Genomic DNA, 115,343 nt, shown 5'->3' with positions numbered 1-115,343 from the left:
ATAATGTTATTTTGCAGAATAAACTCATGCCTGAAAGCTGAGGCAATTTCGTGGGTAAGCCACGGATCTGCACCGGTGCCGCCGACATTGAGAAAAAACGATCCATCTTCTTTTAAAATACGATCAAGCTGCTCGCTCAGTCGTGCCAGCCATTTAAGGTATTGAAGGCGGGGCATTGTGTCATCATATGAGTTGTAGCTCAGGCCAATATTATAAGGCGGTGAGGTAATGATGATATCAGCACAGGCATCGGGCAGGCGTTTAATCTGTTTCAGGCAGTCTCCCTGCACAATAGTCTGCCGGCCAGCTGTTGTGACGTTACGTGAAAAACAGGCTGCCAGCATCTTCTCTGGTGCGGTGTGCGTCATGAAGCAGTTGCCTTTGGATTGACGTTTTTCTGAGCAGAGCAGACACTCAGAAATATGGTCTGCACAGGAGAAGACCCGCAGAGTCCATCTCCTCCTGGCTAGTACGCAATAAATGATGTTGTCAATGCGTTTTAGAGTTTTTGCGGGGGAACGGGGTGAAGGTAACCCGCCTTATCAGCGCCATGAGATTGCCTTCTTATTTCTGAAAAATATGGTTTTCCATGGCAGACGAACAGGAGCAGGACATGGGTAAAAAAGTCATTTTTAAAAATATAATGGCCTCTCTGGTGTTGCTGACATCGTCTGCTATGCCGCTGGTTTGTGCTTCTGCACATCCAGGTGGTGGCCCTGGCGGAGGCTTTCACGGTGGTGGCCCTGGCGGAGGCTTTCACGGTGGTGGCCCTGGTGGAGGTTTTCACGGCGGTGGTCCTGGTGGAGGTTTTCACGGTGGTGGTCCCCGGTGGGGAGGCCCCGGCCCTGGCTGGGGTGGTCCTCGATGGGGTGGTCCCGGCTGGGGCGGTCCACGGTGGGGAGGCCCTGGCTGGGGTGGTGGTTATGGCTGGAGCTGGGTTGGTCCTGGCTGGGGCTGGGGTGGCCCCGGCTGGGGTTGGGGCTGGGGCTGGCAAACGCCGTTTCTTGTCGGTTCCGCTGTAGGGCTGGTTGCCGGCGGGCTGGTCGCGGCATCTGCTATGCCGGTGGCAGACAGCTCTTATTATGCTGATCAGAGCTACTACGCGACGCCGGATTATTATGCGGGCAGCCCTGCGCCCGCGGCCTCAACCTATGCGCCTCCGGCTTATGCTGCCCCATCAGATGTTGTAAGGTGCAGTGCAGGGCGCGTTTTCAACTCAATGACGGAGAGCTGTGTGCCACGCTAAAGAGAGATTTTATTTTTTAGCAAAGGGGAGGGTGGCCTCTTCAAGTTCCAGGAGCCAGAGTTTATCATCAATGCCACCATCCCCTGAATAGCCTCCTGGATGCGTTGAACTAACGATACGATGGCAGGGAATAAGAATAGGAATGGGGTTGCGCCCCACGGCCTGTCCGGCAGAGCGCGGGCTACCACCGGCACGCTCTGCCAGTTCTTTATAGGTTATGACTGTTCCGACCGGGATATCACATAATGCAGCCCATATTTTCTTCTGATAGACGGTGCCAAAAGGTTCCAGAGGCAAAGGGAAGGGCTTTGCTGTTTTCGGGTCATCAAACCACTGATCAAGCCAGTCACGTGCTTCGCAGAGCTGTGGGTTTTCAGTCTGGTCACGACCCCACCCCCAGTCGAGAGAGATAAGCTTACCATCCTCCTCAGTGAGGGTGAGTGGCCCAAGGGGGGAGTGAAGAGAGAGCTGAGGCATCAGAGATATCCTGTGTAAGACGGAGCGAGGCCTGTAAGGCAGAGTATTTATTGGGTATCTTATACCGCCTGGTCAGATTTTATGTTGCTTTTTTGGCCTCCGGAATAGATGAACGGTGCAGTGACGGGCCTGTAGAAGAGGATGAAGCAAAATATGGCTTATCAGCATAACGAAACCATTTTTGCTCTGTCTACAGGGCTTGAGCGTGCAGCTATAGCGGTTATGCGTGTCAGCGGGGCAGGGAGTGCTGTTTTGCTTCAGCAGTTATGCGGCACGTTGCCGGCACCCAGGCGCGCTGTGTTGCGGCGTGTCTGGCGTGACAGCGCTGTGAAGGATAACCTGCTCGATGAAGCTGTTGTAATCTGGTTTCCTGGCCCGGAGAGTTATACCGGGGAGGATGGGTTTGAGCTTCATCTTCATGCCGGGCCTGCTATTATCAGTGCGGTAGCTGAAGCCCTTGTGCAGAGTGGTGCAAGACCTGCCGAGCCGGGTGAATTTACACGCAGAGCGTTTACTAACGGACGGATGGATCTGGTCGAGGCGGAGGGGATTGCTGACCTTATAGCCGCTGAAACAGAAAGTCAGCGTAAACTGGCTCTGGCGCAGTCAGATGGTGCTTTGAGCAAATTGTATCAGAACTGGCGCGAACGTCTGAAATACATTCTGGCTTATCAGGAAGCGCTTATTGATTTTCCTGATGAGAATCTGCCACAGGAAACAGAGCAGAAATTAACAGATGAGATCAGTAACCTGATTGCAGAAATGCAAAGCCATTTGCAGGATGGTGAAAAAGGGGAGCGTATTCGTCGGGGTGTCGTGTTTGCTATTGCCGGGCCACCTAATGCAGGCAAATCCAGCCTGCTTAACTGGCTGGCTGAACGCGATGCGGCGATTGTTTCTTCAGTAGAGGGCACAACGCGCGATGCAATTGAGGTTGGGGGCACACTGGCAGGTGTGCGCGTGACTTTTATCGATACAGCTGGTTTGCGTGAAACTGAGGATATTATTGAGGCTGAAGGGGTCAGGCGGGCACTGTTTCACGTGAAACATGCAGATTGTGTTTTGCAGATGTTCCCCGGAGCGACTATACCAGAAGAGGTTTTTCCTGATGCCATACTGATAGGGAATAAAGCTGATCTGTTCCCGGTTCCCTCAGAGGTTCATGGGCATGAAGTGATCCCCGTCAGCCTGAAAACAGGAGAGGGGTTGAAGGCCCTGCGGCATGTTCTGGAGCGTAAGGTTGAAAGCCTGACAGCCCGCCTGCCAGGGAGCGCCCCGTTGCTGACGCGTGCCCGGCATCGTGCTGGTGTACAGGAGGCACAGCAGAATCTGGCTGCAGCGCTTGAGCAGCAGTGGCCGGAGCTGCGGGGTGAAGAAATTCGGCTTGCTATGCGTGCTCTGGGCCGTATTACAGGTCTGGTTGGAGTTGAAGATGTGCTTGATGCGATATTTGGGCAGTTTTGTATTGGAAAATAATTGCGGTGAAAAAGGCCTGATGTGGTGACTCAGCGTTATGATGTGATTGTTGTTGGTGGCGGGCATGCTGGCTGTGAAGCTGCCGCGGCTGCTGCACGGTGTGGTGCGCATACACTGTTGCTGACCCATAAAAAAAGCACGGTTGGTGCCATGTCGTGCAACCCCGCTATCGGAGGTATCGGTAAAGGGCATCTGGTGCGTGAGATTGATGCGCTTGATGGTATTATGGCACGTGCTGCTGACCGTGCGGGCATTCATTTCAAATTGCTTAACCGCTCCAAGGGGCCTGCTGTGCAGGGGCCACGGGCTCAGGCTGATCGTTTTTTATATCGTCAGGCTATCCAGGAGCTTCTGGCTGAAACTTCGGGTCTTGAGTGCAGAGAAGGTGCCGCCGGCGACCTCCTGACCAATGAACGGGGTGAAGTGACAGGTGTGATCTGTGAAGATGGTACACGTTATGATGCGGGTGCTGTCGTGCTGACTACAGGCACGTTTCTTGGTGGTGTTATTCATATTGGTCATCACTCAGAGCCCGCTGGCCGTACAGGTGAAAAACCTTCAGTGGCTCTGGCTGAATGGCTGAGGAACCTTGGGGTGGCAATCAGCCGGCTCAAGACAGGTACCCCGGCCCGCCTGTTGCGGAGTTCAATCGACTGGGCGGCTCTGGCTGAAGATAAAGGTGATGAAACACCAGAATGCTTCAGTCGTCTGACACAGTCCATCACAAACCCACAGATGGTTTGTGCGATCACGGCTACGACTGAAAAAACACACGCGATTATTAATAAACATCTGCATCTTTCAGCCGTTTATGGTGGTGCCATTTCAGGTAAGGGGCCGCGTTACTGTCCGTCAATTGAGGATAAGGTTGTCAGATTTTCTGAAAAAAACAGCCATCAGATTTTTCTTGAACCGGAAGCCTTGCCCGATCATGAAGGCGGGCATCTTGTTTATCCTAATGGTATTTCAACCAGTCTTCCTGCCGATGTGCAGGAGGAGATGATTCACACAATTCCTGGTCTTGAGCGTGCGGTGATTGTACAGCCTGGCTATGCGGTTGAGTATGATTATGTAGACCCGCGTGAGCTGACGACCTCTCTTGAGTTGAGAAAATGCCCTAATCTGTTCCTTGCCGGGCAGATCAACGGAACAACAGGCTATGAAGAAGCCGGTGCTCAGGGTCTGCTGGCTGGAGTAAACGCGGCGCGCAAAGCCGGCGGGCAGGCTGCTGTTACGCTTGATCGTGGTAAAGCATATATTGGTGTGATGATTGATGACCTGACGACACAGGGTGTCAGTGAGCCATATCGTATGTTTACATCGCGTGCTGAGTATCGTCTGACCTTACGTGCTGATAATGCTGACATGCGCCTGACCCGCACCGGTGTGGAGTGGGGGTGTGTTGGTGCTGAACGTCAGGCTGTGTTTGAAAGTGACTGTAAGGCTATTAATGAACTGACCCTGCGTGCAGAGCAGGAAAGCTGGCCTGCTCACATTCTTGCACAGTCAGGCGTCAGAGTGGCGCAGGATGGACGGCGCAGAACATTGCTGGATGTTCTTGGTTACGGCACGGATGAGGATGTGGTTGAAAAGTTAGCGCCCTGGCTGGCGACGGTGCCGCCAAGAGCGTTTCAGCATGTTCGTACCGAAGCCCGTTATAAAGGTTATCTGGTCAGGCAGAAGCGAGAAATTAAGCAGCTTGAAGCTGATGGTGAAATACGCTTTCCTGCACAGATGGATTTTGGTGCTATTGGTGGCCTGAGTGCAGAAATGAAAGAGCGTCTTGAACAGGCTCGCCCGGAGAGCTTCAGTGCCGCTCAGAGAATCCCGGGTATGACACCCTCCGCTCTTGTGGCGTTGCTTGTTCACGTTCGTCAGCGCGTGGCAGTATCATGAAGTCTGGTAACAGCATCTCTGTTTCACGTGAAACAGAAGAACGCCTGAAGTGTTTTGTCGAGCTTTTGCTGAAGTGGAACCCGCGTATTAACCTGGTCTCACCCAAAGATATCCATCAGGTGTGGGAGCGACATGTGCAGGATAGTCTGCAGATTGTGCCTCTGCTTGCCGGAGCGGAAAGTTTTACAGATCTGGGTTCAGGGGGTGGCTTTCCGGGTGTCGTTGCCGCGATTGCAACCGGTATTCCGGCAACGCTTGTTGAGTCTGACCAGCGCAAAGCAGTTTTCCTGCGTGAAGCTGCCCGCCTGACCGAAGCTCCGGTTACGGTGCTGGCTGAACGTATTGAGAAAGTGGATATTACCCCGGCAGATGTGGTGACAGCCCGCGCCCTTGCCGCACTGCCAAAGTTGCTTGAGTGGACAGCGCCACTTTTAAAAAAAGAAGGCCGGGCAGTTTTTCTTAAAGGTCAGAACGCTATCAATGAAATTAAAGATGCTGAGTCGTTCTGGCAGATGACTATTCGCTGTCACCCTGGTATGACAGGGCATGACGGATTGATTTTGGAAGTGAGCAATCTTAAACGTGTCTGATATGAACAAAAAAAACGGCAAATGCTTCATTCTGGCCGTTGCAAATCAGAAGGGTGGTGTTGGTAAAACCACAACCGCCATTAACCTGGCTGCAGCTCTGGCTGAGGCTGGCAAAAAAGTCGTTCTGATTGATATGGACCCACAGGGTAACGCTTCAACGGGGCTGGGTGTTGGATATGACGCCCGGCAGGGGGGAGCTTACACACTGCTGATGCATGAAAAGCCCGCGGAAGAATTGCTACAGCCTACAGAGATTGAAGGTCTGTCAGTGATTGCAGCTAATACTGAGCTGGTCGGCGCTGAAATTGAACTGGTTGATGCGGACGAGCGTGAAAATCGTCTGATGTCTGCTGTGCAGCCCCTGACCGGGCAGATGGACTATATTATTATTGACTGCCCGCCTAGCCTCAGCCTGCTGACACTTAATGCTCTGGTTGCCGCTAATGGTGTTCTGGCGCCATTGCAGTGTGAATTTTTCGCACTCGAAGGGCTGGGGCACCTGGTTAAAACGATTGATCGTGTTCAGAAAAAACTGAATCCTGACCTGCGTATAACCGGCATTGTGCTGACAATGTATGACCGTCGTAATAATCTCTCTGAGCTGGTCGGTGCTGACGCCCGTAGCTTCTTTGGTGATGATGTTCTTGAAACTGTAATTCCGCGTAACATTCGCATTTCAGAAGCGCAGAGTTATGGTCAGCCTGTGATGATTTATGACCCAAAAGCGAGTGGTGCAGCATCTTATCGTGCTCTGGCTGCGGAAGTTAGTAAAAGGACGGCATAATAATGTCTCGTAAACCTCAGATGCGTCCTAAACTTGGGCGTGGCCTTGCAGCTCTTTTAGGTGATACAGCCCCTCCGGTTATGACGCGTTCTGAAGGCGAGGCAGTGACACAACAAAACGCAGCTCCTGTTGTGTCTGCCCCGGCAAGTGTGTTGCCGGTAGAAATGCTTGAGCCTGGCCCTTTTCAGCCACGCCAGCATATCGATCCGGATGCCCTGCAGGAACTTGCTGAATCTATTCGTCTGCGTGGTATTCTTCAGCCCATTCTGGTCAGGCCTAATCCTGATAAAGAGGGTTATTATCAGATTGTCGCGGGTGAGCGTCGCTGGCGTGCAGCACAACTGGCGCAATGTCATACCGTACCGGTTCATGTGCGCGACCTTGATGCTGTCAGCGCAATGGCTGCAGCTCTGGTCGAAAACCTGCAGCGTGCAGATCTGAACCCGATTGAAGAAGCTGAGGGTTTTAGCCGCCTTATAGAGGATTATAGTCTGACGCAGGATGAACTTGCGCTGGCTATTGGCAAATCTCGCCCTCATATTGCTAATACACTACGCCTGCTGCGCTTGCCTGAACTGGTCAGAAAAAAAGTTGGCGGTGGTGTTCTTTCAGCTGGTCATGCTAGGGCCTTGCTGACACACCCTGACCCAGCTGCCGGGGCGGAATATGTGCTTGAAAAAGCGCTCTCAGTAAGACAGACCGAGGCTTATGTTCAGGCTGTTCTTGAGCAGGGGGATAAGCCGTCTGCGAAAAAACCGGAAAAAAAAGAAAAGAATCCGGAGATTGTAGCTCTTGAGCGCGATCTTGCTCATCGTCTTGGCCTTAATGTGACGGTCAATTTTGACGGTCAGAAAAAAGGCTCACTGGAGATCCATTATAAAAGTCTTGATCAGCTGGATGCTGTTCTGGCGTTGCTCAAGGCCTGAATTTCTGTCTTGTATTTGGCAGGGGAGAATGATAAAAAATTCTCCACTTACAGTTAAATACTGTGAGGGCGCATAGCTCAGTTGGTAGAGCAGCTGACTCTTAATCAGCGGGTCCAAGGTTCGAGCCCTTGTGCGCCCACCATATCAGGAAAATAAAGTGGTTTCTCTCTTTCATCAGGAAAGAAAGCACTCTTTTTCTTTTTCAACTTCCTGACGTATAAAATCACAAAGATATTTTATGCGAGGCACGTTTTGTTCGTCTGCCCGCAGATTAAGCCAGTAATGTCGCTGTATTTTAAGCTCATCTGGTAAAACCCTTACCAGATCCGGGCAGCCTGCTGCCACAAAGGCGGGCAGGGCAGACAGGCAAACGCCCGAGCGTACAGCGGCCATCTGTGCCTGCACGCTTGAGTTCTGAATACGTACCATGCGACGTGAAACACCCAGCTCCTCCAGGTAGTCAAGCTCACGCATAAAAATCATCTCATCAACATAGCCTGCAAAAAGATGGTCAGAGATATCAGATGGCTTTCTGATAGGTTTTTCACGTGAGAGATAATCTCTGGTTGCATAAATGCCGAGGGTATAGGCTGTGAGTTTCTCGCAGATAAAACGGTTGTCAGAGGATGGAGTGACCGTAACAGCAATGTCAGCCTGCCGGCGGGAGAGCGCAATAATCTGTTGAATAGTCAGAAGTTCGACAGTTAATGTCGGGTGGCTGCTCAACAGGCTTGCGATACGCCGGGCAAGAAAGAAGTTTGAGAACCCCTCAAGTGAGCTGATGCGTACTATACCGGCAAGCCCGCTGGCAGGGCTGTTAGCCTGTGGAATCTGAAGTGCTTTCTGGTCAATTTCTTCTGCTACAGCAAGCAGGTCTTCGCCATATCGTGTCAGGGCGTAACCGCGCTGGTGCCGTTCGAACAGTATTTTCCCGACAGATTCCTCAAGTGAGGTAATGTGCCTGGCCACAGTTACGTGATCAACGCCCATTAAACGGCCTGCTTCTGACAGTGACCCGGAGCGGGCGACAGCAAGAAAAAACTGCAGATTTCTCCAGTCCAGGCCGCGTTTCATAGCGTTTTGCTCCTTTGGTTTTATGGCCTCTGTGCAAAAACACACAGGGGATGCAGAAAAATACCAGGTTTTCTTCGTAGTTATTTTGCACCCTGATAGTCAGCATAAGAAAACAAAAAAGAGAAAGGAACACCTCCGGGTGTAACCTTTCCGCCAGGAGCAAACGTATGACAGCTCTTTTTTTACCTTCGCTCGTGCGTATCGGGGGAGGCGCTCTGAATGAGTTGCCAGTCGCTCTGCAGCAGGCTGGTCTGAACGCCCCCTTTATTATTACTGACCAGTTCATGGTTAAAACCGGGGTGCTCGGGCGTGTGGTGACCTGCCTTGAGCAGCAGGGCATCTGTGCCGGCTCATTTGGTGACGCTGTGCCAGACCCGACAGTCACTTCGGTTTATAATGCTCTTAAAGCACTCAAATCAGGTCATTATGACTGTGTTATTGGCCTGGGTGGTGGCAGCCCGATTGATACTGCCAAGATGGTTGCTGTACTTGCCAGGCACGGTAGCTCACCTGCGGTACTCAAAGTGCCACATATTCAAAATGAACCCGGTTTACCGGTTATTGCCATTCCGACTACAGCAGGGACAGGGTCAGAGGCTACAAAAGTCACGGTGATAACAGACGAAAAAACCGACGAGAAAATGCTCTGCTCCGGTTATGCCTATCTGCCGCGAATTGCCATCGTTGACTATGAACTTACGCTGACAATGCCGCGCCGCCTGACAGCAGATACAGGGCTTGATGCTCTGACACATGCGATAGAGGCTTATGTGTCACAACGTGCCTCAGCCTTTACAGATGGCCTTGCTCTCTCGGCGATGAGACGTATCTGGCACGCTCTGCCTGTGGCCTGCTCAGATCCTGGCAATCGCTATGCCAGAGAGCAGATGATGCAGGGAGCCTTTGAGGCAGGTATGGCGTTTTCTAATGCCTCTGTTGCTTTAGTGCATGGTATGAGCCGCCCCATAGGTGCACATTTTCACGTGGCGCATGGTCTCTCGAATGCGATGCTTTTGCCAGAGATCACAGCCTGGTCATGTAGTGGTGCACCAGAGCGTTATGCAGCCTGCGCAAAAATTATGGGTATTGCATCTTCTTCTGCAGATGAGACAGCGGCCTGCGCAGCGCTCGTTAACGCATTGCGAGCTATAAGCCAGGAGCTGGATGTGCCTGCACCAGCAGCCTGCGGCATTGATAAAGAACGCTGGTATGCTCTGATCCCTCAGATGGCTGAACAGGCTCTGGCCTCAGGCTCTCCCGCTGATAACCCGCGCGTTCCGGACCACAGCGAGATATCGCGCCTTTATGAGGCCATATGGCGCTGAAGAGCATCCATTCGAAATTCATAAAAACAACAATAAGGCATAAAATAATGAATATTGTACCCCATGTCATTAACGGGCAGCACACGCCGGGACAGAATAAAAACCATAGTGATATTATCAACCCTGCAACGGGTGAGCGTTTGAATAAAGTTGTGCTTGGCACCGCCGATGATCTGGATGTCGCTGTAGCTGCTGCACAGGCGGCTTTTCCGGCCTGGGCAGATACACCGCCGCTCACAAGAGCGCGTATTCTGTTCAGAGCCCGTGACCTGCTTGAAAAACATATTGAGAAATTTGCAGCTGTTATCACTGCTGAGCATGGCAAAACGCTCTCAGATGCCAAAGGCGAGATCATGCGCGGGCTTGAGGTTGTAGAGTTTGCAACCGGCGTGCCTGAGCTATTAAAAGGGGAGTATACCGGGCAGGTCAGCCGTGGCATTGACGCCTGGACCATGCGTCAGCCTCTGGGGATTGCCGCAGGGATCACTCCCTTCAATTTTCCGGTTATGGTGCCGTTGTGGATGGCCCCGGTCGCACTTGCAACGGGCAACTGCTTTATTCTTAAACCTTCAGAGCGTGACCCGTCAGCTTCCGTTTTTCTGGCTGATCTTTTTAAAGAGGCTGGCTTGCCTGATGGTGTGTTTCAGGTTGTGCATGGTGATAAGGATATGGTGAACGCTATTCTGAAACACCCTGGCATTGCCGCTGTCAGCTTTGTTGGTTCGACCCCGGTGGCTAAATATATTTATGCAACTGGTACCGCTCATGGCAAACGGGTGCAGGCTCTGGGCGGAGCAAAAAATCATGCTGTTGTTATGCCTGACTGCGACCTTGAGAAAACAGTCGATGCTTTGATTGGTGCTGCTTATGGCTCGGCAGGTGAGCGGTGTATGGCTGTGTCTGTTGCTGTGGCGGTTGAGCCTGTGGCAGATCGCCTTGTTGAAGAGCTGGGTAAAAAAGTCAAAACGATTGTCATAGGTGAGGGTACCAATACCAGAACTGAGATGGGGCCTCTTATTACCGCGCAGCATAAGGTTCGGGTCGAAACGCTCATTAATTCAGGTGTTGATCAGGGGGCAACGCTGGTCGTTGACGGGCGTAATGTGAGTGTCAAAGGGTTTGAAAAAGGTTTCTTTACCGGTGGCACGCTGTTTGATCACGTGACACCCGAGATGGATATTTATAAAGAAGAAATCTTCGGACCTGTGTTGTGCGTCGTGCGTGTGCCAGATTTTGAGGCTGCACTAAAGCTGACAAATGACAGTCCGTTTGGTAACGGCACCGCTATTTTTACCCGCGATGGTGATGCCGCACGCACATTCACACAGAGGGTCAATGTGGGAATGGTGGGTGTGAATGTCCCGCTTCCGGTTCCTATGGCGTTTCATTCTTTTGGCGGCTGGAAAGATTCTTTGTTTGGTGATTACCACATGCACGGCCCGGAGGGTGTGCGTTTCTTTACGCGGCTTAAAGCTGTGACGCAGCGCTGGCCAGCGGGAATAAGGTCAGGGGCTGAATTTGTGATGCCAACACTGGGCTAGCCACTTTACAATAATAAACCCGCCACAGGAAAAAATCCCGTGGCGGGTTTTGTTATGGCAAAAGAGTAAGGTTTTTCAGGCAGAGCCAGAAAGCCATTTCAGATCGTCGGTGCTAATGGTGTGCACCAGGCGTGCCACAACCGCTTCAAGCAGAGTTTGCTCCTGCTGTGTGAAACGTTTTTTCAGCGGGCTGTCGAGGTCAAGCACACCAATAAGCTGACCGTCTTTAATCACCGGTACTACAATTTCAGAGGCTGATGCTGCATCGCAGGCAATATGCCCCGGAAAGCTGTGTACATCATCAACCAGAAACGTTTTACGTTCCTGCGCCGCAGAGCCACAAACTCCTTTACCCAGGGCAATACGTGTGCAGGCCACACGCCCCTGAAACGGACCAAGAACCAGTTCGCCGCGCCGGTGCAGATAAAACCCGGCCCAGTTGAGGTCTGGCAGAGCTTCAAAAATCAGGGCCGACACATTGGCTAAAGTCGCAATCAGGTCGTTCTCGCTCTCAGTTATGCCGGTCACGGCAGAGAGCAGATCCTCAGGTGTAAGGTGATGGGTGGGCGCACTCATAAACGGCAGGCACCTTTCAGGCAATGTGTGCCACGGCCGGGCTTACGAAGCTGATGACCGTGGTGCGAAGGAAGAGGGGCGGAGGGCTTTAGCTTTCGAGTGCGCGGGCACCAATATCAGTGCGCCACTGTGCGCCTTTCCAGCTGATTTTCTTTACACCGGCATAGGCTTTGTCACGGGCTTCACGCACCGTGTCACCCAGGGCGCAAACCGACAGCACACGACCACCAGCGACAACCAGGTCGCCTTCATCATTTGTCTTTGTGCCAGCCTGAAAGACCTGAACACCTTGCAGAGCAGCGGCTGCATCCACACCACTGATAACGGCACCAGTGACGGGTTTTTCAGGGTAGCCCTCAGCAGCCATCACCAGGCTGACAGCAGCTTTGTCTGAGAAGGTGATGGAGGCTGTTTCAAGCGTACCATCAGCCAGAGCTTTCAGAGCAGGCAGCAGGTCAGAGGTCAGGCGAATAAGCAGTGCCTGTGCTTCTGGGTCGCCAAAGCGCACGTTATATTCAATCAGTTGCGGGCCGGTTTTTGTCAGCATCAGGCCGGCGAAGATAACCCCACGGAAGGAGATGCCACGGCGCAGCATTTCATGCAGCATCGGACGAACCAGCAGGTCGAGCGCTTTTTCCTGGTCTTCACGGCTAAACCCGCGGGGTGGGGAAACAGCACCCATGCCACCTGTGTTGGGGCCGGTATCATTATCTCCAATACGTTTATGGTCCTGCGCAGCTCCGATCAGCACAGCTTTATCGCCGGAGCAAAACGCGAAAAGAGAGACTTCTTCGCCCTCAAGGCAGTCTTCAATGACGATATGACGACCAGCGTCACCCATTGAGCCTTCGTTGAGCATCTGACGAATAGCATCTTCAGCTTCACTCAGAGTCTGAGCAACAACCACGCCTTTACCTGCAGCCAGTCCGTCCGCTTTGATAACAATAGGGGCACCTCGTTCACGCACATAGGTGATGGCTTTATCTGCATTCGTAAAATATTCGCCCTGCGCTGTCGGGATGCTGGCTGCATAGCAGATTTCTTTAGTGAATTTCTTGCTGCCTTCCAGCTGCGCTGCGGCACGTGTCGGGCCGGCACAGGCAATCTCTGCTTTGGCGCAGGCATCGGCCAGGCCAGCAACCAGCGGCGCTTCAGGGCCAGGCACAACGAGGTCAATGTTGTTTTCTCTGGCAAAGGCAATCAGAGCTGGCACATCATCTGCTTTAATGGCAACATTGGTGCCGATATCAGCCGTACCAGGGTTGCCTGGTGCAATAAACAGGGCTGCCAGCTGAGGCGAGCGGGCAAGTGTTGCGGCCAGCGCATGTTCACGCCCGCCTGATCCGACCAGTAATACCCGCATTATTTTTCTCCCATATCTTTTGTTGTCAGCTCTTTCAGGTCTGGCGTCTGTAGCATAAGTTGGCGGAATGAACGAAGAGTTTGAAGCAGAGCGGCCATCCGCAGGGAATGTGCCCGAATATAGTGTTTCGGAAATTTCCGGAGCGATCAGGCGCACCCTTGAAGGCACGTTTGGTCGTGTGCGTGTGCGTGGCGAGATAACAGAGTTTAAGCGCTACCCCTCCGGGCACCTGTATTTCTCGCTTAAAGATGAACGCGGCAAGATTGCTGGTGTTGTCTGGCGAGGGTCAGTTTCGCGCCTGGGGCTGGTGCCTGAAAACGGGCTGGAGATTATTGCGACAGGCAAGGTCTCGGCCTATGGCGAGCGTTCAAATTATCAGCTTGTTGTCGAGCGGATGGAGTATGCCGGTGAGGGGGCTCTGCTGGCCCGTATTGAGCGGTTGCGTCTGAAGCTGGCTGAAGAGGGGTTGTTTGATGGTGAGCGCAAACGATCGCTTCCGGTTCTGCCTGATGTGATCGGAGTTGTGACCTCGCTCCAGGGTGCCGTGCTGCATGATATCTGCACCACGCTGGCCCGGCGGTTTCCGCGTCATGTGGTGGTCTGGCCTGTTGCCGTGCAGGGTGAGGGTGCTGCCAGCCAGGTGAGAGCCGCGATTGAGGGGTTTTCCCGCCTTGATGGTACGGGTGCAGTGCCACGCCCTGATGTGCTGATTGTTGCACGTGGTGGCGGCTCGCTGGAAGACCTGATGGCTTTTAATGATGAGCAGGTTGTCAGGGCCGCTGCGGCCTGTTCTGTTCCGCTGGTATCAGCGGTCGGGCATGAGACGGATACGACACTGATTGATTTTGCCTCTGACCGCAGGGCACCAACTCCAACTGCTGCGGCAGAAATGGTTGTGCCGGTCAGAAGTGAGGTTATGGCCGACCTTGAACATCGTGGTGCGCGCGCACTGAGTGCGTTGTCACACCGCCTGCAAACAGCGCGTTTGCGCCTGCTGCGTGCTGGCAGCGCTTTGCCTGATCTGCCCGGGCTGTTGCAAACAGCGAGTATGCAGCTTGATACACGCTGGCGCCGGCTTGAAGTGGCTCTTCCTGGTTTTGTGCGCCATAAGCGCGCGGCTCTGGTGGCGGCTGAGCGTTCTGTGCCGTCAGCTTCGGCCCTGCTGGCTGGTCAGCGTGCCCGCGTTGCCTATCTTGAGAAAGCACTACAAAGCGGCACAGCCCGCACGATGCAGAAATGGCATATACGTTTTGAGCGTCAGCGTCTTACACCTGCACCGCTTCAGGCCTGCCTGCGCGAGCGTAAAACTGCCCTGGCTGGTATATGCGGGCAGCTTGATGCTGTTTCCCCTCAGGCTATTCTGGCCAGGGGATATGTGCTCGTTACCGCGCAGGGGCAGCCTGTGACGTCATCAGGTGCACTGAAAGCCGGGCAGGCTGTTGAGCTGACCTTTGGTGATGGTGCGCGAGAGGCTGTTATCAGTCGTAAAAAAGCACAAAAGCAGGAGCAGGGATTACTTGATCTCTGAACAGGAAGCATATTGAGCTGCTGAGCATATGTGGCGTATCATAGCGGCACAGGCGCGTATTTAATTCTGGTGTGGTTATCGTCCTGACCAGGGCGTTCTGATCAAGGGAGGGCAGGAATGTCTGAGGGTTTTTTATTTCGTGGTGCGGTGACATATGCAGTCATTACGTTTCTTGCCGGATGTTCTGCACAGCCTGCCCGTAAGCCACCCCAGACATTTGCGCCCGGCCTCGTGTCACAGCCCTCCGAAACATATAGTGAATCAATGGTGGTGAACGACCCTTCAGCATCGCCCGATACACCTTTATGTGGCACCGCTGCCCGTGAAGCTCAGGCAATGGCAGCACAAAATTATCCTCAGCCCTATTCTGCAGGCAGCAGCTGCACTCAGAATGCCTGCTTTAACCCACAGACCGGCACCTACATTGCCTCTGATGGTACGCAGCGGGTTTGCCGCTGACAAAATATTAGCTTAAGCCCTGCTTATTTTCAGGCCTGCACTTTTCTGTAAAGCGTTTTGCTGATACGAGAGGGTTCAGAGCTGCGAGAGTGACGGAATCGGTAGACGTAGTCGGCTCAAAATCGACCGCCTTTACGGGCATAGGGGTTCGAGTCCCCTCTCTCGCACCAGGGTTTGTCCCATTTCCTTATCCGGACAACAAACATGATAATCTCCCAGCATAATGTTTCCTCACGTCCGGCCATCCGTCCGGCCAATCCGTGTTTTTCCTCTGGTCCCTGTGCAAAGCGTCCGGGCTGGAGTGTTGAGGCTTTGAGTGGTGCACTCACAGGCCGCTCACATCGCTCAGCTGAAGGCCGCGCCCGCCTGAATGACGTGATTGAGCGTTCTGCCGCATTGCTGGGTGTGCCAGAGGGCTGGCGTGTTGGTATTGTACCGGCGTCAGACACCGGTGCGATGGAGATGGTGCTCTGGTCTGTGCTGGGTGCCCGTCCGGTTGACGTCCTGGCATTTGAGAGCTTTTCAGCTCTGTGGGCTCAGGACATTGTTTCTCAGCTGAAGCTTGATGATGTACGTGTGCTCAGTGCTGATTATGGTGCCTTACCTGACCTTAAAGAGGTAAACTGGGACCACGACGTTGTTCTGGCCTGGAATGGCACAACCTCCGGTGTGTGTGTGCCTTCACCAGATGCTGTGCCTGCGCAGCATGAGGGGCTGGTGATCTGCGATGCAACATCAGCTGCATTTGCCATGGATCTGCCATGGGACCGCCTGGATGTCGTAACATGGTCCTGGCAGAAAGCTCTGGGTGGTGAGGCTGCTCATGGTATGCTGGCTCTTTCACCCCGTGCTGTGGCGCGTCTGGAGCAGTTTAAAACAGATCGTCCGTTGCCAAAAATTTTTCGTCTGACAAAAAAAGGTGAGTTGATCGAGCCGATTTTTAAGGGAGATACGATCAACACACCTTCTATGTTGTGTGTTGAAGATGCACTCGACAGCCTGAAATGGGCTGAGTCAGTCGGAGGTTTGCCTGCTCTTAAAGCGCGTAGCCAGGCAAACCTGGCGGAAGTAGCGGCCTGGACAGAGAAAACAGACTGGGTTGAGTTCCTTGCGCAGAACCCGGCTCAGCGTTCATCAACATCCATTTGCCTGCGTATTATCGCACCGTGGTTCCTTGCGCTTGAACGTACAGAACAGGTGAAGACAGTTAAGCAGCTGACGGCTTTGCTTGAAAAAGAGGGTGTGGCGTTTGATATTGCGAGCTATCGCGATGCACCTGCCGGCCTGCGTATATGGGGTGGTGCGACCGTAGAGAGTGCCGATGTAAGAGCTCTTTTACCATGGCTTGACTGGGCGTTTCACCAGCTTACACCACGCGCATAATAACTCTCAGATCAGCAGAGAAAGGCCCTCCTGTGACACAGAATAAAACCGTGCATATGGCGTGCCTGACAGCTGCTGACATGCGTGAAATTGCCGCCAGAGACCCTGTTCTTCTCCTGCCTCTGGGTAGCTTTGAAGATCAGGGGCCATGCACGCCAATGGGCGATTATCTGCTGGCAGATAAGGTGGCCGAACGCATTGCCCTTAAGGCAACCGGGCAGGGATATGAGACGTATGTCGCTCCTGTTCTGCCTTTTGGTGGTGCTGATTATTTTGGGTATATGCCCGGAGGGATAGCGCTTTCCCAAACAACATTACGGGCTGTGCTGACAGATATTTTTGAGTGTCTGTTAACCCGGGGCTTTAAAAAAATCATTGTTCTGAATGGTCATGGCGGCAACAGCGCGATGATTCATGATGTCACACGACAGATTATGACGCAGACAGAAGTGGTTATTCCTAACCTGTATCTGTGGCGTGCAGCATCAGAGCTCCTGCCTCAGTTGCTGGGTGCTCAAAAAGCACAGCTGTCAGCCGGGCATGGGGCAAATCCGTTGTTTAGTATTGCGATGCATCTGTGTCCTGACCTGGTGAAACCAGAGGCGCTTGTCAGGCCTGAGCCAGATAAAGAAGCCTGGGGTCTTAAAGTCGCTGATTTTGGCCAGGTAAGCCTTAATGGTGTTTCTGTTTCTCTGCCTTTTGAAGGCGATGTCACCGCGACGCAGGGTATTGGCCGCGGTGACCCGGCTTTGTGTGATGCGGAGACCGGGCTGAAGCTGACAGACAGGCTTGTCGAGACGGGTGTCCTGCTTGTCAGGCATATGACTGAAAAGAATTCATAATAATAAATACGGTTTACAGCCTGGTTATTATTGTTTCTTATGCACGGATTGAGATGTTTTTCTAAGTTAAAACATCCATTTCGCTGTTACCTGGGGTGTTTTACAAAAATTTATTCCTCAGGATGCGGCCATAAGGGATATTTTTATGAAGTTAACAGCAGAAACTCTGTCTGACCTGCCGTCTGGCATCGTGACCGAAATTTACGACCGTACAGTAGTCAGGCCGGGTATTGCACATCTGAGTGTCGGAAACTTCCACAGAGCTCATCAGGCAGTTTATACGGACCGTGTTCTGGCCCTTCCTGGTCAGGAAGGATGGGGAATTCTGGGTATAGGGCTGGTTGAGTCTGCATCTGAGAAAGAGAAGGCGCGCGCTCTGCAGGCTCAGTCGGGGCTATATACGCTCACAGAGTGCCCTGCACATAGTTCTGATACGATCAGAGTCGTGCAGTCAATCGTTGAGTATTGCTATGCTCCTGATGATCGCAGAGGGGCTATACAGCGTCTGGCTGACCCGCACATTCGCCTGGTCACCATGACTATTACTGAAGGCGGATATTATATGGATGAGACAGGAGGTTTTCTGTCTGATCATCCAGATATTGTGCAGGATGTTGCGCGTGATGTGCCGCATACTGCTTTTGGTTTACTTGTTGAGGCGCTTAACGTCAGACGTAAAGCTGGTATCGCGCCTTTTACCATATTGTCGTGCGATAATGTCCCGCATAATGGTCAGGTAACGCGCAACGCGGTGCTGGGCTGGGCACATCGGCGTAACACAGAGCTGGCCGGGTGGATTAGTGAACATGTCGCTTTCCCTTCCTGCATGGTTGACCGCATTACCCCTGCTGTCAGAGCTGATGATGTAACACGTCTGAATGCGGCCAGTGGTATTGATGATCGTGCACCAGTCTATTCGGAAGACTTTATTCAGTGGGTTGTGGAAGATAAATTTCCGCAGGGACGGCCTGCATGGGAGATGGTTGGTGTGCTCTTCACTCAGGACGTCGCCCCCTATGAGCAGGTGAAGCTGCGTATGCTGAATGCCTCACACTCTATGCTTGCTTTGCCTGCTGTGCAGATGGGGTATCGTGTGGTGAATAAGGCGATGAAAGATCCTCATCTTACGGCTTTGCTTGAGAAGTTTTTACATCTTGATGTCATCCCGCTGATTGAGGCCCCTCCGGGTATTACGTTGTCTGCTTATGCACAGCAGCTACTGTCGCGCTTTAGCAATAAAGCTGTGAGCGATCAGCTTGTACGTATTGCATCTGACAGCGCATCAAAACTTCCTGTTTTTGTCAGACTTACAGCAATGGATGTTGTAAAAAAAGGTGAAGATATAAGAAGAATTTCATTTCTTCTGGCGTGTTTCTGTTCTTATATTTCAGGGCTGGATGATGAGGGGCAAAGTTACTCTGTGCAGGAGCCACGTCTGAGTAATGAAGATAAGGATCTTATTTTTGATAATGATTATGAAAAATCATTACAAATAAATAGTTTTTCAGGATGGGATCTGGATAAAAGTAATAATTTTATAAAAGAATTTGTGCAGTTAAGGAAAGATATAAAAAGCAAAGGTGTTTCTAAAACGCTTGAGAAAATAATAAGCAATTAAAAGTCATGATAAAAATGCCTTCCTGAAAAAGAAGGCATTTTTAAAAACATATTATTTTTTAATATTATTTAGCGGACCCCATGAACGACCATCTCGTGCAAGAAGCTCGTCGGCGCCAGCCGGACCATTGCTTCCTGCTGTGTAAAATTCAGGAGGTTTCGTGTCTTTAGCCCATGCTTTCAGCACGGGATCAACAGCACGCCATGCCGCTTCGATATTATCAGCTCTCTGAAAAAGTGAAGCGCTACCCTGAAGGCAATCGTAAAGCAGTGTTTCATATCCAATATTTGGCAGGCTACCAAAAGATTTTTCATAACGAAACTGCGCCACAACTTCTGAAATGTTGGTTTCAGGACCAGGTTTTTTCGCATTAAAATGAAGGTCTGCACCTTTGTCCGGGCGGATGTTGTAAACAAAGCGGTTGGGGGGCTGTGGCTGTCCATCTTCTGTATGAAACAGTGACAGGGGTGTTTGCTTAAACTGCACAATAATTTGCGTCACGCTGTTGCTCAGCCCTTTCCCGGTGCGCAGATAAAAAGGCACACCCGCCCAGCGCCAGGTGTCCAGTTCAATTTTTAACGCAGTATAAGTTTCAGTTATACTATCCGGAGCGACACCCATACTCTCGCGATATGCCTGAATAATGCGGTCGCCGCTCCTGCCTTTTATGTACTGGCCACGCACGGCGTTCTCAGGAGTGATGGGGCGTATTGCATCAAAAACCTGCTGTTTGGCATTGCGAACAGGCTCAGCCTTGAGAGATGTTGGGGGCTCCATTGCGACAAGAGCAAGAATTTGAAAGAGGTGATTAGGCACCATATCGCGCAGAGCACCCGTCGCATCATAAAATGCACCTCTTCCTTCAACGGAGAGCGTTTCAGCTGCGGTTATCTGAATATGGTCGATATAGTCACGGTGCCAGAGGGGTTGAAACAGCAGGTTGCTAAAGCGCAGGGCCAGCAGGTTCTGCACAGTTTCTTTGCCCAGGAAATGGTCAACACGGTAAATCTGACTTTCCTTCATTACCGAGAGCAGGTGCGCATTGAGTTTTCCTGCTGTTTCCAGGTCAGTGCCAAAAGGTTTCTCAATGGCAAGCCGTCTGAATACTCCAGGTTTTTCGGTGAGCAGTCCGACTTTTGCCAGAGTGACAACTGACTCTTCAAAAAAACGGGGAGGTATGGCGAGGTAGAAAACAGCGTTACGTCCGGCGATATCTGCGGTGAGGGTCTGCATCTCCTCAGCAGAGACGAAACTCATGGAACGATAGGTCATGCGGCTTGCCAGCCATTGCCATGTCTCTTCGCTGATTTTGGTTGTGTAAAACTCGGCATGTTTATCGCGGGTAAAAGCATCCAGGCGTGCGCGCAGAGAAGCCACCCATTCTTCCGTAGTCTGCTTCTCAAGGCTGACTCCGACGACTTTAAAGTCGTCGGGTAAAAAGCCACTGCACGCCAGGTCATAAAGGGCTGGCACCAGAAGGCGATGCGTCAGGTCTCCGCCTGCTCCTAAAATGACAAGGGTACCGTCGGGTGCCGGGTGCCGTGCTGCCGGAGCAACAGAGGGCTGAGCAGGAGCGGATGCATTGTGGCGAGGAGAGGTCATAAGCCGGAGTTTCCTTGCTAAAGGATAGCGCAATACCCGTTCTGGCTGTTATGAAGAACAGAACTCTGAAGGGCTACCCTGAGGATGTTCATTCCATTTATATGGTCTTTGGTTTAGATTCTTCATCCTGTCAGGCGTTCTGGCAAGGATAAAACAGTTAGGTGAAGTGATGGGGTATCGGGTTGCTGTTGTTGGTGCCACGGGTGCAGTAGGGCGTGAGATTTTAAAAACACTGGAGGAACGCAAGTTTCCGGTTGATGAAATTGTAGCTCTGGCGTCTCCCCGCTCAGCAGGGCGTGAAGTGTCATTTGGCGATAAGGTGCTTAAGGTTCAGAACCTTGAGACATTTGACTTCACAGGGTGGGATGTTGGTTTGTTCTCTCCCGGAGGTTCTGTATCTGCAAAATATGCCCCGATTGCTGCTGCAGCAGGATGTGTCGTAATTGATAACACATCACATTTTCGTATGGAGCCCGGTGTACCGCTGGTCGTGCCAGAGGTGAATCCAAACGCGCTCAAGGGTATGAAACGCAATATTATTGCGAATCCAAACTGTTCAACTATTCAGATGGTTGTCGCTCTGAAACCACTGCACGATTTATTTACCCTTAAGCGGGTTGTGGTTGCGACATATCAGGCGGTGGCCGGTGCCGGTAAAGCCGGGATGGATGAGCTGTTTGCCCAGACCCGTGGTAGTTTCGTGAATGATCCGCCTGCTATTGAGCAGTTTCAGAAACAGATCGCGTTTAACTGCATTCCTCAGATTGATCGCTTCATGGATGATGGTGCGACCAAAGAAGAATGGAAAATGACTGTTGAGACAAGGAAAATCCTTGATCCGGATATCTCAGTGATTGCGACCTGTGTTCGTGTTCCGGTCTTTATCGGACATTCTGAAGCTGTTGTGGCAGAGTTTGAAGAGCCTGTTGATCTTGAGCGTGCCCGCGAGGCTCTGCGTGAAGCAGATGGCGTTATTCTGCGTGATGAGCGCGTAGATGGCGGTTACGTGACACCAACAGAGTGTGTCGGTGAGGACGCAACTTACGTTTCACGTCTGCGCCTTGACCCGACTGTGCCAAATGGCCTGGCATTCTGGTGTGTATCTGACAATCTGCGTAAAGGCGCAGCCCTTAATGCAGTACAGATTGCTGAAACCATGGTTGCTCTGGACCTTTTGCCTAAACACTAAAAGTAAAAAAAGAATGAAGGGCCTCTCGGTCTCGTGTAGCCATAGTGAATTGACCACTTTTGCCGGTGGGCGTAGACGAAAGTCTATGCAGAAACACCGGCGCCCCTGGCCGGTGTAGGGATTGATGGACGGGATACGAGGCTGACAATGCAGGATATCCGCAAGGCCCTCTTCGTGGGAAGCCGCAGTGACGGTAAGCTGATACAGCGACCAATGTCGCCACACCTTCAGGTGTACCGTTTTCGGCTTTCCATGTTTCTTTCTATTTTAAACCGTATTACCGGTGTGATCGCCACAGGCGGCGCAACGCTGGGCGTGTTATGGCTTTCAGCTGCAGCAAAAGGCCCAAAGTCTTTTGACACAGCGCGTAAAGTAACGGGTAACCCGCTTGGCAAGCTTGTTCTGGCCGGGTGGCTCACTTCAGTAGTGTATCATACGGTTGGTGGTATTCGCCATCTCATGTGGGATAGCGGCTATCGTTTCGAAAAAGAACAAATCAACAAGGATGGCCCGGTTGCTGTTGGTGTAAGTGCAGGTGTGAGTGTCCTTCTGGTCGCTGCACTGCTGATCACATGCGGACGTTCAGGCGGCCGTAGCAAAGTAGGGAAGGCTTCCTGATATGGACTCTTCTGTTTCTCACATTAAGGTAATGCGTTCACAGCTTGGGCGTGCACGCGGGCTGGGTGCTGGTGGTTCAGGCACTGAGCACTGGTGGGCTGAGCGTGTTTCAGCAGCAACTCTGCTGCCGTTGTCAGCCTGGTTTGTTATTCAGATCTTCCGCCTCAAAGGCGCATCACACGACACCGTTGTGAAGTGGGGTGGCAAGCCTGTAAACGCGACGATGCTGACAGCACTGATTATTACAACATTCCACCATGCCGGTGTCGGCCTTCAGGTGATTGTTGACGATTATGTGCATGGCAAGCTGCATAAACCAACACGTATTCTGGTCAAAGCTGCGACGGCGCTTATCGGCCTTCTGGGCGTGTTTTCCGTCATCAAGCTGGTGATTTCAGGCGTTAGCCGGAAATCCTGAGAGTTATTAACCTGGTGCCTGCGCCTGCATAGCAGGCCAGACATAAATCCTGAAGATATGACAGGCCGAACGCACATGGGAGCGCCGTCACGATGAATGCCAATACCTCTCCGTCCCGGGGAGCTTACCGAATTGTTGATCACGCATATGATGTTGTGGTTGTAGGTGCCGGGGGATCCGGCCTGCGTGCCACGCTGGGTATGGGAGCTGCTGGCCTTAAGACCGCCTGCGTGACAAAAGTTTTCCCGACACGAAGCCACACAGTTGCCGCTCAGGGCGGCATTGGTGCGTCTCTGGGCAACATGGCTGAAGATAACTGGCGGTGGCATATGTATGACACCGTTAAGGGGTCTGACTGGCTGGGTGATCAGGATGCCATTGAATATATGTGCCGCGAAGCTGTGCCGGCTGTTTATGAGCTCGAGCATTTTGGTGTGCCATTCTCCCGTACCGAAGACGGGAAGATTTACCAGCGCCCCTTCGGCGGTCATATGAGTGACTTTGGTAAAGCACCTGTGCCCCGCGCCTGTGCTGCTGCCGACCGTACCGGCCATGCTATTTTGCACACACTGTACCAGCAGTGTCTGAAACATAACGTTGAGTTTTTTGTCGAATATTTTGCCATCGACCTGATTATGGACGATGAGGGCAACTGTCGCGGTGTTACCGCATGGTGCCTTGATGATGGCACGATCCATCGCTTCAATGCGAAGATGGTGGTTCTGGCAACCGGTGGTTACGGCCGTGCCTATCAGTCCTGTACGTCTGCTCATACCTGCACTGGTGATGGCAATGCGATGGTGATGCGTGCGGGTCTGCCAACACAGGATATGGAGTTTGTTCAGTTCCATCCTACAGGTATCTATCCGGCAGGCTGTCTGCTGACTGAAGGGTGCCGTGGTGAAGGGGCTTACCTGACGAACTCTGAGGGCGAACGCTTTATGGAGCGTTATGCACCAACGGCTAAAGATCTTGCATCGCGTGACGTGGTTTCCCGCGCTATGACGATCGAGATTAAAGAGGGGCGTGGTGTTGGTCCGAAAAAAGACCATATCATGATGCATCTCGAGCACCTTGGTTCTGAGCTGCTGCATCAGCGTCTGCCTGGCATTATCGAGACATCACGCGTGTTTGCCGGTGTTGATGTTACGAAAGAGCCAGTGCCTGTTCTGCCAACAGTTCACTATAATATGGGCGGTATTCCGACTAATATTCATGGTGAGGTTGTTCGTCCGACAGCTGATAACCCGGATGCCGTCGTTCCTGGCCTCATGGCTGTGGGTGAGGCAGCCTGTGTCTCTGTGCACGGTGCGAACCGTCTTGGCACAAACTCTCTGCTCGATCTGATCGTGTTTGGTCGTGCTGCTGCGCGTCGTGCTGCAGAAGTTGTGAAACCAGCAGATTTTGTGAAGCCATTGCCTGCAAATGCCGGTGAGGCTGCGCTCGATCGTCTGGATCGTCTGCGTTATGCCAATGGCAAAACAAAAGTCTCTGAAATGCGTGAACGCCTGCAGCGTGACATGCAGTCTCATGCTGCTGTTTTCCGCACTGAAGAAAGCCTTCAGGATGGTGTTAACAAGGTTCGTGAGATCTGGAGTGGGCTGAAAGACATTTCAGTTTCTGACTCCTCTCTGATCTGGAACAGCGATCTGATGGAGGCTCTGGAGTTTGAAAACCTCCTGGCAAACGGCACGGTAACGCTTGAAAGCGGCCTGGCGCGTCATGAGAGCCGTGGCGCACATGCCCGTGATGATTATCCTGATCGTGATGATAAGGAATGGCTGAAGCACTCTGTCTCATGGCTTAATGACAAGGGTGAGGTAAAGCTGACCTACCGTCCGGTTCATATGAAGACTCTGACCGATGAAGTTGAAGTCTTCCCACCCAAAAAGCGCGTTTACTGATTCGGTTAAGCAATCAGGCGAGAAAGGGAGGAAATAATGGTCGAATTCAGTTTGCCGCGTAATAGTGTGGTCGGAAAAGGTAAAACCTATCCGGCTCCTGCCGGGGCTAAAAATGTTAAAACATTCAGGGTGTATCGCTGGTCACCTGATGATGACAGTAATCCGGTCGTCGATTCTTACGAGATCGATCTGGATCACATCGGGCCGATGGTGCTTGATGCAATCATCCATATTAAAAATGACGTTGACCCGACGCTGACTTTCCGGCGCTCATGCCGTGAAGGGATTTGCGGGTCATGCGCTATGAATATTGATGGCGAGAATACACTGGCCTGTCTGAAACCTATTAAAGACGTTAAGGGCGATGTGCGTATCAATCCGCTGCCACATATGCCGATCGTCAAGGATCTGGTTTCAAACCTTGATGCAGCTTATGCTCAGCTGCGTTCAATTGAGCCATGGATGAAGTCTGACAGTGCTCCGCCGCCTGATTCAGAGCGTCGTCAGAGTATTGAAGAACGTGCTAAGCTTGATGGTATGTGGGAGTGTATTTTGTGCTTCTGCTGCACGACATCCTGCCCGTCTTACTGGTGGAATGGCGATCGTTATCTTGGCCCGTCAGTGCTTCTGGCTGCTTATCGCTGGATTATCGACAGTCGTGATGAACATACAGGCGACCGTCTGGATGAGCTGGAAGATACCTTTAAGCTTTATGCCTGCCGTACGATTATGAATTGTACTCAGGCCTGTCCGAAAGGGCTTAACCCGGCAAAAGCTATTGGTCAGATTAAGGAACTGCAGCTGGAACGTAAGGGCTGATCTCTTCTTATCTGTTAGTTAAGTAAAACCCCGTATTTTGTTTGAAAGCAAAGTACGGGGTTTTTTTTACACAAAAAAAAGGTTAACAAACGGAAAGGTTGGGGGCAGGTTTTGGATACATTCCTGTAATCTCATTATTAAGAGTAATATTGTGCAGGCCTGCTGTGAAACAAAATATAGATTTTTTAATAAAAACACTAAATAATTTAGAGTCTCTGCCAATTTTTTGTGGAAAAAAATGGCTGTTCTGGCTGGGATCGTTTTTAACAGTTCTTGCTATATTGTCTTTTTTATATCTTCCATATGGTAATGGTGATACTGTTTACTATACTATGGTAGGGCGCGGTATTTTTCGCGACCATATGTTGCCTTATAGTTATGCATTTGATCATAAACCGTGGGGTGTTTATTTATTTTATGGTGCGTGGGATAAAATATGTCCTTTTTTCCATGGCGATTTCTTTTTCTTATCTTTGGTTCTTGGTGCTGTTACGCTTTATTTTTGTCGGTTTTTTGGCGCTTTTAATATTATTACAGCATCGTTTATTTATGTTTTTTTCGGGAATATATTTGGAATTCTCGATGGGAATACAGAAAATGTTTTAACAGCCGGTTCTGCTGTTGTTCTTGCTGTTTTATATAATGGGTTATCAAATAAAAGATTTGTTAATTATTTTATTCCCGGGTTTATGATCCCTCTTTTAATTAATATTAATTATCTGGTTGCAGTTTCGCTTTTCTTACCTGTTTTGTTTCTTTTGTTTTCTCCTCGTTTTTTTAAATTACAGTATATTTTTATATTTTCGATCGGATGCATAGTTGGGCTGCTGACGTCTTTCTCTCCCTACCTTATAGAAGGGAATAATGCGCTACAGAGTTATTTCCGTATGCAGCATGATTTCCTGCAAAATTATGGTGGCAATACTGTTAGCAGAATTTCCAGTGTATTATGCACTATAGCATATACAGCTATGTTTCTTCCTGTCTTACTACTCTGGTATCGCAAATACCGTGAAGAGATGAGGGCAGGAGAACCATCTTCGCTTCTATTGCCATTGTGGTTTATTTCGTCATTACCCGCGACTGTTCTTTCAGGCCATCCGTTTAACCATTATTATATTTTATGTTTTGTGCCTCTTGTTATTATGACATCTGTATTATTTTATCAGAATGTTAAATTCCCACGGTATAGCTTTTTATTTTTATGTATTGTTTCTATTATTTCTCAGGGTTTTTGTACCGGTCGTAATATACGCTGGCTGTGGGATATGTCCTTTATTGATTATGCTTTGATAACCCGTGAGGCCGCTCATCAGCGTGTATTAAATATTCGTGCTGATCAGGCTTTTTTTTACATGGGCGATTTCAGAACATTTGACCGCTACGCGTTTACAGATCACGTTGATATTATGTTTGGGGCCGGGGCAGAGAAGCGTTATCTGAATGACCTTGCGCAGCACCCGCCTTTGGTGATGACCCCATTTAATGCCTGTATGACAGGTAACGCTGAACGCTCAGTCTGTGATGTACTGAAGAAGAATTATACTCTTATTTATTCAGTCAACGCTCTGACGCAGCGTAAAGGAAAGCTTCCTTATTTCTCGCTCGACCTTTATCGTCTGGCAAAAGAGAGCAAATAAATATTGTTGCTCATACCGTGTCAGAGAGATCAGGAGCAGAGCTGAGTTGTGATACAGATACGAGATGCAGATTATGCTGATGTGCCTGAGATAACCTGCATCTATAACGATGCTGTGCAGAACACGACGGCGATCTGGAATGATACATATGTCGAGAGCGCTGAGCGTGCTGCATGGCTGCGTCAGCGTAAAGAGGCAGGGTTTCCTGTTTTTGTCGCGTTTTGCTCTGAAACGGGAGATATCACAGGTTATGCCAGCTATGGCCCATGGCGTGCCTTTGACGGGTATCGTTATACGGTTGAAAATTCAGTTTATGTCCACCCGTTGTGGCAGCGACGGGGTGTCGGTCGTTTGCTTATGCAGGCACTGATAAAACGTGCCCGTGAGACAGCTGTGCATGTCATGGTTGCAGGTATAGAGGCCGAAAATACTGCTTCGATAGCATTACATAAAGAATTTGGATTCGAGGACGCCGGGCTTGTGAAAGAGGCCGGTGTAAAGTTCGGGCGCTGGCTTGACCTGGCTTTACTGGCTTTGAGGCTTAATGAGTGGCCTGAGCCACCCTGTGGCAGCACACGCTAAAAGATTGACGTTTTCTTCCTGTTAAGGGAAGAGAGGAGCCCGAACTCCGACAGATGTGGAGCTGTATACGCTGTGTTTGATGGTCAGATAACCTCCCCGGCAAGACGTATTAAAGCCTGGGTCGACAGTCTTTTTGTCGATCATGCTATTTTCAGGCTGGTCTGGACAAATTTTCAGGAGGTGGTTCCTGGCAAGGTATACCGGTGTAATCACCCCACGCCCGCCCGCTTAAAACGGGCGATGAATCGCTACCGGTTACGCACACTTGTTAATTTGCGCGGGCACCGCAAATGTGGTTCTGATGCCCTGTCGCGTCAGGCTGCCCAAAAGCTGGGTCTTGCCCATGTGGATATGGCTTTTGAAAGTCGTGGTGCACCACATCGTGACCGTATTCTGCGTTTTGCAGAATTGTATAAGACTATTGCTTTCCCGATGCTGATGCACTGCAAATCAGGGGCCGACAGAGCGGGGCTGGCTTCAGCCCTGGTTATTGTGTTCGAAGGGGGAAGTGCCGCACGCGCTATGAAAGAGCTGTCGTGGCGTTACGGACATTTTAAGCAGTCCCGCACTGGTATTCTCGACGCTTTTTTTCTGCGTTACCAGGCTGAAGCCGAGGGGCGTCTGCCTTTCCTTGACTGGGTGCGTGATGAATATGATGAAGTGGCCCTGAAGCGTGATTTTGTGGCGGGTAAGCTGGCCTCTTTCATGACGGACCAGGTGCTCAGGCGCGAATAAACAGGTAAAGGTCTGGCAGGGTTAGCTGCCAGACCTTTGGTATTGTTCGGTCAAATCGGAATAGTGCGCTCAAGCGTTCTGCTCAGAGCAGTCAGGCCAGGCAGAATTTTGCCTTCCATCCATTCCAGAAACGCGCCGCCTGCTGTTGAGACATAGGTCATGTCATGCAGCACACCGGCGTGACGCAGGGCAGAGACTGTGTCCCCACCACCGGCAATCGTTTTCAGCGTGCCGGCTTTTGTCAGGCGTGCGGCTTCGAGAGCAATCGTCGTGGTGCCAATATCAAACGGAGGGAGCTCAAAAACACCCAGTGGCCCGTTCCAGACCAGTGTTTTCAGAGTGCTCAGTTTTTCTTTCAGCAGCGTGACTGTTTCAGGGCCAACATCAAGAGCCATCCAGCCATCAGGAATGTCAGCCACACCAGCGACAGTTGTTGGTGCACCTGCAATAAAATCCTGTGTCAGCACGACGTCGACGGGCAGAACCAGCTCGCAGTTTCTGGCTTTAGCCTTTTCCATAATCTGGCGGGCTGTATCCAGCATGTCTTCTTCTTTGAGAGACTTGCCGACATTATAGCCTTTTGCCGCAAGGAAGGTGTTTGCCATTGCGCCACCAACGATCAGAACATCAACTTTTTCGAGAAGATTTTCCAGCAAAGTCAGTTTTGTTGAGATCTTGGCTCCGCCAATAATGGCTCCGACCGGATGGTCAGGATTTTCAAGAGCTGTGTCGAGAGCCGTCAGTTCAGCCTGCATCAGACGTCCTGCAAAAGCAGGAAGATGGTCTGCTACGCCTGTGGTTGAGGCGTGGGCACGGTGTGCTGCTGAGAACGCATCATTGACGTACACATCGCCCAGTTTTGCGAGCGCTGTGGCCAGGTCAGGGGCATTGGCCTCTTCACCAGGGTAGAAGCGTGTATTTTCAAGTACCAGCACTTCGCCGTCTTTGAGAGACATGGCCGCAGCCTCAGCATCCGGGCCAATGCAGTCATGCGCAAAGCTGACAGGTTTGCCAAGTTTTGTGGCCAGTGCTTCAGCTATAGGCTGAAGTGACATCGCAGGCACAACCTTGCCTTTGGGGCGGTCAAAATGACTGATGATAATAACCCGCCCCCCTTTGTCAGAGAGCTCGCGGATTGTGGGTACAATCCGCTCAATACGGTTAAAGTCGGTAATCTTACCATCTTTAACCGGTACATTCAGATCCGCCCTCAGCAGAATACGCTTACCTGCCGGGTTGAGATTATCGAGTGTGTTGAAGGAGAGTTCTGCCATTACAGAGATCCCAGCAGAGCAGCCGTGTCAGCCATACGGTTAGAGAAGCCCCATTCGTTATCATACCATGAGCAGATACGAACCATTTTGCCGCCATCAACCAGAGTGGTCTGAGTCGCATCGAAAGAGGACGAGGCAATAGCATGGTTAAAGTCAGAGCTTACCAGCGGGGCATCTGAATAGGCCAGAACACCAGCCAGCGGACCGGATTCAGAGGCTTTTTTGAAGAGATCATTGATTTCTTCAACCGATCCAGGGATTTTTTTAGGCACAATATCAAGTGATACCAGAGAGACGTTAGCCGTTGGTACACGAATGGCTGTGCCGTCGAGTTTGCCTTTGAGGTGCGGCAGAACAAGACCTACAGCACGGGCAGCACCGGTTGAGGTCGGGATCATGTTCAGCCCGGATGCACGAGCGCGGCGGAGGTCTTTGTGCAGGGTATCAACTGTGCGCTGGTCACCTGTGTAGGAGTGGATGGTGACCATATAGCCGCGTTCAATGCCGTAATGATCTTCAAGTATTTTTGCTACTGGTGCCAGGCAGTTGGTTGTGCATGAAGCGTTAGAGACGACGGTCATATCCGGTGTCAGAATATCGTGGTTCACACCGTAAACAATTGTTGCATCTACATCAGTACCAGGTGCTGAGATCAGTACCTTACGTGCGCCGGCCTGGAGCAGAGGGCTTGCTTTTTCTTTTGATGTAAACAGGCCTGTACATTCCATCGCCACATCAATACCTTTGAAAGGTACTTTTGACGGGTCACGTTCGGCAGAGACAGTAATCGGATCCCATGTGCGGCCATTGGCAGAAATAATCAGCTTATTGCCGTCAACCTTTACATCAGCAGGGAAACGCCCGTGCACACTGTCATATGAGAGCAGATGCGCGTTTGCTTCAACGCTGCCCAGGTCATTAATAGCTACAGGCACAACGTCTGTCCGCCCGCTTTCAATCAGTCCACGCAGGACAAGACGCCCGATCCGTCCGAAGCCGTTAATTGCTATTTTGACTGCCATTGTTGAGTTTTCCATTCTTGTTTTATGACTTTGCCAGAGTGGCTTTCCGCGTTTTTGTCCACGGAGGGGAGGCCTGCCTGCGGGAGAGAGTCCCGCATCATGCCTGATGCGAAAAGGTGATGTTTCACCACTTCGCAGACCGCTTCGGCAATGCTGCCGGAACGATCATATGAGGTGCCGGTCTGAGCAGAAATGTTCAGAGCGTTCATATCTACAAAAACTCCACCGGGACTGAGCCACTGTTCCCATCCAAAACCCGAGGCGGCTTCGATACCGACTCGTATGCCAGATCCGCCCAGAACCTTCTGGCGATAGGTTTCAGTCTGGTCTGCAAAAAGTTTCCAGCAGGGAAGTGACACGACCGCGGTACGAATCTCCTGCTTCGCCAGATGGTGCGATGCTTCGAGCGCGATGGCAACCTCTGAGCCTGAGGCGATAAGGGTGACCTGGGGGGCATGCTGATGCTGAAGCAGATATCCGCCGCGCGATGGGCTGCCAAAACAGCTTTTGGGAAAAGGGGTGTCAGGGTTTTCATCCGGGGTGAGGCTGAGCACGCACGGCCCGTCTTTCCAGCGAAGCGCTGCCTCCCAGCACTGAAATGTTTCGTGCACATTGGCAGGACGAAACACCGCAAGGTGAGGAATGGCCCGCAGTGCCGGCAGCTGCTCTGCTGAGAGCATACCACCGCTGAGACAGTCCTGATTGAGTTTGTTTTCAGTCAGCAAAAGCAGCACTTTTCTGCGCATAAAGGCGACCATACGCAGGGCTGTCATCATTCGGTCTGCCGCTATCAGGGGGGCCTGGCAACAGGCCAGTAACCCGCCATGCAGAGCGAGTCCGATCATAAGACCTGACATCCCTTCAGCTTTAGAGCCGCAGATGACGGTGCTATTTTCAGGGGGGGATAAAGTATGGTCCGTCAGGATGTCAGAAGGCAGAGGAAGAGCGGAGGACGAGAGGCACATAATTTCTGGCAGAAGACCTGCCAGAGTATGAAAGGCGACAAGGCTTGCGTTTTTTGTTGATCTGTCATGAGATCGGCGCATATGCCAGCGCCATGTGCGCAGCCAGTCTTCGGACAAAAGGGGAGGCAGCTGTTCCATCTGCTCGCGCTGAAAGGTACTGCGCTGCCGGTGCCTTACCAGGCGGCGTAGCCACGAACGGCGCGCAGATGCGCCCCGTCGTGCTGTAAGACTCCATGGCCCCGTGAGTTCTGCCGGAGGAAGGGAGTTTTGCTCATCTGAGCTTTTGCGGGCAGGTGAGGGGGAGCAGACGATTAGTGTCGGCTTTCTTGAGCGCAGAGCCGCGGCCAGAGCGGATGTAACGGATGACAGGTCGCCCGCTGTGATTTTACGGATATTCCACCCCGATGCCTGAAAAAGCGCGAGTGAGGTGATGAGTTCAGGAGAGGGACTCTCAGATAGTGATGCGACCAGAAGTGTCAGCCGGTCGAGGCCTGATTGTCCTGCGAGCTGAGCGACCTCTGTCGCGGCTCCTGACGCCAGGTCTCTATCCTGCACAACGGCCCATGTCCGGTGATTGATGAGAGAGCGGCCGAAGCGACTGGCGAGAGTCTGCTCGCCCAGTGCCATTCCGGCCGCGGCTGCAATACCATAGCTGGCAGGCCCGGGGGCAATTTCAGTGTGCGTGTTTTGGGGCGTTTTGTAGGGGCCTGAGCTGCCAGTCAGGCTGAGCATAATGTCGAGCAGTGGCAACATAGAGGCGGAAGGTACAAGAAAGCGGTCTCTGTCAGGCCATGTAGGGGCTTGCGGGTCAAAGCGCAGTACCCGACACCATAAAGCAGTAACCGGAAGACACATCAGTTCAACGAGAGCACGGCTTGCAGGCGGGATATGCCCGGCTTCAGACAAAAGTTGCCTGACCGTACCAGCCATACGTAAAACTGCCGTAGCCTGGGCAGAGCGCCGCTCATTTTTTTTCTGATGACCCTGACGTGTGGAGTCTGACGTCGCCATAATGCTTTCGTCTCAGAGGACAGTGCAGCAGCAGGTCAGATTGTCCCGCTGTAAGAATGGCGGTAGTATAAACCGCCTTAGCAGCGGGACAAGAGAAAACCTTATGCGCTGTGCTTTTATAATGAAATACTGTGTAAAAAGAGAGTAACAGGGGTATCTTATCCCCGGGAATGATTTTTTGAACTCTTGCGCCGGAGAAGAATGGGCGTAAGAAGCGATGCTACTGTTGTGGAGATGCGCCTGTTATGCCCTCTGTTATTTCTATTACTGCACAGCGCTCGGTTATGAGGGTGAGCGCACTGCTGGGGGCGGTTCTGTGCCTGAGCGGTTGTAAGCTGATCGACCAGAAAACATTTAACCCACAGGCGGGCAAACCTCCTGTACCTTATATTCCGCCACAGCCACCAGGTCCTCCTCCTGTGCCTCCGTTGCTTCAGGTTGTTGCCGGCACACCGTCAGAAGAATGGCGTGTCCCTGTAGAAACGATGGTAAAAAAGGCTTTGCAGAGCAAAGCAAACATTTTATTTACTGTGAAATGTCTGGTGCCTTCAAGCGGGCTGCCGGATCATGACAGATCTGCTTTGACAGATCTGGTGAAAACAGACGGTCAGGCTATGGTTGAGGCTCTGACAGAAGCGGGTGCTCCGCCCGGGCAGGTTGAGATAACAGCTATGCCTGATTCATCAGTGACGAAGCCTGTTGTCAGAGTATATGTGCGGTAAGTCGCAATTTTTTTTATGTGACGTAATGCCGAAAGAAAAGCCATAAACGCCGCGCCCAGGTTACTGTGGTGACGCAAGGAGAGAACAGCGTGAGAGTAACCAGAAACGCCAGACATCCGTTTTATGAACGGTGTCATGAGGTTCTTGACGAAATCAGGCAGCAGGGCCGTTATCGCACGTTTACGCCCCTGTCGCGGCTGACAGACCGTTTCCCTGTCTATGAAGAGGGAATGGCACCGCCACCTGAAGGGCGTGAAGTTGTTGTCTGGTCAACCAATGATTACCTCGGGATGGGAGTTGTGCCTGAGGTGATGGAAGCCGCCGTCGCTGCCGTGCGTGAGCATGGTGCCGGGGCAGGTGGCACACGTAATATTGCCGGCTCAAGCCCGCTTCATACTGAGCTTGAGGCCGAACTGGCCGCTTTGCACGGAAAAGAAGCCGGCCTGCTTTTTGTTTCTGGCTATGTATCTAACCAGGCAACATTACAGACAATTCTGACCTCCATGCCAGGCTGGATCTGTTTTTCGGATCAGATGAATCATGCATCAATGATTGCAGGCATCAAAGGGGCCAGAGGGTCACAGACTGTTATTTTTGAGCATAATAATCTGGCCGACCTTGAAGAGAAACTCGCGGCAGCGCCGGCTGATGCACCTAAGCTGATTGCATTTGAGAGTGTTTATTCAATGGATGGCGATATCTCTGATATTGCCGGTACATGTGCTCTGGCCCGCAAATATAATGCTCTGACTTATCTTGATGAAGTGCATGCTGTTGGTTTGTACGGCGAGGAAGGCGGCGGCGTGTCACAGCGTGATGCGGTTGCCGACCAGGTTGATATCATCGAGGGTACCCTGGCTAAAGGTTTTGGCGTGCATGGTGGTTATGTCACAGCATCAGCTGAGATTATTGACTTCCTGCGATCAACAGCATCCGGTTTTATCTTCACTACGGCTCTGCCTCCTTCTGTTGTTGGCGCTGCCCTGGTGAGTGTAAAAAAGGTAAGGGCAGAAAACTGGCGTCGTGATGCTATTTTTGAGCGGGTGCATGCTTTCAGGCAGCGTCTGCGTGCTGCGGGTATCCCTTTTACGATGACACCAAGTCATATCATACCTGTGCCTGTCGGTGATGCGGAGCGTTGCAAAAGGATCAGTGCGCGCCTGCTTCGGGAGTTCGGGCATTACGCAACGCCTGTTAATTACCCGACTGTACCTGTCGGAACAGAGCGCCTGCGCCTGACACCAGGTCCGTCACATACGGATGAAATGATGGATGATATGGTGCGCGCACTCTCTGTTTTGTTTCGTGAGGAAGGTATCGTGCACACCTGGCAACCGCAGCCAGAGGGCGTTGGCTGATTTTTGGCTGGCAGACATTCCTGCTCTTAAACGAGGAGGAATGTCTGAATTGTTCAGTGGCTTTTTCGCATGCGGGCGAGGGCGGTTTTTAACTCATCGAGAGAAACCGCACCGGGGACAATCTGCAGATCACCAAAGACAAACGTTGGTGTGCCGTCGAGGTTGATGGAGCGGGCCAGCTCTATGTTGTTATGCAGGGCGGTAGCCACTTTTGGACTCTGCATGTCTTTTATAAGCTGATCGGCATTCAGGCCAATATGCTGCGCAACCCGGCGAATACGATCTGTTGACGGACTTGCCGTGTCACTCATCAGAGCAAGCTGAAACTCTTTGTAAGCATGCTGCTCACCGGCGGCCAGAATAGCACGGGCGTCGAGAACACTGTTCGGGCCCAGAACAGGCACAATTTTTTCTACCAGGCGCAGGTCATGCTCGCTTGCAACGAGTTTGTCCAGGTCTGGCAGAACCTTGCGGCAATAAGGGCAGCGTGGGTCGTAAAACTCTACAACTTCCAGTGTGCCATGAGGGTTGCCCAGAACAATGTCTGTGTTGCTCTGTCCAAACAGGTCTTTGTGCGCCCGTACAGCGGCAAGAGCATCAGACTGCTGCTTTGCTGTGGCCTGTGCCTGCATGGAGGCAACGGCATCTGCCAGAATAGAGGGGTCTGTTTTAAGTGCGTCGCGCACAATGTTTACGATTTCTTTACGCTGCTCGGGTGTAAAGCTCTGGCTGTCAGCATAAGCTGGTACAGAAAAACCTGAAAGCGAAAGACAGGCACTGGTTACAAAAGTAAGTTGCCTGAGAGAGGGAAAAACTGATTTTTTCATGATTTTACCCTAATGCAGAAGCGTTAGAATGGGAATTGCAGACAGAAAGCTTTACCACAAACGCAGAGTATGTGTTGCTGAGTGTGCCGAAGATGGCTATCGAAAAGAAGGCAGCTAAAATCTGTCTGTGAGCGTATCTGAGAATAAATGGAGAGATCCTGACGTGTCCGAGCGTTATTTAAGCCCCGGTTCTGCCCGACGTACATCGATCTTTTCCGCTCCCACACGTGTGGCTGCCAGTTTGTTTATGGCAGCGTTACTGGCGGGTTGTGGAGGGTCTTCAGCACCTCAGCTCACGGCTGTTTCTGGTTTTGTCGGAGAAGTTGTCGCTGATGAACCTCTGGCAGCGCTTGCTGCGCGTGATGTACTGGCCCGGGGCGGTAATGCGGCAGATGCTGCGGCAACACTGGGGCTGGCTTTATCTGTAACATTACCTTCACGTGCTTCACTGGGAGCCGGTGGTGCCTGTCTTGCCTGGAAACCCGGGCAGAAGAATGGCGAAGCTTTTCTGTTTCTGCCCCCGGCGGGAACGGAGGCAGGAGCTGAGCGTCCTGCTGCGGTCCCTATGCTGGTGCGTGGCCTTTATCTGATGCAGTTGCATTATGGCAGTGTCGATTTCTCCGAAACGCTGATGCCGGCTCGTAATATGGCCCGTGACGGTGTGCCTGTTGGCACATTGCTGGCTTCAGATCTGAGCACAGTTGACGCTGCCTTGCTGGCAGATGAAAAAGCACAGGCGATTTTTAGCAATGGCAAAGGAGAAATTCTGAAGACGAATGACCTGATGGTGCAGTCACGTCTTGCAGGATCTCTTGAGCGCATTCGCACAGCCGGAACAGGTGATTTATATACAGGCTCTCTTGGTCAGGTGTTCTCTCAGGCTGCTCACGATGCCGGTGGGGGAGTGTCTATGGCTGATATGAGGCGCAACCTCGCAACGGTTTCGGCTCCTTTATCTCTGGATATTAACGGGTTGAGGGTGAATTTACTGCCTCCTCCGGCTGATGGTGGTCTGGGTATGGCGGCGGCTCTGACACATCATCAGAATCAGGGTGTGCTGATTGGTGAATCCGTCGTGTCAGGCTGGCGTAATCAGACGAATGGTAAGCCGACAAATGTAAATATGGCGCAGTCTATGGTGGATTCGCAGCGTTTCCCTCAGGGGGGTAACCTGAGTGCTCTGCCGGCATCTACCTCCTTCATTGTGACTGACCGCCAGGGAGAGACTGTTGGTTGTGCTCTGACAATGAATAATCTGTTTGGTACAGGCCGTGTCGCAGGTTCTACAGGTATCGTTCTTGCAGCCTCTCCTGCCAGATTACCTCTGCCTATGCTGGCGGCGGCGATAGCACATAAAAACAAAGATTATTTCCATGCTGCCGCAACAGCTTCAGGGCAAAATGTAGCAGCTGATACAGCAGCAATTGCGCTCAGGGCCGCTATTTTAGGGGTGAAACCTAAAGTGGGTAATGGCAATGGACGTGCAAATTTTGTGTCATGTCGCGACGGTCTGCCGGGAGATGAAAAAAAATGCTTCGGCTGGACAGACCCTCGTGGCAGCGGTCTGGCGGTTTCCGGTAACCAGGATAACCAGAAAAAATAAGACACGGCTCTGTCGGATACACAGCTTGCATTTTTTCAATAATTTCACTACATATGTTCTTCTTTTGTTCCTAAATAAAACAAAAGAAGAACGGTTTCTTAATGCGTTGTGCTGAGTGTGCAGAACAGGCAGTATGACGGGCTGAAACGGGTGTTGTCAGGCATGCGCTTAAGCAGGAAGCGCCCGTAGAATCAAAATACAGGCGCACCGTGCAGCCTGTGCAGTATAATGTCTGACAGACAGCAGGAAGGGTAGGGTATGGATAAGGCAAAAGCTCTTGAAGGTGCACTCGGGCAGATCGAGCGTGCTTTTGGTAAAGGGTCTGTTATGCGGCTGGGCCAGCGCCCGCGTGAACAGGCTGACGTCATTCCTACCGGCTCTCTGGGGCTTGATATTGCGCTCGGCATTGGTGGTTTGCCACGTGGCCGCGTGATCGAGATTTACGGCCCGGAGAGTTCTGGTAAAACCACCCTTGCTTTGCATGCTATTGCTGAAGCACAGAAAAAAGGCGGCACCTGCGCTTTTATTGATGCTGAGCATGCTCTGGACCCCGGATATGCCAAAAAGCTTGGCGTTGATGTTGATAACCTGCTGATCAGCCAGCCGGATGCGGGTGAGCAGGCACTTGAAATTGCCGATACGCTCGTGCGTTCGGGTGCAATTGATGTGCTGGTTGTCGACAGTGTGGCAGCTCTTGTGCCGCGTGCAGAGCTTGAGGGTGATATGGGCGACAGCCATGTTGGCCTGCATGCCCGGCTGATGAGCCAGGCATTGCGTAAGCTGACAGGTTCGGTCGCACGCTCTAACACCATGATGATTTTCCTTAACCAGATTCGTCTGAAAATCGGTGTAATGTTCGGCAGCCCCGAGACAACAACGGGGGGTAATGCACTGAAATTTTATGCCTCAGTGCGTCTCGATATTCGTCGTATCGGCTCTATTAAAGATAAAGATGAAGTCGTGGGTAATCAGACCCGGGTTAAGGTCGTTAAAAATAAAATGGCCCCTCCTTTTCGCCAGGTTGAATTTGACATTATGTATGGCGAAGGGGTGAGTAAGGTCGGCGAGTTGCTTGACCTTGGTGTGAAAGCTGGCGTGGTTGAAAAGTCAGGCGCCTGGTTCTCCTACGATAGCCAGCGCATTGGCCAGGGCCGTGAAAACGCCAAGCAGTTTCTGCGTGATCACCCTGAAATGGCGGCAGATATTGAACAAAAAGTACGTGTTCATGCCGGTGTAGTGGCAGATTCCATGATGGCGTCACCTGAGCCTGATGAAAGTGCAGACGCAGACGAGTAGAGTTAGTCTGCTATTATGCGTGATAAAAGTCTGGCTTCGGGGTCATAAGAAGCCAGCACTTTTTCTTCTTCCTTAGAAATGTTTTCTGGTGTGAATCCCTGTTTCTCCCAGAATTTCAGGGCAAGCCGTGTTGAAACCAGACTGATGCAGGGCAGAGCATAGCTTCGGGCTATGGTTTCCATCAGAGCAATACCGGTGCCGGCAAGTCCCAGCCCTCTTGTTGCAGGACTTAATACAATATCGTGGATATACCAGCGGTCAGGGGCCTGAGGCAGGGCTGTGAGTATGGCATTTAGTTTCGGTGTTATGCACCCAAACCAGGGATGACTGAGAATATACCCCTCAATCAATGCTCCTTTGTTCAGCACAAAACAGCCATCAGGTGCCAGTTGCAGGCGGTTGGCAAAAACTGCCGCATCTTCGGGGTAGTCAGTGTGTATCTGTGTGGCCAGGCTGGTGACACTGATAAGATCGTCTGGTGTCATGAGGCGCCAGATGCTAGAGGGGCACATAACAGGCATTATTTTAAAATGTCCCGACTTATTTAGTTGAAAAAAAATAGCTATTCAGAGGTTTAGCGTCTCATGCAAATATTCTCTGCTGTGAACTGAAGCTGTCAGATCATGCCGGAAGTAAGACTCACGCTGCGCCTTGATGCAGATGATACGCCTGTGCTGGGTCACGGGAAAATACGTTTACTTGAAAAACTTGCCGAAACGGGTTCTATTTCTGCAGCCGGGCGGGCCATGGGCATGTCTTACAGGCGGACATGGCTTCTGGTTGACAGCCTCAATCAGCTTTTTTCCTCTCCTGTAGTGACAACACGCACGGGCGGCGGCGGCGGCGCTACGGTTACGCAACTGGGGCTTGCAGTACTCGCCCTTTATCGCAAAATGGAAGCAGAGGCAGCAGTTGCCTGTGCTGAGGATATGGCCCGTTTACGCCGTTTGCTGGCAGGTCAGAAGACAAAGACTTAAAAAAAAATCTAAATTCATATAAGTATGGTCAGCATAGTCCGGATGAAAAATAATATCGCAGAATAAAGCGGTGTATAACAGGAGATCAGGCGTGTCGTCATCTATACAGCGACGAGACATTATAAAGGGTGGAGCCGGAGCTACTCTCGCTACGCTGGCGCAGGGGTTTTCTGCACGTAAGGCCAGTGCAGCTGAAGCATCCCATGTTGCTCAGATGGCCGGTGCGACAGGGGCTTTTACTCAGGATACTGTGCGGCAGATAGCAAAGCGTCTTGCTGCGGCTCCTTATGCCGGGCCTGATCAGACTTTGCCCGCAGCGATTGATAACCTGAATTTTGATCAGTTCCGGGGTATTGAATACCGCGAGGACAAAGCGCTGTGGTACGGCGAGCATCTCGATTTTGATGTTGAGTTTTTCCCACGTGGTTTTCTCTATCGGCCGCGTATCGACATTTATGAAGTAAAAGACGGCCAGTCAGCGCCGGTTCCTTACAGCCCTGATTTGTTCAGTTATGCTGACCCGGCCTTAAAAGTGCAGGATAACCTTGGTTTTGCCGGGCTACGTTTGCGCACAGCGATTAATACCCCTGGTGTGATGGAAGAGTTCTGCGTCTTTCTGGGGGCATCGTACTTCCGTGCTGTTGCCAAAGGGCAAAATTACGGTTTGTCAGCGCGTGGCTTTGCGAACGGTACCGGCGATGCCAAGGGTGAGGAATTTGCTCTGTTCCGCGCTTTCTGGCTTGAGAAACCCGCTCTTAATGTTGATACGATCGTCGTGCATGGTCTGCTCGACAGTCCGTCAGTTACCGGGGCATTCAGCTTCTCTATCCGCCCAGGTGATACAACAATTTTCGATGTGAAGTCGTCTTTGTTCCCACGGGTAGAGATGAAGCAGTCTGGCATCGCTCCCCTGACGGGTATGTTCTATTTTGATTCAAACGATCGTAATCATGTTGATGACTGGCGCCCTGCCGCACATGACAGCGAGGCTCTGCAAATCTGGACAGGGGCAGGTCAGCAGCTGTTCCGCCCTCTGCGTAACCCGCTTGACCTCCAGTTTTCAGCATTTGCTGATGTTTCGCCCCATGGTTTTGGGCTGATGCAGCGGCGTCGTAATTTTCATGATTTTGAAGATCTCGCGCTCAATTACGAAAAACGTCCTTCTTTGTGGGTTGAACCTATAGGAGACTGGGGTGAGGGCTGGGTTGACCTGGTTGAAATCCCCACACCGAATGAGGTGAATGATAATATTGTCTCTTTCTGGCGGCCTAAAGCACCGCTGGTTGCGGGTAAGGAATATAATTTCACGTATCGCATGTACTGGGGGGCTGATAACCCATTCCCCACATCACAGGCGCGCGTTGGTGCAACACGTGTTGGTGCCGTGACGGATGATAAAACGGCCCGTTTCTTTGCAATTGATTTTACGGGTGAGCCGTTTAAGCATTTACCGGCAGACACACATTTTCACCTTATTCCACAGACAACATCAGGCACGATCCGTAATGTTGTGGTTGAGTCTAACCCTAATATTAAAGGCTGGCGTACAACATTTGAGTTTGTTCCTGGTAATGAAAAAGTGGCTGAATTGCAGGCTGTACTGGCAACAGATGACGGGCCTATTTCAGAAAAATGGCTTTATAAATGGACTCCGTAACACCTGACATTTCAGCTTTTGAAGCGTTGCCTGCTGAGTCACCTCTTTTTATGCCTGAGCAGAGCTTTTCTGCCCGGCCAGATAAAGAGGGGCGGCCTCGCACGCCGGTAACAGAGCCCCGCACTATTGTTTTGCGGCGGCTGTCTGTTCTGGGTTCGGCGCTCGCGCTGACAGTCTATGGTGCCTGGCATATGCACCTGGTGCTTGACGCCAATGGTGTCACGCTGCTCGGGTTTACGATGCTCGCGCTTTTTGTGTTGCTGTTTTTCTGGATAGGGCTGGCTTTCACCTCAGCCTGTGCGGGCTTTTTTTCTATGCTGACCCGCGGCGGCCTTGGTCTGGGGCTGACCCGTTCCGGACCATTGCCTGAGCTGCAAAGCCGTACGGCTCTTTTGCTGCCGGTTTATAATGAATCACCACACCGGGTTATGGCAGGCCTTAAAGCTATATATAGCAGTCTGAAGGCAACAGGGCAGATCGGTGCGTTCGATCTGTTTATTTTGTCTGATACGACGCAGCCTGATGTGTGGATTGAAGAAGAGGCTGCTTTTCTGGCTTTGCGTGATTACACAGGGCCGGGCGGGCGTGTGTATTATCGCCGTCGTCATAACAATACCGAGCGTAAAGCCGGTAATATTGGTGAGTGGGTGCGTCGTTTTGGCGGTGCTTACGCGCATATGGTCACGCTGGATGCAGATTCTGTGATGTCGGGTGACACACTGGTGCGTATGGCGGGGGCGATGGAGCGCCACCCGAATGTGGGTCTTATTCAGACATTACCGGTGATTGTAGGCGGGGGTACACTTTTTGCCCGCATGCAGCAGTTTGCCGGGCGTGTGTATGGTCCGGTTATTGCACATGGTATTGCCTGGTGGCATGGCTCTGAGGGGAATTACTGGGGGCATAATGCGATTATCCGCACCCGTGCATTTGCCTCTCAGGCCGGGCTGCCTCATGTCCCGGGGCGACCACCTTTTGGCGGGCATATTCTCAGCCATGACTTTGTCGAGGCTGCGCTGATGCGCCGGGGTGGCTGGGCCATCCATATGGTGCCGGCTCTTGATGGTTCTTATGAGGAGAGTCCCCCCTCGCTGACTGACGTTGCTATTCGCGACCGGCGCTGGTGCCAGGGTAATCTGCAGCATATGAAGGTTCTGCCAGCCAGAGGGCTGAGCTGGATCAGCCGTATGCATATGATTGTTGGCATAGGAGCTTATGTTACGTCACCGTTGTGGCTGATTTTTCTGCTGACCGGTATTTGTATTTCTTTGCAGGCGCATTTTCAGCGCCCCGAATATTTTGGCGATACCAAAACGCTTTATCCTAACTGGCCACATGTTGACCCGGTGCAGGCAAAATATGTGTTTATTGGTACGATGCTGGTGCTGCTGGCTCCAAAATTTCTGGCTTATATTGCTCTGTTTTTTGATAAAACGACCCGCAAAGGGTGCGGTGGCTTTATCAGAGCCGCCATTTCTGTGCTTGTCGAAACCTTTATCGGCGGGTTGATTGCACCGGTTGCTATGCTGATTCAGACCTCTGCTGTGGTTTCTATTTTATCCGGGCATGATTCCGGGTGGAATGCTCAGCGTCGTGATGATGGAGATTTTCCGGTTAAAATTGTCGTAAAGCAGTACACTAAGTTCACACTCTTTGGTCTCGTACTGGGGTGTGGTGCATGGATTGTATCATCGGCTTTATTTTTCTGGATGACACCTGTTCTGCTTGGGCTGTTGCTGGCTATCCCTCTCGTGGTGCTGACCAGCAGTCGCAAGACAGGTGAAGCACTGCGTCGGGCAGGCGTTTTGCTTATTCCTGAAGAAACATACCCTCCTGAGGTCCTGGTCACTGTACAGAATGAACTGAAAACCGAGGCAGATATTCTGCCTGAGGGTGCAATTTCTGCTCTGCGTAAAAATAAGGCATTACGCAAAGCGCATCTTGAGATGCTGCCTCGCCCACGCCAGCCTGGTGAACCGATCAGTGCTGATCGCCTGGTTGGTCTGCTAAAGGTGAAGGAGGCCCCCAGTGTTGCTGTTGCTGAGCATGCTCTGACGATCAAAGAGAAAGCTGCTGTACTGGGGTGCCGTGAAGGGGTCGAAGCCCTGGTTGCGCTGCCTGAGAAATAAGAAGCGGGTGTATTAGTTTTCTGGCGTCGTGTCAGGCAGGCTGCCAACGTTTTCACAGGCTTTAGCAAGCTTTACGTCGGGGTCATGCACACCACATAATCTGCGCACATCAGGGGAGCACATTTCGATCGCATTTTCGAAATCTGATTCCAGAACATCATGGGCAATAGCCAGATCAGGGTCGCTGGATGAACGCTGCTCTTTTTTGTCAATCAGGTCCTGGGTTTTGTGCAGCTCTTTAAGGGCATTAATACAGGATTCACTGGCTGAATCAGGCTGAAAGCGTAAAACAGCGAGCTCTTTCTGAAGCTGAGCATTGGGCACATTACCGTTAACTGAATCTTTTTTTTCAGCATGTGCCACCGAGGAAAAGCAGCAAAAAGCAGAGAAAACGACAGGTATAAATGAGGATGTTTTTAATCTGAGCACGTTTACACTTTCTTATGTCTGGCGGAGAAATTTTAAACAGTATGGCTGTGTCTATAGCCTCTTTGTGCTCTTTTTTGCCATGTAAAGGAAGAAAATCTGTGCCGCAGTGGCAGAAGTGCCAGATACGGACTTGGCAGCAGGGCCAGTTTGGTGTTATCGCTTGCGACGGAAAGTCGGCAGTGGACGGATACCTTGTTGACCTGGTCAGATCCGGAAGGAAGCAGCCACAGTGAGTTTCGTCCGGGTCATTGTTCGGCTTTCCACCTGTTATTCCCTTACAAATAAGGGACAGGCAGAGCCAGTCTCCATTATCCGGAACCGCAATGACCGATAAGGCCGATGCCGGCTCTCCTCAGGCGGAGCCTCCCGATTCCCTCCTGGAGCAGCCTGGTTTCTCCGACGGTTTTTTAGAGCCGGTTTCTTCCCCCGCTGCACCCTATCGTGTTCTGGCCCGAAAATACCGGCCTGCAACGTTTGATGACCTTGTCGGTCAGGACGCTATGGTGCGCACATTGCGCAATGCTTTCAGGCTTGGGCGTGTGGCACATGCGTTTATGCTCACAGGCGTGCGCGGCGTGGGTAAAACAACAACAGCCCGTATTATCGCCCGTGCCCTTAACTGCACCGGTCCGGACGGACAGGGTGGCCCCACGGCCGACCCGTGCGGTGTCTGTGCTAACTGTGTTGCTATTTTAAAAGACCGCCATCCAGACGTGCTCGAGATGGACGCAGCCTCGCGCACCGGTGTTGATGATGTACGTGAGATTATAGAAGCTACGCGCTTTCGCCCCATGCAGGGGCGCATGAAGGTCTTCATCATTGATGAAGTGCATATGCTCTCGCGTAATGCATTTAATGCGTTGCTGAAAACTCTTGAGGAGCCACCGGCTCAGGTCACTTTTATTTTCGCCACGACGGAGCTGCGTAAAGTACCGGTAACGGTTTTGTCGCGCTGTCAGCGTTTTGACCTGCGGCGTGTTGCACAGTCTGACCTCGTAGCTCTTTTTCAGCGTATTGCCGAAAAAGAAGCACTTCGTCTCTCGTCTGATGCCCTGGCTCTTATCGCCCGTGCGGCTGATGGTTCGGTGCGTGACGGCCTGTCGCTGCTTGACCAGGCTGCCACCCGCGGTACGGCTGAGGATGAGGTAAGTGCCGCCGTTGTGACCGATATGCTCGGCCTTGCTGACCGTCAGGTTGTGTTTGACCTGCTTGAAGCGGTGATGACCGGCAAGCCTGATACGGCACTTGCCCTGGCTGATGCAGCGCATGCACGCGGGGCTGACCCCGGCCTCGTGCTGAATGATATACTTGATCTGATTCACACAGTATCTCGTCTGAGGGCCGTTCCGGGTCTGCGTGATGCCGCTGATATGCCTGAGGCTGAGCGTGTACGTGGGGCTGCACTGGCCGACAGCCTGCCTGTGCCTGTGCTGATGCGTGCCTGGCAGATGCTTGTAAAAGGTATTCAGGAGGTCGAACAGGCACCTGATCGTCGTGCTGCGGCTGATATGGTGCTGATCCGCCTGTGCTATGTTGCAGACCTGCCATCGCCGGGGGAGGTGATTAAGCAGCTTTCTGCTGGTGGTATGCCGCCGCAGGCTCCGGTGGAGCGCAGGCAGGATGCACCGTCTGAGAGCATGCCTCCATCTGGCAGCAGCCGGGTTATGCCGCAGGTTGTTTCTGGTAGGCAGGGTGGTGGTGCGACAGCCTTACGTTTACCTGAACCTGATATGGTGCAGAGTGCTCCCCAGGCTGAGGCAGTATCCGCTCAGCCTCGCAGCTGGCGGGAGGTTGTTGCTCTGGTCAGGCAGGAGCGCCAGGCGAGTTTACATGGCGTGTTGCGCCATGCTGTGCACCTGGTGTCGTTTGCGCCCGGTCATATTGTTATTCGTATTAAAGAAGGTGCAACCCCTCATCCGGTTAAGCCTTTGCAGACAGTTTTGCAGGCTGTGACCGGTATGTCATGGCGCATTACTTTGTCTCAGGAGGAAGGTGAACCGACTCTTGATGAACAGGGTGCTGAAATTATTCAGTTTCAGCGCCAGGATGTGCAGGCTCATCCCCTGGTTCAGGCCATTCTTAAGGTTTTCCCGGAGGCGGAGCTGGGGGATGTGAAAGATCATGCTCTGGATGAGTATGGTCTCCCCCCTGAGGAGATCCCCGATCTTATATTTGCACCGGTTGATGCTGAACTGACAGATGAAGATGAGCGTCCGACAGACCCGGGCCTGTCTTTTGACTAAGGCGGGGTAGCAGTACGGGGCTGAGATGCTTATTTTATTTCTTAACAAAAAATGCTGCTTTGTGCGGCACCAGCAGGAGAGACACAATGAAAAACTTAGCCGGTCTGATGAAACAGGCCTCTCAGATGCAGTCTAAAATGGAAGCCATGCAGGCGACCCTTGAGGCAATGACAATTGAAGGCAGTTCAGGTGCCGGCATGGTCACGGTTCTTCTGAGCGGTAAAGGTGATATGCGTTCTATCACGATCGACCCTAAGCTTGCTGACCCTGCTGAGATGGAAATGCTTCAGGACCTGATCGTTGCGGCCTGTGCTGATGCCCGCACCAAACTTGACGTGAAAGCCGCAGAAGAGATGGAAAAAGTGACAGGTGGTCTGAACCTGCCTGCCGGTATGAAACTTCCTTTCTGACCTCTTATGGGCGGGCACGAAATACAGCAGCTGATAAGGCTGTTCGGGCGTCTTCCTGGTCTTGGCCCACGTTCGGCGCGCCGCATCGTGCTTTACCTGCTGCGTGACCCGCAGGCTCGCCTGCAGCCTTTGCTCAGAGCACTCGATCAGACGGGGCAGGCCGTCACAATCTGTTCCACCTGTGGTAATCTTGATACCTCTGATCCGTGTCATATTTGCACAGATGAAACGCGTGATCAGCGGCTTGTCTGCGTCGTTGAAACAGTGGGCGATTTGTGGGCGCTTGAGCGTGCCGGAGTGCATGGCGGGGTGTATCAGGTGCTTGGGGGTACATTGTCGCCTCTGGCAGGTGTCGGTCCTGAAGATCTTAATATTGCGTCCTTACTGGCGCGCCTTGATGCGGGGCAGGTGCGTGAGATCATTCTTGCGCTGGGTGCAACTGTTGAGGGTGCAACAACCATGCACTGGCTGATGGACAGGCTGGCTGAGTATGAGGTGACACTAAGCCGGGTTGCGCAGGGTGTACCAGCCGGTGGCGCCCTTGATGTGCTTGATGATGGCACACTGGCTGCAGCACTCGGGGCTCGTCGCCCGGCGTAGTGTAAGCCGCTGCTGTCAAAGGAGAAATCATGTCAGAAGAACATAATACTCTGCCTGTGTCGCAGGCGGTGCCGCGTCGTGCCCTGGTGACGGGTGGAAAAGCACGGCTGGGGCAGGCTATGGTCATGGCACTGGCCCGCGCCGGGTTTGATGTTGCCATTCATTACCGGGAGGAGACAGCTGAGGCAGAACAAACCCTGCGTGCTGTTGAGGCTCTGGGGCGTAAGGCATGTCTGCTTCAGGCAGATATGATGGTGGAAGAGGATACAGAAACTCTTTTACCGCGTGCCGCTGTGGCTCTTGGTGGCCCGTTAGGGGTGCTGATCAATAATGCTTCGACTTTTGAACGTGACGAGTGGGATGAAGTTACGGCTGACAGCTGGGCAGAACATATGCAGCCTAACCTGCGTGCCCCTTTTGTGCTTATGCAGGCCTTTGGTAAAGCATTGCCGGCAGAGGCTGAGGGGGTAATTTTAAACATGCTTGACCAGCGGGTCTGGTCGCTTACGCCTCACTTTGTCAGTTATACTGTGTCAAAAAGTGCATTATGGACTCTGACACAAACTATGGCTCTGGCACTTGCTCCTCATAAAATCAGAGTAAATGCTATAGGGCCTGGTCCGGCCCTCGCCAGTACAAGGCAGAGTGACGCACAGTTTGCCCGTCAGTGTGCATCTGTGCCGCTTGGGCATGGTACATCACCCGACGAAGTGGCCCGGGCTGCTCTTGCATTTCTGGCCCTGCCATCTGTGACCGGGCAGATGCTTGCCCTGGACGGAGGGCAGCATTTACAGTGGTCTCCGGTTTCAGCGCAGTCTGCTCAGGAAGAGTGAGAAAAGAAATATGACTGTTTTTGCGCCCTGGGTGAGCGAGCAGCCTCTGCGCTGTCTGTTTATCAATAATATGCTGATTGATGCCTATATTGGCGTTTTTCCGCATGAACTGAATGTGACGCAGCGTATTCGTGTGTCTGTTGCTTTTGGTGTTCCTGACAGAAACGACCTTGAGGTCGGGCAGGATGACCTTAGCCGTACGGTGTCATACGAGCATGTTGTCAGGCTTGTGCACCAGATCATTGCTGAAGGGCATGTGAGACTGGTGGAGACACTGGCCGAGCGTATTGCAGCTGGCGTGCTGGCTGATCAGCGTGTGCAGGTTGTCAGAGTGAAAATAGAAAAACTCGATGTGTTTGAAGAAATCGAGTCGGTTGGCGTTGAAATTGAACGCCGGCAGAAAATAGCCTGAATAAAAAAACCTCATCACCATGACAGTGATGAGGTTTTTTATCAGATCACGAATCGTGATCTTCTTTGTCGGTGGTGACATCGATATCTGAGCTGATGTCATCATCATCGTCGTCGTCATCCAGTTCCGGTGCATCATCAAGATCTGCATCGGCATCTGTATCGGTATCTGTGCCGAGATCCAGATCATCCTCATCTTTCTGAGCCGGTGTCGTATTAGACGAGCTGGAAATCAGGCTGTCACTTGTGCGACGCAGGCGCGGCACGAGATCAGGCTGAGCCGTGCCACATTTCGGGCAGATGGCTGTTGGGCGGTCGAGATCGTAAAAGCGGGCACCACAGGAGACGCAGACGCGTTTGGTGCCGAGATCGGGCTGCTGAGACATCTTGCTACTACCTGTCGATCATGAGCAGAGATCAGAAAGGCGGCAAAGCCTTCCTGAATAAGGAACGAATCCCGGTTCCGACAGTCGAAACCGCAGACTCAATAATGGTGATTAAGCCGTGGCCAGATGCCATTGCACAGAGTTTGTGTCAAACCCTGATAGCTCAAAAAATCGTTTTTTCTTGCTTTGATGGCGTTTTCTGCACAGTGACGGATTGACTTGATGCCCCGTAATACCGAGAAAATGCAGCTATGAAACAGTCAGAAACCTCCCCCTCAGGTGCCGCGGTTCGCCCGTTGCGTGTCAGCCGCGTTCAGTCCCCTCTGACAGGGACCACCGTCGTCCCTGGTGATAAATCCATCAGTCACCGTTCGCTGATGCTCTCTGCTCTGGCGAAGGGTACAACCCGTATCACAGGCCTGCTTGAGGGCGAGGATGTGCTGTGCACAGCTGACGCCATGCGTGCACTGGGTGCTGTTATTCACCGTCATGCAGACGGATCATGGACTGTTGAAGGGCGTGGCCTGGGACAGTTGCAGGAGCCTGCTGATGTTCTGAACATGGGTAATTCCGGCACATCAGCCCGTTTACTCAGTGGCATTCTGGCCAGCCATAACATGATGAGTGTGATGACGGGGGATGCCAGTCTGCGTCGCAGACCAATGAAACGGGTTACCATTCCTCTTTCTGAAACAGGGGCTCGTTTCATGAGTCGCGAAGGGGGCAGGCTGCCTCTTGCTATTCAGGGAAGCGCAGAGCCAAAAGCTCTTGAATATCACCTGCCGGTGGCATCAGCTCAGGTTAAGTCTGCTATTTTGTTGTCAGGCCTTAATGCGAAGGGGGAAACCCGTGTTGAGGAGCCTGTGCCGACTCGTGACCATACAGAAAATATGCTGAAGCATTTTGGTGTGCAGATCAGCGTTGAGGAAACATCTGCCGGAGGTCGTATTATTCGTCTGCAGGGTGGGCAGAGCCTTAAGGCCGCTGATGTGATAGTGCCGGGCGACCCGTCTTCAGCCGCTTTTATTGTTGTGGCGTCTTTGCTTGTCGCGGGCTCTGAGGTCGTGATCGAGAATGTTGGTCTGAACGTGTTGCGCACAGGGCTGTTTGACACACTGCGCGAAATGGGTGGGCAGATTGAGGTGCTTAACCAGCGTATTGAGGCGGGTGAGCCAACAGGTGACCTGCGGGTAAAGGCTTCAGCTCTCAGGGCTGTCGACGTCCCTGCTGAGCGTGCGTCCTCTATGATTGATGAATATCCTGTTCTGTCTGTGGCCGCCGCTTATGCTGAGGGCGTATCGCGCTTCCGTGGTCTGGGTGAACTGCGCGTGAAAGAGAGCGATCGTTTTGCTTCAACCATTGCTTTGCTTGAGGTTAATGGTGTGTGCACAAGCGTTGAGGGGGATGACCTGATTGTGTATGGTACAAAGGGTGCCATCCCTGGTGGCGGATGTGTCGGGACACATATGGACCATCGCCTGGCTATGAGTGCGACTGTACTCGGTATGGTGGCGGATCAGCCTGTGGAGGTTGATGATACAACTTTTATCAACACCAGCTTTCCGGGGTTCTTTGAGCTGCTGAACCGTCTTGGCGCAGGGCTTGCCGCATGAGTGTGCGTGGCCCTGTTATTGCTGTTGATGGCCCGGCGGCGGCTGGCAAGGGTACTCTGGCTAAACGCCTGGCTAAGGCGCTTGGTGTGCCTTACCTTGATACAGGTTTGCTTTATCGTGCGGTGGGCCGCCTTGTGCTTGATGCGGGTGATAACCCGGCAGACCCTGCCGAGGCTTTTGCAACCCGGCTGACACCGGCCGATCTGGCACGTAAGGATTTGCGCACGCCTGATGTTGCCCGGGCTGCCAGTGAGGTGGCTGCTCAGCCAGCTGTCCGTGAAGCTCTGATTGCTACGCAGCGCAGTTTTGTCGGGCCGGAGGGGGCGGTGCTTGATGGTCGTGACATTGGCACAGTGATTTTTCCTGATGCAGAGGTGAAGCTTTTTATCACCGCATCAGCCACGACCCGTGCGTTACGGCGTTTTTTGCAGCAGGGTGGTGATATGCAGGCCCCGGATGCAGCCCTGGTTTTAAAAGAAACGCAGGAGGCCCTCAGCGCACGCGATCTGGCCGATTCTCAGCGTGCTGTTGCTCCGCTTAAGCCTGCCGGTGATGCGCTGCAGATAGAAACAGATCATCTTGATGCTGATCAGGTGCTCGCCCAGGCTCTGGCTTATGCGCGGGAGCGTCTTACCAGGTGAGGGGAGCTCAGGCTGCCACATGCTCTGACTGAGAAAACACGGTTTCTGACATTTTATCCGAGTCTGAGAGAAAAAACTCAGGGTTTATGTTGACAAGCGCCCATGAGATGGTTTCTCTGCCAACAGGAGTGTCCGTGCACATTGTGTGCGGATTTCTGTAATGTTGACATATGGCTCGGTAAAACCCCTGAAGAATGGTCTTCTGTGCGTGTTTTCGGGCAAGTCGTGTTGCTTTGTGCAATGCGCAGGAATGACCAGTCTCATGCCATTATGCTGACTGGTGCAGGATTTACAGTAACACATGGCTTCAGCCGTAACCCCGACCACGGATCACTTCCGTGGCGAAGACTTTGCTACCCTTCTTGATGAAACTCTTGGCCGCGACGCCGGCTTTGACGGATCAGTTGTCCGTGGCCGTATTGTTCGCCTCACCGACGAATTCGCTATCGTTGACGTTGGCCTGAAAAGCGAAGGTCGCGTTTCTCTGCGTGAGTTCGCTCCTCCTGGCGTTTCTCCTGACGTAAAACCAGGTGATGTCGTTGAGCTCTATGTTGAGCGCTACGAAGATCGCGACGGCAGCATCGTTCTGTCACGCGAAAAAGCACGCCGTGAAGAAGCATGGACCAGCCTTGAGAAAGCTTTCGAAGCTAATCAGCGCGTTAATGGTACCATCTACGGTCGCGTTAAGGGTGGTTTCACTGTTGATCTGGGTGGCGCTATGGCGTTCCTGCCCGGCAGCCAGGTTGACATTCGCCCTGTGCGTGATGTCGGCCCTCTGATGGGTGTTCCTCAGCCTTTCCAGATCCTGAAAATGGATCGCGCCCGTGGCAACATCGTTGTGTCACGTCGTGCCGTTCTGGAAGAAACACGCGCTGAACAGCGTAGTGAGCTGATCCAGGGCCTGACAGAAGGTATGATCCTTGACGGTGTTGTTAAAAACATCACTGACTACGGTGCCTTCGTTGACCTGGGTGGCGTTGATGGTCTGCTGCATGTCACCGACATTGCATGGAAACGCATCAACCATCCTTCAGAAGCACTGCAGATTGGCCAGCCTGTTCGCGTTCAGGTTATCCGCTTTAACTCTGACACGCAGCGCATCTCTCTGGGTATGAAACAGCTTGAAGCTGATCCATGGGAAAATGTTGCTCTGAAATATCCGCCAGGTGCGCGTTATTCAGGTCGCGTTACAAACATCACTGATTACGGTGCGTTTGTTGAGCTGGAGCCAGGTGTTGAAGGTCTGGTTCACGTTTCTGAAATGTCATGGACGAAGAAAAACGTTCATCCTGGAAAAATTGTCGCTACTTCTCAGGAAGTTGACGTCATGGTTCTGGATGTTGACAGCACGAAACGCCGTATTTCTCTGGGCCTGAAACAGGTTCAGCGTAATCCGTGGGAACAGTTTGCTGAAGAAAACAAAGTCGGTGCTGTTGTAGAAGGCGAAATCCGCAACATTACTGAGTTTGGTCTGTTCGTTGGTCTCTCAGCTGACATTGATGGCATGGTTCACATGTCTGACCTTTCATGGGAAGAAACCGGCGAAGAAGCTATGAAAAACTACGAAAAAGGCCAGGTTGTTAAAGCCAAGGTTCTTGACGTAGACGTAGAGAAAGAACGTATTTCTCTGGGTATCAAACAGCTTCAGGAAGATCCGGCAGCTGACGTTCTGATCAGTGTTCAGAAAGGTGCGATCGTTACCTGCACTGTCACAGCGATCCAGTCTAACGGCATCGAAGTGAAAGTTGACGACGTTCTGACTGGCTTCATCCGTCGTGCAGAGCTGGCTCGCGATAAAGCAGAGCAGCGCCCAGAGCGCTTCGCTGTTGGTGAGCGCGTTGATGCGAAGGTTGTTTCTGTTGACCGCGCAGCCCGTAAACTGGCACTGACCATTAAAGGTCGTGAAGTTGAAGAAGATAAGCAGGCTATCAGTGACTACGGTTCATCTGACAGCGGTGCTTCTCTGGGTGATATTCTGGGTGCGGCTATTCGTCGTCGTAACACAGACGCTTAAGAGATCTCGTGCAATCCCGGTGTGGCGATGTCACACCGGGGCTGAGAGCTCAGAAAGGGTGGTGCTGGTAACAGCCCCACCTTTTTTTGTGGCCATCAGACTTTCAGGTCATAGGCCTCACGGGCTGAAAGAATTTCTTTCATATGCAGTTCGGCCCAGTGCGTTACGGCACTTATGGCTTCAGTGAGTGTTTCCCCCAGGGGGGTGAGAGAGTATTCAACTGTGACCGGCACAGTGGGATACACCTCACGATAAATCAGTCCGTCACGTTCAAGTGTTTTTAGTACGCCTGAGAGTACTTTTTGCGAAATGCCGCCAACGCTTCGCTTCAGCTCGTTAAAGCGTGTTTTGCCTGATTTTAAATGATCAAGAATCAGCAGGGCCCATTTATCGCCTATGCGGTCGAGCACCATGCGGGCAGGACATTCTTTGGCAAAAACATTATAATGGTCTGAGGGGACCTCCCGTAGTTTCCTGGTGGTAACCATGTGTCTTCAAAGTGCCTTCTTGTTGAGAGCAGAAAGGTCTCTTATCGTTTCTTTTGGAAAGATAGTTTCAAAAAGAAACTAATCTCTTATGAGATATTTTTTGAAAGAAGTCGACGATGAGCAAAATTTTTGTCGTTTATCACTCTGGTTACGGTCACACGCGCGCTGTTGCTGAGCAGGTTGCTAAGGGTGCTGGTGCGGCTCTCATCGCTATTGATGAGAATGGCGATATCACTGAGGCAGAATGGGCAAGCCTGAACGAAGCTTCAGCTCTTATTTTTGGTGCCCCGACATATATGGGCAATGTAAGCTGGCAGTTTAAGAAATTCGCCGACGCAACCTCTAAAATCTGGTTTACCCGTGGCTGGCAGGACAAAGTGTTTGGTGGCTTTACAAACTCAGCCAGCCCGAATGGTGATAAACAGGTTGCTCTGATCACGCTGCAGACACTGGCTTCGCAGCATGGTGGTATATGGGTGAGCCTGGGCCAGGCGCCTTCTAACACCAAAGCGGCTACGGCTGATGATGTGAATAACCTTGGTGGTTCAGTCGGTCTTCTGACACGTGCTCCGGCTGATGCATCTGTCGATGAAGTACATAAAGGTGATTTAAAAAGTGCAGAGCTCTACGGTAAACGTATAGCAGATGTAACACAGCGCCTGAGCTAACAGCTCAGGAAAGCGGGACAGGAGTCACTGATATGCGACATAATCTGAAATTTTTTGCACTGGGGCTGACCGGTTTACTCCTGGCCGGGGCTGCCCCTTTGCCTGACTATGTCGCATCGGCAGTTAATGCGCCGGTGCGTCATGCAGATAAAATCAAGGATGCTTCTCGTCACGGGGCGGAGATTGTCGCATTTATGGGGCTGAAACCAGGGCAGAAAGTTGCTGACTTTTTGCCTGGTCGTGGATACTGGACCCGCATTTTCTCGGGTGTGGTGGGGCAGCAGGGTCATGTTTTTGATATCTGGCCGTCACTTATGGTGACGCCCGGGTCAAAGTTTGAAAAAACCATGACGGCTCTGTCTCATCAGTCCGGCATAACGAATGTCACGGCGCTTCAGGTGCATTTGCCATCACTGAATTTGCCCGAGCCGGTTGATGTTTTTTTTACTTCTCAGAACCTGCATGACCTGCCAACACCTTTTCTGGGTAACACCGATATTACAGCCTTTAGCAAACAGGTGTTTGCGGCCCTGAAGCCGGGCGGAAAATTTGTGGTTATCGATCATGTTGCGGTGGCGGGTGCTGGTCTGACGCAAACTGATACGCTGCATCGTATTGAGCCTGACACAGCCAGAAAGGCTATTCTCGCCGCAGGATTTACGTTTGCTGGTGAAAGCAGCCTGCTGGCAAACCCGCAGGATAACCATCACCTGAAGGTATTTGATTCAAAAATACGGGGTAAAACAGATCAGTTTATTTATGTATTTGTAAAACCTGAATAAAATATACCAGCATGTAGTCTGAACCGGGATATTCATAACCCCGGTTCAGTGATTATTCAGCCCAGGCAGGCTTTACGAAAAAGATCAAAGGCCCGTGCACGGTGGCTCAGAGCATTTTTCTCGTCGTCAGTCATTTCGGCAAAGCTAAGGGTCTTACCTTCAGGAGCAAAAATGGGGTCGTAGCCATGCCCGTTTGTGCCGCGGGGTGGCCAGACAATCTGCCCGTCAGTCCGTCCTTCAAAGAAATGAAGCCTGCCGTCAGGAAAAGCCAGACACAACACACAGATAAACCATGCTGCCCGCTCGCCCGTACCAATGTCATTGTGAATGCGTGCCATAGCAGCAGGGAAGTTTTTGTCAGGGCCGGCCCACCGGGCAGAGTAAATGCCCGGGTCACCATTGAGTGCAGCCACACACAGGCCGGAATCATCTGACAATGCCGGCAGGCCTGAGGCCTTTGCCGCTGCCTGTGCCTTAAGAGCGGCATTACCGGTAAAGGTGGTTTCTGTTTCTTCCGGCTCGGGCAGTTTCAGTTCACCGGCTGAAATTACGGTAATACCGAAAGGTTTCAGCATAGCCGAAAACTCAGCGAGTTTTCCTGCATTGTGGCTGGCCAGCACCAGCTTATCGCCGGTGTGTAAAAGTGGTGTGCTCATGTATCAGCCATTTTCTGCGCGTGTTACAGCGGCTGTCTGCGCATCAAACAGCGTTGAAACGCCAATGCGTGCAAGCGCAAACAGTTCGTTAAAGGCATCTTCTGTAAAAGGTGTTTCTTCTGCTGTGCCCTGAATTTCAACAATGCGGCGGTCGGCTGTCAGCACAAAGTTTGTGTCAGCTGCTGCTGTGCTGTCTTCTGCATAATCGAGGTCAAGTACGGCGCCGGTTTCAGTCAGTCCGCACGAGACCGCGGCAACCTGACCCAGCAGTGGCAGGTGAGGGAGAGCACCACTGGCAACCAGTTTGCCCAGAGCCAGGCGCAGAGCTACCCATGCTCCGGTTATTGACGCGCAGCGTGTGCCTCCATCAGCATTAAGCACATCACAGTCGAGGGTGATGCTCATTTCACCAAGGGCTTTCAGATCTGTCACAGCACGAAGTGAACGCCCGATAAGGCGCTGAATTTCCTGTGTGCGACCTGACTGTTTACCCTTTGCGGCTTCGCGGCTGCCGCGTGAATGTGTGGCGCGGGGCAGCATACCATATTCTGCGGTGACCCAGCCGGTGCCCTGACCACGAAGAAACGGAGGTACACGGTTTTCAATACTGGCTGTGCACAGTACCTCTGTGCCACCCACGCGGATGAGAGCGCAGCCTTCGGCATGGTGGGAAAAGCTGGTGTCGATGGTAATAGTACGCATCTCGCTGGGCAGACGACCTGAAGGGCGCATGTCAAGAAACTCCTTAAATCATAGTTTGTTCACCAGGCAGGCGAACGACACAAAGGTGACACTATCGTCAGTTCAGTATGACGAGAATGGTGTGTGTGCTAAAAAATTGCTTTAAATGATTAAGAAACCCACAATGTAGCCCTGGTGAGGAGGAGCAGAGCAGATGATGAGACCTGGTGTGTTCCCTGTTGGCAGTGCTTTGCCACCTGATCTTGACCGGCGTTCTGCCACGATTTTGCGTGAAGTGGTGGAAGAATATATGGCCAATGGTGAGCCTGTCGGGTCGCGTACGCTCGCACGCAGGCTGAGCCAGCCGCTGTCTCCTGCAACGGTGCGTAATATCATGGCTTCTCTGACCGAAGCCGGTCTGCTGTTTTCGCCGCACACTTCAGCAGGGCGTTTGCCAACTGAGGCCGGGCTGCGTCTGTTTGTTGATGGTCTTTTGCAATTTGGGGCGCTCTCGGAAGAAGAGCAGACACGGATCAGCCACACGCTGGAGGCACGCGGGCGCTCATTGCAGGATACAATGACGGAGGCATCTTCATTACTTTCAGGTATGTCTGACGCAGCAGGTCTTGTCATAGCGCCTAAAAGTGAGGGAGCTGTTAAGCATATTGAGTTTGTTGCTCTGGGCGGTAATCGTGCCCTTGTTGTGCTGGTTGGTACAGATGGGCGGGTTGAAAACCGTGTGACAGAAATTCCGGCAGGGGTGCCTGCGTCGGCTCTGGTTGAAGCGGCTAATTACCTGAATGCCAGACTTAAGGGAGCAACATTGTCTGAGTTGTGTGAACGTGTGAGCACAGAAATTTCTGACAACAGGCATGTGCTTGATGAGCTGACTGCTGATGTGGTTGAGCGCGGGCTTGCCATATGGGGCGGAGATACCGGTGAACGGGGTGGCACATTAATTGTCAGAGGTCAGTCGCGCCTGCTGACGGATGTTGCCGGGCAGGAGCGTTTGCAGGCTATACAGACTTTATTTGACCGGCTTGAAGCACAGGAGACAATGCTGAGTTTGTTAGAACTGGCAGAAAGTTCAGAGGGTGTTCGCATCTTTATCGGGGCTGAAAGCGGTTTGTTCGGAGCTTCTGGCATGTCCATGGTGGTCGCCCCGGCCCGCAACGAGACTAATCGTATTGTTGGCGCTATTGGTGTAATAGGGCCAAAACGTATTAATTACGGGCGTATTATTCCGGTCGTTGATTATACTGCACGGTTTTTAGGTGAAATGCTTGGCTAAGTCGGTCAGTTTGCTACACGATAATATAAAGAACGCGCCAGAATATGATAATGGGTAAAAAGCCGGCATGACAAAAGATTCGTCTTCTGAAAAAAAGCTGACTGTGCGCAGTCCCCGTTTTCGTATCTGGCGCCGGGCCCTTGGCGCAGGCGCTGCAATTGTGCTTGTGGGCATGGCTGGCGGTGGCCTTGTCGTCTGGCATCAGTATGAGGAGCTGGTCTCCTCACTGCCAACAGTTGAAGGGCTGAAAAATTATCAGCCTGACGTGATGAGCCGCATCTATGCCTCAGATGATCGTATGATCGCTGAGCTGGCCAGTGAACGCCGTATTTTTGTGCCTTTCAGTGCTATTCCTGAACGTGTCAGTAATGCGTTTCTGGCTGCTGAGGATCAGAAATTCTGGACCCATAAAGGCGTTGACCCCCTGGCGATTATCCGTGCTGGTCTGACCGATCTTACGCGCGATAAAGGGCGCAGACCGATCGGGGCTTCTACGATTACGCAGCAGGTGGCACGTATTATGCTGCTGGGTACACAGTCTCTTTCTATGAAGCGTAAGGCGAAAGAGGCATTTCTGGCCCTGCGGGTTGAAGGGGTGCTGTCGAAAGAGAAAATTCTCGAAATTTATCTTAATGAAATTTACCTGGGCAGCGGGGCGTACGGTATTGCTGCTGCGGCACAGACTTATTTTAATAAGCCGCTTGATCAGCTTGATGATGCTGAAGCGGCTTTTCTTGCAGCACTGCCAAAATCACCAACAAATTACAACCCGGTCCGCTACCCTGAGGCTGCTCTTGGACGGCGTAACTGGGTTTTGTCACGTATGGTTGAAACCGGAGCCATTACAGCTGAGGCAGCCAAAGCTGCTCAGGCTGAACCTCTTATTCCTCATACGTTTGTGCGTCCTGGTCCGGCTCCGGGGTCTGAATGGTTTGCTGAAGAGGTCAGGCGCGAGCTGATCGGGCGCTATGGCCAGGAGACGACCATGCAGGGCGGGCTGGAAGTACATACCAGCCTTGATCCGGCCTTGCAGCTTTATGAGCAGAACGTGCTCAGGCAGGGGCTGATGGCTTATGACAGATCGCACGGCGGCTGGCGCGGTCCGGTTATGCATATTGCTGATATTGGTGCGGACACGCAGGAGGCAGAGTGGGTAAAAGCCCTTGGTAGCGTGGCTGCTCCTCCGGGTATGCTGGAGCAGTGGCGCTCTGGCATTGTGCTTGACCCGCTTAAAGGGCGTATTGGCTGGCTTGAGGGCTCAGTTGTGCGTCGTAATGCAGAAGAGGGCGTGCGTGTTTCTCAGACTGGTATCCTCCCGGCACGTGATCTGATCTGGGCCAGGCGCTCTCATCCTCTTCGGGCAGGCGATATCGTGATGGTTGAGCCTCAGGCCGGAGGGAAGAGCGTTGCGCTGATGCAGATTCCCCAGGTTGAGGGTGCGATTGTCACCATGAACTCACGCACCGGCCGCGTGATGTCACTGGTAGGGGGCTGGTCGTTTCGTATGTCGCAGTTTAACCGTGCCACACAGGCGCTGCGTCAGCCAGGCTCTTCCTTTAAGCCCTTTGTTTATCTTGTCGCAATGCAGCAGAATATCTCTCCTTCGCAGGTGTTTGATGATGCGCCTGTGACATATGGAGCCTGGCACCCAAGTAACTATGAGAAGGATTTCTGGGGGCCTACCTCGCTGCATGATGCGCTCAGAGAATCCCGTAATCTTGTGACTATCCGCCTGGCTGCGCATATCGGCATTAAAAACGTAGCTGCTATGGCTGAGGATATTGGCCTGGTACAGTCTATGCCTCATGTTTTGCCGGCGGCTCTGGGTGCGGTAGAAACAACTGTGTTGAGGGAGGCGGCTGCATACGCAACGCTTGCTGCCGGTGGCGCCAGGGTAACCCCGACATTAATAGATGACGTGCAGGACCGGGATGGAAAAGTGCTCTGGCACCCTGAGCAGCTGTCTCTTGTAACTGCCCCGGCCCGTGATGCGCACCTTGCTAAAGAGGGGGACGCCCCCGTCACACCGGCTGCATCTGCTGGTCAGCCTGATGCTATTTTCCCAACAGGTATGGGTCCGCAGGATGTTGTGACACCGCTTGCCGCAGCGGATGAAGCAAAGCCTGGTGTTGATGATATGCCTGTTTTGCAGGACAACCGCGTTCATGTCGCGACAGACCAGAGCGCGTTTCAGGTCACGGCTATGCTGGAGGACGTGATCCGCCATGGTACCGGGTATTATGCAGGTAAGGGTATAGATTACCCCGTTGCAGGTAAGACGGGCACAAGTCAGGATTTTCATGATGCCTGGTTTGCTGGTTACTCCCCTGATATCGTTACGGTGGTATGGGTTGGCTTTGATACTCCGCGTTCTCTTGGGCGTAATGAGACCGGCGGTGTGCTTGCTGCGCCAATGTGGAACAAAATTATGACGAAAGTCTTTGAGGGATATCCCAAACTCGATTTTCGTGTGCCGGAGGGTATCACCCTTGTTCAATACAATGCCGGGCGCAGTGTCGGGATAGACGGCTTTAAAGCCGGACAGATTCCAGGCGTCAGTGTCAGCCTTTCAGATAATGGTGCCTCTCAGGAGCTGACAGCCGCTGATACCGGTGCTGAGAACATGCCTGCGTCTGAAAGTGACATGGGTGCCGGTCCCGGCACGGGTGATATTTCAGGCACCGGTGCTGCACCGGGTGGGCCAGCAAGAACTGAGCCGTCACAGCCTTCGGGGGGTGACATTGGTATGGGTGGCCTTTATTGAGGTCTGAACAAGATCTGAATTTTTTTGAGTAACCAGGAGAACAGGTTCGATGTCGAGCGAGACAGATGCCCTTAACGACCAGATAAAGCAGTCAGTGGCACTGCTGAGGAGGCATCTTTAACTGGGATGTCGCTGAAGCCAGACTGGCAGAACTGAACAACCAGGCAGAAGACCCTGAATTATGGAATAACCCTGAAAAAGCACAGGAGCTTATGCGTGAGCGTACGCTGCTGGCCGGACAGATTGAAGGGGTTCTGGCCCTTGAACAGGGTGTGCAGGATGTCTGTGAGCTTGTTGAGCTTGCTGAAGCGGAAGGCGATGCCGACGTGGTGCAGGAAGCTGTTGCAACGCTCAGGGAATATGCTGAAGAAGTCAGCCGGCGCGAGACTGAAAGTCTGCTCTCGGGTGAAGCTGACAGTAATGACTGCTATCTTGAGGTTAATGCCGGGGCAGGTGGCACAGAGGCGCAGGACTGGGCCGAAATGCTGCTGCGTATGTATACCCGCTGGGCTGAGGCTCACGGTTATAAAGTGACCATGATGGAAAGTTCGGAGGGCGAGCAGGCCGGGCTGAAGTCTGTTACTATTCTGGTATCTGGTCCTAATGCGTATGGATGGCTGAAAACCGAAGCCGGGGTACATCGTCTGGTGCGTATCTCGCCTTTCGATTCAGCCGCACGCAGGCAGACCTCGTTTGCTTCAGTATGGGTCTATCCCGTAATTGATGATTCGATTGAGATCGAAGTGAATGATTCGGAACTGAGAGTAGATACTTTCCGCGCATCAGGAGCTGGTGGGCAGCACGTTAACAAAACTGATTCTGCTATCCGAATCACGCATATTCCGACAGGCATTGTAGTTGCATGTCAGACTGACCGTTCTCAGCACCGCAACCGTGCAACCGCCATGCAGATGTTGCGTGCGCGTTTGTATGAGGCTGAACTGCAAAAGCGCGAGGCTGCCGCCGCCGCGACTGAGGCTGCCAAAACTGATATTGGCTGGGGGCACCAGATTCGTTCTTATGTTCTTGCACCATATCAGATGGTTAAAGATCTGCGAACGAACGTTGAAAGCAGCAATCCCGGAGCTGTTCTCGACGGGGATCTTGATAGTTTTATGGCGGCTGCTCTTGCTGCAAGAGTTGGCGCAACGCGTTCAGAGGCAAGCGCTGTCGCACGTTAATATCAGATAAGAAGTTTTTATGACAAAGCAGGCTGGCGTCGCACAGCCTGCTTTATTTTTACCTGAAAATGTGGTGTTTTGAGGACGAAAATACGATTTTGTTTCGTATCATTACGATAGTGAATAAAATTTATGAAGAATTGTTCTGAGGGTGAATTGAGAAAATTTATTATTTTTTCAGAAAAAAATTGATGATGTGTATTTTTTTTGCTTATGAGGGTTTTTTTTAGACAAGATCATTCTTGACATAATGCCCCGCAGATAGGCCAATTGGAGGCAGGGAGCGGGTAGCTCATAATGCTGTCTGATCGTCCTGGTGCTGATGTGCTGCGTAACGGGTTATGACCCGACGGAAGAGATTTCGTCAGAGAGTAAGGATGCGACCAGTATCTGATGGCTGGCGTGGAAGAAGGAGGATACAGAAACATGCAAGACCTCGCACAACAGCAACATAAACCGGTGTCGCGTGCCATCGGAGCAGGAGCTGTTGTCGGTGTTATAGCCCTGATTATTACCGTCTTACTGCATATTTTTGCAGTGACAGGGCTGATCTGGGGAATGGGGGCAACAACAAGTGTGCCTGTGCCAAAGCCTCCTGTGAAAACCAGGATTGTGGAACCACCGCCACCACCGCCACCACCGCCACCGCCACCGCCACCGCCGCCGGTTATGACTGTGCCGCCGCCGCCGTTCATACCGCCGCCGAAGATTGAGGTGCCACCGCCACCTAAGCCACCGATCCGGCATGTCTCGCGTACGCCGCCAAAGGAGCCGTCTCCGCCACAGACTGTTACGACACCTGTGCCACCGGTCACCGAGGCTGCATCGAATACACCACCTTCTGACTCTCCGGATACAACGGCAGGGACATCACCGCTCAATAATGCGCGGCCTGTTTACCCGCCTGAGATGGAAGAGGAAAACATTGAAGGGCGTGTGACTGTTGTCTGTGATGTGGAAACAACCGGCATGACCAGCAACTGTTCGGTCAAATCGGTCCAGGGAGGCGATGCTTTTTCTCAGGCTGCACTCGATTACGTTCATAAGGCGCGTTATCGCCCGGCAACGAAGAACGGTGTGCCTGTCAAAGAGCTCCGTAAGGTCTACGTTATCAAATTCAGACTGGACGATTAAAGTCCGGTCGCTGTCATTGCTTTCGGGAAAATAACTACCTGATACCCACGCACCAGAAGCCTGGGTATCAGTTTGTAACACGAAGAAGGATTTTAGTTTTCATGATCAGACTGTCTCGTTTTCCGGTGTCAGGTCTTGTGGTTCCGGCTCTGGCTGTCATGCTGGCAACGACTGCTCCGGTTCTGGCGCAGGATGCATCAGCACCTGCCCCTGCAGCCCCGGCTGTTTCTGATCCTGCATCAGCACCTGCTCCGGCACCTGCTGATGGTACGGCACCTGCTCCTGCCACTGCCCCTGATGCTTCTGCCGCTGCTCCGGCTGCAGGCGATGCACAGGTTTCTCCGAGTGTAGCTCCTGACGCCGCGGCCCCTGCACCTGCACCTGCACCTGAAACCAAAGAAGAAGCTAACCCCTATGGTCTGGGTGCTTTGTGGTCAAACGGTGACGTGATTGCACGTGGTGTGCTGCTGATCATGCTGGTGATGTCACTGGGTACATGGTACATCATGATCGTGAAGTTCATTGAGCAGGCACGTCTGTTCAGCGCTGCAAAACAGGCAACAGAGAACTTCTGGACCAAAACGTCTATCCAGGAAGGAGCCAGCGCGCTTCAGCCTAAGTCTCCGTTCCGCTATATTGCAGAAACCGGTATCTCAGCTGCTGAGCACCATGAAGGCACCATGCAGGAGACTATTGACCTGAATAGCTGGACTTCTGTTTCTCTTCAGCGCTCAGTCAACAACATTCAGAACAACCTGCAGAAAGGCCTCGCCTTCCTTGGTACAGTGGGTTCAACCTCACCGTTCATTGGTCTGTTTGGTACTGTTTGGGGTATTTACCATGCGCTGACAGCTATCGGTATTGCTGGTCAGGCTTCTATCGATAAAGTTGCCGGCCCTGTTGGTGAATCCCTTATTATGACAGCAATTGGTCTGGCTACAGCTGTTCCTGCTGTTCTGGGTTACAACCTGCTGGTACGTCGTAACAAAGGTGCAATGGATAAAGTTCGTGATTTTGCTGCTGATCTGCAGTCCATTCTGATTGGTGGTGTTCGTCATGGTAATGCACCTAAAATCGTAGTGCGCGCTGACGATTCACAGACCACAATTACGACTTCAGAACGGGTAGGCTGATATGGGTATGTCTGTCGGAGACGGCGGGGGAGAGGATGAGGTCGTTTCGGCCATCAACACCACTCCACTCGTTGACGTCATGCTGGTGTTGCTGATCATCTTTCTGATCACAATTCCGGTTGCAACACACACGGTGAAACTTAACCTGCCGAAGGATATGAACCAGCCGACGCAGACCAAAAATGGTAACGTTGTGCTTGCAGTGACTGAAAACGGACAGGCATACTGGGACCAGACGCTCCTCAAGGGGCGTGCTGACCTGATGGCTCATCTGGATAAAGTTGCCCGCATGCAGCCCCAGCCTCAGATACAGATCAGAGGTGATGTAAAGGCCCGTTATGAGGCCGTGGGCAAGCTGGTTGAATCCTGTCAGGAGGCCGGTATCTCGCATATCGACTTCATTACAGAAAAACCAAAAGACGGCTAAACTGAAGTCAGGTTTTGCTTTTGCCATTATGGCAGGAGCAAAACCGTCTTCTTTCTGCTTTTTCAGTCTGATTATGACGCGTTGTCAGACTGAAAAAACAGAGCATTGGTGAGAAAGTAACAGCTTATGGGCATGAATCTCGGATCAGACAGCACGACTGAAGACGAAGGCATTGTTGATATCAACACCACCCCGTTGATTGACGTGATGCTCGTTTTGCTGATTATGCTTATTATTACAATTCCGTTGCAGACACAGGCTGTGTCGATTGACCTGCCTCAGGGGAATCCGCCGCCTCCGACGCATGAGGTTCCTGTCGCGACAATTGCGGTTGATTTTGACAACAGCATCACATGGAATGGTGCGCCCATTACCAGTGAAGATGACCTGCAGGCGCATCTGCGTGAGGTCGCGGCTGTGCCGGAGGATGACCAGGCCGAAACACATCTGCAGGCTAACCGTCTCGCAGACTACAAAACGGTCATCCATATCATGGCTGATGCTCAGCGCCTCGGGGTCAGGAAAATTGGTATTGTAGGCCTCGAGCAATTCACAGAAGGACAGTAATCTATGTCGTCTCATCTTTTACGCATCACGCTGGCTGCCTGTGTGGCTTTTTCAGTTGCACAGCCGGTTGCCCATGCGGCGGAAACGACTCTTTCTGCCGGGGTGGCCACAGCTTTGCAGCAGGCACAAACGGCTCTTGCCGGTCATAAATATGACCAGGCGATGAGTGCGGTTAATAAAGCTGATGCCATAAAGGGAAATTCAGAGTACGACACTTACGTCATTGCTCAGATGCGGGCCGCAGTTGCATCGCAGACAGGTAATCTGGCCGCGGCAACCGCAGCCTATGACAAGCTGATTGCGTCACCCCGTACGACAAAAGCTGCTAAAGAGCAGATGCTGATGTCTGAAGCGACAATGGCCTATAAAGCAGGTAACTATCCTGCAACTATTCAGGCTATTCAGCGTTATCAGCATGATTATGGCAATTCGCCAGTTCTCGATACACTGCTCGCTCAGTCATATTATCTGCAAAAAGATTATCAGGGTACAGTTAACCTGCTGACTCCCCGGATCGCTGCTGAGATTAAGAGCAAAAAAGTACCAGCTGAAGCCCAGCTGCAAATGCTGGCCGCCAGTGCGACAGCTCTGAAGCAGGATACTATCAGCACACATGCTTATGTTCTGCTGGCTACCTATTACCCTAAAAAGGAATACTGGGACCTTCTGCTGCATGGTCTGATTGTAAACCCAAAAATTCCGCAGGCTCTCCAGCTTGACGTTTACAGAATTCGCCTCGCTGCCGGTAACATTACCCAGGCCCGCGATTTTATGGAAATGACAGAGATCGCTGTGCAGAAAGGTATGCCTCAGCTGGCTCTTGATCTGATGAATCAGGGTTACAGCGCAGGTATTCTGGGCCAGGGTGCTGAAGCCAGCCGTCAGGCGCGCCTGAAAGCTCTGGTTGAAAAAGATATCGCTGCAAAAAAAGCATCAATCGCAGCTGACGAGGCTACGGCTCTCAAAGCAAAAACAGGCGATGCTTTGCTGACAGTAGGTTATAATTATGTGTCCTTTGGTGATGCCAGCAAAGGCCTTGACCTGATGCAGCAGGCAATTGCTAAGGGTGTGAGCAATGTTAATCTTGCTCGCCTGCAGTTAGGTCTTGCACAGCTACAGGCTGGTCAGAAAGATCAGGCTATCGAGACTCTTAACACAGTTGAAGGTGACGATGGCACGCATGACATCGCTCAGTTGTGGATCCTGAAGTTAAAATCTGCTGCTATTCACCAGGCTAGCAAAAAATAAAGCGTATTATCCCCTGCCTGTGTCCGTTTATTACCGAGACGCAGGCAGGGTGACCTGGTTTGACCCCTGAAAATTTATTATTTGCTGTAGCGATGCAAAATATTTTGCAGCGTAATGCGTTGCTGCATGCACAACGTCTTAGACTTTTGCCGTTTATCGACAGACCTCAGAGAGGAGATCAGGCCGGAGCCTGACCTTTCTCACGGGTGTTTTGATTTGTGGCGGGTTCTGTTGTGTGTTCTTTCCAGCCACCGCCGAGTGTGCGGTAAACCGTGACCAGGTTTTGATAATTAGCAACATTCACGGTGATCTGTGACTGACGCGCCTGCAGATACGAGCGTTGTGAAACAAGCGTTGTCAGGTAAGAATCTGTCCCTGCATTGAAGCGTTTCTGTGCAAGAGAAAATGCATCAGCCGAGGCACTGACCAGGGCATTCATCTGCTTTTGCTCGTCAAGATATGCTTCACGGGCAGCCAGTGCATCTGCGACCTCTCTGAACGCTGTCTGCACAGTTTTTTCGTATGTGGCTATCTGCGTGTTGCGTCGGGCTTTCGATGTTTTCAGGTTGCCGCTGTTAATGCCCCACGTCCACAGAGGGATCTGAATCTGGGGGTTAAGGCCCCAGGTTGTGGCAGCTGAGGTAAAGAGTTTATTGAACTGAAGGCTCGAAATACCATCATTAGCTGTCAGTGTGATGCGGGGAAAGAATGCTGCTCTTGCTGCCCCGATATTTGCCTGAGCTGCCAGAAGGTTGTGCTCGGCAGCGACGATATCAGGTCTGCGCTCAAGCAGGTCTGATGGCAACCCGGCAGGCAGGTCAGCCAGCAATGTCTGCTGACCCAGCGGGCGGGGAGCGGGCAGGTCAGCGGGTAATGGGGCGCCAATCAGCAGAGCAATCAGGTTTTCATCCTGAGCGAGCTTACGCTGGGTATCAGCCTTAAGGGCGGCGCTCTGGCTGACCTGTGTTTCAGCCTGTCGTACGGTCAGTAAATCTGCCTCACCATTGCGGTATTTAGCCTGTGTGAGTCGCAGGGTGTCCTGCTGGCTGGCAAGAGTGCTATTGGCCAGATCAAGGGTTTCTTTATCTCCAAGCCAGGTGATGTAGGCGATAGCAACCTGTGAGACAACGCTTATGAGCATGCCCTGCAGAGAGGACTGTTTAGCCAGTGCATTTTCAGCGGCCTGGCGTGACAGGCTGCGAATACGTCCGAAAAAGTCAATTTCGTAAGACGAAAAGCCAATGCCACCCTGGTAGTATTTAAAAACCCGGCCATCACCAAAGGCTGCGTTATTGCTTTTTCCGGCATCCAGTCCTGGTGCAAAGGTCAGACCAGCGGCATCAGAAGGGGCCTGATACATTGGCCCGCCGGTAGCAGAAATTGTCGGAAAAAGGCCAGCATGCTGCGTATCATAAAGCCCCTGAGCTTCGCTGATATTTGCAGCCGCTTCACGCAGGTCGCGGTTTTCGCGCAGGGCAATGGTAATCAGGGCCTGCAGGCGCGGGTCAACAAAAAAATCTTTCCAGCCTATGTCGGTAGCAGCCTGCTGCAGGCGTGGGTTACCCGTGTTCTGGTAAGCAGGCCACGAGGTCGCCAGCGGCGGAGCAGGGCGCTTATATTTAGGGATCATGGTGCACCCCGAAAGCATCCCCCCTGCCATAGCAAGGGAGAGTGCCTGCAGGCGCAGGGGGGTGAACGAGGAGAGTAAAGTCGGCATATGTTTAGTGCCCCCCATGAGAAGGCTGTGAATCCTGGGTATGCTCCTGCTTTTCACTCAGGCGTTTTACCCGGAAAAGACGCAGAACAGCCACGAAGAAAACAGGAACAAAATAGACAGCCAGTAATGTCGCTGTTGACATCCCACCCACCACGGCTGTGCCAATGGCCAGACGAGAGGCCGAACCAGCACCGGTTGCAATGGCCAGCGGGAAAACACCGACAACAAAGGCGATAGAAGTCATCAGGATAGGACGCAGACGCTCACGTGCCGCGGTGTTTACTGCTTCTTCCAGGGTTTCACCTTTTTCAAAGGCAGCCTTAGCAAATTCGACAATCAGAATGGCATTTTTAACAGCCAGCCCGACTGTGGTCAGAAGCCCGACCTGGAAGTAAACGTCGTTATCCATGCCGCGGAACAGGGTTGCGGCAATAGCACCCAGAACACCCAGAGGCACAACCAGAATAACAGCAAACGGAATAGCCCAGCTTTCATACAATGCTGCAAGGCAGAGCAGAATGATAATGCCTGCCAGCGCATATAGCGGCCCGGTTGAAGAGCCGGAGGCCAGCTGCTCAAATGAAAGGCCGGTCCACTCATAGCCGATTCCTTTAGGCAGCTTTTTCATGATGTCGAGCATCGCAGCGATTGAATCACCTGAGCTGTAGCCTGGTGCAGGCTGGCCAAGTATTTCGTATGAGTTGAAACCGTTATAGTTTTCAACTTTTTGCGGGCCGACAATCCAGTTAGCTGAGATAAAGGCATTCAGCGGTGTCATTGTGTCGTTGACATTGACGACCACACTGCTGGCGTTATTGCTGCCAGCTGAGGTGCTGTTGCCGTTATGAACATACCATTTGTTCAGATCATATGGCAGCATACGGGCATCAGGAATACCCTGAATATAAACCTGCTTTACGCGGTCATTGCGCAGAAACTGGTTTACATAGATCGAGCCCAGTGCCCCCTGAATGGTGTTGTTGATACTGGCGATTGTAATGCCAAGGGCATTAGCTTTTTCGCGGTCAATATTGAGGTTGTACTGAGATGCATCTTCCATACCGTTCGGGCGAACAGCTGCCAGACGCTTGTCCTGTGCGGCCATGCCCAGAACCATGTTACGTGCAGCAAGCAGTTTCTCATGTCCAAGGTGGCCGCGGTCTTCAAGCTCAAGGTCAAAGCCGGTAGCGTTACCCAGTTCCAGTACAGCAGGAGGGTTAACAGCGAAGATCTGGGCCTTAGGATTGGTCCAGAAATGATTCATGATGCGGTTTGCAATAGCCGTTGAGGTTTCCTGGGGTTTTGTACGCAAATCCCAGTCTTTCAGACGGATAAAGAATGCCCCGGCACTTTGCCCCTGACCTGCAAAGTTAAAGCCATTCACAGCATAGACTGATTCAACCAGGTTTCCCTCGGTTTTAAGAATATAATCTGTGACTTCATGGTTGATACGGGTGGTTTCTTCCATAGGGGTGTTAACAGGCATTGTAATCTGCCCGAACACCAGCCCCTGATCTTCATCAGGAAGGAAGCCGCCAGGCAACTTTGAAAAGAGAAAGATAACGCAGCCCGTGACGAGGAAGAGCCCGAGAAATGACAGGGCCAGATGCCGGACCAGAAAATTGACACCATGAAGGTACCCACGGGTCATCTTTTCAAAGTTACGGTTAAACCATCCGGCAAGACCGGTCGTTTTTTCATGAGAGCCAGCTTTGAGCATAGTTGCGCACAAGGCCGGCGTTAACACCATAGCGACCAGTACTGAAAGCCACATGGCAGAAACAATGGTGATTGAGAACTGCCGGTAAATGACACCGACAGAGCCAGAGAAGGCTGCCATGGGCAGAAAGACTGCTGTCAGGACCAGAACGATACCAACAAGAGCGCCTGAGATTTCATCCATTGAAACTTTTGAGGCCTCAACGGGTGACAGTTTGCTCTCTGTCATCACACGTTCAACGTTTTCAACCACAACAATCGCGTCATCGACCAGCAGACCAACGGCCAGCACCATGGCCAGCATGGTCAGAGTGTTGATCGAGTAGCCCAGTATGTTCAGCAGGCCAAAAGTGCCCAGAAGAACAACCGGCACAGCGATTGTTGGTATCAGTGTCGCCCGGAAATTTTGCAGGAAGATCAGCATGACCAGAAAGACCAGGCCAATAGCTTCAAGCAGGGTAATGACGACTTCCTGGATCGAAAGAACAATGAAGGGCGCCGTATCGAGCGGATAAACAGTCTTCAGGCCTGGCGGGAAGAATTTTTCCAGTTCACTGATTTTCTCTTTAACCGCAGCTTCGGTGGAGAGCTGGTTTGAACCAGGTGCCAGCTTAAGAGCCATACCAGAGGCAGGATGGTTATTGTAGAAAGAGTCAGTGTTGTAGGTCTGAGGGCCCAGCTCAACAGTGGCGATGTCTTTGATGCGCACCTGTGAACCATCAGGCTGCACTTTCAGAAGAATCTTTTTAAACTGCTCAGGGTCTGTCAGACGGGTCGGGCCGATAATGGTGGCATCGAGCTGAATACCTTTGCGTGCCGGCAGGCCACCCAGCTCACCTGATGAGACCTGAAGGTTCTGGTTCTGAATGGCAGTTTGTACGTCTGTGACAGTCAGGCCGTAATTGAACAGCTTGTCAGGGTCCATCCAGATACGCATGGCGTATTCTGAGCCGAACAGCGTATGGTCACCCACACCTGTGATACGGCTGAGGGGATCTGAGATGTTAGAGGCCACGTAGTCGGCAATATCGCCGCCATTCATGCTGTTGTCAGTCGAGATGAAGCTGACCACCATCATGAAGTTTTTAACAGCTTTGGTGATGCTCAGCCCCTGAGCGGTAACTTCTGACGGCAGTTTTGGCTGCGCCAGCTGAAGTTTGTTTTGCACCTGCACCTGGGCAATATCAGGGCTTGTGCCCTGCTCAAAAGACAGGTCAATTTCCATCTGTCCGGAAGCATATGACTGTGCAGAAATATATTCCAGATGGTCAAGGCCGAACATCTGCTGAAGAATGGGGCGTACAACTGTGTTGTTTACCGTGTCAGCAGAGGCACCGGGGTAAGTGACCGAAATGGCTATCTGTGGCGGCGCAATGCTGGGATACTGCGCAATAGGCAGCCGGAAAAGCGACAGGCCACCAAGCAACATGATGATAAGGCTGATGACCCATGCAAAGACGGGTCGGTCAATAAAAAAACGAGCCAGGGACATGAGGTCAGTGTCCTCTGTTCAGGTTTTCTGTGGTTTCTGGCTGTGCTGAGGCAACCTCAGTCGGCTTAACGTGGCCGCCAGGTTTGATTTTTTGCAGGCCTGTTACCACAACGCGGTCTCCGTCCTGCAGACCGGCTGTTACAAGCCAGTTGTCACCAAGAGCCTGACTGGTCTGAATTTTGCGACGCTCAACCGTATCGTCCTGTTTGATAACCCAGACTTCAGGGTCACCATGTGAGTTATGGCTGACAGCTTTTTGCGGGACCAGAATGCTGTTGGGGTCTGTACCTTCTTCAAGCTGGGCATGAACATACATGCCCGGCAGGAGCAGCTTTTGTGGGTTAGGCATAATAGCACGGATGACAACAGAGGAGGTCGAGGTATTGACGTTAACCTCAGACAGCGCCATGCGCCCTTTAAATTCGTAAGCCGAATTATCCTCAAGGGTGAGAGAGACAGGCACCCGGCCATCGGGCTGACGTTTCAGGCGGCCTTCAGCCAGCTCGCGCTTCAGGCGCAGCAGTGTGATGGCCGGCATATTCACGTCAACATAAATCGGGTCAAGGCGCGTAATGGTTGCTGTGTCGTTGGTCTGATTGGCAGTAACCAGCGCACCAACAGTAATCAGCGTACGGCCGATACGCCCTGTAATGGGCGCATTCATTTTTGTGTAGTTCAGGTTGACCTGTGCGCTCTCAACCTGACCTTTTGCATTGAGAATACGCCCCATAGCTTCTTTTTCAGTGGCCAGAGCATCGTCATATTCCTGCCGGCTGACAGCGTGGTCTTTTACCAGGTTGCGGTAACGGTCAAGCTTGGCGCGGGCTGTGATTTCAGCTGCCTCTGCCTCTTCCAGGAGACCTTTTGCTGTGGTGTAGGCTGCCTGGTAGCGTGAGGGGTCGATCTGATAAAGCTGCTGGCCAGCAACAACGTCAGCCCCCTCAATAAACAGGCGTTTTTGTATAATGCCGGTTACCTGAGGGCGTACCTGTGCAATTTCAAAAGCATCAGTACGACCAGGCAGGCTGGTGGTCATGACCACCGACTGGGTATGCATGGTTACGTAATCAACGCGTTGTGGCGGCATTGCCCCTGACTGAGTGCTTTTACGTTCACATCCTGCCAGAGCAAGCAAAGCAACAGCAGAGGCCAGAAATGGGCGCAGGGGAGTATAGGGAGTCATCACTCTGGCGAATCCTGTCTTTAAAAAACAATATGTGCGCAGGAACCCCGTTGAACGGGGTCGGGGGATGGGGTGCTTTGCAGCTGGGGAAACGTTAATAAGGAATAAAATGAATATTCTACCGTTTCACGTTAGCGACGATATAGAATTTGTTCAGAATGTGTCAAGGGTATGGTTGTAAAATGTTATTATAACATATTGATATTTATATATATTTTAAATTTTTTACCGGGGTTTCCCCCGGCGTAAAATAGGTTACTGACCTATATTTCTTAATTTTTTACCCATCATCAGGTTTTTCTCAATCTGCTCCAGAGAGACATCATTCGTTTCAGGGACATAGAGCCAGGTCAGGAGCAGAAAAAGACCATTGAGCCCGGCCATCAGAGCAAAAGTACAGCCGCCGCCCAGCCCGTTAAGAATGCTGAGGAAAGACAGCCCGACGATCATGTTGGAGATCCAGTTGCTGAGTGTTGAAATGGTAATACCGAGGTCACGCCCCTTCATGGGCTGAATTTCAGAGCACAGCACCCACATGAGCGGCCCGGCGGACATAGCGTGTGCGCTGATAAAGATCATCACAAAGAATACGCACATTATGCTGGCGGTCTGGGTTTCCATGCCTGTTATATTCAGCCATGACAGGCCGGCCAGAGAGAAAACCATGGTGGCAAAGCCACAGTACAGAATAGGCTTACGGCCCCAGCGGTCTACAAGACCAATGGCTGCCAGCGTTGCAAGCACATTAACAAATCCGACAACAGCCGTGCACCACATCTGAGATTCGCCGACAAAGCCTGCCAGAGCAAAAATTTTGGGCGCATAGTACATAATGACGTTAATGCCGGCGAACTGCTGCATGGCCTGAAGCAACACACCCAGAGCAACTGAGCGACGAAAGTTAGAGTTGCTTTTCAGCAGAGAAAAACCACCTTTTCTTGACGTCAGCTGTGCTTCAATTGAGCGGATTTCTGCGGCCGTATCATGTGAATCAGGGCGAAGGTCTTCTAACACGCTGTGTGCTTCTTTTTTACGCCCCTTCATCATCAGCCAGCGAGGGCTGTAGGGAAGAAAAAGAACGCCGATGACAAATAAAACGCCCGGTATAACAATAACACCAAACATCCATCGCCACTGCGCATGATAAGCGAATAATGTATCACTGATAAAAGCGACCAGAATACCAACCGTGATCATCAGCTGGTACGTGGCGATCATGGCGCCGCGTGTTTCTTTACTGGCAATTTCTGAGAGATAGAGGGGAGAGGTAAAAGCTGCAATGCCGATGGCAAGCCCCATGAGTCCACGGTTTACAATCATGCTCATGACTGACCATGACACCGCGCATCCAAGAGAGCCGAATATGAAGATAATACCGGCGATAACAAGAGACCATTTGCGGCCTGTAATACGGGCCAGCCACCCTGCCAGAATAGCCCCGATAGCCGCACCGGCCATCATGCCACTGACAATCCATTCCTGCTGCATGGTCGAGGCATGAAATTCGCGTGAGACGAAATCAAGCGCTCCTGATATCACACCGATATCCAGCCCGGACATAAGCCCGGCTGTTGCCGCCAGTATGCCAATGACAGCACTTTTTACGGTAAAAGAGGACTCTGAAGAATCAGGGGACGTTTCTGGCATATTACAAGATTTTCCGTGCAGCATTATTATTCTTTATCAGACTATGCCGTGAGGTAGATCGCTGGCCCTTAAGGTGGGGTGTTATCTTATTTCTTACCACGGCAGTCGGGGGTTTTTATCACATCGGTGTGATAAAAGGGATATATTTTTCTCTGGTTTTAGCAGCCGTTAAAGATTGCTTACTCTCAGTGAGTAATCTGTTTACAGATATACAGGTCTTCTTGTGTGGCAGGGGACCGGCCTGGTTTTTAGTCAGGCTCGCTTTCTCCAAAGCGGGAATCACGATGCACCCATGTTGAGAGTAGCAGGCCAAAACCCATCATAACGTTGAGCATTGCTGAACCACCGTAAGACACAAGAGGCAGGGGAACACCACCAACAGGGATCGCTCCCATGACCATTGAGAGGTTGACCAGGCAATAGAGAAAGAAGTTGACGCTGATCCCCAGTGCGACAAGGCGGCCAAAGCGGTTGCGACTGCGTATGGCCATGAGCATACCGCCAAGGATAATGATAAGCAGCAGGCTGATAACTGTTAATGCACCGGCATAACCCCATTCTTCCGCGATCATGGTGAAGATGAAGTCAGTCTGTTTTTCAGGCAGAAAGTTAAGCTGCCCCTGAGAGCCTTTGAGGTAACCCTGTCCCCACATGCCGCCTGATCCCAGCGCAATTTTTGACTGGATAATATTATAACCTGCCCCAAGGGGGTCGCTTTCGGGGTTAAGAAAGGTGGTAATCCGGGCGCGCTGATAGTCATGCAGGTGACTGTAGGCAACTTTAATCAGATAAGGGACGGGGAGTATAAGCAACACAATCTGCCATAGCCTCATGCCCGCAGCGAAGAAAAGAGCTGCCCCGATACCACCAATAATTGTTGCTGTGCCGAGGTTGGGCTCTTTAAGTACCAGCACAACAGGCAGCAGAACAATAAAGGCCGGGGGCAGCAGCCAGAGTGGGTTGCCCATCTGCCTGTGGTTCAGACGATGGAACCATGCAGCCAGAACAAGCACCAGAGCTATTTTTGCATATTCAGAGGGCTGAACCTGTACGCCGCCAATAATAAGCCAGCGTTCAGCCCCCTTGCCAACATGTCCCATGTGCAAAACAGCTGCCAGCAGAGCAACAGAAAAAATATAAAGAGGCCACGCGGCGCGTATCAGCACTTTGGGTGGCAGCATGGCAATGGTGATCATCATCACCAATCCCACAGCAAAACGTGCGGCCTGAGGTGCTGCAAACGGGTAAGGGGCTCCGCCGGCAGCAGAGTAAAGTGTGATATATCCTGCAGCAGCAAGTGTGCAGATCAGCAGAACGTAAAGCCAGCTGATACGCCAGAGTTTGGATAAAAGCCGAAAGCTCGGTTCGGCGCGCAGCAGACGTTTGTGAAATTTCATAGTCTATTGTGTGTCTGATGCGTCAGCAACACGCTCAGGTGGTGGTGTGATGTGGTTTGCCGGGTCGCGCAGAAGTGTGTCAGTCATGATATCGCGTGCCAGCGGGGCCGCGGCTTCTGCACCTGCGTTACCGTGCTCAATAACGACCGAGACTGCATATTGTGGATTATCGTAGGGTGCAAAGCAGATAAACAGGGCATGTGGCCTGTATTCCCACGGCAGATTGGCCGAGTTGAAGTGTCCGCTTTCACGCAGCGCCCGCGATACGCGTCTGACCTGAGCCGAGCCGGTTTTGCCGGCCATCATAACACCCGGAATAGTCAGTTTTGCTTTGGGGGCTGTGCCATGGGGTTCATTCACCACGGCAAACATGCCACTACGCAGCGCAGCCAGCCCGGCAGCGGGCATATCAAGTTCCGGCCAGTGTTCGGCCGTTGCCTGAGGGCCGGTTTCGTCATTCAGAGAGCGTACAAGGTGGGGTTGCACAGCCCGCCCTGTTGCCAGGCGCGAGGTATAGGTTGCCAGTTGCAGGGGGGTCACCTGCACAAATCCCTGGCCAATCCCACTGACAATGGTATCGCCGCCATTCCAGTGGTGGTGGTGTGCCTGTCGCCAGGTCGGGGTCGGGATGAGGCCGGTGCGGGTATGTGGCAGCTCAATATCAAGCGGAGTGCCTAAGCCGAAGCTGTGGGCGGTTTCTGCAATATGGTCCATGCCGATGCGGCGTGCCATCTCATAAAAATACACGTCGCAGGAAAATTTAAGGGCCTGGTGCAGGTCAAGTGACCCATGCCCCCATCGTGACCAGCAGTGAAAGCGCGTGCCGCCTACGTCCAGATGACCAGGGCAGAAGACCCGGTCGGAAGGAGAAATGAGACCAGCCTTCAGGCCTGCCATGGCAACCGCAGGCTTAAAAGTTGAGCCCGGAGGGTACACACCGGCAACTGCTTTATTGATCAGAGGGGTTCGTTCGTTGTTGATCCATTCAAGCCATTGTGTGTGACTGACACCACTATCGAAGAGTGAGGGGTCGAAAGAAGGTGTGCTGGCCATTGCCAGCACCTCACCATTGCGGCAATTCATGACAACGGCAGAGGCAGTCTGATCACCAATGCGACCAAGAACTGCATGCTGCAGCACGCTGTCGATTGTCAGGCCAATTTTCGTCCCTGATGTACCTTCAGCCCGGTTCAGCTCAGAGATAACCCTGCCGACTGAGTTAACCTCCATTTCGACAGAGCCTGCTGTGCCGCAGAGTGTTGTGTCCTGGCTTTGTTCAATACCAGCACGCCCGACACGCATACCAGGCAGAGCCAGCAGGGCTGACCGTGCGACATCGCGCTCGTTGGGGGGCGCAACATAGCCGATAATATGGGCCAGAGACTCACCTTCAGGGTAGACGCGCCGTGTGCCGACATCGATCAGAACACCAGGGAGCGAGGGCGCATTAAGCTCAATGCGGGCCATCTCATCCCATGAGAGAAAGTCTCGCAGCATAACCGGGACAAAACGACGTTTATGGCGCATTTCGCGCAAAATGCGGGCACGGTCATGCTCATCAAGTGGAATGATAGTTGAAAACCGCTCAATCGTGCCGTTCACATCTGTCGTTTCTTCGGGCAGCAGAAGGGCGCGCCAGTTTTCCTTATTACTGGCAAGCGCTACGTTATAGCGATCGACAATATGGCCTCGCGGTGGTGCCAGGTAGCGTTTGCTAACCCGGTTGCTTGCAGCCATGCGTGCATATTTATCGCCATTTTCAACCTGCAGGCCATAAAGTTTTCGGGCCAGAAGCCCCAGAGCGCCAGTTTGCAGGGCCATAATCAGCAAGGCCCTGCGCGTAAAAATACCGCGTGAGGGGTCTTTCTGAGTTTTGGCAGGCATAAGGCGCTTTATATCGCGCTTACGGCGTTTGAACCTCATGATGCACCATCTTTCTGCATCAGATATCTTCCCGGTCGTTGAACTTCTGGATAACCCAGGAGAACAGAACCGAGAGAGCAGGGTAGAAACCAACGCACAATGTCGCTTCGAATAAAGCCGGGGACAGTGTCAGGATGTGTAGTCTGAACAGGCAGGCAAAGCTCCATTGTAGCAGGCAGACACCGAGGGCAATAAAAGCGAATATAAGCCATGATAGCAGAAAAGGCAGGCGTGTAATGCCAAAACGTGAATAAAAAGCGACACTATGAACAAGTAAAAGGAGCAGCGCACTAACCCCCAGCGGGGTGAAATTGACAAAGTCCATAGAAAGGCCAAGTAAAAAAACCACCGGGCTCGTCATAGAAGAGGGGTGCCACGCTGACCAGAAAAAAACAGTTGTGATCATAAACGCAGGCAGAATTTCAGTAATGCCAGGCACAGGCAGAGGTGCCGCGCAGATAATAATGATGAAAAAGCAGAGAATACCTGGCAGCAATCGCCGTGCACCGTGGTCCAGCCTGCTCCAGATGGTCTGATGAGGCTGAATTTCTGCTTCCCAGGAGTTCCGGGAGGAATCGGGCTTCATGAGTGTATTATGCCCTTATCCCTGGTTAAAAAGCTTAGTAAACGGAGGCTCCTGAGTTTTATGCGACGGTGCCAGTGGTACGTGACCTGGTGCATCGGGAGCTTCAACCTGAGCCTGACCAAAATTAAAAATGCGTAGCAAAACAAGATGATCAAGCTTTGCGTAGGGTATAACGACAGGTCGTCCCGGCATAATATAATGGACTGTACCAACAGGCAGGCCTGCGGGAAAAGCACCAGCCTGGTCGCCTGTGACGACACGCTCTCCTTCCAGCGGGTGTATGTCCTGCGCATAATACATGAGTTTGGGCATAGGGGAGTTATCGCCTGCCATTATGGCAGGGGCATGGCTTGATTCAAGCAGTACCGGCAGGCGGCTTGAAATATCGGTAATCAGCAATACACGGGCTGAATGAGCGCCGGTTTCTGTTACACGCCCTGCCAGCCCGTTAGCTGCGAGAGCAATATTGCCTGCTTTTACACCACTGTCTGCTCCCGCAATCAGCAGGACAGCACGCGCATAAATACTGCCGCTATCTGCAACGACTCGTCCCGTGACAAAGGTTGGAGCGTCTTCGGGAATCCAGTGCAGGGCCGTTTTGAGTGAATCGTTTTCTCTGGTCAGAGAGACTGCGACATCATACCACCGGCGTAAATTCTCATTCTCTGTTCTGAGGCGGGTATTTTCCGAGGCGAGATGGCTGGCTTCATGTAAGGCCGATGTGACAGCAATGGCGCGCTCTTCCGCTGCGGTCACAACCGACCACACTGGGGCCAGAGCATCGGCCACACACATACGTACCTTCTCGCTTCTTTTGCGATCAGCCTGACCGGCAATTATAATACCGGCAGAAAGAAGAATGAGTGCGGGGAGCGTAAGCCTGTTCAGGGCCTGGCGGAGCTGAATGGAGACAGGAATCACGGTTATACAGCCCCACTGTATCGTAAAGTGCAGACACGCAGGAGGGGAAGTCTCCTCTGTCTCATGGTTTACGATACATCCTTTCTGTCACGCAGGCCGAAGAGAATAGTATTAATCGTCAGAGAATCTTGTTTCAACAGAACTCCCCGACGATACTATAGTAATTAGTACATCGATGTCAGCACATTCTGGAGGCGTTTCATTTCTTCCAGTGCGCGCCCGGTGCCCAGAGCAACACATGAGAGAGGGTCTTCGCCAACTGTGACAGGCAGACCGGTTGACAGACGCAGCACATCGCTCAGACGGTAAAGCAGAGCACCGCCCCCGGTCAGCACAATACCTTTGTCGACAATATCCGCTGCCAGTTCAGGAGGGGTGTTTTCAAGTGCTGTATTCACAGCATCAATGATCTGGCTGATCGGCTCCATCAGGCTTTCAGCAATCTGTGCCTGAGAGACCTGTACCTCGCGGGGGACGCCGTTAATCAGGTCACGCCCTTTGACATCAAGCCAGGGGCCCTGGTCATCCGGGTCGTCGGGCATCATGGCTGACCCCAGTTTTATTTTAATGCGCTCGGCAGAACTCTCACCAATAAGCAGATTATGTGTGCGCCGGATGTAGGAGATAATGGCGTCATCCATTTTGTCGCCACCAACGCGTACAGAGCGGGCATAAACGATGCCACCCAGCGAGATAACAGCAACCTCGGTTGTGCCGCCGCCAATATCGACAATCATGCTGCCTGAGGGCTCTGTCACAGGCAGGCCGGCCCCGATAGCTGCAGCCATAGGCTCTTCGATCAGGAATACACGGCGTGCACCAGCACTTTCGGCACTCTCCTGAATGGCGCGGCGCTCAACGGCTGTTGCTCCTGAGGGTACGCAAACGATAATCTGCGGGCTGGTAAAGGCCCGGCGATTATGCACTTTGCGAATGAAATGTTTGATCATTTCTTCAGCAACATCAAAGTCGGCGATAACACCGTCGCGCATCGGGCGAATAGCAGTAATATTGCCCGGTGTACGGCCAACCATCAGCTTTGCTTCTTCCCCGACCGCCAGGACCTGCTTTTTGCCTTTAATTTCGGTAATCGCAACGACTGACGGTTCATTAAGAACGATGCCGCGCCCTTTAACATAGACAAGAGTGTTAGCAGTACCCAGGTCAATTGCCATGTCAGCGGACATGAGACCTAGCAGACGAGATAACATCCAGGACTCCTGGTTTAAGGGCCGCACTATGTGATCGTAACAGCAGAGTAGTGAGGCCTTTTTCTCTGCATGGATCAGATTAATTCATATGAAGGAGGGATTACCTATGCAGCACCTGAGGCACAAGACCTTTTCGGCAAGAAACATTACGAAAAAACATTAACAATTGTTTTCTATACCGGGGGAGAGGGCTTCGCCCCCGGTATAATCAGCTCAGACTGTAAGTGCTTCTGGCTCCGTACGGTCACGTTTGATCAGTAATTTGTTCAGTGCATGAACGTAGGCCCGCACGGCAGAGACAACCGTGTCTGCATCAGCGCCCTGGCCATCAACCATTTTTCCGTCTTCTTCAAGTCTGACTGACGTACGGGCCTGAGCATCTGTTCCTTCAGTTACAGCAGCGACTGAGAACAGCGCCAGCCTGGCATCGTGTGGAAATGCAGCCTGAAGTGCATTAAACGCGGCATCAACCGGACCGTTGCCAATTGCCTGGCTTGTGATGACCTTGCCTTCAACATTAAGCGTCAGCTCAGCGTCAGAAGGCTGACCAGAGACAGAGGCAAGTTTCAGATGTTCAAAACGAATATGTGCATGGTCACGTACTTCGTCGTCTACCAGAGCGATGATGTCTTCATCGTAGACTGCTTTTTTTCGGTCTGCGAGGTCTTTAAAGCGTGAGAAAGCATCGTTCAGCTTGGCATCATCCAGGCCATCGTAACCCAGGCTTTTCAGCTTATCACGGAAGGCTGCACGCCCTGAGTGCTTGCCCATGACCAGTGATGAGCGGGTCCAGCCAACGCTTTCAGGGGTCATGATTTCATAGGTTGCGGCATTTTTCAGCACCCCATCCTGATGGATGCCGCTCTCATGAGCAAAGGCATTACGGCCAACAATGGCTTTATTCGGCTGCACGTCAAAGCTGGTAATGGTTGCCAGCATACGTGACACCTTCAGCAGGTCAGGTGTGTTGATGCCCGTTGTGAACGGGTACTGGTCGTTGCGGGTGCGCAATGCCATAACGATTTCTTCAAGAGCGGCATTGCCGGCACGTTCACCAATGCCATTAATAGTGCATTCGATCTGGCGTGCGCCACCTTCGACACTGGCCAGTGTGTTAGCAACGGCCAGGCCAAGGTCATTATGGTTATGAGCTGAGAAAATTACCTGATCAGCACCGGGTACGCGCTCACGCAGCATAGAAAAAATACGCAGCATGTCTTCCGGCGTAGCATAGCCTACGGTGTCGGGGATGTTGATAGTTGTGGCACCGGCTTTAATAGCAGCTTCAACACAGCGACACAGAAAGTCAGGGTCTGTGCGGGAGCCGTCTTCGGCTGACCATTCAACGTCGTCTGTCAGGTTACGGGCTGCTGTATTACCGGTGGTAATCAGCTCCAGAACAGTTTCCGGCTCCATCCGCAGTTTATATTTCATATGCAGCGGAGAGGTGGAGATAAAGTTGTGGATACGTTTGCGTTCAGCCTGAGCCAGTGCCTCACCTGCGGCGGCAATATCTTTTGCTCCACCTGTGCGGGCCAGGGCGCAGATGACAGACCCTTTCGTGTGTCGGGCGATCTGATTAACGGATTCGAAGTCCCCTTTTGAGGCGACCGGAAAGCCTGCTTCAATAACATCCACACCCAGTGTGGCCAGAGCTTCAGCCATACGCAGTTTTTCAGCCAGGTTCATTGAGAACCCGGGAGACTGCTCGCCATCACGCAGGGTGGTGTCGAAGATGATGACGCGGCTTGCGTCTATTTTGCCGAAAGAGGGGTGATCGAATGACATGAGAAATGTCCTTGTAAACGGATTCTGAGTTCGGAAAGCAGGCTACAGTTCACTATCCCCTAAGCGTGACGGCACGAGGCCGCTGTGACCGCTCAGGGGCAGATAAGTCGTAGGAGGAGGTCCGAAGTCAGAGTCGCGCGTTTCGCCTGCGCCATTATGGCACACCACATCAGGTCAGCGGCGAAAGGGACGGAATTCATGCGGGTGACCATATAGGCATGATGAGCCGAAGGCAACTCAGTTTCTGGCGCGAAATGATGTAAAAGCAGCGTGATTATATTGAAGTGAGAGTTATTCTTTACCCTGTTTAAGAGCTTTCTCTGTTCTGAACTGCCAGATTTTCTCGAATAACAGGTTCGTGCTTGTCGTGAAGGCATGGTTCATAGTGCTGTTTTTTACGTGCCATAAAGATGAGGTCATTTCCTCATTATGTCCGACAAGAAAGGGGCAGGTCGTGACGATTTTCAGGTCATCATGTGCTTCAAGGTAACGGTCAATCGTGTTGTGTCCGACATCAGGGTTTGTTTCATCCCACTCTGCGATCAGTGTCAGTGCATTGCGTGAATAGACATTGCACACCATGCCGACCATGCGGTTAAGCAGAACACATTGCCGTCCGTCTGCCTCAAACACTGAGGAGATGGTGGCGTCAGGGTGCAGGTCAGAGATGAAGGCCGAAAAGACATCCCACCTGCAATGCTCCTGGCGGATTTTCAGAGCAAAGCTGAGAATATCTTCGGGGTTCATCCCTTCTGTAAACTCAGCATCATCTTCAAAAATAAGAGCCTGTTCGACCCCGGCCTCAAGTAGTTTTTTGGCAAGGTATTTAAAGCTGCAGGCAGCCCCGACCCACCCCGGTGTGGCACGCAGACCAGGAAACACCAGCGCGGCAGAGGTTTTGCTTTTTAATAATTCATGGCGTTCAAAGGTTTCGGGCAGGCTGAGTGCAATAAGCTGAGTTTTTATTTCATGCTGCGCGCATTGATCATAGAGGGCTGAGAAATCTGTTGCTCCCAGAGCCATCATCAGGCGACAGAGAAAAAAGTGAAAATCACCTTCACTACCGGGTTCTGGCACATAAAATACTGAGGGGTAGGTAATGCCCTGCTGTGCAAGAGCTTCTATCTCCTGCTGTGATTCTGCCAGTACGGCCCGTGAGTCTTTTAACATTGCTACATAGTTCTCAGGCAGCGAACCTGGTGTAAATGCTGGCTGCACACATATCCGGCGGGTAGCGGGAGGAAGTTCCTCAAACTTTTGCGGGTCAATGACAAAGCAGAACTGTGCTGTGCAGATATCTGGCATGGAGCTGATAGTCTCAGCTTTAAAGCCAGCAGCCGTCAGAGCGGCACTAAGTGCGCGTGCCATGCCGGATGTATCATCCGGTCGGGAAAGAATGAGGATAGCGCCTGGAGTATATGCGCAATCTTTAACGGAGGGACGTGTTACCCCTGCCTTTTTTAACGGAGTGCGGATGTCAGCAAAGCGGCCTGTCGCGAGAAGCTTTGCAAAGGTCAGCCCCTTATGTGCCAGTCGGGCTATTACTCTGAGTGGTGCTGTCAGCCGCCATGATGATGAGGCCTTCAGGCTCGCCAGTGCATGGCGTGAGGCCTCCGCCTGCTGGTGCAGGCTCTGAATTTCAGCCTGAAGATCGTTTATTCTCTTGTTATGTGAGGCTTCCTGCTGGTCGCAATGCCGGGAGATCTCTCTGACGCGAGTTCTGTAAAAAGAAAGATTTTGCCTGACTGTCAGAGCATTTTCAAGGAGAGAGGTCAGGTCAGACGTCTGCTTATCCAAGAGGAATGCTCCCTGCTTTTATGTGCTGTCTCTGTTCGATACACGATGGCCAGGTAGCAGGTAAATATGAGGGTGCTGGCCTGTGCCTTCTGGCTGTATCGGTCTGGCGAGGTGAGGCCCCCCTGAACGTTAGCCCGAGAGAGCCTGTCTGTCGCGCAGGCTATGCAGCACAAAGAGCATAACCCCGAGCAGAACTGCGGCAAAGGTCTGGTGCACAGCCCCGGCCCATACAGGCACCACCAGCAGCAATGTCGTCACGCCAAGGGCATATTGTATCAGCACAGCCCACCCCAGTAGCATCATACCATTATGGGTGCGACTCCCCACGCGAAATGCTTTGAGCCCGATGGCCAGGGTTGATAAAATTGTCAGTGCGGTCAGAGTTGCCAGCAGCCGGTGGTCAAACTGCACAGCTGCGGTGTTGGCAATCCAGTTCATCCACATCGGGCTTAATGCAGAATAGGTTGTGGGTATAAGGTGCCCCTCCATTAGTGGGAAGGTATTATAGGCAAAGCCTGCATGTGTACCTGCTGTAAAGCCACCGGCAATAATGGTCAGGCAAATCAGTCCCATCCCAAATTTCAGCATTACACTTGCCAGCCGTGCAGGAGCTGAGGGCTCAGCTGAAGTTTCAGCAGCAGGGGCAGGCCAGCGGACAGAAAATGCTGTCCAGAGAATAGCGACATATAAAATCAGAGCAGCACTCAGGTGCAGCACCAGCTTAACAGGTTCGACAGCTGTGCTGCCAGGGCGAAAGCCTGAGGCCACCATAACCCAGCCAATACCACCCTGAAGACCACCCAGAATGAAAAAGATAAAAAGCCTGATACCCAGAGCCCGGGTGATCATTTTTTTATAGATAAACAAGCTGAGTGGCAGAATGAGTACCAGGCCCATCAGGCGGCCCCAGAAACGGTGAATCCACTCAGCCCAGAAAATTTTCTGAAAACCAGCCAGACCAAATCCTTCATGCTGAAGATGATATTGGGGAATGGTCTGATAGAGTGCAAAAAGCCTCTCCCACTCGGCATGCGACAGAGGTGGAATAAAACCGCTGACAGGCTGCCAGTCCATAATTGACAGGCCCGAACCAGTCAGGCGGGTTATGCCGCCAATGGCTATCATCCCCAGAATCATAAAGCTCAGAACAAAGAGCCAGCCAGAAATTAACCGGCGATGATGGGGGGCCATATCGGCAGAACGGAGCGGAGAAGAGGACATGGCAGCCTTTGTGTCATCAGGATGATATCTGTTTGAAGGGTTTAAACCCTGCTTGCGGGTTCCTGCAAGAAAATGCTAGCGCCGGTGCATGACGTTTGTTTCGCCCACCTTCATGCAGTCCGTTACAAAAGTTCTGCGTCCCGTTATTATGCTTGGTTTGCTGGCGGCGGGCGCTGTGATGCTGCGCCATCTGCCAGGTTTTGATCATATCTTTAGCAGCACAGAGCTTTTGCGGCACGGATTCAGAGGGCGGTGCCTCTTTATATGTGGTGCAACCTTGTGGTGTGCGTTTGGTCTGCCCCGGCATATTGCTGGTTTTGCTGCAGGCCTGGCCTACGGGCCGGCCGAGGGTATCTGGCTGACAACTATAGCTTCGTGTGCCGGGTGTGCCGCTGGTTTTTACTGGTCACGCCTGGCAGCGCCTGGATGGGCGCGGGAAAAAATGGGGCAGTATTTTAGCCGCATTGATGTGCTTGTAAGGCAGGAGCCTTTTCTGAGTGTGCTTACTCTGCGCCTTTTGCCTGTAGGATCCTCATTGTTGCTGAATATTTTTGGTGGCGTCTCAGGTATGAGGTTTTTCCCTTTTCTGGGGGCGACAGCTCTTGGGGGGCTGCCTCAGAATCTGGTTGCTGTTTTACTTGGTGCTGGTGTTCGTTTTGATGCCGCATGGCAGGCTGTCGCCGGAGGCGGGTTATTCGTTTTGTCTGCTGTGCTAGGTGTATGGTTGTGGCGTGGCTCGCGTCTGGGCAGGCTGGTTTCACCTGAAAAAGAAGTCTTTCCTCGCGATGAGAGGCTATAATCAGGTGCTGACGGTTTGTTTTACTTAAAAAATATCAGGAAAGCATAGTGTAATGCTTTCAGTTGCCTTGTTTGTAATTGCAAATTTTTGTTAATTTCTGGAGTGCCGTATGGCTTCTGCTTCCACATCACAAAAAACGGCGACAGGTCATCCATTTGGTGAAAAAATACCTGGCTGGCTGGTGTTGCTGCTGGGGTTTCTGACGGCTGTTGGCCCGATTTCAACAGACATTTATCTGCCTGCTTTCCCCGCTATGCAGCAGACGTTGCACACAAGTGCAGGCAACGTGCAGCTTACACTCTCCATCTGGTTTGTCGGTCTTGCCATTGGGCAGCTCAGTGTTGGCCCGCTTTCTGACCGGTTTGGCCGCAGAGGTCCCCTGCTGATTGGTTGCTTTATTTATGCTCTGGCTTCGGCTGTCTGTGCGTTTGCAACTGATATTGTGACTTTTTCTGTTGCGCGTTTTGTCGCATCTGTCGGAGCTTCTGCCAGTCTGGTTATTCCAACCGCCTGCGTCAGAGATGTGGTGCCAGATCGTAATGCCGGAGCAAAAATGATGTCACGGCTGGTTATGGTCATGGGGGTTGTGCCTATTCTGGCTCCCATGCTGGGGGGGCTGGTTGTGGCGGTAACCTCCTGGCGGGTTATTTTCTGGGCTTCGGCCGCTTACGGTGCTTTTTCGGTTTTTTTCGTTCTTACTCTGCTGCCTGAAACACTTCCGCCAGTGCGTCGCAATACGCTGTCAGTCGAGACGCTGCTTGGGCGTTATGCCATGTTGCTGGGTAATCGTCCGTTTAGTTCACATGCATGGATTACCGGCTTTTCGACTTTTATGCAGTTCAGTTACCTGACTGCTGCCTCTTTTGTGTTCATTAAAATGTATGGCTTTACGCCATTGCAGTTTTCGATGCTTTTTGGCTTTTTCTCAGTGTTTATGATTGGTGCCTCACAGGTTAATGGTATGCTGGTCGGGCGCATTGATGCTGGCAAACTGTTAGGCATTGCAATTAAAATTGCGGTGGCTGGTGCGGCTCTTCTGGTTGCTGTCGTGATCTGGACCCAGTATTACGCATCCCCTCAGATACGGCCATATTCTGTGCTGTTTATTATCGGTGCTATGCTGCTGACCCTGGCACCAACCGGCATTATTTATCCTAATGCAATGATGGGAGCACTGGCTGACCATGCAGCTCTTGCCGGAGCAGCAACGGCGCTTGCAGGTACAATGCAGTATGTGCTGGGTGCTCTGGCTGGTGTTGTTCTGGGGCAGTTTTCTGCGGTTTCGGCTTTGCCAATGGCCTGCTGTATGCTGTTTGGCACCGTGGTTATGCTGGTGATTAGTTTTTTTCGGCCAGATGCACAGAAAGATCAGGTATAAGCAGAAATCTGTATCTCTGATGCATTTTATCTAACACATGATGGTATGACACCAATGAGAAAGAGCCGATAAATTATGGCGCGGCATCCGGCGAGACGAGCTCATATTCTGGCACTGATTGGTGCAGGTTTGTTAATTGTTACCTTTGGTACTATGAGTATCGAGCTTGGTAACGAGATGGCCCGCCGGGGGAATATTGACCGCCAGAGCACAACGGCGGGCAGTTATCTGCGCACGTTGCACCGTGCGACGAGCCGTGCGCGTATTTGCTATTATGCCTGGCTTGCCCGGAATAAGCCTGATGATGCCAGTTGCTACAGCAAAGCAATTGGTGAGCTCGAAAACGCTTTATCTGATTATAGCTCTTTCAGGTCGGTTCAGGAGCGTGTCGGCGCTAATCGTATTGAATCACTCAATATGGTAGGGCAAAATTTGCAGGCTATTGCGGCCTGGCCCTCAGGTGTTACAGAAATGCCTCAGGGGGGTGAGAGCCTTCTTTCCGCTCTTGATGAAAATCTGTCAGTTCTCAGTCGGGTCAGTACCCTTAATCAGGCAGGGCGTGTGGCAGATATGCTGCGTAACACGGGCTGGCAGCGGCGTTTGTTGCTGCTGGGTGTTCTGACTGGTGTGCTCAGTCTTATTGCTGCTGGGTGGGTTCTTGACCGTTCTTCACTTGTCGCAGCCAGGGCTGAGGCCTCATCACGTGACCTGGCACTTCGTCTGCGTGCAACGCTCGACAGCCTGAGCCTGGGCATGGCTGTGTTTGGTGCTGACGGGCGCCTGTGGCACTGGAACGAACAGCTGTCTCTGATCCTCGGGCTTAAGAAAGATTTTCTGAAGCTGGGGCTGCATTATGATGAGCTGAATGCTGTGCTGGTCGCCGGCAACATGTCTTTTCTTGAGCCTTTTGGCCATATTAAGCCCTTTCTCGACCGAGGTGAGGATGTTCCGCCCGTCCTTACAGAGTGTAAAGGCCCCGATGGTGCTGACCTTGAGGTGTGTCGTACGTTTTTTTTCGCGGCAGATGGTGCCGCATCGCGCCATGGTTTTGTGCTGACAATTGCAGATATCAGCCTGCGTCTGCGTAGTGAGCGTGCACTGGGTGAAGCGCAGAAACTGCGAGCCCTCGGGCAGCTCACAGCAGGCATTGCTCATGATTTTAAAAACCTTCTTACGGTTATTCTGGGTAATCTTGAACTGGTTACAGATTATGAAGGACCTGAAGATATTGCACGTCGTCAGGAGTATATTTTTGCAGCTACCCATGCCGCCCGTCGCTCAGAGGCACTGACCGGACAGTTATTAAGCTTTATGCGCCGGCAGACCACGAAGCCGGATTCCCTTATGTTTTCGGATTTGTTCTCTTTTCTTAACGGGTTGCTGGCCCGTGTTATCGGCTCTCATATCATGGTTGAATGTTGTGATGTGGCTGGTGTCTGGCCTGTCAGAGCTGATCCTGCCCAGCTTGAAAGTGCTGTGTTGAATCTGGCCATCAATGCGCGTGATGCCATGACAAAGGGCGGTAAGCTCAAAATCGAAGCCCGTAATGTCGTGTTTGCTATGAACACAGATCTGATGAGCTTGCCACTTGAGGAGGGTCGCCACCGACGGGTGGTGTCAGACCCGACGCCGCTGCCTGCCGGTAACTGGGTTCGTCTTGATGTGACAGACACAGGCAGCGGTATGACAGACGACGTGCTGCATCGTTTGTTTGAGCCGTTTTTTACTACCAAAGGGGAGGGAGCCGGGACTGGCCTGGGGATGCCAATGGTTCTGGCCTTTTCACAGCAGGTAAACGGTCGTGTGATGGTTGAGACCGGTACAGGCCATGGTACGGTTGTATCACTCTGGCTGCCTTGTGCTGCAACAACCTGTAAGCTTGAAGAGACAAAAGTTTTGGTTGCAGACACGGCGGTAAAAACTGAAGCCTGCCAGGCCCGTGTTCTTGTTGTTGAGGATGATGCCGCCATTCGTGATATCGTTGTCACAATTATGCAGATGGCAGGCCATGAAGTTCTTGAGGCCGAAGATGGTAAGCAGGCGATAGAAATTGCAACACAGCAGGAGAAGCTCGATCTGCTGATTACCGATATCCAGCTTCCGGCACCGTTTGATGGTCTTGCTCTGTCACAGGTTCTCTCCGGGCAGCATCCGGGGCTGGCTGTGGTGTATATGTCGGGTGAGCTGACATCTGAGAGCGCAAGTCTGCCAGGTGGTGTTGAGGGAGCCTCTTATCTGGCCAAACCTTTCAGACGAAAGGAACTGGTGCAGGCTGTTGCAACAGCTCTGAATAAAAACTAACAGCTTTGACTGGGTTTCTCTTGCCTGATGACCATGTGGCGGGGTAGAGCCTGTGCCGGCTTGGCCTGCCCGCAATTGCGATGGCGGGATGACAGGGCGGATGTGAGGTGCACCCGTTTTTATGTCTGCAGCTCAGAAGACACCAGGAAGGGACAGAGAAGTCATGACAAACCGCGAAGAGATCGATCTTAAGCGTTATATTCGCAATATTCCGGACTTTCCTAAGCCAGGCATTCTGTTTTACGATATTTCGACTCTTCTGCGTGATGCTGATGCCTGGCAGATTGCTATGGCACGTGTGGCACGGCAGGTTGCACCATGGCAGCCTGATATGCTCGCAGCGGTTGAATCGCGCGGGTTTCTGACCGCGGCTCCTCTGGCCGACCGTCTTGGCTGTGGCCTGCTCATGATGCGCAAGCCAGGTAAACTGCCAGGTGAGACAATTTCTCATACGTATGATCTGGAATATGGCAGTGATACGCTCCAGATTCAGGCTGATGCAATTAAGCCTGGTCAGCGGGTGGTTGTGATGGATGATCTGCTGGCAACCGGTGGTACCCTGGCAGCTTCTGTCGCTCTGCTGCGTAAGGCCGGAGCCAATGTTGTCGGTGCGTCTCTTCTGGTCGAGCTGACAGCCCTCGGTGGCCGCGAGAAGCTTGATATACCAGTAAAAACTTTGCTTTCATATGAAGACTGATACAGTCATTACGGCGTTGTAGTTTCTGCCTCACATGATAGTGCAGCTTGCATGTGAGGCAAAGGCTGGTGCTAAAGATCACTCTTCGATACATTCCGGAAATATTTTGATTTCTGGAGTTGAAAAAAATAATGACCCGGCATTCGCAGGATCTTGTCTGGCAGGATAAAGCCAGCGCACTTTATGAGCGGGTAAAGGGTGTTATTCCTGCTATGGAGTGGGCCACTTTTGCGGATGATGTCGCAGCGATCCTCAGACTGAAGGAGGAGCATAACGCTGTCATTCTGGCGCATAATTATCAGACACCGGAAATTTTTCATTGTGTATCCGACATTGTTGGTGACTCGCTGGCTCTGGCTCGTGAGGCACAGACCGTTGAGGCTGATATTATAGTTATGGCCGGGGTTGAGTTCATGGCTGAAACAGCCAAGCTGCTTAATCCGTCAAAGACAGTCCTTATTCCCTCAGCTGAGGCAGGTTGCTCTCTGGCTGAGTCGATTACGGCTGATGATGTAAAACTTTTGCGCCAGCGTTACCCCGGTGTGCCGGTCGTGACCTATGTTAACACATCTGCTGATGTAAAAGCGCAGAGTGACATCTGCTGTACCTCAGGGAACGCCAAAAAGGTGATTGAAAGCCTTGGCGTTGAGGAAGTGATTATGATCCCTGATGAGTTTCTTGCGCAGAATATTGCGAAAGAAACAGGGGTGAAAGTCATCACCTGGAAAGGTCATTGTGAAGTGCATGAGCGCTTTACCCCGCAAGAAATTCGTGAGTGGCGCAAAGCTTACCCCGGCCTTGTTGTGCTGGCTCATCCTGAATGCCCGCCAGAGGTAGTGGCTGAGGCTGATTTTTCAGGTTCGACAGCGGGTATGTCAGATTATGTTGCTTCAGCTGAAAAATCATCGCGTGTACTGCTGGTGACAGAGTGCTCAATGAGTGACAATCTCGCTGTGCAGCATCCTGATGTTAACTTTGTGCGTCCGTGTAATTTGTGCCCGCATATGAAGCGCATTACACTTGCGGCAATACGTCATGCGCTCGAAACGCAGACTGTGCCAGTCACGGTAGATGAGGCCGTAGCCGAACCGGCCCGCCTGGCTATTGAGCGTATGCTCGCTGTCTGATCGCTGTTTTTTCTTTCAGGAAATCACCGGATGTTATTCCCTCTGCCCGATATTATGCTTGAACCTCTGGTGCGTGCCGGTCTGCTTGAAGATCTGGGGCGTGGAGGGGATATTACAACCGGGGCCCTGATTGGCGAGAGCGATCGTGTGCGGGTCGTGGTCAGAAGCCGTGAAGCAGGCGTTCTGGCAGGACTGGACCTGATGCGTCTGTCTTTTCACCTGACAGACCCGCAGTTGCATTTTGAACGGCTGAAAGCTGAGGGAGATACCCTTGCTGCCGGGGATATTGTGGCAGTTGTTGAAGGTTCTGCCCGCGCTGTGCTGACGGGCGAGCGTGTGGGCCTTAACTTCCTCTCTCACCTTAGCGGTATTGCCTCTGCCACAGCGGAGGTTGTGCGTAGTGTTGCAGGTACAAAAGCACAGATTTGCTGCACCCGTAAAACACTGCCGGGTTTTCGCGCGATTCAGAAATATGCTGTGCGGGCAGGAGGCGGTGTTAGTCACCGTATGGGCCTTGATGATGCTATTCTGATCAAAGATAATCATATCGCGCTGGCAGGTAGTGTGGGCGCCGCTGTGGCACGCGCACGGGCAGCGGCAGGGCATATGGTCAAAATTGAGGTTGAGGTTGATACGCTCGCCCAGCTCGATGCGATTCTGAACGAAAAGCATATAGATGCTGTGCTGCTTGATAATATGTCGCCCGATGATCTGAGGGCCGCAGTGCAGCGTATTGATGGCCGGTTTCTTGCTGAGGCTTCAGGCGGTATTACCCCGCAAACAGCTCCTGCTATTGCGCAGACCGGGGTTGATCTGCTCTCGCTGGGCTGGCTTACTCATTCTGTCAAAGCGCTTGATTTCGGACTTGATTTCGAAAAGGCACTCTGAGCACTTTACGCCTCACGCGCATGTAATTTCCTGACCGGGTGCTGTAACGCGCTTGCGACAAGACAGCTGACATTGCTTTATGGAACAGTATCAGCATTCGTGTTGATCAGGAGTAAGACATATGTCACCTCAGTCCCAGGTATACTGGTCAGACCAGCAGGTGCGACAGTTTTTGCGCTCGTTATTTGAAGAGGCCGTTGCCAGTGTGCAGCCCTCTCTTGTTCTGGCTGGCATGTTGCCTGAGAAACCGAAAGGACGCTGCGTTGTCGTCGGGGCAGGCAAAGCTTCAGCTGCTATGGCTGCTGCCCTTGAAAATGCTTGGCCGGATGTGCCCCTTGAAGGTGTTGTCGTTACCCGTGACGGCCATGCGGTGCCAACACGTCATATTACTATTCTTGAGGCCTCTCATCCTGTACCTGATGCTCGTAGCGAATCGGCAGCTCAGGCTATTTTAAAGGCTGTATCGGGGCTTGGCCCTGAGGACATGGTTATTGCGCTGATCTCAGGTGGCGGGTCGTCGCTGCTGGTGTCTCCGGTGCAAGGCGTAACCCTGGAGGAAAAGCAGAGTGTGAATAAAGCGCTCCTGCGTTCAGGGGCGACAATTTCTGAAATGAATGCTGTGCGTCGTCATTTGTCAGCTATTAAAGGTGGCAAGCTGGCGCAGGCGGCTTACCCGGCCAGGGTTGAAACTTTTGTCATGAGCGATGTGCCTGGTGATGACCCGGGGGTTATCGCCAGCGGACCAACGATATTCTCTTCCGCCACAGCGGCGGAGGCTCTGCATATTATTGAGCGTTATGGCATTGAGCTGCCTGACAGTGCCCGGGTCGCGTTGTTTAAAGAAGCTGAGACAGAAAAAAAACGCACTCAGGCCCGGCAGGTTAATGGCGCGGTGCACATGATCGCAACACCGCTTCAGGCTTTAAAAGCCGTTGCAGAAAAGGCTGAAAAAGCGGGTGTTGCATCACTTATCCTGGGTGATGCGATAGAAGGCGAGAGCGCTGCCGCTGGTGTTGTACTGGCGGGGGTGGCGCGTTCGGTCAGGCAGCATGGTTTACCTGTTGCCGGGCCTGTTGTGTTGCTGAGCGGTGGTGAGACAACAGTGACGATTCGTAAGGGGGAAGCTGCAGGCCGGGGAGGGCGCAACACAGAGTTTTTGCTTGCTGCTGCTCAGGCTCTGGCAGGTGAGGCAGGTATATGGGCTCTGGCAGGTGACAGCGATGGTATTGATGGCACGGAAGATGCTGCCGGAGCGATCATTACCCCGGATACGTTAATGCGGGGACAGCAGGCCGGGTTAAGTGCATCTGATTTTTTGAAAGGGCACGATAGTTATAGCTATTTCAGCGCGACGGATGACCTCGTGATAACCGGCCCGACTATGGTGAATGTCAACGATATACGGATTATTTTTATACAGTAATCACAGCACGGTCTGATAACCGCTATAAAAAAGCCCCGCGATGATTGCTCGTCGCGGGGCTTTTTGACGTGTGCTCCTGATAAATCAGAAGCACTACGTCTTAGCTCAGGTCTTACTGAGCGTCGTCTTCACCTGTGTGGGTCTGCGGTGCAAACGTCCATCCGGCACCATAAGGCTGTGGATAGAACAGACCCCATGTTGCGGTATCAACACCACCTTTGCCCCATGTGCGTGTTGGTGCATCGATTGGCGTATGCGTAACGCGCAGTTTCTGAATGTCAGAAGCTGTAACATTAGCCGGTGCTTTATTGCCCCATGAGGTGCGGATAAAGTTCACAACATCAGCGATCTGCTGGTCAGACAGCGTTGTTTTGTAAGCTGGCATTGCAACAGCTGATGGCGCCCAGTTGGTGGGTGGGAGAATGCCACCATCAACAACGATATGCGCGACAGATGTCGGGTTGTCAGACACAACAGCAGGGTTGCCTGCCAGTGGCGGGAACATACGAGGCACGCCACCACCGTCATTACGGTGACAGATAGCGCACTGTTCAACATATGTTTTTGCGCCGGCTGTGATAGCTGTGTTGCCTGAATCAAGAGCCTGTGCTGTTGACGGGTCGTATTTATAGTCACCCTGAGGTGCAGGTACAGCAGGCAGAGATTTCAGGTAGCTGGCAATGGCATGCAGGTCAGAGTCTGTGAAATACTGAGAGCTCCAGCCTACAACGTCAGCCATGGCACCGAACACAGCTGCATGGTCAGTACGGCCTGATTTAAGGAACTCGACAATATCGTCCTCAGACCAGCGACCGATGCCCTGAACAGGGTCACTGCGCAGGCTTGGTGCGATCCAGTTATCAATAATGCCACCGCCGCTCAGGTAAACAGGACCGCCAGAGGCGTTCATTGCTTTTTCCTGCATGGCGAAACCACGGGGTGTATGGCAGGCGCCACAATGTCCGGGGCCTGTGACAATAAATTCGCCACGGGCAACATCAGGTTTTGTACCTGGTGCCGGTGTAAAGGGTGCTGGTGTCGGGGCGAACATCATGCGCCATACGGCCAGTGGCCAGCGCATAGAAAGCGGCCAGGTAATATCTTCCGCTTTGTTAGGCTGTGCAACCGGTTTCACGCCGTGCATGAAATAGGCATACATCGCTTTGATGTCGTCATCAGGAATGTTCGAGAAGGAAGGGTAAGGCATAGCAGGGTAGAGGGTGCTGCCATCCTTACGAATGCCACGTCTTACGGCGTCAGCAAACTGTTCCTCTGTATACGTTCCGATACCATCTGCCGCATCAGGTGTGATGTTGGTGGAGTAGATGGTACCAACAGGGGTCTGAATAGCCAGGCCACCGGCAAAAACCTTACCATGCAGGCTTGTATGACAGGCTACGCAGTCACCAAGGCGAGCAAGATACTCGCCTTTTTTAATCAGCTCACCGTCTGTGCTCTGGGCATGGGCGAGCGATGTGCCTGCCAGAAGACCCACAAAGACGGTTCCAAGAGCTGCTTTGAGTCCTTTAATCATTGCGTTTCCCCGCGAGGTGCTTGAGGGCGGAAGTACTGTATGACTCGTGTCGCATCTCATGGCGTGACACCAAGAGTCGGATTAGCAGGGATATTCTGCTGGTTTTTACGGGCATCAACTTCGCGCTGATAGGTCTCATTGGCGCGTTTGATAATGTACTGACGAATATCGTCAATCTGGTCAGGCTTCATGTTCGCATCGAAGCGATCCATACCGTAGGCGGTCAGTGCACCACGCCCTACAACATTATAGAAGGCATCCTGGTGGCGGATAGACCCGGACCAGCGCAGATCAGGCAGCACACCACCGGCTTCAGCATTGTCACCATGGCAGGCAGCACAGTAGGTCTGGAACAGGAAGTAACCCTGCTCTGTCACTTTGGTATCATACTGTGCAGGAGGTTTAACCGGCAGGAAGCCCCTGTCGTTCTGTGGTGGCAGAGCAGCGTTACCTTCAAGTGCGAAAGCGACAACACGTGAGTGGTTAACTGTCCAGCCAGAGGTACGGGCCATGCCGCCCATAAAGAACGGATAAATACCGCCCCAGCCCACTTCTACCGCAACGTACTGTTTGCCGTTTACGCTATAGGTAATTGGTGGTGCGATGATGCCGCTTTGTGCGTCAAAATGGAACAGGTCTGTGCCATTGGTTGCGTCATAGGCATGGAACTCACCATTAGCGAGACCCTGGAAGAGGAGGTTACCACCGGTTGCCAGAATACCACCGTTCCATGGACCTTTATGGTCAACAGTCCAGGCGGGTTTCTGTTTCTGCGGGTCCCAGGCAATAATCCAGCCTTTGAGGTCTTTCATGAATGCCGTACGGGCTTCGGGTGTGTCAGGCAGGCCAATTTTGGCCATGTCCAGCCCGAGATTCCAGGAATCTTTATGAGGCTTAAAGCCACCAACCTGGTTTTTATAAACGAACGGAACCTGCTGTGCCGGGATGTAGACCAGATTTGTCTTCGGGCTGTAAGCCATGGCCGCGAAGTTATGGCCGCCCAGGTCACCAGGGATGCCGTACCATTCTTTGCCGGTCAGGGTCCAGAGAGCATCGGGGTTGAAGATCGGACGACCTGTTTTAGGGTCAAGACCCTGAGCCCAGTTCTCATAGACATAGTTTTTGCCGGAGATGAATTCACCGGTTTTGGCATCGATAATGTAGAAGAAGCCATTTTTAGGTGCATGCACGATCACATGGCGCATTTCGCCATTGATGGGCATATCCAGGGTCATAACCTGCTGAACTGAGGTATAATCCCACTGGTCCATCGGGGTTTCCTGGAAGTGCCAGACATATTCGCCTGTCTCAGGTCTGATAGCAACGATGCTGCCCAGGAAGAGGTTATCGCCAATACCGTCGGAGCGGTATTTGTAGTTCCATGGAGAGCCGTTGCCGATGGCCAGGTACACCAGATCTGTGACCGGGTCATATACGATCGAGTCCCACACAGTGCCGCCGCCGCCCTGGCGTGTCCAGGCACCTGTCGGGCTCCATGTTTTATAGGCAATGTTCATCAGCGCATCGTCAGATGCGGCATGGTCGGGCTGATTTTTATTGTTTGGTACGGTATAAAAACGCCATTTCAGCTTGCCGGTTTCTGCATCAAAGGCAGAAACAAAGCCGCGGGCACCAAATTCTGCCCCGCCGTTGCCGATAAGAACCAGACCTTTGGCAATACGAACGGCACCGTCAACAGTATAAGAACGCTGTTTGCCCAGAGCGGCATCCTGCGGGATTGTGTTGACTTCCCAGACTTTTTTGCCTGTTTTAGCATCGAGAGAGACCAGACGGCCGTCAAAAGTGCCAAAAAATACTTTGCCGTTCCAGTATCCAGGGCCACGGTTTACAGTATCGCAGCAGCCGCGGTCAGCAATGTTTCCTGGTACCTTGGGGTCATATTCCCACAGAAGTTTACCGGTTGCTGCATCCAGTGCCTTCATCTTAGACCAGTTGGTTGTGGCATACATGACGCCATCGACAACCAGCGGGGTGCCTTCCTGACCACGGTTGGTATCAAGGTCAAAATACCATGCCAGTTTCAGTTTATCCGCGTTTGAGCGGTTAATCTGATCCAGGGGGCTATAGCGCTGCTCGCTGTAGGTGCGACCGTAACTTAGCCAGTTTTCAGGATGATCATCCGCATGGATGATAGCCTGCCCCGTGTCGGCTACAGGTGCGGCCTGGGCAGAAAGAGGTGTCAGAGACATAGATGCAGCAAAAATTGTTCCTGCTGCGAGCAACCCTTGCAGAGAATATCTCTTAAGGGGGGCGTATCGGGTCATACCGTTCGTGTCCTCGGGCTGGTGGTGAGGAAAAAACAAAATGTTGGCGGATCAGCTGGTTTTATCCGTTACTGTTCCGATATGGTCTACTCTTTTTCCTGACGGAAACCGAGCAGGAATTTGCGGTTCTTATTACGGTTAATTACCATCTTTTCAACTCACTATCATGACATAACGGATGGTTATGAGGCATGCAGTTGCGTAGGGTAGCTTTCTTCTTCTGTGTAGTGCACAGTTTGTTCTGTCTTCCATGAGCTAAAAAGTGTGAGTGTGCTTACTGTTGTGGCCGGAAGGCGAAAAGCGTGGTGAAGCTGCATCCAGGCGCTGATATCTTCAGGGGCAACCTGCGAAACTTTGCAGAACGGGATTGTCAGAGGGGTTGCCGGACGGACAGGTTTAATACCGATTCGCTTTAAAAGAGTGTCTGTTTTCAGACTCAAATGTCTGAGTTGTGCTGAGCGGACTCTGACTTCGAGTGAAATAGTTTCATTACGTGAAAAAACATCAAAATGTTCAGGCTCAAGTGGCATATCCGGCGTGATGGGTAATGTGCTGAGCGCGTGATCAAGTTCGGCCGCTGCCTGGCGTGAGGGTAACGTGCCGATAATGCAGAGTGGCAGCATTAAAAAGGAAACCGGTTCCCAGTATTCTGTCCAGAAAGAGTGCTGGAGTTCAGCCAGAGGAGCCCGAATACTTTCAGGGAGTGTAATTCCGAGGGTAAGATACATTGAATCCTCGTCTTTATAACCTTATGTTTCAGGCAGGAAAAAAGCCAGCAGCTGATTGTCCCTGACGCTGTCACGCTCAAGAGCAGCACGAAAACAGGGCAGAGGTCTCACACAATACAATACAAATCCTTCTTTTTATCGTATAGTGCATAATGACTACGAGATGACAACAAAAGCTGGTCTCTTCATCATTTAAGGAGAAGTAAAACATGTCGTTTGGTCACGACTTCCGATCATCAGCCACCACCTCGGGGTGGGGTGCACAGGGAGCGAGCCTTGATGCCGGCCTGCGGGCTTACATGCTGCGCGTTTATAACTGGATGGCGTCAGGTTTGCTGCTTACTGCTATAGTGGCTTATGTGGTTGCCTCTGGCAGTTTGCGGCATCTGCTTTTCCATGCTGTGCCACGTGCCGGCGGGCTGGTGGAAAGCCCGACTATGCTGGGCATTGTAGTTATGATGGCGCCTCTGGCATTTGTACTTGTTATGTCTTTTGGCATTAACAGGCTGTCGTTACAGGCTGCTCAGACATTGTTCTGGCTGCTTTGCGCAACGATGGGTGCCAGCCTTTCGAGTATTCTGGTTCTTTATACCGGTACGTCTGTTATGCGGGTTTTCCTGGTGACGTCCTGCATGTTTGCTGCGACCTCTTTGTGGGGATACACAACAAAAGCAAATATGATGAAATTTGGCTCTTTTCTGATGATGGGGCTGTTTGGTCTGATTATTGCTGGTTTTGTAAATATTTTTCTGAAAAGCCCGGCTGTCTATTTTATTTATAGCGTGATTGGTGTGTTCATATTTACGGCTTTTACAGCTTATGATGCGCAGCGGATTCGCGTTACATACTCTCAGTATGCAATGTATGAGGCGCCTGAGATTACAGCGAAACGCAGCGTTTATGACGCCCTTGCTCTGTATCTGAACTTCATTAACCTGTTTCAGTTTTTGTTAAATTTTATGGGTGTGCGTAATTCTGATAGTTAAGTTTTTTATATTGTTTTTATATTGTAATAATTTTTTATGCATCTCGAACGTAAAAACCCGGCAGAAATGTCGGGTTTTTTTATGAAAAAACAATTGCAGGAAAATAGTAATCAGTACCAAAAGAGTATGCTTTTATGAGGTAAAATCAGGGGTAGTTGTATATTTTATGTATGTTTGTAATTTTTAATCTATGTGATGATTTTTTTTATTTAATTAACTGTTTTTCAATGGTTAATTCATCACTTTTTATGAATTTGAAATATTTCGTAACAATTAGTGAAGTATGTCAGCTCTTTAAAAACAACAAACTGTTACCGTCAGAAATCTGTGCAATATTACCGCAAAGAAGGCTTTAAGGCCTGATGCCCCTGAGAAAATGCAGGGCAGATGGACTTTTTCAGACATTGAGAATCTCTGCTTTAGGAATAGACTAAGGCCCAAAGCGTTTTCATTCTTCTGTTATGCCACGTCATTGTCTGGCAGAAGAGCATGAGCGTGCTCTTCGTGTTGCTGTAGTCTGTATGGCTACGCGAAGTGCTTGAAGTTGAGGTTAATTTTATGTCAGAACCAAGAGGCGTGCGATGAAAAACAAGTTACTGGCGAGGATGGCACGATTGGGTGGCTTATCGTCAGCGTTGCTGCTTGCCGGGTGTGATGCAGGTGTTTTCGACCCGAAAGGGCCGGTTGGTGAGGAAATTAAATCTCTTATTGTGACCTCATCAATTGCAATGCTGATTGTGGTTGTCCCGACTATCCTGTTGTCGGTGCTGTTTGCCTGGCATTATCGCCAGTCAAACACCAGTGCAGAATATCTGCCTAAGTGGTGTCACTCGAACAAGATTGAAGTTGTGATCTGGGGTATCCCGGTTCTCATCATCATCTTTCTTGCCACGATTACCTATAAGACCTGTCATTCTCTCGACCCTTACAGGCCGTTAGAAGCTCAGGCGACGACAAAGCCTGTTGAGGTTGAGGTGGTCGCTCTCGACTGGAAGTGGCTGTTTATTTATCCGGAAGAGGGTATTGCGACAGTTAACCAGCTTGCTATGCCGGTTAATACACCAGTCCATTTCGTTATCACTTCTGATTCCGTTATGAACTCTTTCTTTATTCCACGTCTTGGCTCAATGATTTATGCCATGGCCGGAATGCAGACGCAGCTTCATCTGATGGCCAGCGAGCCAGGCCAGTATCAGGGCCTTTCAGCTAACTTTAGCGGCGAAGGTTTCTCTGACATGAAGTTCGTGGCTCTTGCTATGAATGCTGAAGAGTACAGAGACTGGGTAGAGAAAGTTAAAGCTTCCTCCGATCAGCTGAATAAAGAGACTTACGAACAGCTTCTGAAGCCGAGCGTAAAGAATCCTTATGCATTTTATGCTCACGTTGAGCCTGACATGTTCGACTCAATTGTCGGTAAATATAACAACGGTATGGTCATGCATAAAAAAGTTGCTCCTGACGGTCGTATGGAGTCTGCAATGTCCGGCATGAATATGAAGGAACAGGATTAATGTTAGGGAAATTATCTCTATCGGCTATCCCCATTCATGTACCGATTCTTGTCGGTACATTTGCGGGCGTTGCCGTTGTCGGCCTTGCTGTCCTGGGGCTGATTACATATTTTGGTAAATGGGGTTACCTCTGGAAAGAGTGGTTTACCTCTGTCGATCATAAGCGCCTGGCGGTAATGTATATCGTTCTGGCTCTGGTTGCTCTTTTCCGTGGTTTTGCTGACGCGATTATGATGCGTAGCCAGCAGGCCCTGGCATTTAACGGCAGCCCTGGTTATCTGCCGCCTGAACACTATGACCAGATCTTTAGTGCTCATGGCACGATTATGATCTTCTTCCTGGCTATGGCGTTCATGACAGGTCTGTTTAACTTCATCGTGCCTCTGCAGATTGGTGCACGTGACGTTGCATTCCCGTTCCTGAACAACCTTAGCTTCTGGATGACAGCTGTCGGGTTCATTCTGGTAAACGTTTCTCTGTTTATCGGTGAGTTCTCACAGTGTGGCTGGCTGGCTTATCCGCCTCTGTCAGAAAAGCAGTTTAGTCCTGGTGTCGGTGTCGATTACTATATTCTGGCATTGCAGATAGCTGGTGTCGGTACGCTGCTGACCGGTGTGAACTTCTTTGTGACCATCGTGAAAATGCGTGCTCCTGGCATGAGCTGGATGAGACTGCCTGTTTTCACCTGGACTGCTTTTTGTTCTTCTATTCTGATCATGGTTTCGTTCCCTGTCCTGACAGTTGCTCTGGCACTTCTGGGTCTTGACCGTTATCTGGGTATGCACTTCTTCACCAATGACGGTGGCGGTAATCAGATGCTTTACCTCAACCTGATCTGGGCATGGGGGCATCCTGAAGTTTACATTCTGATTCTGCCAGCTTTTGGCGTGTTCTCAGAAGTTGTTCCTGCGTTTTCAGGCAAGCCTCTGTTTGGCTATGCCACCATGGTCTATGCAACCTGCTCGATCATGATTCTGTCTTTCCTCGTCTGGGTTCACCACTTCTTCACCATGGGTGCAGGTCCTGATGTCAATGCCTTCTTTGGTATTGCCACAATGGTTATCTCCATCCCGACGGGTGTGAAGCTGTTTAACTGGATGTTCACCATGTACAAAGGGCGCGTTCAGTTCCACGCCTGCATGTACTGGGCTGTTGGCTTCATGGTGGTTTTCACCATTGGTGGTATGACCGGCGTTATGCTGGCTATTCCTGGCGCTGACTTTGTTCTCCACAACTCTCTGTTCCTGATTGCTCACTTCCATAACGTGATTATCGGTGGTGTTTACTTCGGTTACATCTGTGGCATGAACTTCTGGTTCCCCAAAGTTATGGGCTTCAAGCTCAATGAATCATGGGGCATTGCTGCCTTCTGGTTCTGGTTCTTTGGTTTCTTCTTTGCTTTCACACCACTCTATGTCGTTGGCTTCATGGGCATGACCCGTCGTCTGAACCATTATGACAATCCTAACTGGTACCCATGGATTCTGGTTGCTATGTTCGGTGCGGTTCTGGTTCTGCTTGGCATTGTCTGTCAGCTGACACAGCTCTACGTTTCTATCCGTGATCGCAACCTTCCTGAAAACCGTGATCTTACCGGTGATCTGTGGAATGGTCGCACTCTGGAGTGGTCTACTTCTTCTCCTCCTCCTGTATATAACTTTGCTATCGTTCCTCACGTGCATGAGCTTGATGCATACATGCATGATAAAGAGCATGGCATTAATACACGTGGTGCTGGTGAAGGTGTGCAGTATGCACCTATTCACATGCCCAGAAATACCGCTGCTGGTTTGTCAGCTGGTATATTTGCTTTTGTTCTGGGTTTTGCTGCGATCTGGTATATCTGGTGGCTCGCTGTTATTGGTCTTGTTGGCATCATCGCTACGGTTATTATTCGTAGTGCTGATAAAGACATCGACTACTACATTCCGGCTGAAGAAGTTGCCCGCACTGAGCAAGAGTATTCCCGTCAACTGATGGCACAGGCAGCTGAATAATGGCACACGATACAACTATTCAGACCGCAGGCCACGACGAGCACCACCACGAGTCTCCGGTAGTGTTCGGGTTCTGGGTCTACCTCATGACGGACTGCATTATCTTTGGTACGCTTTTTGCGACCTTTGCAGTTCTGCGTAACCAGTTTAACGGTGGCCCTAACGGCCACCAGCTTTTCGAAATCGGGGGCCTTGCCCTCGAGACAGCATTACTGCTGATTTCCTCTATCACTTATGGGTTTGGCATGATTGCTGCCCATAAAAATGAGATTAACAAGGTTATTGTCTGGCTGGGCATTACGTTCCTGCTGGGGCTGGGCTTTGTTGGCCTCGAAGTGAAAGAGTTTATTGGTCTGATTCACGAAGGCGCAGGTCCTGACCGCAGTGCGTTCCTGTCAGCGTTCTTTACGCTGGTATCAACACACGGTCTGCACGTGAGCTTTGGTCTGCTCTGGATTCTGACCCTTATGGTTCAGCTTGCAGGCACGAAGACGATCCCGGAACGTATGATGAGCAAGCTCACCTGCCTGAGTCTGTTCTGGCACTTTCTGGACATCGTCTGGATCTGTGTTTTCACCTACGTATATCTGGCGAGCATGATCTGATGAGTGAACATAACACAACCTCCTCCGGTGAGAGCCACGGTAGTGTATCTTCATACATTATCGGGTTTGTTCTCGCCGTTATCCTGACAGTCCTGTCGTTTGCTATCGTTGTAACGCACAGCCTGTCTCCTTCAGCGACAATCCTGACGCTGTCTCTTCTGGCTATCATCCAGGTTGTGGTGCATCTGCACTACTTCCTGCATATGGGTGGTCATTCAGAGCATCGCTGGAATAATATCTGCTTCGTGTTTACGATTGGCTTTGTCAGCATCGTAATCATCGGTACATTGTTCGTTATGAATAATGCTGCTGTGCAGATGATGTCTCGATAAGACATAGTTTCAGGCTGGTATGATGCCGGCCTGAACAATAAAAAACCCCGGGGTTAATGCCCCGGGGTTTTTTTATGCCCGGCTTCAGGCTCATGTAATCATATGCTCAAAAAAAATGCGCTCGCCTGAAACAGGAAGAGCGCATTCCGAACCGCAGGATAAAAGCGGTAACCCTCAGGCTTTATGTGGCTCGGGAGAAAGCATATCGGTCTTACCGGGCTTGTCTTTCCATTCTTCTGCATCAGCAGGTGGCGTGCCCTTACGGGTAATGTTGGGCCATTTTTCTGCGTAAGAAGCGTTCAGCTCTGCCCATGCAGTTGCGCGATCGTCACTGTCAGGGAAGATAGCCTCAGCCGGGCATTCCGGTTCGCACACGCCGCAGTCAATGCACTCGTCGGGGTTAATAACCAGGAAGTTTTCGCCAGCATAGAAGCAGTCAACAGGGCAGACTTCTACACAGTCCATGAATTTGCAGCGGATGCAGTTTTCAGTGACCACGTAGGTCATTGCTTTCTCCGAAATTATCTGGGGGCCTGACGTGATATCTGGCCGGGGGGCAAACAAGGCACGACTACAGGCAGTCGCACCACAAAGTATGGCGCATGATATGATGCGGTTTGTCGTTCATGGCAAGCGGTTTACAAAATGTATTCTTTTTTTCCTGTCAGGTGCTGATAGCCTTATGAGCGTGATTGCAGTACGGCAAGGGCTGCAAACGGGCCTGATGCAGGTAGTATGTTCTGCACTCTTTTGCGTTTGCGCGGCGAGGGGAAGCGCTTCGCGGCTGCTGGTTTTTGAGAGTACAAAAGAACAGGAGCCTGAGGGCCAATCTGATTTTCAGAGAGTATTTCAGGCATCTTAAGGCGCAAAGACAACCCTTTTAAGACTGAGGGAAGAGCGGACCGGGAACTGCCGAGCCGGCTGGCAATATCAGCCGGTATAGGTTTGGCACCGCTTCTGGTCAGCGTGTGCAGTCTTTTACGGGTTTCTTCAGCAATATCGAGTCGGATCCATAATGGTCCGCTTCTGACCCACCCGATTTTGCTGAGTAATAAGAGCGTTGTAGCGCTGGTCTCAGAGGGCAGTGCGCTATGTTTAAACGAAACAGCACCAGCATGTGGCAGCGGAGGTAGCTGCTGGTTTGTCTGAACAGCGAGTAGCAGGGCACGTAAGCGCATGGCCTGAGGGCGCATGGCCGCTGTGCTGTAGAGTGTACTGCTCCCTGATATGATCCCGTATTTTTTGAGTGTGGCGACATTTTTATGCGTCAGATACTCAGCGGCAGGCAGAGGCATAATGCCCCCCTGTTCAAGCAGCTCATGCATTATGCCGCGCAGAACAGGCACATCAGCAACAGCTTTAACAGCCCGAAAGAGCGGGTTCAGTATTGTGATAATGCGCTTTGTTACAAACTCATTCAGGCGTACGCGAATTCGTTCCCGGTGTGCTGTTTCTAAAAAATCAGAGCCAGTGACACAGATGCCAGGTCTGAACAGTGTTTCTCCGGCCTGAAGAGAGGCGATATGATCACCCTGCCACAATAAGGCACCGGTAGAGAGGTCAAGAGTCAGGGCTTCATCTTCAGTCTGGAGAAACTGTGCGACCCGGCGAGGTATTTCGCTTCTTACTGCGCGGCGTGCGGCACGCAGCAGCAGTTTCTGGTCGGGAGCAGAAACGTCAGCATCCGGTACAAAGTGGAAGCCGTGCATCCTGCCAAGAGGGTGGCCTTCAACGCTGACTTCGCCTGTTCTGGTAATAGCTGAAAGCAGAGGGGCACTGTCGGCCTCTTCAAGCCTGCGTGCCAGGCTCGTGGCCCGTTTATCGACAAAGCGTGCGGCCAGGCGTTCGTGCAACAGGTCAGAGAGTGCGTCTTCAACAGTGCGGGTGCGGGCGCGCCAGTGTTCGGGCTTTTCAACCCAGTCGATATGGTTGGCAACGTAGGCCCATAAACGAATTCCCATCAGGCGGTGCATCAGGTCTTCAATGTCGCCCTCGGTGCGTTCAAGGTTAACCAGGCGTGTTTCCAGCCAGTCAGAGGGCAGACGGCCTTTACGGCGCAGTGTGACAAAAATCTGTGCACACTGGCGAATATGACTGTCTTCGCCCAGTTTACGAAAATCAGGAATCTGGCACACATCCCACAGCAGTTGTACGTGCCCGGGAGCCTGGCATAAATTTTGTATAGTCGTATCACGCATCAGGGCGATGAGTGTGAGCAGGTCAGAGGCGGGGGGTGCGCTCCACAACCCTGCTGCCGGTGTTTTGCGGCACAGGCTGGCGTGCAGGGCGTCAGGAGAGCTGTAATCGAGCGAACTGTTGCGCCAGTAAAGATGATGCAGCGGCTCAAACTGATGCGTTTCAACAGCTTCTGTTATGTTTTCTGACAAAGGCGGACAATCGCCTGTGGTGCCAAAGGTGCCATCAAGAGTGCCACGGCCGGCGCGGCCGGCAATCTGTGCAATTTCAGGTGCACTCAGAAAGCGGCGGCCTGAGCCGTCAAATTTTGATAACCCTGCAAAGGCGACATGGTGAATATCCATGTTCAGGCCCATGCCTATGGCATCTGTCGCAACCAGATAATCAACTTCGCGATTTTGATACAGGGCGACCTGTGCATTGCGTGTACGGGGTGAGAGCTGCCCCATAACAATGGCACATCCGCCCCGGCGGCGGCGGATCATCTCGGCTATGGCGTACACATCTCCCGCCGAGAAGGCGACAATTGCCGTACGTGGTGGCAGGCGGCTGAGGCGGGTAAAGCCGGTGCAGCTCAGGTTTGACAGGCGTGGCCGCGTTTCAATCTCAATGTGGCGTACAAGGCTGCGTAGCAGAGGCGCAATGGTCTCAGCCCCAAGAAAGAGCGTTTCCTCCTGTCCGCGGGCGTTTAGTAACCTGTCAGTGAAAATATGCCCACGCTCAGGGTCAGCGCAGAGCTGAATTTCATCAATCGCAATAAAACTGACAGGCTTGTCGAGTGGCATGGCTTCAGTCGTGCAGGAGAACCAGCGCGCGCCGGGCGGAATAATCTTCTCCTCCCCTGTAATCAGGGCGACATGGCGCACACCTTTAAGCTTAACCATGCGCTCGTAATTTTCACGCGCGAGCAGACGGAGTGGAAAGCCCATAATGCCAGAGGGGTGTGCCAGCATACGCTCTAGTGCCAGATGCGTTTTGCCCGTGTTGGTGGGGCCAAGAATCGCTCTGACAGGGGCCTGCATGTCTGGCTGGGCGGGGCGGGGGCGAACAGACAGGTGACGTTGGGTATTCATTGTGCTTCCATGGTCATCCGGCCGGAGAAGAAAAGCAAGGCTTGCTGCATCCGGCTCTGTATCAGAACGCACAGAGGAGCGCATTTTTATGGCAGAGAAAAAACAAAAGCTGCATGTTCGGGCTGCCGAATGCCTTGTCGTGACAGCAGACTCTGCATCAGAGGAACGGTTTGTCTATGGCGTACGCGCCGGTGAAGATGCAGTTCTCAGTGAAGTACTGAGCAAGGAAGGTATTGCTTTTGCGCACGCATGCGATTTTTCCGGCAAGCCTGGTCAGTTCCTGAATGTACAGGGCAAAAACGGTGTGCCTGTCTGTTTTATAGGGCTTGAGCCTGCGGGGCAGCGGCATCCTTATCAGTTCGGCCAGCTGGCACGTGACCTGCCATCAGGTGACTGGCAGGCAAAAATGCCGGACGATATTGAGCGCGATGATGTTCTTCTTGGCTTCTGTCTCGGAGCCTACCGCTATGCTCTTAAAGCAAAGGATAAACCCGGACAGAAAACCCGGCTTGTTGTTACGAAAGAAGAAAGTAAAGGGCAGGCTGTTGAGACGGCGCGCTCTGTCTGGCTGGCCCGTGACCTTATTAACATGCCGGCTAACCTGTTAGGGCCAAAGCAGCTGGCTCAGGCAGCGTATGACGTTCTGACCTCACTGGGGGCAGAGGTTGACGTTATTAAAGGTAAAGAGCTTCGTAAAAACTATCCGCTCGTTGCACATGTGGGTGAGGGATCAGAGCGACGCCCCCGCGTTGCTGTTGCACGCTGGCAGGGAAGTGGAGCCTCTAAAAAATCGCCTTTACTATCCCTCGTGGGCAAAGGGGTTTGCTTTGATTCGGGTGGGTATGACCTGAAACCCTCTTCAGGCATGTTGCGCATGAAGAAGGATATGGGGGGAGCAGCGTCAGTACTTGCGCTCGCACGCCTTATTATGACGCAGGATCTGCCCATACGCCTTGAAGTGCGTCTGGGGTGTGTTGAAAACAGTGTGTCAGGCCGCGCTATGCGTCCGCTTGATGTGGTGAAAAGTCGTGGAGGCCTGACGGTAGAAATTGGCAATACCGACGCTGAGGGACGACTCGTACTGGCTGATCTGCTGACGGAAGCTGGAGAGCATCAGCCTGACCTTTTGCTGAATATGGCCACGCTGACCGGTGCAGCCCGTGTTGCTCTGGGACCAGACCTGCCAGCTCTGTTTACGAACAGTGATAAAGCAGCGCAGGCTTTGCTTGAGGCCGGGCAGCAGCAGGCTGACCCGCTGTGGCGTTTGCCATTGTGGCAGGGGTATGCCGGCTGGATAAACAGCTCAGTCGCTGATTTGAGTAACATTACCTATAAACCGCATGCCGGGGCTGTTACAGCCGCGTTGTTTCTTGAACGTTTTGTGACACCAGACCAGAAATGGGTGCATATCGATACATATGCCTGGAATGACAGCGCCAGGCCTGGCAGGCCTGAAGGTGGCGATTCTCCTGCGATCAGAGCAGTTTTTGCCGCGTGCGATGTCCTTCTGAATATTACAAAAAAAACGGAATCATAAAAAAAATGTGAAAATTACAGACCTGTTATGCATTGATGTCCTTTTATAATTCGTTTCGATTCCTATATAAGATCGTGACATAACGACCGGAACCGGTCACAGGGAGCCGATGGCCTGCTGCAAAACTCTCATCGGCATTAAAACAGGAAGGATAAACGGCCATGGCTAATAATAAGAATCAGGCTCAGGATCTGGTTAAAATGCTGCGTGACACCGTGGTTGCGCTGGTAAAGGGTGAAGGCCCTGATCTGTCAGCACGTCAGCTGGGTGTGTTTCTGACCTGTTATCTTGATGAGAGCGGACATACGGTGCGTGGTCTGGCTTCAAGTCTGAACGTATCAAAACCTGCGATTACCCGTGCTCTTGACCGTCTGGGTGAGTTTGACCTGGCACGTCGTAAGGTTGATCCGCTTGATCGTCGTTCTGTGCTGGTGCAGCGCACACCTAAAGGTGCAGCATATCTTAAAGAGATTTGTGCGATTATGGATGTAACAGCTGGCAAAAGCATTGAAAGCGTTGCTCAGGACGTGAGCAGGAAGGTGCAGCCTGTGCGTCGCCGCCTGCGCGTTGCAGCAGCCTGATATCTGAAGAGTATTGCGGTCAACCCGCAGAAAGAGACAGCGCTTCGCCATCTGGCAGGCGCTGTTTTTTTATGGTTTTAGCCTGTGGCGGCTGGTGTTGCCCTGGCGATACATTCCGTTAAGGTTTTTTACAGCTCTGTCTGGTGCCCTGTAAAAAAGTATAAATGTTTCTTACCACCTTCCTACAGGGTGTTTTTTTGTGCGTATAACAGCCAGAGCCAGCCAGCCCATTTGTGGTAGCAGCAACAGGGGCAGGGCTATGCATACACCGCTGACTGGTGGCTGGTGTGCGACATAAACAGCAACAACACCGCCCCACACAACAAAAAGGCATTCGCACACAGTAATCAGCGCCGCATTCATACCGCTGCGGTGCAGCACCTGATAAAGGTGACCGCGATGGGCCTGCATTAAAGACTGCCTGGCCAGTGTGCGACGAAGCAGAGTAAAAGTTACATCAAAAATAAGTGGAAACAGTAATGATGGCCCCAGAAGCCAGCCTGAAGGCAGCGGAGTATGACGTGTCATATAAAGGGCTGATGTGCCCGCCAGCAGGCCACAGCTCTGGCTGCCAATGTCACCGAGAAAAATTTTGGCTTTAGGGTAGTTAAAAGGCAAAAAGCCCAGCAGGCACGCTGCCATCATCAGGGCAGACCACATCAGATCAGGAAAGCCATAATAAGTTGCAACGGCAGCAACAAAAAAATTACCAGCAATCAGCGAGCCTGAAATCAGCCCATTCAGACCATCCATAAAATTGACGGCGTTGGTAATAAACAGCAGCCATATGACGGAGAGGATGATGCCTGATATGTGACCAGGCCATGCCACGGCCGTCCCGCCGGCAATGACCAGAGCGGAAGCGATACACTGTGCTGCAAGCTTAATGGAGGCCGGCCACTGATACATATCATCAAACCACGAGATAGCGGCCAGGAAAAGAGTTGCCAGCGCCGTCAGAAAGACATCTGTGCGGAGCACGCTATGTCCTGTAATATCCTGCACTAACGGAAAAAAGAGGAAAAAAGAGGCCATAACCCCTACGCCGCCACCCTTGGGAGTAGGGGTTTCGTGAGAGCTTCGGTCGCCTGGATGATCAAGAACGGCCAGGTTAATCATGACGCGTACAAGACCAGCTGCAAAAAAAGCAGCGCAAAAAAGACAGAAAACAGCCAGAGTGGGATCAGATAGTAACATGGGGCTTAAATCGCAGGGTTGTACCGCTTCTAGGATGGGTGCTGCTAGGCTATAGGATCAGAGTGATGGTACCGCAATGTTCAGAGCCTTTGCATCGTAATCTCCGATTACGACCACTTAACAGAATTCTGGTCAACATTTTGCTTGATGGAATGCTGGCCGCCCTTGCTGCGCCTATAGCCCGCTGGCTTGCGGCTCCGCAGGATGGTCTGCTGCATCCTTTGTGGTTTCTGGCTGGCGGGGCTGTTACTCTGGTGGTCAGTGGCCTGCCATTTCGTATGCCACAGCAGTACTGGCGTTTTTCCGGCGTGTCAGACCTGATGGGTATTGCCGGGGCATCGGTGGCCAGCTCAGCGTTATTTTCGCTGGGGCTGTATGTCATGCATTACCCTCTGCCCAGTTTCACTTTCCCGATTATTTATGCCCTGGTTTTGCTTGTTCTTCTGGGTGGGCTGCGCGTCGCCTACCGCCTGGCGCACAGGCTGCGGCAGTTTCGGGCTGCACAGCGCTGTGTTGTGCTGGTTGGCGTCGATGCCGGAGCCGATCTTTTTTTGCGGGCCATGGAGCGTAACCCTGAAGAAGGGGTGAAAGTGGCTGGTCTGATCGCTCTGGGCACGAACCAGGCGGGCAGACGTTTACATAATATTCCGATTCTCGGTCATGTGGATGAGGTACAGACCATTCTTGAGCGTCTGGCCCGTGTCGGTAACCTGCCAGAGACCCTGGTGGTGACGGAGCCTTCGTTCAGGGGGGCAGGTTTATCTCACCTGCTTAACACAGCGGCTGCATATAATATCGCTGTGATGCGTATTCCGGCTCTGACTGCCCTTACACCGGCTGAGCGGGTGGAACTTCGCCCCATTCCGCTGGAAGATTTGCTTAACCGCCCGCAGATCCCGCTTGATCGTGAAGGGATGGAGCAGCTGATTACAGGGCAGACGGTTCTGGTCACAGGGGCAGGGGGCAGTATTGGGTCTGAACTGGTGCGGCAGATTGCCTGCCTTGAGCCGAAGCACCTGGTCTTGCTCGATCACGGTGAGTTTGAGCTCTGGCAGATTGAGGTTGAGCTTGTTGAGCTCGCGCCGCATGTGCCGCGCAGCATTGTTGTTGCCGATGTGCGTGATGAAGAGCGTATGGAGCGCGTTATGGCGCAGCACCAGCCTGCTCTGGTGTTTCATGCCGCAGCACTGAAGCATGTGCCTATTGTTGAGGCTAACCCGGCTGAGGGTTTGCTGACCAATGTGCATGGTACCCGCGTTGTTGCCGATAGTGCCGCCCGCCACGGTGCACAGGCCATGGTGGTTATTTCTACTGATAAGGCAGTTAACCCTTCCAGCCTGATGGGGGCAGCAAAGCGTGCGGCTGAAATGTACTGCCAGGCACTTGATATTCAGGCCAGGGCAGCGACCGACCGTTCTATGATGCGATGTGTCACCGTACGTTTTGGCAATGTTCTGGGGTCGACAGGCTCTGTTGTGCCTCTGTTTCGTCGCCAGCTTGAGCGTGGTGGCCCGCTGACCGTAACGCACCCCAATATGTGTCGTTATTTTATGACAGTGCCTGAGGCGGTAGGACTGGTGCTTCAGGCCAGTGTCAGAGGTGTGCGCAGTCAGCGCGGCAGCTCAGACACAGATGCTCTGCTGCGTGATGGTGGTATTTTTGTGCTTGATATGGGTGAGCCGGTCAAAATTGTTGATCTGGCCCGGCAGATGATTCGTCTGGCCGGACTGCGCCCTGATGATGATATTGCCATAAAATTTACGGGTCTGCGTCCAGGCGAAAAATTATATGAAGAACTTTTTCACGGGCGCGAAGCCCCGGTGCCAACTGATAACCCCGGCCTGCTTATGGCAACCCCGCGTGTAGTTGATCTGGCTGAGGTTTCCCGCGCGGTCGATCAGATCACATCTCTGGCACGTCAGGGTGACGTACAGGCAGCCCTGCGTGTGCTGACATTGCTGGTTCCTGAATTCAGGCATAATCCTGATGGTCAGGTTCATTCTGCCCAGGGCGCAGAAAATGATAAAATTCCGGAGTTGTATCCTTCACAGTCTGATCACACAGAACAGGTGGTATAAGAATGAGCGCAGCAGAAAAACCAGTAGCGTTTCTTGATCTGGCAGCACAGCAGAAGCGGCTTGGTCCTGTCTTAAAGCAGCGGGTGGACGCTGTTTTTGAGCATTGTCGCTTCGTGATGGGGCCTGAAGTGGCAGAGCTCGAGCAGCGTCTGGCAGAATGGTGCGGCGCGGCTGAGTGTGTCGGTGTCTCTTCAGGCACAGATGCGTTGCAGATTGTGATGATGGCTGAAAATATCGGGCGGGGTGACGCGGTGTTCCTCCCGGCCTTTACTTACACGGCAACGGCTGAAGTTCCTCTGGTGCTCGGGGCAACGCCTGTGTTTGTCGATGTTGACCCCGATACCTTTCAGATCGACCCGGTGCATTTGCGGGCCCGTATTAAAGCTGTGCGGCAGGCAGGCAGGCTGACACCCCGTGCTATTGTGGGTGTTGACCTGTTTGGTCAGCCTGCTCCCTGGGCTGAGTTACGTTCCATTGCTGAGGAGGAAGGTCTCTTTCTTCTTTCCGACTGTGCGCAGGCGTTCGGTGCCGCACTTAATGGCCGCCCCCTGGGGCGAGAGGCTGTTGCAACCACTCTGTCTTTCTTCCCTTCTAAACCACTCGGTGGTTATGGGGATGGCGGTGCCATTCTGACAGATGACCCTGAGCGTGCTGAGCTTTATCGCTCGCTGCGCACACATGGTGAGGGTAAAACACGTTATCAGGTGATGCGTACAGGTATGAATGGTCGGCTTGATACGATTCAGGCGGCAGTTCTGCTGGCGAAACTGGATTTTTTCAAAGAAGACCTTGCCCGTCGTGAGCATGTTGCACGAGCTTATGATGCAGGGCTGAAAGAGCATGTGCAGGTGCCGGTGCGCGTGGCAGATAGTGCAAGCGCCTGGGCTGTTTATGCTGTGTTGCTGAAAAATCAGGCCGAGCGTGAGGCCATGCAGGCCCGCCTGAGTGCGAAAGGGGTACCGTCTGCTATTTACTACCCTCTGCCACTGCATCGTCAGCCTGCTTATCAGGACCACCATGACGGGGAGGCCCTGCCTGTGTCAGATGACCTGGCAACGCGTATTCTCGCCCTGCCTGTTCACCCTGACCTGACAGACGCTGAAGTCGCCCGGGTTATTGCCGCTGTGCGTGGATAAGAAAGAGAAGAGATGTCAAAAAAAGCTGCCGCTCTGCTTGGCTTTTTTGTGCTGGTGATCGGAACCCCCATCCTGATCTGGACATATGCGTTACCTGATCTGAAACCTGTGGTTTTTCCACAGGTGGCCAGTGGCAGCATAGAAGTTGGCCCGATGCGCCATAAACGTATGCTGACAGATGCAGAGGTAAGCATGCTGAATACATGGTTTACGCAGCATAAGGGGGGGTGGGGGCCGCTAAGCACGACGCCTCCCTCATCAGGTGATTCACGCGTTACTCTTTTTGACGATAAGGGCAAAGAGGTTCTGGACCTGACATTATGGACCGGAATTAGCGCCGCAGACTGGAATGACACAGTGTTTGTCGAAAGCCCTGATGGTCAGCACGTGCGAAGCGAACATTTTTCAAAAAAACAGTTTGCCCCGCTGCGCATGCTGGTTGATCAGCACCTGTTCAGGCGCACTGATTTTCCATAACGCGGTTCTGTCGGTTGATAAGGGCCAGTCCCTCAGCCACAGATACGAATTCACCACCGGTATCGACACGGTCCGCCCCAAAGCGGTTAATAAAGAGCTGACGAACCGCTGGCACGAAAGAGGTGCCTCCCGTCAGAAAGACCCTGTCGATTTCTGCTGCATTTAGCCCGGCATTGTTGAGTGCACGTTCTATTGTGGCATTAAATCGTTCCAGGTCTGGGGTAATCCAGCGTTCAAAATCAGAGCGTGTGACGGTGTGCCTGATGTTAAGCTTACCATGCCTGAACACCAGTTCGGCACTGTCTGCATGCGACAGGGCTGTTTTAACGGCACTTACGGCGCGGTAGAGCGATTGTCCCTGCTGGTCTTCAACCAGGTCAATAAACGCCTGTAGCTTATCTGGCTCTGACACAGTGCGGCAGACATCTTCCATGTCACGCATGGTGCGAGGGGTGCGCATCAGGGCCAGACGGTGCCAGTGGCCAAGGGCATTATACCACTCGATGGGTACAGGCAGAGGTTCCCCTCCCATCACCCGATAGGTACAGTCACGCCCCAGCAGAGGGGCAACGACATTGCTGATAATGCGGTTATCAAACTGATCCCCGGCAATACCTGTGCCTGAATGGCCCAGGGGGCGGGTACGATCCGGGCGGTCGGGGTCAAAATGCAGCACTGAGAAGTCACTGGTGCCGCCGCCAAAGTCGCCAACCAGAATAGTGGCGGGTTGTGTGAGGCGCTGGGCAAAGCGCCAGCCTGCGGCTTCTGGCTCCCAGACCAGGGAGACCTGCGAAAAGCCGGCAGCTTTAAAACTGTCGCGCAGACGTTTCTCGCCCAGAGCATCATCAGGCATGTCACCGGCAAAGGTTACGGGCCGTCCGACAGTTACACTCACCTGAGCCGGGTCGAGCTTTACAGCTCTCATCAGGCTGGCAAGGAAACGGGCAATCAGGGTTTCAAGTGTCAGGCGCTTGCTGAAAACCTGTGTTTCGCGGAATGATTTTTGCGCGAGGTATGACTTGACTGACATAATCATACGGGTTTCAGCCGGGTCTTCCAGCCAGGCATCAATAGCGGCTTCGCCTATGGCTTCGTGCTGAATGATGCGTGAACCTTCTTCCTCCTGCCAGAAACATAGTAGCGTGCGGCAGGTGTCTGAAGGTGTATCACGATCAGGGAAGGTAAAACGGAGTGTTTCGGTCGCGCCATCAGGGTGTGAGAGCACGACAACACTGTTTGTTGTACCAAAGTCGATCCCAAGGCTGAGAGGAGAAGTCATTGTTGATATGTCAGTCATAGTCAGGCTGGGTTAGTTGCGGTCAGTCGCATCAAAGATAAAGGGCTGACCAGTGGCTTTGTCGGCCAGAGTGCCTTCCCACATGACCTGATGCCCCCGAATGATGGTGCCGGTTGGCCGGCCGGTAATGCTCATGCCGGTAAAAGGTGACCAGCCGCATTTTGAGGCAAGCCATTTGTCTTCAATTGTCCAGGTAGCCTTGAGGTCAACAACAGTGAAGTCAGCATCATAGCCAACAGCAATCCGCCCTTTGCGTACAAGGCCAAACAGGCGCTGCGGCCCGGCTGATGTCATGTCGACCAGGCGGCGCAGTGTGAGGCGACCCTGTGCAACATGGTTAAGCATAAGCGGCAGGAAGGTCTGCACACCAGGCATGCCTGAAGGGGTGGCGGGGTATTCTTTGCTCTTTGCTTCAATGGAGTGTGGCGCATGGTCAGACCCCATAATGTCAGGCAGCCCCTGGCTGACCCAGTGCCACAGGCCATCGCGATGTGCGCCTGAGCGAATCGGCGGGGTCATCTTGGGA

The 115,343-nt window shown here is 52.1% G+C and carries 99 protein-coding genes, 2 tRNA genes and 1 other RNA gene (1 of these 102 running past the window's edge); 66 read left to right on the top strand and 36 right to left on the bottom strand.

The annotated features are described in order from the left end of the window. Window positions 1–368, bottom strand: the 5' portion of a protein-coding gene (locus HK25_RS06105) for a site-specific DNA-methyltransferase (protein ID WP_233127719.1). It extends 541 nt beyond the left edge of the window; only the first 368 of its 909 coding nucleotides appear in the window; its start codon is at window positions 366–368; its stop codon lies beyond the left edge, outside the window. A 221-nt stretch (window positions 369–589) separates the two neighbouring features. On the opposite strand from HK25_RS06105, the gene HK25_RS06100 reads away from it, so the two are divergent. Beyond that, window positions 590–1,246, top strand: a complete 657-nt coding sequence (locus HK25_RS06100; RefSeq protein WP_233127724.1) for a hypothetical protein — start codon at window positions 590–592, stop codon at window positions 1,244–1,246. Window positions 1,247–1,255: 9 nt separating this feature from the next. Here the strand turns inward: HK25_RS06100 and HK25_RS06095 are convergent, their stop codons facing one another. Beyond that, window positions 1,256–1,723 (bottom strand): methylated-DNA--[protein]-cysteine S-methyltransferase, encoded by a 468-nt coding sequence (locus HK25_RS06095; protein WP_086553730.1) that lies wholly within the window; start codon window positions 1,721–1,723, stop codon window positions 1,256–1,258. Window positions 1,724–1,876: 153 nt separating this feature from the next. Here HK25_RS06095 and mnmE point away from each other — a divergent pair, with 153 nt between their 5' ends. From mnmE to HK25_RS06065, 6 genes are all read left to right on the top strand, one after another. Beyond that, window positions 1,877–3,199, top strand: a complete 1,323-nt coding sequence (gene mnmE / locus HK25_RS06090; protein WP_086635632.1) for a tRNA uridine-5-carboxymethylaminomethyl(34) synthesis GTPase MnmE — start codon at window positions 1,877–1,879, stop codon at window positions 3,197–3,199. A gap of 24 nt (window positions 3,200–3,223) precedes the next feature. Next, window positions 3,224–5,095: a tRNA uridine-5-carboxymethylaminomethyl(34) synthesis enzyme MnmG gene (gene mnmG, locus HK25_RS06085; protein ID WP_086635631.1), complete on the top strand. Its 1,872-nt coding sequence runs from the start codon at window positions 3,224–3,226 to the stop codon at window positions 5,093–5,095. Continuing rightward, window positions 5,089–5,685 (top strand): 16S rRNA (guanine(527)-N(7))-methyltransferase RsmG, encoded by a 597-nt coding sequence (rsmG, locus tag HK25_RS06080; protein WP_369824735.1) that lies wholly within the window; start codon window positions 5,089–5,091, stop codon window positions 5,683–5,685. The genes mnmG and rsmG overlap by 7 nt, the downstream gene beginning before the upstream one ends. A gap of 1 nt (window position 5,686) precedes the next feature. Further along, complete coding sequence (locus HK25_RS06075; RefSeq protein WP_086635674.1) at window positions 5,687–6,469, top strand: ParA family protein; 783 nt, start codon at window positions 5,687–5,689, stop codon at window positions 6,467–6,469. Between the two features lie 2 nt (window positions 6,470–6,471). Beyond that, the gene (locus HK25_RS06070) at window positions 6,472–7,395 is read left to right on the top strand and encodes a ParB/RepB/Spo0J family partition protein (protein ID WP_086635629.1); all 924 of its coding nucleotides are present in this window, start codon (window positions 6,472–6,474) and stop codon (window positions 7,393–7,395) included. Between the two features lie 66 nt (window positions 7,396–7,461). After that, window positions 7,462–7,537: transfer RNA gene (locus HK25_RS06065), tRNA-Lys, on the top strand. A gap of 32 nt (window positions 7,538–7,569) precedes the next feature. On the opposite strand, the gene HK25_RS06060 is transcribed toward HK25_RS06065, so the two are convergent. Next, window positions 7,570–8,469 (bottom strand): LysR family transcriptional regulator, encoded by a 900-nt coding sequence (locus HK25_RS06060; RefSeq protein ID WP_086635628.1) that lies wholly within the window; start codon window positions 8,467–8,469, stop codon window positions 7,570–7,572. A 167-nt stretch (window positions 8,470–8,636) separates the two neighbouring features. Between HK25_RS06060 and HK25_RS06055 the strand changes: the two genes are divergently transcribed. Further along, entirely contained in the window at window positions 8,637–9,794 is a 1,158-nt protein-coding gene (locus tag HK25_RS06055; RefSeq protein ID WP_086635627.1) for an iron-containing alcohol dehydrogenase, read from the top strand. A gap of 47 nt (window positions 9,795–9,841) precedes the next feature. Further along, a complete protein-coding gene (locus HK25_RS06050; RefSeq protein ID WP_086635626.1) occupies window positions 9,842–11,335 on the top strand; it encodes a CoA-acylating methylmalonate-semialdehyde dehydrogenase in 1,494 nt (497 codons plus the stop codon). Between the two features lie 75 nt (window positions 11,336–11,410). Here HK25_RS06050 and HK25_RS06045 read toward each other — a convergent pair whose 3' ends face one another. Beyond that, window positions 11,411–11,911, bottom strand: a complete 501-nt coding sequence (locus HK25_RS06045) for a GAF domain-containing protein (RefSeq protein ID WP_086635625.1) — start codon at window positions 11,909–11,911, stop codon at window positions 11,411–11,413. A gap of 88 nt (window positions 11,912–11,999) precedes the next feature. Then, a complete protein-coding gene (purD, locus tag HK25_RS06040) occupies window positions 12,000–13,274 on the bottom strand; it encodes a phosphoribosylamine--glycine ligase (protein ID WP_086635624.1) in 1,275 nt (424 codons plus the stop codon). Between the two features lie 67 nt (window positions 13,275–13,341). On the opposite strand from purD, the gene xseA reads away from it, so the two are divergent. The 6 genes from xseA to HK25_RS06010 all read left to right on the top strand — a co-directional run bounded on the left by xseA (window position 13,342) and on the right by HK25_RS06010 (window position 19,104). Further along, window positions 13,342–14,802: an exodeoxyribonuclease VII large subunit gene (gene xseA / locus HK25_RS06035; RefSeq protein WP_086635623.1), complete on the top strand. Its 1,461-nt coding sequence runs from the start codon at window positions 13,342–13,344 to the stop codon at window positions 14,800–14,802. Window positions 14,803–14,919: 117 nt separating this feature from the next. Continuing rightward, the gene (locus tag HK25_RS06030) at window positions 14,920–15,261 is read left to right on the top strand and encodes a BA14K family protein (RefSeq protein WP_086635622.1); all 342 of its coding nucleotides are present in this window, start codon (window positions 14,920–14,922) and stop codon (window positions 15,259–15,261) included. An 83-nt stretch (window positions 15,262–15,344) separates the two neighbouring features. Then, window positions 15,345–15,431 (top strand) — tRNA-Leu (locus HK25_RS06025). Window positions 15,432–15,465: 34 nt separating this feature from the next. Next, a complete protein-coding gene (locus HK25_RS06020; protein WP_086635621.1) occupies window positions 15,466–16,644 on the top strand; it encodes a phosphoserine transaminase in 1,179 nt (392 codons plus the stop codon). A 32-nt stretch (window positions 16,645–16,676) separates the two neighbouring features. Next, complete coding sequence (locus HK25_RS06015) at window positions 16,677–17,486, top strand: creatininase family protein (RefSeq protein ID WP_233127718.1); 810 nt, start codon at window positions 16,677–16,679, stop codon at window positions 17,484–17,486. Between the two features lie 145 nt (window positions 17,487–17,631). Continuing rightward, on the top strand, window positions 17,632–19,104 hold the full coding sequence (locus HK25_RS06010) for a mannitol dehydrogenase family protein (protein WP_086635620.1): 1,473 nt from the start codon (window positions 17,632–17,634) through the stop codon (window positions 19,102–19,104). Window positions 19,105–19,155: 51 nt separating this feature from the next. On the opposite strand, the gene zwf is transcribed toward HK25_RS06010, so the two are convergent. Then, window positions 19,156–20,706 carry a glucose-6-phosphate dehydrogenase gene (zwf, locus tag HK25_RS06005; protein ID WP_086635619.1) on the bottom strand — a complete coding sequence of 517 codons (1,551 nt, stop codon included), beginning with the start codon at window positions 20,704–20,706 and terminating at the stop codon, window positions 19,156–19,158. 169 nt (window positions 20,707–20,875) lie between these two features. Between zwf and HK25_RS06000 the strand changes: the two genes are divergently transcribed. From HK25_RS06000 to HK25_RS05965, 8 genes are all read left to right on the top strand, one after another. After that, a complete protein-coding gene (locus HK25_RS06000; RefSeq protein ID WP_086553564.1) occupies window positions 20,876–21,895 on the top strand; it encodes an aspartate-semialdehyde dehydrogenase in 1,020 nt (339 codons plus the stop codon). A gap of 147 nt (window positions 21,896–22,042) precedes the next feature. Further along, window positions 22,043–22,513, top strand: a complete 471-nt coding sequence (gene sdhC / locus HK25_RS05995) for a succinate dehydrogenase, cytochrome b556 subunit (protein WP_086553563.1) — start codon at window positions 22,043–22,045, stop codon at window positions 22,511–22,513. Between the two features lies 1 nt (window position 22,514). Next, window positions 22,515–22,931 (top strand): succinate dehydrogenase, hydrophobic membrane anchor protein, encoded by a 417-nt coding sequence (gene sdhD / locus HK25_RS05990; protein ID WP_086553562.1) that lies wholly within the window; start codon window positions 22,515–22,517, stop codon window positions 22,929–22,931. A 92-nt stretch (window positions 22,932–23,023) separates the two neighbouring features. Next, window positions 23,024–24,835 (top strand): succinate dehydrogenase flavoprotein subunit, encoded by a 1,812-nt coding sequence (gene sdhA, locus HK25_RS05985; protein ID WP_086553561.1) that lies wholly within the window; start codon window positions 23,024–23,026, stop codon window positions 24,833–24,835. A gap of 36 nt (window positions 24,836–24,871) precedes the next feature. Beyond that, window positions 24,872–25,654 (top strand): succinate dehydrogenase iron-sulfur subunit, encoded by a 783-nt coding sequence (locus HK25_RS05980; RefSeq protein WP_086553560.1) that lies wholly within the window; start codon window positions 24,872–24,874, stop codon window positions 25,652–25,654. A 98-nt stretch (window positions 25,655–25,752) separates the two neighbouring features. Next, window positions 25,753–27,294: a hypothetical protein gene (locus HK25_RS05975; RefSeq protein WP_143295966.1), complete on the top strand. Its 1,542-nt coding sequence runs from the start codon at window positions 25,753–25,755 to the stop codon at window positions 27,292–27,294. Between the two features lie 48 nt (window positions 27,295–27,342). Next, window positions 27,343–27,876 (top strand): GNAT family N-acetyltransferase, encoded by a 534-nt coding sequence (locus HK25_RS05970; RefSeq protein ID WP_322973222.1) that lies wholly within the window; start codon window positions 27,343–27,345, stop codon window positions 27,874–27,876. Between the two features lie 72 nt (window positions 27,877–27,948). Further along, window positions 27,949–28,611 carry a tyrosine-protein phosphatase gene (locus HK25_RS05965; RefSeq protein ID WP_086635617.1) on the top strand — a complete coding sequence of 221 codons (663 nt, stop codon included), beginning with the start codon at window positions 27,949–27,951 and terminating at the stop codon, window positions 28,609–28,611. Window positions 28,612–28,661: 50 nt separating this feature from the next. On the opposite strand, the gene HK25_RS05960 is transcribed toward HK25_RS05965, so the two are convergent. From HK25_RS05960 to HK25_RS05950, 3 genes are read right to left on the bottom strand one after another with little or no spacing between them, the layout of a single operon-like run. Then, entirely contained in the window at window positions 28,662–29,885 is a 1,224-nt protein-coding gene (locus HK25_RS05960) for a phosphoglycerate kinase (protein WP_086553557.1), read from the bottom strand. Further along, the gene (gap, locus tag HK25_RS05955) at window positions 29,885–30,907 is read right to left on the bottom strand and encodes a type I glyceraldehyde-3-phosphate dehydrogenase (protein WP_086635616.1); all 1,023 of its coding nucleotides are present in this window, start codon (window positions 30,905–30,907) and stop codon (window positions 29,885–29,887) included. Before gap ends, HK25_RS05960 begins: the two co-directional genes overlap by 1 nt. Then, a complete protein-coding gene (locus HK25_RS05950; RefSeq protein WP_086635615.1) occupies window positions 30,892–32,883 on the bottom strand; it encodes a transketolase-like TK C-terminal-containing protein in 1,992 nt (663 codons plus the stop codon). Before HK25_RS05950 ends, gap begins: the two co-directional genes overlap by 16 nt. A 245-nt stretch (window positions 32,884–33,128) precedes the next feature. Here HK25_RS05950 and HK25_RS05945 point away from each other — a divergent pair, with 245 nt between their 5' ends. Next, complete coding sequence (locus HK25_RS05945; RefSeq protein ID WP_086553554.1) at window positions 33,129–33,605, top strand: hypothetical protein; 477 nt, start codon at window positions 33,129–33,131, stop codon at window positions 33,603–33,605. An 89-nt stretch (window positions 33,606–33,694) separates the two neighbouring features. Then, entirely contained in the window at window positions 33,695–34,963 is a 1,269-nt protein-coding gene (gene hemA, locus HK25_RS05940; RefSeq protein ID WP_086553553.1) for a 5-aminolevulinate synthase, read from the top strand. A 53-nt stretch (window positions 34,964–35,016) separates the two neighbouring features. Here the strand turns inward: hemA and HK25_RS05935 are convergent, their stop codons facing one another. Continuing rightward, on the bottom strand, window positions 35,017–35,790 hold the full coding sequence (locus HK25_RS05935) for a DsbA family protein (RefSeq protein ID WP_086635614.1): 774 nt from the start codon (window positions 35,788–35,790) through the stop codon (window positions 35,017–35,019). A 247-nt stretch (window positions 35,791–36,037) separates the two neighbouring features. On the opposite strand from HK25_RS05935, the gene HK25_RS05930 reads away from it, so the two are divergent. Continuing rightward, the gene (locus tag HK25_RS05930) at window positions 36,038–37,393 is read left to right on the top strand and encodes a gamma-glutamyltransferase (protein WP_086635672.1); all 1,356 of its coding nucleotides are present in this window, start codon (window positions 36,038–36,040) and stop codon (window positions 37,391–37,393) included. Between the two features lie 258 nt (window positions 37,394–37,651). After that, window positions 37,652–38,689, top strand: a complete 1,038-nt coding sequence (gene recA, locus HK25_RS05925) for a recombinase RecA (protein ID WP_086553551.1) — start codon at window positions 37,652–37,654, stop codon at window positions 38,687–38,689. Between the two features lie 2 nt (window positions 38,690–38,691). On the opposite strand, the gene HK25_RS05920 is transcribed toward recA, so the two are convergent. Next, window positions 38,692–39,174 (bottom strand): GNAT family N-acetyltransferase, encoded by a 483-nt coding sequence (locus tag HK25_RS05920; RefSeq protein ID WP_233127715.1) that lies wholly within the window; start codon window positions 39,172–39,174, stop codon window positions 38,692–38,694. 138 nt (window positions 39,175–39,312) lie between these two features. On the opposite strand from HK25_RS05920, the gene HK25_RS05915 reads away from it, so the two are divergent. The 3 genes from HK25_RS05915 to mdoH all read left to right on the top strand — a co-directional run bounded on the left by HK25_RS05915 (window position 39,313) and on the right by mdoH (window position 43,452). Continuing rightward, window positions 39,313–39,666, top strand: coding sequence for a winged helix-turn-helix domain-containing protein (locus HK25_RS05915; RefSeq protein ID WP_086553550.1), 354 nt, complete (start codon window positions 39,313–39,315; stop codon window positions 39,664–39,666). Between the two features lie 91 nt (window positions 39,667–39,757). Beyond that, entirely contained in the window at window positions 39,758–41,323 is a 1,566-nt protein-coding gene (locus HK25_RS05910) for a glucan biosynthesis protein (RefSeq protein ID WP_086635613.1), read from the top strand. Next, complete coding sequence (mdoH, locus tag HK25_RS05905; protein ID WP_086635612.1) at window positions 41,311–43,452, top strand: glucans biosynthesis glucosyltransferase MdoH; 2,142 nt, start codon at window positions 41,311–41,313, stop codon at window positions 43,450–43,452. The genes HK25_RS05910 and mdoH overlap by 13 nt, the downstream gene beginning before the upstream one ends. Window positions 43,453–43,464: 12 nt before the next feature. Here mdoH and HK25_RS05900 read toward each other — a convergent pair whose 3' ends face one another. Then, window positions 43,465–43,815, bottom strand: a complete 351-nt coding sequence (locus HK25_RS05900) for a hypothetical protein (RefSeq protein ID WP_143295965.1) — start codon at window positions 43,813–43,815, stop codon at window positions 43,465–43,467. 233 nt (window positions 43,816–44,048) lie between these two features. Between HK25_RS05900 and ffs the strand changes: the two genes are divergently transcribed. The 6 genes from ffs (at window position 44,049) to folB (ending at window position 48,379) form a co-directional block, all read left to right on the top strand. Beyond that, window positions 44,049–44,146: signal recognition particle sRNA small type (ffs, locus tag HK25_RS05895), an RNA gene on the top strand. Between the two features lie 58 nt (window positions 44,147–44,204). After that, complete coding sequence (locus HK25_RS05890; protein WP_086635611.1) at window positions 44,205–46,124, top strand: DNA polymerase III subunit gamma/tau; 1,920 nt, start codon at window positions 44,205–44,207, stop codon at window positions 46,122–46,124. Window positions 46,125–46,210: 86 nt separating this feature from the next. Continuing rightward, complete coding sequence (locus HK25_RS05885) at window positions 46,211–46,534, top strand: YbaB/EbfC family nucleoid-associated protein (protein ID WP_086553545.1); 324 nt, start codon at window positions 46,211–46,213, stop codon at window positions 46,532–46,534. 6 nt (window positions 46,535–46,540) lie between these two features. Next, window positions 46,541–47,134, top strand: a complete 594-nt coding sequence (recR, locus tag HK25_RS05880; RefSeq protein ID WP_086635610.1) for a recombination mediator RecR — start codon at window positions 46,541–46,543, stop codon at window positions 47,132–47,134. A gap of 29 nt (window positions 47,135–47,163) precedes the next feature. After that, window positions 47,164–47,967 (top strand): SDR family oxidoreductase, encoded by an 804-nt coding sequence (locus tag HK25_RS05875; RefSeq protein ID WP_086635609.1) that lies wholly within the window; start codon window positions 47,164–47,166, stop codon window positions 47,965–47,967. A 10-nt stretch (window positions 47,968–47,977) separates the two neighbouring features. Next, window positions 47,978–48,379, top strand: a complete 402-nt coding sequence (gene folB, locus HK25_RS05870; RefSeq protein ID WP_086553542.1) for a dihydroneopterin aldolase — start codon at window positions 47,978–47,980, stop codon at window positions 48,377–48,379. Between the two features lie 46 nt (window positions 48,380–48,425). Here the strand turns inward: folB and HK25_RS05865 are convergent, their stop codons facing one another. Further along, complete coding sequence (locus HK25_RS05865; protein ID WP_086553541.1) at window positions 48,426–48,764, bottom strand: FYDLN acid domain-containing protein; 339 nt, start codon at window positions 48,762–48,764, stop codon at window positions 48,426–48,428. A 251-nt stretch (window positions 48,765–49,015) separates the two neighbouring features. Between HK25_RS05865 and aroA the strand changes: the two genes are divergently transcribed. The 3 genes from aroA to rpsA all read left to right on the top strand — a co-directional run bounded on the left by aroA (window position 49,016) and on the right by rpsA (window position 53,032). Beyond that, a complete protein-coding gene (gene aroA, locus HK25_RS05855; RefSeq protein WP_086635607.1) occupies window positions 49,016–50,377 on the top strand; it encodes a 3-phosphoshikimate 1-carboxyvinyltransferase in 1,362 nt (453 codons plus the stop codon). Further along, the gene (cmk, locus tag HK25_RS05850) at window positions 50,374–51,018 is read left to right on the top strand and encodes a (d)CMP kinase (protein ID WP_086635606.1); all 645 of its coding nucleotides are present in this window, start codon (window positions 50,374–50,376) and stop codon (window positions 51,016–51,018) included. The genes aroA and cmk overlap by 4 nt, the downstream gene beginning before the upstream one ends. 301 nt (window positions 51,019–51,319) lie before the next feature. Further along, window positions 51,320–53,032, top strand: coding sequence for a 30S ribosomal protein S1 (rpsA, locus tag HK25_RS05845; RefSeq protein ID WP_086553538.1), 1,713 nt, complete (start codon window positions 51,320–51,322; stop codon window positions 53,030–53,032). Window positions 53,033–53,127: 95 nt separating this feature from the next. Here rpsA and HK25_RS05840 read toward each other — a convergent pair whose 3' ends face one another. After that, window positions 53,128–53,520: a helix-turn-helix domain-containing protein gene (locus tag HK25_RS05840; RefSeq protein WP_086553537.1), complete on the bottom strand. Its 393-nt coding sequence runs from the start codon at window positions 53,518–53,520 to the stop codon at window positions 53,128–53,130. A 116-nt stretch (window positions 53,521–53,636) separates the two neighbouring features. Between HK25_RS05840 and HK25_RS05835 the strand changes: the two genes are divergently transcribed. Then, window positions 53,637–54,188, top strand: a complete 552-nt coding sequence (locus HK25_RS05835; protein ID WP_086635605.1) for a flavodoxin family protein — start codon at window positions 53,637–53,639, stop codon at window positions 54,186–54,188. A 32-nt stretch (window positions 54,189–54,220) separates the two neighbouring features. Then, complete coding sequence (locus HK25_RS05830; protein ID WP_086553535.1) at window positions 54,221–54,970, top strand: class I SAM-dependent methyltransferase; 750 nt, start codon at window positions 54,221–54,223, stop codon at window positions 54,968–54,970. Window positions 54,971–55,026: 56 nt separating this feature from the next. On the opposite strand, the gene rdgB is transcribed toward HK25_RS05830, so the two are convergent. Together rdgB and rph are read right to left on the bottom strand one after the other, a co-directional pair. Beyond that, entirely contained in the window at window positions 55,027–55,626 is a 600-nt protein-coding gene (rdgB, locus tag HK25_RS05825) for an RdgB/HAM1 family non-canonical purine NTP pyrophosphatase (RefSeq protein WP_086553534.1), read from the bottom strand. Window positions 55,627–55,629: 3 nt separating this feature from the next. Next, window positions 55,630–56,358: a ribonuclease PH gene (gene rph / locus HK25_RS05820; RefSeq protein ID WP_086553533.1), complete on the bottom strand. Its 729-nt coding sequence runs from the start codon at window positions 56,356–56,358 to the stop codon at window positions 55,630–55,632. Between the two features lie 166 nt (window positions 56,359–56,524). On the opposite strand from rph, the gene hrcA reads away from it, so the two are divergent. The 8 genes from hrcA (at window position 56,525) to HK25_RS05780 (ending at window position 66,052) form a co-directional block, all read left to right on the top strand. After that, window positions 56,525–57,598 (top strand): heat-inducible transcriptional repressor HrcA, encoded by a 1,074-nt coding sequence (gene hrcA / locus HK25_RS05815; RefSeq protein WP_086553577.1) that lies wholly within the window; start codon window positions 56,525–56,527, stop codon window positions 57,596–57,598. Window positions 57,599–57,665: 67 nt separating this feature from the next. Beyond that, complete coding sequence (locus tag HK25_RS05810; protein WP_086635604.1) at window positions 57,666–60,362, top strand: penicillin-binding protein 1A; 2,697 nt, start codon at window positions 57,666–57,668, stop codon at window positions 60,360–60,362. A 49-nt stretch (window positions 60,363–60,411) separates the two neighbouring features. Next, a protein-coding gene (prfB, locus tag HK25_RS05805; RefSeq protein ID WP_143216338.1) for a peptide chain release factor 2 occupies window positions 60,412–61,543 on the top strand; the annotation gives its coding sequence in 2 pieces (ribosomal slippage) (window positions 60,412–60,480 and window positions 60,482–61,543; 1,131 coding nt in all). Window positions 61,544–61,969: 426 nt separating this feature from the next. Next, the gene (locus tag HK25_RS05800) at window positions 61,970–62,677 is read left to right on the top strand and encodes an energy transducer TonB (RefSeq protein WP_233127714.1); all 708 of its coding nucleotides are present in this window, start codon (window positions 61,970–61,972) and stop codon (window positions 62,675–62,677) included. Window positions 62,678–62,778: 101 nt separating this feature from the next. Further along, the gene (locus HK25_RS05795) at window positions 62,779–63,810 is read left to right on the top strand and encodes a MotA/TolQ/ExbB proton channel family protein (RefSeq protein ID WP_086635602.1); all 1,032 of its coding nucleotides are present in this window, start codon (window positions 62,779–62,781) and stop codon (window positions 63,808–63,810) included. Between the two features lies 1 nt (window position 63,811). Next, entirely contained in the window at window positions 63,812–64,237 is a 426-nt protein-coding gene (locus HK25_RS05790) for a biopolymer transporter ExbD (RefSeq protein WP_086553528.1), read from the top strand. Between the two features lie 126 nt (window positions 64,238–64,363). After that, complete coding sequence (locus tag HK25_RS05785) at window positions 64,364–64,804, top strand: biopolymer transporter ExbD (protein ID WP_086553527.1); 441 nt, start codon at window positions 64,364–64,366, stop codon at window positions 64,802–64,804. 3 nt (window positions 64,805–64,807) lie between these two features. Beyond that, window positions 64,808–66,052, top strand: a complete 1,245-nt coding sequence (locus tag HK25_RS05780; protein WP_086635601.1) for a hypothetical protein — start codon at window positions 64,808–64,810, stop codon at window positions 66,050–66,052. 178 nt (window positions 66,053–66,230) lie between these two features. Here HK25_RS05780 and HK25_RS05775 read toward each other — a convergent pair whose 3' ends face one another. The 12 genes from HK25_RS05775 to HK25_RS05720 form a co-directional block, all read right to left on the bottom strand. Beyond that, window positions 66,231–67,712, bottom strand: a complete 1,482-nt coding sequence (locus HK25_RS05775) for an efflux transporter outer membrane subunit (RefSeq protein ID WP_086553576.1) — start codon at window positions 67,710–67,712, stop codon at window positions 66,231–66,233. Window positions 67,713–67,773: 61 nt separating this feature from the next. Then, a complete protein-coding gene (locus tag HK25_RS05770) occupies window positions 67,774–70,980 on the bottom strand; it encodes an efflux RND transporter permease subunit (RefSeq protein ID WP_086635600.1) in 3,207 nt (1,068 codons plus the stop codon). 4 nt (window positions 70,981–70,984) lie between these two features. Then, entirely contained in the window at window positions 70,985–72,163 is a 1,179-nt protein-coding gene (locus tag HK25_RS05765) for an efflux RND transporter periplasmic adaptor subunit (RefSeq protein WP_086635599.1), read from the bottom strand. 255 nt (window positions 72,164–72,418) lie between these two features. Further along, window positions 72,419–73,810, bottom strand: coding sequence for a sugar porter family MFS transporter (locus HK25_RS05760; RefSeq protein WP_086553575.1), 1,392 nt, complete (start codon window positions 73,808–73,810; stop codon window positions 72,419–72,421). A 248-nt stretch (window positions 73,811–74,058) separates the two neighbouring features. Then, window positions 74,059–75,207 carry a rod shape-determining protein RodA gene (gene rodA / locus HK25_RS05755; RefSeq protein WP_086635598.1) on the bottom strand — a complete coding sequence of 383 codons (1,149 nt, stop codon included), beginning with the start codon at window positions 75,205–75,207 and terminating at the stop codon, window positions 74,059–74,061. Window positions 75,208–75,210: 3 nt separating this feature from the next. Next, the gene (gene mrdA, locus HK25_RS05750; protein ID WP_086553522.1) at window positions 75,211–77,130 is read right to left on the bottom strand and encodes a penicillin-binding protein 2; all 1,920 of its coding nucleotides are present in this window, start codon (window positions 77,128–77,130) and stop codon (window positions 75,211–75,213) included. A 19-nt stretch (window positions 77,131–77,149) separates the two neighbouring features. Next, window positions 77,150–77,716 (bottom strand): rod shape-determining protein MreD, encoded by a 567-nt coding sequence (locus HK25_RS05745; RefSeq protein ID WP_086553521.1) that lies wholly within the window; start codon window positions 77,714–77,716, stop codon window positions 77,150–77,152. Window positions 77,717–77,731: 15 nt separating this feature from the next. After that, window positions 77,732–78,637 (bottom strand): rod shape-determining protein MreC, encoded by a 906-nt coding sequence (gene mreC / locus HK25_RS05740; RefSeq protein ID WP_086635597.1) that lies wholly within the window; start codon window positions 78,635–78,637, stop codon window positions 77,732–77,734. Window positions 78,638–78,801: 164 nt separating this feature from the next. Further along, window positions 78,802–79,848, bottom strand: a complete 1,047-nt coding sequence (locus HK25_RS05735; protein WP_086553519.1) for a rod shape-determining protein — start codon at window positions 79,846–79,848, stop codon at window positions 78,802–78,804. A 213-nt stretch (window positions 79,849–80,061) separates the two neighbouring features. Continuing rightward, on the bottom strand, window positions 80,062–81,636 hold the full coding sequence (locus HK25_RS05730) for a 2-isopropylmalate synthase (protein ID WP_086553518.1): 1,575 nt from the start codon (window positions 81,634–81,636) through the stop codon (window positions 80,062–80,064). 291 nt (window positions 81,637–81,927) lie between these two features. Continuing rightward, window positions 81,928–83,433: a hypothetical protein gene (locus tag HK25_RS05725; RefSeq protein ID WP_086635596.1), complete on the bottom strand. Its 1,506-nt coding sequence runs from the start codon at window positions 83,431–83,433 to the stop codon at window positions 81,928–81,930. A gap of 129 nt (window positions 83,434–83,562) precedes the next feature. Next, complete coding sequence (locus HK25_RS05720; RefSeq protein ID WP_086635670.1) at window positions 83,563–84,624, bottom strand: COX15/CtaA family protein; 1,062 nt, start codon at window positions 84,622–84,624, stop codon at window positions 83,563–83,565. A gap of 118 nt (window positions 84,625–84,742) precedes the next feature. Here HK25_RS05720 and HK25_RS05715 point away from each other — a divergent pair, with 118 nt between their 5' ends. From HK25_RS05715 to HK25_RS05685, 7 genes are all read left to right on the top strand, one after another. Continuing rightward, the gene (locus HK25_RS05715) at window positions 84,743–85,453 is read left to right on the top strand and encodes a TVP38/TMEM64 family protein (RefSeq protein WP_143216337.1); all 711 of its coding nucleotides are present in this window, start codon (window positions 84,743–84,745) and stop codon (window positions 85,451–85,453) included. Window positions 85,454–85,562: 109 nt separating this feature from the next. Next, window positions 85,563–86,831, top strand: coding sequence for a multidrug effflux MFS transporter (locus tag HK25_RS05710; RefSeq protein ID WP_086553516.1), 1,269 nt, complete (start codon window positions 85,563–85,565; stop codon window positions 86,829–86,831). A 75-nt stretch (window positions 86,832–86,906) separates the two neighbouring features. Further along, on the top strand, window positions 86,907–89,132 hold the full coding sequence (locus tag HK25_RS05705; RefSeq protein WP_086635595.1) for a response regulator: 2,226 nt from the start codon (window positions 86,907–86,909) through the stop codon (window positions 89,130–89,132). A gap of 163 nt (window positions 89,133–89,295) precedes the next feature. Beyond that, window positions 89,296–89,829, top strand: coding sequence for an adenine phosphoribosyltransferase (locus HK25_RS05700; RefSeq protein WP_086635669.1), 534 nt, complete (start codon window positions 89,296–89,298; stop codon window positions 89,827–89,829). A 131-nt stretch (window positions 89,830–89,960) separates the two neighbouring features. Then, window positions 89,961–90,956, top strand: a complete 996-nt coding sequence (gene nadA / locus HK25_RS05695) for a quinolinate synthase NadA (RefSeq protein ID WP_086553514.1) — start codon at window positions 89,961–89,963, stop codon at window positions 90,954–90,956. 30 nt (window positions 90,957–90,986) lie between these two features. Continuing rightward, on the top strand, window positions 90,987–91,844 hold the full coding sequence (nadC, locus tag HK25_RS05690; RefSeq protein WP_086635594.1) for a carboxylating nicotinate-nucleotide diphosphorylase: 858 nt from the start codon (window positions 90,987–90,989) through the stop codon (window positions 91,842–91,844). Between the two features lie 121 nt (window positions 91,845–91,965). Then, a complete protein-coding gene (locus tag HK25_RS05685; RefSeq protein WP_086635593.1) occupies window positions 91,966–93,267 on the top strand; it encodes a glycerate kinase in 1,302 nt (433 codons plus the stop codon). Between the two features lie 112 nt (window positions 93,268–93,379). On the opposite strand, the gene HK25_RS05680 is transcribed toward HK25_RS05685, so the two are convergent. The 3 genes from HK25_RS05680 to HK25_RS05670 all read right to left on the bottom strand — a co-directional run bounded on the left by HK25_RS05680 (window position 93,380) and on the right by HK25_RS05670 (window position 97,814). Next, window positions 93,380–94,801 (bottom strand): cytochrome c, encoded by a 1,422-nt coding sequence (locus HK25_RS05680; protein WP_086553511.1) that lies wholly within the window; start codon window positions 94,799–94,801, stop codon window positions 93,380–93,382. 56 nt (window positions 94,802–94,857) lie between these two features. Beyond that, entirely contained in the window at window positions 94,858–97,086 is a 2,229-nt protein-coding gene (locus HK25_RS05675) for a PQQ-dependent dehydrogenase, methanol/ethanol family (protein ID WP_086553510.1), read from the bottom strand. Window positions 97,087–97,268: 182 nt separating this feature from the next. Continuing rightward, the gene (locus tag HK25_RS05670) at window positions 97,269–97,814 is read right to left on the bottom strand and encodes a 2'-5' RNA ligase family protein (protein ID WP_086635592.1); all 546 of its coding nucleotides are present in this window, start codon (window positions 97,812–97,814) and stop codon (window positions 97,269–97,271) included. A gap of 209 nt (window positions 97,815–98,023) precedes the next feature. Between HK25_RS05670 and HK25_RS05665 the strand changes: the two genes are divergently transcribed. From HK25_RS05665 to cyoD, 5 genes are all read left to right on the top strand, one after another. Then, window positions 98,024–98,800 (top strand): Bax inhibitor-1/YccA family protein, encoded by a 777-nt coding sequence (locus tag HK25_RS05665; protein ID WP_086553508.1) that lies wholly within the window; start codon window positions 98,024–98,026, stop codon window positions 98,798–98,800. Window positions 98,801–99,381: 581 nt separating this feature from the next. Beyond that, window positions 99,382–100,311 (top strand): ubiquinol oxidase subunit II, encoded by a 930-nt coding sequence (cyoA, locus tag HK25_RS05660; RefSeq protein WP_086553506.1) that lies wholly within the window; start codon window positions 99,382–99,384, stop codon window positions 100,309–100,311. Continuing rightward, window positions 100,311–102,308, top strand: a complete 1,998-nt coding sequence (gene cyoB / locus HK25_RS05655) for a cytochrome o ubiquinol oxidase subunit I (RefSeq protein WP_086553505.1) — start codon at window positions 100,311–100,313, stop codon at window positions 102,306–102,308. The genes cyoA and cyoB overlap by 1 nt, the downstream gene beginning before the upstream one ends. Continuing rightward, window positions 102,308–102,913 carry a cytochrome o ubiquinol oxidase subunit III gene (gene cyoC / locus HK25_RS05650; RefSeq protein ID WP_086553504.1) on the top strand — a complete coding sequence of 202 codons (606 nt, stop codon included), beginning with the start codon at window positions 102,308–102,310 and terminating at the stop codon, window positions 102,911–102,913. Before cyoB ends, cyoC begins: the two co-directional genes overlap by 1 nt. Further along, window positions 102,913–103,245, top strand: coding sequence for a cytochrome o ubiquinol oxidase subunit IV (gene cyoD, locus HK25_RS05645; protein WP_086553503.1), 333 nt, complete (start codon window positions 102,913–102,915; stop codon window positions 103,243–103,245). The genes cyoC and cyoD overlap by 1 nt, the downstream gene beginning before the upstream one ends. A 174-nt stretch (window positions 103,246–103,419) precedes the next feature. Here the strand turns inward: cyoD and fdxA are convergent, their stop codons facing one another. Beyond that, on the bottom strand, window positions 103,420–103,752 hold the full coding sequence (gene fdxA, locus HK25_RS05640; protein ID WP_086553502.1) for a ferredoxin FdxA: 333 nt from the start codon (window positions 103,750–103,752) through the stop codon (window positions 103,420–103,422). Window positions 103,753–103,925: 173 nt separating this feature from the next. Continuing rightward, window positions 103,926–106,514, bottom strand: a complete 2,589-nt coding sequence (locus HK25_RS05635) for a helicase-related protein (RefSeq protein WP_369824734.1) — start codon at window positions 106,512–106,514, stop codon at window positions 103,926–103,928. An 88-nt stretch (window positions 106,515–106,602) separates the two neighbouring features. Here HK25_RS05635 and HK25_RS05630 point away from each other — a divergent pair, with 88 nt between their 5' ends. Together HK25_RS05630 and HK25_RS05625 are read left to right on the top strand one after the other, a co-directional pair. Further along, window positions 106,603–108,051 (top strand): M17 family metallopeptidase, encoded by a 1,449-nt coding sequence (locus HK25_RS05630; RefSeq protein ID WP_086635591.1) that lies wholly within the window; start codon window positions 106,603–106,605, stop codon window positions 108,049–108,051. Window positions 108,052–108,212: 161 nt separating this feature from the next. Continuing rightward, window positions 108,213–108,632 carry a MarR family transcriptional regulator gene (locus tag HK25_RS05625; RefSeq protein WP_086553500.1) on the top strand — a complete coding sequence of 140 codons (420 nt, stop codon included), beginning with the start codon at window positions 108,213–108,215 and terminating at the stop codon, window positions 108,630–108,632. Between the two features lie 171 nt (window positions 108,633–108,803). Here the strand turns inward: HK25_RS05625 and HK25_RS05620 are convergent, their stop codons facing one another. Continuing rightward, window positions 108,804–109,829 (bottom strand): glycosyltransferase family 4 protein, encoded by a 1,026-nt coding sequence (locus tag HK25_RS05620; RefSeq protein ID WP_086635590.1) that lies wholly within the window; start codon window positions 109,827–109,829, stop codon window positions 108,804–108,806. Between the two features lie 65 nt (window positions 109,830–109,894). Between HK25_RS05620 and HK25_RS05615 the strand changes: the two genes are divergently transcribed. From HK25_RS05615 to HK25_RS05605, 3 genes are read left to right on the top strand one after another with little or no spacing between them, the layout of a single operon-like run. Further along, window positions 109,895–111,907 carry a nucleoside-diphosphate sugar epimerase/dehydratase gene (locus HK25_RS05615; protein WP_086635589.1) on the top strand — a complete coding sequence of 671 codons (2,013 nt, stop codon included), beginning with the start codon at window positions 109,895–109,897 and terminating at the stop codon, window positions 111,905–111,907. A 2-nt stretch (window positions 111,908–111,909) separates the two neighbouring features. After that, window positions 111,910–113,043, top strand: coding sequence for a DegT/DnrJ/EryC1/StrS aminotransferase family protein (locus tag HK25_RS05610; RefSeq protein WP_086635588.1), 1,134 nt, complete (start codon window positions 111,910–111,912; stop codon window positions 113,041–113,043). Window positions 113,044–113,055: 12 nt separating this feature from the next. Then, entirely contained in the window at window positions 113,056–113,520 is a 465-nt protein-coding gene (locus HK25_RS05605) for a hypothetical protein (RefSeq protein WP_086553496.1), read from the top strand. Here HK25_RS05605 and HK25_RS05600 read toward each other — a convergent pair. Together HK25_RS05600 and HK25_RS05595 are read right to left on the bottom strand one after the other, a co-directional pair. Next, window positions 113,498–114,817, bottom strand: coding sequence for an Hsp70 family protein (locus HK25_RS05600; protein ID WP_086635587.1), 1,320 nt, complete (start codon window positions 114,815–114,817; stop codon window positions 113,498–113,500). The two genes, HK25_RS05605 and HK25_RS05600, sit on opposite strands and share 23 nt — an antisense overlap. A 12-nt stretch (window positions 114,818–114,829) precedes the next feature. Next, window positions 114,830–115,343, bottom strand: a 514-nt coding sequence (locus tag HK25_RS05595; RefSeq protein ID WP_143295964.1) for an amidohydrolase family protein, incomplete at its 5' end; no start/stop codon positions are given.

Origin of the sequence: Acetobacter sp. DsW_059, from assembly GCF_002153695.1 — a bacterium.
Classification (GTDB): domain Bacteria; phylum Pseudomonadota; class Alphaproteobacteria; order Acetobacterales; family Acetobacteraceae; genus Acetobacter; species Acetobacter thailandicus.
This window is presented reverse-complemented; position numbering and strand designations above follow the sequence as displayed.

Bases quoted from the DNA above. Each gene is read 5' to 3' on its own strand.
- HK25_RS05620 (WP_086635590.1), bottom strand. From the start codon at position 109,829: ATGTTACTATCTGATCCCACTCTGGCTGTTTTCTGTCTTTTTTGCGCT.
- HK25_RS05865 (WP_086553541.1), bottom strand. From the start codon at position 48,764: ATGTCTCAGCAGCCCGATCTCGGCACCAAACGCGTCTGCGTCTCCTGT.
- zwf (WP_086635619.1), bottom strand. From the start codon at position 20,706: ATGACCTCTCCTCGCCACAATGCATCCGCTCCTGCTCAGCCCTCTGTT.
- HK25_RS05795 (WP_086635602.1), top strand. From the start codon at position 62,779: ATGATCAGACTGTCTCGTTTTCCGGTGTCAGGTCTTGTGGTTCCGGCT.
- HK25_RS05960 (WP_086553557.1), bottom strand. From the start codon at position 29,885: ATGGCAGAACTCTCCTTCAACACACTCGATAATCTCAACCCGGCAGGT.
- HK25_RS06060 (WP_086635628.1), bottom strand. From the start codon at position 8,469: ATGAAACGCGGCCTGGACTGGAGAAATCTGCAGTTTTTTCTTGCTGTC.
- HK25_RS05810 (WP_086635604.1), top strand. From the start codon at position 57,666: ATGACAAAAGATTCGTCTTCTGAAAAAAAGCTGACTGTGCGCAGTCCC.
- HK25_RS05710 (WP_086553516.1), top strand. From the start codon at position 85,563: ATGGCTTCTGCTTCCACATCACAAAAAACGGCGACAGGTCATCCATTT.
- HK25_RS05745 (WP_086553521.1), bottom strand. From the start codon at position 77,716: ATGAAGCCCGATTCCTCCCGGAACTCCTGGGAAGCAGAAATTCAGCCT.
- rpsA (WP_086553538.1), top strand. From the start codon at position 51,320: ATGGCTTCAGCCGTAACCCCGACCACGGATCACTTCCGTGGCGAAGAC.
- HK25_RS05980 (WP_086553560.1), top strand. From the start codon at position 24,872: ATGGTCGAATTCAGTTTGCCGCGTAATAGTGTGGTCGGAAAAGGTAAA.
- HK25_RS05680 (WP_086553511.1), bottom strand. From the start codon at position 94,801: ATGATTAAAGGACTCAAAGCAGCTCTTGGAACCGTCTTTGTGGGTCTT.
- HK25_RS05675 (WP_086553510.1), bottom strand. From the start codon at position 97,086: ATGACCCGATACGCCCCCCTTAAGAGATATTCTCTGCAAGGGTTGCTC.
- mrdA (WP_086553522.1), bottom strand. From the start codon at position 77,130: ATGAGGTTCAAACGCCGTAAGCGCGATATAAAGCGCCTTATGCCTGCC.
- HK25_RS05885 (WP_086553545.1), top strand. From the start codon at position 46,211: ATGAAAAACTTAGCCGGTCTGATGAAACAGGCCTCTCAGATGCAGTCT.
- HK25_RS06075 (WP_086635674.1), top strand. From the start codon at position 5,687: ATGAACAAAAAAAACGGCAAATGCTTCATTCTGGCCGTTGCAAATCAG.
- sdhA (WP_086553561.1), top strand. From the start codon at position 23,024: ATGAATGCCAATACCTCTCCGTCCCGGGGAGCTTACCGAATTGTTGAT.
- HK25_RS06095 (WP_086553730.1), bottom strand. From the start codon at position 1,723: ATGCCTCAGCTCTCTCTTCACTCCCCCCTTGGGCCACTCACCCTCACT.
- HK25_RS05800 (WP_233127714.1), top strand. From the start codon at position 61,970: ATGCAAGACCTCGCACAACAGCAACATAAACCGGTGTCGCGTGCCATC.
- HK25_RS05790 (WP_086553528.1), top strand. From the start codon at position 63,812: ATGGGTATGTCTGTCGGAGACGGCGGGGGAGAGGATGAGGTCGTTTCG.
- HK25_RS06050 (WP_086635626.1), top strand. From the start codon at position 9,842: ATGAATATTGTACCCCATGTCATTAACGGGCAGCACACGCCGGGACAG.
- HK25_RS05935 (WP_086635614.1), bottom strand. From the start codon at position 35,790: ATGAAAAAATCAGTTTTTCCCTCTCTCAGGCAACTTACTTTTGTAACC.
- gap (WP_086635616.1), bottom strand. From the start codon at position 30,907: ATGGCAGTCAAAATAGCAATTAACGGCTTCGGACGGATCGGGCGTCTT.
- HK25_RS06010 (WP_086635620.1), top strand. From the start codon at position 17,632: ATGAAGTTAACAGCAGAAACTCTGTCTGACCTGCCGTCTGGCATCGTG.
- HK25_RS05775 (WP_086553576.1), bottom strand. From the start codon at position 67,712: ATGGCAGGGGGGATGCTTTCGGGGTGCACCATGATCCCTAAATATAAG.
- HK25_RS05835 (WP_086635605.1), top strand. From the start codon at position 53,637: ATGAGCAAAATTTTTGTCGTTTATCACTCTGGTTACGGTCACACGCGC.
- sdhC (WP_086553563.1), top strand. From the start codon at position 22,043: ATGCAGGATATCCGCAAGGCCCTCTTCGTGGGAAGCCGCAGTGACGGT.
- purD (WP_086635624.1), bottom strand. From the start codon at position 13,274: ATGCGGGTATTACTGGTCGGATCAGGCGGGCGTGAACATGCGCTGGCC.
- cmk (WP_086635606.1), top strand. From the start codon at position 50,374: ATGAGTGTGCGTGGCCCTGTTATTGCTGTTGATGGCCCGGCGGCGGCT.
- HK25_RS06100 (WP_233127724.1), top strand. From the start codon at position 590: ATGGCAGACGAACAGGAGCAGGACATGGGTAAAAAAGTCATTTTTAAA.
- HK25_RS05950 (WP_086635615.1), bottom strand. From the start codon at position 32,883: ATGGCGACGTCAGACTCCACACGTCAGGGTCATCAGAAAAAAAATGAG.
- HK25_RS05720 (WP_086635670.1), bottom strand. From the start codon at position 84,624: ATGGCCCCCCATCATCGCCGGTTAATTTCTGGCTGGCTCTTTGTTCTG.
- aroA (WP_086635607.1), top strand. From the start codon at position 49,016: ATGAAACAGTCAGAAACCTCCCCCTCAGGTGCCGCGGTTCGCCCGTTG.
- HK25_RS05715 (WP_143216337.1), top strand. From the start codon at position 84,743: ATGACGTTTGTTTCGCCCACCTTCATGCAGTCCGTTACAAAAGTTCTG.
- rph (WP_086553533.1), bottom strand. From the start codon at position 56,358: ATGCGCCCTTCAGGTCGTCTGCCCAGCGAGATGCGTACTATTACCATC.
- HK25_RS06055 (WP_086635627.1), top strand. From the start codon at position 8,637: ATGACAGCTCTTTTTTTACCTTCGCTCGTGCGTATCGGGGGAGGCGCT.
- HK25_RS05875 (WP_086635609.1), top strand. From the start codon at position 47,164: ATGTCAGAAGAACATAATACTCTGCCTGTGTCGCAGGCGGTGCCGCGT.
- HK25_RS05730 (WP_086553518.1), bottom strand. From the start codon at position 81,636: ATGTCATTCGATCACCCCTCTTTCGGCAAAATAGACGCAAGCCGCGTC.
- HK25_RS05685 (WP_086635593.1), top strand. From the start codon at position 91,966: ATGTCACCTCAGTCCCAGGTATACTGGTCAGACCAGCAGGTGCGACAG.
- HK25_RS05625 (WP_086553500.1), top strand. From the start codon at position 108,213: ATGGCTAATAATAAGAATCAGGCTCAGGATCTGGTTAAAATGCTGCGT.
- HK25_RS05605 (WP_086553496.1), top strand. From the start codon at position 113,056: ATGTCAAAAAAAGCTGCCGCTCTGCTTGGCTTTTTTGTGCTGGTGATC.
- cyoC (WP_086553504.1), top strand. From the start codon at position 102,308: ATGGCACACGATACAACTATTCAGACCGCAGGCCACGACGAGCACCAC.
- nadA (WP_086553514.1), top strand. From the start codon at position 89,961: ATGACCCGGCATTCGCAGGATCTTGTCTGGCAGGATAAAGCCAGCGCA.
- HK25_RS06070 (WP_086635629.1), top strand. From the start codon at position 6,472: ATGTCTCGTAAACCTCAGATGCGTCCTAAACTTGGGCGTGGCCTTGCA.
- cyoA (WP_086553506.1), top strand. From the start codon at position 99,382: ATGAAAAACAAGTTACTGGCGAGGATGGCACGATTGGGTGGCTTATCG.
- cyoB (WP_086553505.1), top strand. From the start codon at position 100,311: ATGTTAGGGAAATTATCTCTATCGGCTATCCCCATTCATGTACCGATT.
- HK25_RS05665 (WP_086553508.1), top strand. From the start codon at position 98,024: ATGTCGTTTGGTCACGACTTCCGATCATCAGCCACCACCTCGGGGTGG.
- rodA (WP_086635598.1), bottom strand. From the start codon at position 75,207: ATGAAATTTCACAAACGTCTGCTGCGCGCCGAACCGAGCTTTCGGCTT.
- HK25_RS05700 (WP_086635669.1), top strand. From the start codon at position 89,296: ATGACAAACCGCGAAGAGATCGATCTTAAGCGTTATATTCGCAATATT.
- fdxA (WP_086553502.1), bottom strand. From the start codon at position 103,752: ATGACCTACGTGGTCACTGAAAACTGCATCCGCTGCAAATTCATGGAC.
- HK25_RS05945 (WP_086553554.1), top strand. From the start codon at position 33,129: ATGCCCTCTGTTATTTCTATTACTGCACAGCGCTCGGTTATGAGGGTG.
- HK25_RS05630 (WP_086635591.1), top strand. From the start codon at position 106,603: ATGGCAGAGAAAAAACAAAAGCTGCATGTTCGGGCTGCCGAATGCCTT.
- HK25_RS05890 (WP_086635611.1), top strand. From the start codon at position 44,205: ATGACCGATAAGGCCGATGCCGGCTCTCCTCAGGCGGAGCCTCCCGAT.
- recR (WP_086635610.1), top strand. From the start codon at position 46,541: ATGGGCGGGCACGAAATACAGCAGCTGATAAGGCTGTTCGGGCGTCTT.
- HK25_RS06020 (WP_086635621.1), top strand. From the start codon at position 15,466: ATGATAATCTCCCAGCATAATGTTTCCTCACGTCCGGCCATCCGTCCG.
- rdgB (WP_086553534.1), bottom strand. From the start codon at position 55,626: ATGAGCACACCACTTTTACACACCGGCGATAAGCTGGTGCTGGCCAGC.
- HK25_RS05930 (WP_086635672.1), top strand. From the start codon at position 36,038: ATGGCAGCGTTACTGGCGGGTTGTGGAGGGTCTTCAGCACCTCAGCTC.
- recA (WP_086553551.1), top strand. From the start codon at position 37,652: ATGGATAAGGCAAAAGCTCTTGAAGGTGCACTCGGGCAGATCGAGCGT.
- HK25_RS05840 (WP_086553537.1), bottom strand. From the start codon at position 53,520: ATGGTTACCACCAGGAAACTACGGGAGGTCCCCTCAGACCATTATAAT.
- HK25_RS05920 (WP_233127715.1), bottom strand. From the start codon at position 39,174: ATGACACCAGACGATCTTATCAGTGTCACCAGCCTGGCCACACAGATA.
- HK25_RS06045 (WP_086635625.1), bottom strand. From the start codon at position 11,911: ATGAGTGCGCCCACCCATCACCTTACACCTGAGGATCTGCTCTCTGCC.
- mdoH (WP_086635612.1), top strand. From the start codon at position 41,311: ATGGACTCCGTAACACCTGACATTTCAGCTTTTGAAGCGTTGCCTGCT.
- HK25_RS05600 (WP_086635587.1), bottom strand. From the start codon at position 114,817: ATGACTGACATATCAACAATGACTTCTCCTCTCAGCCTTGGGATCGAC.
- folB (WP_086553542.1), top strand. From the start codon at position 47,978: ATGACTGTTTTTGCGCCCTGGGTGAGCGAGCAGCCTCTGCGCTGTCTG.
- HK25_RS05735 (WP_086553519.1), bottom strand. From the start codon at position 79,848: ATGTTATCTCGTCTGCTAGGTCTCATGTCCGCTGACATGGCAATTGAC.
- HK25_RS05610 (WP_086635588.1), top strand. From the start codon at position 111,910: ATGAGCGCAGCAGAAAAACCAGTAGCGTTTCTTGATCTGGCAGCACAG.
- HK25_RS05780 (WP_086635601.1), top strand. From the start codon at position 64,808: ATGTCGTCTCATCTTTTACGCATCACGCTGGCTGCCTGTGTGGCTTTT.
- sdhD (WP_086553562.1), top strand. From the start codon at position 22,515: ATGGACTCTTCTGTTTCTCACATTAAGGTAATGCGTTCACAGCTTGGG.
- HK25_RS05765 (WP_086635599.1), bottom strand. From the start codon at position 72,163: ATGACTCCCTATACTCCCCTGCGCCCATTTCTGGCCTCTGCTGTTGCT.
- nadC (WP_086635594.1), top strand. From the start codon at position 90,987: ATGTTATTCCCTCTGCCCGATATTATGCTTGAACCTCTGGTGCGTGCC.
- HK25_RS05615 (WP_086635589.1), top strand. From the start codon at position 109,895: ATGGTACCGCAATGTTCAGAGCCTTTGCATCGTAATCTCCGATTACGA.
- HK25_RS06000 (WP_086553564.1), top strand. From the start codon at position 20,876: ATGGGGTATCGGGTTGCTGTTGTTGGTGCCACGGGTGCAGTAGGGCGT.
- HK25_RS05915 (WP_086553550.1), top strand. From the start codon at position 39,313: ATGCCGGAAGTAAGACTCACGCTGCGCCTTGATGCAGATGATACGCCT.
- cyoD (WP_086553503.1), top strand. From the start codon at position 102,913: ATGAGTGAACATAACACAACCTCCTCCGGTGAGAGCCACGGTAGTGTA.
- mnmE (WP_086635632.1), top strand. From the start codon at position 1,877: ATGGCTTATCAGCATAACGAAACCATTTTTGCTCTGTCTACAGGGCTT.
- HK25_RS05830 (WP_086553535.1), top strand. From the start codon at position 54,221: ATGCGACATAATCTGAAATTTTTTGCACTGGGGCTGACCGGTTTACTC.
- HK25_RS05785 (WP_086553527.1), top strand. From the start codon at position 64,364: ATGGGCATGAATCTCGGATCAGACAGCACGACTGAAGACGAAGGCATT.
- hrcA (WP_086553577.1), top strand. From the start codon at position 56,525: ATGAGACCTGGTGTGTTCCCTGTTGGCAGTGCTTTGCCACCTGATCTT.
- HK25_RS05705 (WP_086635595.1), top strand. From the start codon at position 86,907: ATGGCGCGGCATCCGGCGAGACGAGCTCATATTCTGGCACTGATTGGT.
- HK25_RS05760 (WP_086553575.1), bottom strand. From the start codon at position 73,810: ATGCCAGAAACGTCCCCTGATTCTTCAGAGTCCTCTTTTACCGTAAAA.
- HK25_RS06030 (WP_086635622.1), top strand. From the start codon at position 14,920: ATGTCTGAGGGTTTTTTATTTCGTGGTGCGGTGACATATGCAGTCATT.
- HK25_RS05770 (WP_086635600.1), bottom strand. From the start codon at position 70,980: ATGTCCCTGGCTCGTTTTTTTATTGACCGACCCGTCTTTGCATGGGTC.
- HK25_RS05670 (WP_086635592.1), bottom strand. From the start codon at position 97,814: ATGTATCTTACCCTCGGAATTACACTCCCTGAAAGTATTCGGGCTCCT.
- HK25_RS05635 (WP_369824734.1), bottom strand. From the start codon at position 106,514: ATGAATACCCAACGTCACCTGTCTGTTCGCCCCCGCCCCGCCCAGCCA.
- xseA (WP_086635623.1), top strand. From the start codon at position 13,342: ATGAACGAAGAGTTTGAAGCAGAGCGGCCATCCGCAGGGAATGTGCCC.